This is a genomic window from Tatumella morbirosei, from assembly GCF_000757425.2.
Taxonomy (GTDB): Bacteria; Pseudomonadota; Gammaproteobacteria; order Enterobacterales; family Enterobacteriaceae; genus Tatumella; species Tatumella morbirosei.
Genome location: NZ_JPKR02000003.1, coordinates 1,556,275 through 1,671,617, shown reverse-complemented (window position 1 = coordinate 1,671,617; position 115,343 = coordinate 1,556,275). Strand labels below are relative to the sequence as shown.

Below are 115,343 nucleotides of genomic sequence, written 5' to 3'. Positions count from 1 at the left end.
ACCCCGTTGAGAACAGCTTATTCTAGTCAATTAGTGCCTGCGGTGAAAGCGTCAAAGTTCCGGAGGAACAAACCAGGCTGATTTAAAGTCAAACCAGCCCAGAGAGTTCATCCGAATCCCACGCATGCTTCTCTGTCCCTGTAATGTCAGCCAGTGATGGAACAGGGGCAGCAGACGATGGTGGTTATGTAGTTTCCGGTACCACTGTTCAGTATTTAGCTTTTTCTGGTGCCAGAGTGGCAGTGACAGGGTGAGTTCATTCCCCAGGCAGTGATGGAATAATGGTATTTCGCAGATTTGAGCAAATACCGACCAATCCAGCGGTGCGGTAAAGTTGCAACTTCCCAGCCACAAATCGGCAGTGGCATCGCCGCTAAACCATTGTTGATAGGTGACTTCTTTGCAGATTAACCGGATGCCATGGCGGGCGAGCAGGGGACTGACAATTTTCATAATGGCCAGATGTTCAATATGTGAACCGTACCAGCAGATCGTCAGTTGGGTAAGACTTGCTGGTTTTTCTGTCAGAGATTCATATTGGGTATGTTGCCACTCCGGTAGCATACCCCGTGCGGGAGACCAGAAACGTTGGTGTACTGAAGGGGCCTGCTGCAATAAAATTTCCGGATTTAACAGATTACTCAGCCAGCGTCGTACAGCAGACTGCTGAGCAACGGCTGAGCGTTCATCGAACAGTATAAAATAGCAACCGTCTTCCAGCTTTCTCTCTCCGGCGGTCTGCTGATTCCCGTTTCCCTGCAATGTCAGCCCCCGATAAACAAGGTCTTCACTGATTTCAGGTAACACCCAGATAGTGACATTATCGATGAGCGGGCGATAGCCAAAGTAATCGTCGAAAGCTTCTATTCGTAGCTGGCTTCTCTGATTTTCCACTACAAAGTAGGGACCCGTACCACTGGGTTTAGAGGAAAAATCAGGCATGGTTCGCCATTCAGCGGGGAGTATCAGGGCGGCAACGCTACCCAGCAGCCAGGGCAGCCGCTCATCGGCAGAAATCAGATGGATATCAACTATCCAGGCTGCCGGTGAGTTGATACTTTTCAGATGGCAAAATAATGGATGACAGGTTAAACGTTGCAGACTGGTAATAATGTCGGTGACATGCAGTTCCCGGCCGTGATGAAAATGAACCGCCGGGCGGATATAAAAACGCCAGTGTAATGGTGATAACTGTTGCCAGTGATGGGCAATATCGGGGACAGCTTCGCCGGAACGCTCATCCACACGAAGCAGACCGTTAAATATTTGTCGGGCGATGTGAGTTTCACTGCGCCTTAATGGTGACCCCGGAAGTAAACTGAGGAGTGGCCGGTAATAAGGGACCCGCAGAATATGTCGTCCCTGACGGAAGCTGCGGCCCAGTCTGGCCAGTATTATCTGCTTTACCCGTGACTTAACTCCCGTCAGTTGTAATAACTGCTCCGTCTGCTCTTGTTCCAGCAATGCCTCAGCCTGTTGCTGACGGAGCTCAGCGGCGGTTATCTGAAAGTACAGCGCTGAACGTTTGCCTCTGCCGGAATGACTCTCCCAGCGCAGCCACTGCTGCTGTTGCATTCGATTTAGCAGGTTACGGATATGCCTGGTTGAACAATGTAGTTGTTCAGCCAACTGAGCCAGATTGGTTTGCTGATCCTGCCCCTGGTTCAGTTCCCATAATCGGATAAATTGCTCTTTCAGTCGCTTAGTTGTCATAAAAGAGGAACTCTTTTTTAAACTGCTCAATATTAATTTCTTTATATTAAGAGCAGACTTCAGGTGAACGGAAGACTGCGATGCTGTTTCTGTGCTCCCCGTCTTTGTTCATCTTTCTCAAAAAATTTGCGACATTTCGGGTGTTAATTGCTCTGCCGGCAGACAATCTCTGCCGGCTTTTCCCTGTTTGTTATATGATCTTACTATCGTCACCCTTGGATGCGGATGTATTTTTATGCAAAGCCCTGAGCTTCAGCCAGCAAAAGGCAACAGCGTATTTGTGTTTTTTATGCTGGTCACCTTTATCGTGAGTATTGCCGGCGCATTGCAGGCACCGACACTGAGCCTGTTCCTCAGTAAAGAATTGCATGCAGAACCTTTTAAGGTCGGATTGTTCTTTACCGTGAATGCCATTACCGGAATCCTGGTCAGTTTCCTGCTGGCTAAACGTTCGGATAAGAAAGGGGACCGCCGAAATTTACTGATGCTTTGCTGTCTGATGGCCATTGGTAACGCGATAGTGTTTGCGTTTACCCGCAGTTACTGGCTGCTGATCAGCCTGGGATTATTGCTGTCCGCGTTTTCGACCGTAGTAATGCCTCAGATTTTTGCGTTGGCCAGGGAATACGCCGACTATACCTCGCGGGAAGTCGTGATGTTCAGCTCACTGATGCGGGCTCAGATGTCGCTGGCCTGGGTTATCGGTCCTCCTCTTTCGTTTGCGCTGGCGCTGAACTGGGGGTTTATGACCCTCTATCTGGTCGCTGCGTCGTTGTTTCTGATTGCATTATGTTTTATCCGGCTTAGCCTGCCTTCGGTACCAAAGATTTTTCCGGAGGCTGATATTGCCCGCAGTACCGTTTCAGGCTGGAAAATCCCGGGAGTTCGCCGGTTATTTATTGCTTCGGTGCTGATGTGGACCTGCAACATTATGTACATCATTGATATGCCGCTCTATATCAGCAATACACTGGGCATGCAGGAAAAGGTCGCCGGGATCTTTATGGGGACTGCGGCAGGACTGGAAATTCCGGTGATGCTATTGGCGGGTTTATTGGCGAAACGCATCGGTAAGCGTCCTCTGGTGCTGGTAGCGGTATTTGCAGGGGTGCTGTTTTATCCGGGCATGCTGTTGTTTCATTCATTCCACAGTATGCTGATGTTGCAGCTACTGAATGCCATATTTATTGGTATTGTCGCCGGGCTGGTGATGTTATGGTTCCAGGATCTGATGCCGGGCCGGGCCGGAGTCGCGACCACGATGTTTACCAACTCGGTATCGACCGGGATGATTTTTGCCGGGTTATTGCAGGGAAGTGTCAGTGACTGGTGGGGGCATGAGGCCATCTACTGGCTGGCTTCGGGGCTGATACTGGTATCGTTGTTGTTAACCTGGCGGGTGAAGGAATCGGCGTAACCGCTCGGAAACGAAAACCCCCTCACAGGAGGGGGTATCGGCTAAAAATGGTGACTGACCTGCGTTTAACGCAGAAACACCGGCTGGCTGGTTTCGTAGGCCGAAATCGCCGCTTCGTGCTGTAACGTCAGGCCAATACTGTCCAGCCCGTTAAGCATGCAGTGCCGGCGAAAACTGTCCAGAGTAAACGGATAATGTTTACCACCAGCAACCACTTCCAGTTTTTCCAGGTCGACCAGGAATTCGATTCCAGGCTGTTCTGCAACCAGACGGAACAGTTCATCGACCTCTTCTTCTTTCAGTTTTACCGGCAACAGCTGGTTGTTGAAGCTGTTTCCATAAAAAATGTCAGCGAAACTTGGGGCGATAACGGTACGAAATCCAAAATCAGTCAGTGCCCACGGTGCATGCTCACGTGAAGAACCACAGCCGAAGTTCTCGCGTGCCAGCAGGATACTGGCGCCTTTGAATACCGGTTTGTTCAGGACAAACTCAGGATTAGGCACTTTCCCGGCATCGTCCAGGAACCGCCAGTCATTAAATAAATGCTGACCGAATCCGGTACGGGTCACCTTCTGCAAGAATTGTTTTGGAATAATTGCATCAGTATCGACATTGGCTGCATCCAGCGGCGCAACAATCCCGGTATGTTGGGTAAATTTAGTGGCCATCAGAAGCTCCTTAATTCAGTTCACGGATGTCGGCAAAACGGCCCATCACGGCAGCAGCAGCGGCCATCGCCGGGCTGACCAGATGAGTACGTCCACCACGGCCCTGACGGCCTTCGAAGTTACGGTTGCTGGTAGAGGCACAACGCTCACCGGCATTCAGCCGATCGTTGTTCATTGCCAGACACATTGAGCAACCTGGCAGGCGCCATTCGAAACCGGCATCGGTAAAGATTTTGTCTAAACCTTCCTCTTCTGCCTGGGCTTTCACAGGACCAGAGCCTGGAACCACCATGGCCACGATACCCGGGGCAACTTTACGACCCTTGGCAATGGCCGCCGCAGCACGTAAATCTTCAATGCGTGAATTGGTACATGAACCGATAAACACTTTATCAATGGCTACATCGGTCAGTTTAACCCCGGCATCCAGGCCCATATAAGCCAGGGCTTTTTCTGCGGAGGCACGTTCAACCGGATCGCTGAAAGACTCAGGGGCTGGAATGGCCTGATTGATCGCAATAACCTGACCCGGGTTGGTTCCCCAGGTCACCTGAGGTGCAATATCGGCAGCATCCAGGCTCACAATGCTATCAAAAACTGCGTCACTGTCAGACTTCAGGGTTTTCCAGTAGGCTACTGCCTGGTCCCATTGCTCGCCGGTTGGGGAAAACTGACGGCCTTTCAGATAATTAAAGGTCGTTTCGTCCGGAGCAACCAGTCCGGCTTTAGCACCCATTTCAATCGCCATATTGCACAGGGTCATACGGCCTTCCATGCTCAGGGCCTCGATGGCAGGGCCACAGAACTCCACCACATGGCCGGTACCACCAGCACTGCCAGTTTTGCCGATCACGGCCAGTACGATATCTTTTGCGGTGATGCCCACGGCAGCTTCGCCGGTGACTTCAATCTTCATGGTTTTCGCCCGACCCTGTTTCAGGGTTTGAGTTGCCATGACATGTTCAACTTCTGAAGTACCAATACCAAATGCCAGAGAGCCAAAGGCCCCATGAGTGGCGGTATGTGAATCTCCGCAGACAATGGTCATACCTGGCAGAGTCATCCCCTGCTCAGGGCCGATAACATGTACGATGCCCTGATAAGGGTGGTTCAGGTCATACAGCTGTACGCCGAATTCTTCGCAGTTTTTGATCAATTCCTGCATCTGAATACGGGCCATCTCGCCGGACGCATTGATATCACGGGTCTGGGTAGACACGTTATGGTCCATGGTGGCGAAGGTTTTGGAGGGCTGCCGTAAACGACGGCCATGAGCACGTAAGCCATCAAATGCCTGGGGAGAGGTCACTTCATGAACTAAGTGACGATCGATATACAGTAACGGGGTTTCGTTTTCTGCTTCATAGACGACATGTGCATCAAATAACTTCTGGTATAAAGTTTTGCTCATTTTTTATTTTTCTCCGGTGATAAAGCGGGCAATGATATCGCCCATTTCATCAGTACTGACAGAAGGCCCCTGACCTGCTAAATCACGGGTACGATGACCTTCTTCTAACGCACGGTTCACTGCGCGTTCAATACTGTCTGCGGCATCACCGGCGTTCAGGCTATAGCGTAACAGCAAGGCCAGTGACAAAATCTGTGCGATCGGGTTAGCAATATTTTTACCTGCGATATCCGGTGCTGAACCCCCTGCAGGTTCATACAGGCCGAAACCTTGTTCGTTCAGGCTGGCAGAAGGCAGCATCCCCATAGAACCGGTGATCATTGCGCATTCATCGGAAAGGATATCGCCGAACAGGTTAGAACACAGCAGTACATCAAACTGAGAAGGATCTTTGATTAACTGCATAGTCGCGTTATCAATATAGATGTGCTCCAGTTCGATTGCCGGGTACTCTTTGGCAATTTCTGTCACAGTTTCACGCCATAAAATGGATGACTGCAACACGTTAGATTTATCCACAGAAGTGACCTTACCGCGACGTTTCGCTGCTGACTCAAAGGCCAGACGGGCGATACGTTCGATTTCATAGCGGTAATAGACTTCTGTATCAAATGCCCTCGTCTGATCGCCACTTCCCTCACGGCCTTTAGGCTGACCAAAATAGATACCGCCGGTTAATTCGCGAACGCACAGGATATCAAAGCCTTTCGCGGCAATATCACTACGCAGCGGACAGAACGCTTCCAGGCCATGATAAAGAGCGGCCGGACGAAGGTTACTGAATAATTTAAAGTGTTTACGCAGAGGCAGCAGGGCACCACGTTCAGGCTGACCATCGGGTGGCAGGTGCTGCCATTTAGGACCGCCAACGGAACCAAACAGGACTGCATCGGCCTTTTCACATCCCGCCAGGGTCTCTGGTGGCAATGGCTGACCGTGGTTATCAATTGCAATACCACCCACATCGTACTGTGCAGTGGTGATGTTAATTGAGAAACGCTGGCGGATAGCTTCCAGCACTTTGAGCGCCTGGGTCATAACTTCCGGACCAATACCATCACCCGGTAATACTGCAATATGATAAGATGTAGACATAATTACACTGTTTCCTTAGCTTCAGTCTTAAATTTACGCTGTAATTCTTTCTCAACCTGTTTGGCCTGCCAGATGTTATTCAGGGCATTGACCATTGCCGTGGCTGAAGATTCAACAATATCCGTCGCCAGCCCGACACCATGGAATTTTCTGGCGTTATAGCGGATTACAATATCTACCTGGCCCAGTGCATTTTCGCCCTGACCTTTGGCGGACAACTGATATTTAACCAGCTCCGCCTGGTAACCCGTGATGCGATTGATAGCCTGGTACACGGCATCTACCGGGCCGTTCCCAGTCGCCGCTTCTTCCTTCACTTCATCGCCGCAAGCCAGTTTCACTGATGCAGTGGCAGTAATACTGGAGCCTGACTGAACATTAAATTCCTGCAGACGGAAGTGATCGTGTTCTTCATTCTGTTTATTAATAAACGCCAAGGCTTCCAGATCGTAATCGAAGATTTGGCCTTTTTTATCTGCCAGTTTCAGGAAGGCGTCATACAATGCTTCCGCGTTATAATCAGTTTCTTTATAACCCATCTCTTCCATGCGATGTTTCACGGCGGCGCGACCGGAACGCGAGGTCAGGTTCAGTTGCACCTGATTCAGACCGATAGATTCCGGGGTCATAATTTCATAGTTTTCACGGTTTTTCAGCACTCCATCCTGGTGAATACCGGAGGAGTGGGCAAAGGCATTGCTGCCGACCACTGCTTTATTGGCCGGAATGGGCATATTACAAATCTGGCTGACTATCTGGCTGGTACGATAAATTTCCTGATGGTTAATTCCGGTGGTCACGTTCATCATCTGCTGGCGGGTTTTGATTGCCATGATAACTTCTTCCAGGGCACAGTTTCCTGCACGTTCACCCAGACCATTCAGAGTCCCTTCAACCTGGCGCGCACCTGCCTGTACCGCAGCAATCGCATTGCCCACCGCCATCCCTAAGTCATCATGGGTGTGTACGGACAAAATGGCTTTATCGATATTAGGAACACGCTGAGTTAAGGCTGAGATGATGTTGGCATATTCATGGGGCAGGGTATAACCGACGGTATCCGGGATGTTAATGGTGCGGGCACCAGCATTAATCGCTGCTTCGACCACCCGACACAAATCATCAATCGGTGTCCGGCCGCCGTCTTCACAGGAGAATTCTACATCGTCTGTATACCGGCGGGCGTGTTTAATCATGTATACGGCCCGTTCGATAACCTCCGGTAAGGTACTGCGTAATTTGGTGGCAATATGCATTGGGGAGGTAGCGATAAAGGTATGAATACGGAAAGCTTCCGCGACCTTTAAAGCCTCATAAGCGGCATCAATATCTTTTTCAACACAGCGTGCCAGACCACAAACGCGACTGTTTTTGATGGTCCGGGCAATAGTCTGCACTGACTCAAAGTCACCAGGAGAAGAGACCGGAAAGCCAACTTCCATAACATCGACTTTCATTCTCTCCAGTGCCAGAGCAATTTGTAATTTCTCTTTGACACTCAGGCTGGCCTGCAGCGCCTGCTCACCGTCACGTAAGGTTGTATCAAAAATAATGACTTGCTCGCTCATTGTAAATTCCTTGTGTGTTTTATGGCTCCGGCTCGCGGGCATAAAAAAACCCGCGCTGCGGCGCGGGTTTTTCTGTTTTCAGGCCCGAATCATTTTTTGATTCCGCCCACAAAACTACCGCGCACATTAAATGCGAGAAGGAGTAGTCCTGATAGGCGGATAAAACGAATCATTAGTTCAGACCCTGTAAAATATGTATGCTTATATTGGTACTGGAATCTGTAGCCGATGTCAACTTAAAGTCAGTGGCTATTCCGTGGGTGTCATCAGAGGATTATTCTGCCATCCTAAGCTCAGCAAGATATCTGGCGTGAGAGGCGTTTACCCGCTTGCTTAATGATCAGTCAATCCGGAGTGTCTGAAGGGTTTTTTTATATAATTAATTGAAATTTATTGTTTTTATTTCTGGTTTTTCAAGGTGGAAGTTATCGCGAAGGATGATGGTGGTAGTGAAATATATTGCAGAGATATTCATTACCAGAGAATAAAATTGCCACCTGAAAAATATGCGGGACAGGGCACTGAATTTATCACCTGAATAAAATAGTTAAATTTCATTATTAACTGCAGTGGCTCATAAAGTCAGAATATTAAACTACTAAAAAACACTGTGGTAGTTTTATTCCGGGCTGGTTGTTCGTGATCGCAGTAACTTTTATTAAATATTTATCTGCCTGAATCAGACCGGGGTTTGCCTGGTAACATTTCTGCGGTTATGTTAGCCGGATGAAATGCAGATAATAAATGCTGTCTTCCTTCTGTATACAAGCAATGAAGAGATGATCCCATCACCTTGCAGATGGTATAAGTTTTTGATCTTCATTGGGGAATATTATTAACGGAAGGCTATCGTTTGTCAGTCATGCGTGTCCGTGAATTCAGTTATCGCCTGGAGGCAAAAATGGAGATGTTGTCAGGAGCCGAGATGGTCGTTCGATCGTTGATTGACCAGGGCATAAAACAGGTTTTTGGTTATCCCGGAGGGGCCGTGCTGGATATTTATGATGCACTGCAAACCGTCGGTGGGATTGACCATATCCTTGTTCGTCATGAACAGGCTGCTGTGCACATGGCTGATGGCCTGGCCCGTGCCACCGGGGAAACGGGAGTGGTGCTGGTGACATCCGGTCCGGGAGCAACCAACGCCATTACCGGTATTGCGACGGCCTATATGGATTCTATTCCAATGGTCGTACTTTCCGGACAAGTGGCTTCCTCACTCATAGGTAGTGATGCCTTTCAGGAATGTGACATGGTGGGGATCTCCCGCCCTGTAGTGAAGCACAGTTTTCTGGTAAAACGCACAGAAGATATCCCTGCCATTATTAAGAAAGCTTTCTGGCTGGCATCGTCCGGTCGCCCCGGGCCTGTAGTGATCGATCTGCCTAAGGATGTTCTGAACCCGGCAGAAAAACTGCCCTATTACTGGCCGGAGCAGGTATCTCTACGCTCTTATAACCCCACAACGCAGGGGCACCGTGGCCAGATTAAACGAGCATTACAGGTGTTACTGGCGGCCAAACAGCCCGTGATTTATGCCGGTGGCGGGGTGATTACTTCCGGCTGTGAGCAGGCGCTGATTTCTCTGGCCGAAACGCTGAACATTCCGGTGACCACGACTCTGATGGGGCTGGGCGCGTTCCCCGGAACGCATCAGCAAAGCGTTGGCATGCTGGGTATGCACGGCACCTATGAAGCCAATATGACGATGCATAATGCTGATGTTATCTTCGCTATTGGAGTGCGCTTTGATGATCGTACCACCAATAACCTGGCAAAATATTGTCCGGATGCCACGGTCATCCATATCGATATTGATCCGACATCCATCTCTAAAACCATCGCGGCGGATATTCCTGTGGTAGGAGATGCCGGGCAGGTGTTACAACAGATGCTGGAACTGTTGAATGCCGGAGACAAAACCTCTGAAGACCACAGTGACTGGTGGAAACAGATTGAAGGATGGCGGGAGCGTCACTGCCTCGCTTTTGAGACCGGGGGTGAAACGATTAAACCTCAGGCCGCGATTGATGCTATCTGGCGTCTGACAAAAGGTGATGCTTATGTGACCTCTGATGTCGGTCAGCACCAGATGTTTGCAGCGTTGCACTATCGCTTTAATCAGCCGCGTCGCTGGATTAACTCGGGAGGCCTGGGCACGATGGGCTTTGGCCTGCCAGCCGCGCTGGGTGTGAAAATGGCGGTGCCGGAGGCTACGGTAGTTTGTGTGACCGGCGATGGCAGTATCCAGATGAATATTCAGGAATTATCTACGGCGTTGCAGTATGAACTGCCGGTGTTAATTCTTAATCTGAATAACGGTTATCTGGGGATGGTGAAGCAATGGCAGGATATGATCTATTCCGGCCGTCACTCACAATCCTACATGCAGTCGTTACCAGATTTTGTACGGCTCGCCGAAGCTTATGGTCACGTAGGAATGACCATCAGTAATCCTGCTGAGCTGGATGAGAAACTGACTGAAGCCCTGAATATCGTTGCCAGCGGCCGTCTGGTGTTTGTGGATGTGCATGTCGATGGCAGTGAACACGTTTATCCGATGCTGATTCGTGGCGGCGGAATGAATGAGATGTGGTTAAGCAAAACCGAGAGGACTGAATAATGCGCCGTATTTTATCTGTATTACTAGAGAATGAATCCGGGGCATTGTCACGCGTAATCGGATTGTTTTCACAACGGGGTTATAATATTGAAAGTCTGGCAGTTGCTCCTACCGATGACCCTACCTTGTCGCGGATGACTATCCAGACCGTGGGCGATGCCAAGGTTCTGGAGCAAATTGAAAAGCAGCTGCATAAACTGGTGGACGTTTTACGGGTCAGTGAACTGGGCCAGGCTGCCTGTGTTGAGCGGGAAATTATGCTGGTTAAAATTCAGGCGGAAGGCAGCCAGCGTGATGAAGTTAAACGCTGTTCTGATATTTTCCGCGGACAGATCGTCGATGTCAGTGCCTCTCTGTATACCGTGCAGTTGGCCGGCACCAGTGACAAACTGGATGCATTTCTGAATACATTGCGTGGTGTGACGGATATTGTCGAAGTGGTTCGCTCCGGAGTCATCGGTTTGTCCCGTGGCGAGCGCACCATTGGCTAAAGGCTAAATTACGTCTCTGCCATACTTTCTGGCCCGTTCTACGGGCCTTTTTTATCGGTATCAACAAAATGGTTGCTCCGTTGCAGCATCTGCGTTTAGATCGGCAGTAGAGTGTCGATCAGGCATCAGAAGAATTTTTTGGACGCTGGGGTAAAAGTGAAACTGGATGAAATTGCACGTCTGGCAGGTGTTTCCCGGACGACGGCGAGTTATGTCATTAATGGCAAAGCCAGACAATACCGTGTGAGTGAAAAAACGGTAGAAAAAGTCATGGCTGTGGTCAGGGAACATAATTATCAGCCTAATGCAGTGGCGGCAGGATTACGTGCAGGGCGGACTCGTTCTATTGGACTGGTCATCCCTGACCTGGAAAACACCAGCTATACACGGATTGCAAAATACCTTGAACGCCAGGCCAGACAACGCGGTTATCAGCTACTGATAGCCTGTTCAGAAGACCAGCCAGATAATGAAATCCGGTGCATCGAACATCTGCTGCAACGTCAGGTTGATGCCTTAATTGTATCGACGTCTCTGCCCCCTGAGCACCCTTTTTATCAGCGTTGGGTGGGCGATTCATTACCGATAATTGCACTGGATCGTGCCCTGGACAGGGAGCATTTCACCAGCGTGGTAGGCGCTGATCAGGAAGATGCGTTTGCCCTTTCCAGCGAATTACGCAAACAGCCGGTAGACAATGTATTGTTTCTGGGAGCATTACCTGAATTGTCGGTGAGTTTTTTACGTGAGCAAGGATTTCGTGATGCCTGGCGCGGTGACAGTCGTCAGGTAGATTTTATCTACAGCAACAGTTTTGAGCGAAGTGCTGCGGCAGATACTTTTGTTCGCTATCTGGAAAACCATCCGATGCCTGCGGCGTTGTTTACCACCTCATTTGGTCTGTTACAGGGAATGATGGATGCCTGCCTTCGGGTTCATGGTCATCTGCCAGGCCATGTTTCAATTGCCACGTTTGGTGATAATGAATTACTCGATTTTCTGGAGTGTCCGGTACTTTCTGCCGGCCAGCGGCATCGGGATATTGCTGAACGGGTGCTGGAATTAGTGCTGGCCAGTCTTGATGAGCCTAAACGTCCTAAACCGGGACTGACCCGTATACGTCGAAACCTTTATCAGCGTGGTAAACTGGGGCGCCGGCCTCAATAATTCAGTTCCCGGAGCGTGCTTTTTTGCCTGCTGAGGTCTGTTTTCAGGGCCGACCGCCAGTCTAACTGGCCACAAGGTGATTAGCTTTACTAATATCATGGCAACTCTGCTGTGATTTCGGTAAGAAATTCCTTAAAATGCCCGCCGTGAATACACCGCCCGAAGTTAACAATTCCGTCGTTTTTCGCCGATATTTATTAACCCTTCCCCGCAGTGTTCTCAAATTATTGCAGTTATTCATTGAGTTAATTCTTTTGGCCCGTTTTTTTGTCAAAGATGTCTCTGGAATTCTCTGAATTTGCCGCAGGAAATAATGTTATTAAGCGACCGTTGTTGCTTGACAAGGATTTCATCCGCTCCGTACACTCAATTAGTGGTAAATTGTGGGATAAAGTGGTGAAACAGGTTAACTGAGGGGATCAACACTCATGTTTCGCGGGGCAACGCTGGTTAATCTTGACGGTAAAGGCCGGATAGCAGTACCTACTCGCTATCGGGAAATACTGATCGGGGAATCACAGGGGCAAATGGTATGCACCATTGACCTCCACCAGCCCTGCCTGCTGCTTTACACCTTGCCGGAATGGGAAGTCATTGAGCGAAAGCTGTCCCGCCTGTCGACGATGAACCCGGCTGAGCGTCGTGTGCAACGCCTGTTACTTGGGCATGCCAGCGAGTGTCAGATGGATAGTGCAGGGCGGTTGTTACTGGCAGGAACACTCAGACAACATGCCGGATTACAGAAAGAAATCATGCTGGTCGGGCAGTTCAACAAATTTGAACTGTGGGATGAACAGACCTGGTATCAACAGATCAAGGAAGATATTGAAGCAGAGACGGCTCAGGATGTTTTATCTGAGCGGTTGCAGGATTTATCGCTATAGCTTATGTCGGAAAATTTTAAACATACCACAGTGCTGTTAGATGAGGCAGTCAACGGACTCAACCTTCAGGAAGACGGCATCTATATTGATGGCACTTTTGGCAGGGGAGGGCACTCACGTCTTATCCTTTCCCGACTGGGAGAACATGGCAGGCTTATCGCCATTGACAGAGATCCTCAGGCGATTGCTGCGGCGGCGGAAATCAATGATCCGCGTTTTTCCATTATCCATGGTCCTTTTTCCGGCCTGGCAGAATACACAGATTCACTGGGACTGCGTGGCAAAGTAAACGGCATTTTACTGGATCTCGGGGTTTCTTCTCCGCAGCTCGACGATGCCGAACGTGGTTTTTCATTTATGCGTGACGGTCCACTGGATATGCGAATGGACCCGACACGCGGACAATCAGCCGCTGAGTGGTTGTTGCAGGCCGAAGAACAGGATATTGCGTTTGTGCTTAAGGCCTATGGTGAAGAGCGTTTTGCTAAACGTATCGCCAGAGCCATCGTAGAACGTAACCGCGAACAACCGATGAGCCGAACCAAGGAACTGGCAGAAGTGATTTATAACGCGACGCCAGTGAAAGATAAATTTAAGCACCCGGCAACCCGTAGTTTTCAGGCTATCCGGATTTGGGTGAACAGTGAACTTGAAGAGATTTCACAGGCATTAAATGGAGCTCTGACGGCTCTTGCACCGGAAGGTCGTCTGTCCGTCATCAGTTTCCATTCACTGGAAGACCGGCTGGTTAAGCGTTTTATGCGTGATCAGAGCCGTGGTGCACAGGTCCCTTCAGGGCTGCCGCTGACGGAAGCTCAACTCAAAGCACTGGGCGGGCGTGAGCTGAAAACACTGGGCAAGCTGGTGCCGGGAGAGCGTGAAGTTGCTGATAATCCGCGGGCCCGAAGTTCGGTATTACGTATTGCACAGAGGACCGCTGAATGATCGGTAACGAACGTCACAGCCTGCCCGGCATTATCGGTGGAGATTTACTACGCCACGGAAAATTACCTTTGCTGCTCATTATTGCGGTACTGATTTCGGCAGTGATGGTGGTGATCACTACTCATAAAACCAGGTTACTGACCGCTCAACGTGAACAGATGGTACTGGAGCGGGATTCGCTGGATATCGAATGGCGAAACCTGATCCTTGAAGAGAATGCGCTGGGTGATCATAGTCGGGTAGAGCGATTGGCGATTGAAAAACTCCATATGCAACATGTTGATCCTTCACAAGAAAACATTGTGGTTCAACCATAGGAAAACAATAACGGCATGAGCAGCGCGAAAAAAACGCTGAAGTCCAGAAAACCGGAAAACAAGGCCAGCTTTATCAGCTGGCGTTTTGCGTTGCTGTGTCTCGGAATTCTGGCCGCACTGGTGGGGCTGGTGACACGTGTCGGCTACCTACAGGTCGTCAACCCGGATCGTTTAGTCAAAGAGGGTGATCTCCGTTCATTACGTGTTCAACCAGTGCCGACCTCCCGTGGCATGATAAGCGATCGCGCCGGGCGTCCTTTAGCGGTAAGTGTGCCGGTGAATGCTGTTTGGGTCGATCCGAAAGAGCTGAATGATAAAGGCGGTATCACAGTCGATAACCGCTGGAAGGCGCTGGCCGATGCATTGTCGATGACCCAGGACCAGCTCTACGCCCGTGTAAACACTAATCCGAAAGGCCGGTTTATCTACCTTGCCCGGCAGATCAATCCGTCGGTGGGTGAGTACATTAAAAAACTGAAACTGCCGGGGGTCCATCTGCGTGAGGAATCCCGCCGCTACTATCCGGCAGGTCAGGTGACCGCTCACCTGATCGGTTTCACCAATATTGATGGTGTCGGGATTGAAGGGATCGAAAAGAGTTTTGATAAATGGTTGACCGGTCAGCCGGGCGTCAGAACGGTACGTAAAGATCGTCAGGGGAGAGTGATTGAGGATATCTCCTCTGTTGACAGCCAGGCTGCGCATAACCTGACATTGAGTATCGATGAGCGTTTACAGGCACTGGTGTATCGTGAACTGAGTAATGCGGTGGCATTCAATAAAGCGGAATCCGGGTCAGCGGTCCTGGTCGACGTGAACACCGGAGAAGTGCTGGCCATGGCAAACAGCCCGGCGTATAACCCGAATAACCTGGGGACCACCACCAAAGATGCGATGCGTAACCGGGCTATTACCGATATTTTTGAACCCGGGTCTACAGTGAAACCTATGGTAGTGATGACGGCATTACAGCGTGGAGTTATCCGCGAAAATAGCGTCATCAATACTGTGCCGTACAGGATTAATGGCCATGAGATCAAGGATGTAGCACGTTATAACGAACTGACACTGACAGGTGTCTTGCAAAAATCGAGTAATGTCGGTGTATCAAGACTGGCATTAGCGATGCCCTCCTCTGCGCTGGTAGAAACCTACTCGCGCTTTGGATTGGGTAAACCGACTAATTTGGGGCTGGTCGGGGAAAGCAGTGGCATATACCCTAAAAAACAACGGTGGTCTGACATAGAGAGGGCCACCTTCTCATTTGGCTACGGGCTAATGGTAACGCCGTTACAGTTAGCGCGTGTCTACGCCACCATTGGCAGCTACGGCATCGCCAGACCATTATCGATTACTAAAGTTGATCCACCGGTAGCAGGAGAGCGGGCCTTCCCCGAGTCTACTGTGAAAACTGTACTGCACATGATGGAAAGTGTCGCACTGCCGGGGGGGGGTGGTGTTAAAGCTGCTATTAAGGGCTACCGGATAGCGATCAAGACCGGGACCGCAAAAAAAGTCGGTCCGGATGGTCAGTACGTTAACAAGTATATTGCTTACACCGCAGGCGTTGCGCCTGCCAGCCATCCACGTTTTGCGCTGGTTGTGGTGATTAACGATCCACAGGCAGGCAAGTATTACGGTGGTGCGGTATCTGCACCGGTTTTCGGCGCCATCATGGGTGGCGTATTGCGAACGATGAATATCGAACCGGATGCATTACCTGCCAATGACAAAAACGATTTCGTGGATAACAGAAATGAGGACGAAAGTGACAGATCGTAACTTGCGCGACCTGCTGGCCCCGTGGGTGCCGGGTGCGCCAGAACGTCAGCTGAAGGAAATGACACTGGACAGCCGCACGGCGGCTGCCGGCGATCTGTTTGTGGCTGTGGCCGGACATAGCGTCGACGGACGTCACTATATTCCTCAGGCCATTGCTCAGGGCGTGGCCGCAGTGATTGCTGAAGCTGAAGGCGAAGCTGCGGATGGTGATATCAAAGAACTGCATGGCGTGCCGGTCATCTATCTGAAGCAGTTATCGCAACGCCTGTCTGCCCTGGCGGGTCGTTTCTATGAAAATCCTGCAGAGAAACAGACATTAATTGGAATCACCGGTACTAATGGTAAAACTACGACCAGCCAGCTTCTGGCTCAGTGGGCAAATCTGTTGGGCGAAACCGGTGCGGTAATGGGGACTGTAGGTAATGGTCTGTACGGACACCTGACGCCGAGCGAAAATACCACCGGTTCTGCGGTTGATATCCAGCAGGTTTTAGCTGGATTAGCGGAGCAAGGGGCCACACTGACCGCCATGGAAGTTTCGTCTCACGGGCTGGTCCAGCATCGTGTTGCTGCTTTGCCGTTTGCTGCGGCCGTATTTACCAATCTGAGCCGTGATCACCTGGATTATCATGGGGATATGCAGAGTTACGAAGCTGCAAAATGGTCGCTGTTTGCCGATCATCAGGTCGGACAATCAGTTATTAATGCTGATGATGAGACAGGACGCCGCTGGCTGGGAAAATTGACCGATGCCGTCGCTGTCAGCATGCAAGGGCAAGTTCCTGCCGGCCATCATGGTCGCCGGTTAGAGGCTTGTCACGTAGAGTATTTGGATAAAGGGGCAAAGGTCACTTTCCGTTCTGACTGGGGTGACGGAGAATTTACCAGTCAGCTGATGGGAGCATTTAATGTTAGCAATATGCTGATGGCGATGGCGACTCTGCTGGCATTAGGTTATCCGCTGGAACGGTTGCGTGACACTGCTGCCCGGTTGCAACCTGTTTGTGGGCGGATGGAAGTTTTCCATGCCGATGGCCGGCCGACGGTGGTGGTCGATTATGCCCATACCCCGGATGCACTGGAAAAAGCACTGGCAGCGACCCGGTTACATTGCAGTGGCAAACTGTGGTGTGTTTTTGGATGTGGCGGTGATCGTGACAAAGGCAAGCGCCCGTTAATGGGGGCGATTGCCGAACAGTTGGCCGATCAAGTGATTGTGACCGATGACAACCCACGCAGCGAAGATGCACAGGCGATTGTTAACGACATTCTCAGCGGGTTGCTGGACCCTGGCAGAGCACTGGTGGTTCCTGGCCGCGCCCGTGCCGTCACCCACGCTCTGATGCAGGCTGGTCCTCAGGATATCGTTCTGGTGGCAGGCAAGGGACATGAAGATTATCAGATAATCGGCCAGCGCCGTCTGGATTATTCAGACAGAGCGACCGTAGCTTCATTACTGGGGGTATTGGCATGATTGAGATGACCCTACAGCAACTGGCCACCCTGACCGGTGGTCAGCTATCCGGAGATTCGGCGTTGAGCTTTTCTTCGGTCACCACCGATACCCGTAAAGTCACGCCAGGATGCCTGTTTATTGCTTTAATCGGTGAACGCTTCGATGCTCATGATTTTATCAACGATGCCCTGAAAGCGGGAGCAGCCGCGTTGATGGTTAGCAAACCATTACCGACAGATATCCCTCAGGTGGTGGTCAGAGATACCCGTATTGCCTTTGGTGAGCTGGCTGCGTTTGTTCGCCAGCAGGTGCCGGCGCGGGTGGTTGCTCTGACAGGTTCCTCCGGGAAAACCTCGGTTAAAGAGATGACCGCATCGATTCTGAAGCAATGCGGTAATACCCTGTACACCGCGGGTAACCTGAATAATGACATCGGCGTACCTATGACTCTGCTGCGTCTGACGCCGGAACATGAATATGCGGTGATTGAACTGGGCGCGAATCATCAGGGTGAAATAGCCTATACCACTGCGATGGTTCGTCCTGAAGCTGCGCTGGTGAATAATCTGGCCGCAGCACACCTTGAAGGTTTTGGATCACTGGCTGGTGTTGCCAAGGCTAAAGGTGAGATTTTTGGTGGCCTGTCGCAAAAAGGGATTGCCATCCTCAATGATGACAGCAATGACTGGCCACACTGGCAGACTCAGTTATCGGATAAGACCGTGTGGCGTTTTTCCCCTGCGGCGGAATCGTCGGCAGATTTCCATGCCCGCGATGTTATCGTCAGTGGAACGGGTACTGCATTTACTCTGTACACCCCGCAGGGTAGCGTCGCGGTTCGTCTGCCACTCCCTGGCCGGCATAACATCGCTAATGCCCTGGCTGCGGCGGCTCTCTCTCTGGCAGTGGGGGCGCCTTTGCCTGCGATTGCAACCGGGCTCAGTGATCTGCAACCGGTACCCGGACGACTCTTCCCTGTCCGATTGTCTGAACAACAGCAATTGTTGGACGACAGTTACAATGCGAATGTCGGTTCAATGACGGCAGCAGCACAGGTGCTGGGCGAGATGCCGGGTTACCGGATTATGGTGGTTGGCGACATGGCAGAGTTAGGTGATGAAGCTGAACAGTGCCACCGTGCGGTTGGCGTTGCTGCACGGGAAGCAGGTATTGATAAAGTATTGAGCGTTGGAACACTGAGCCGTTTTATCTCTCAGGAAAGCCAGCAGGGTGAACATTTTACTGGCAAACCGGCGCTGATTGCGCGGTTGCGGAAATTATTATCTGAACATCAGGAAGTTACCATTTTGATCAAAGGTTCGAGAAGTGCTGCTATGGAAGAAGTGGTTCAGCAATTACAGGAGAAAGGCACATGTTAGTCTGGTTGGCTGAACACCTGGTTTCCCTCTACTCAGGATTTAATATCTTTTCGTACCTGACGTTTCGCGCCATTGTCAGTCTGCTGACCTCGTTGTTTATCAGTCTGTGGATGGGGCCACGTTTGATCGCATGGCTACAAAAACTGCAAATTGGTCAGGTGGTTCGTAACGACGGCCCGGAGTCACATTTCAGCAAGCGTGGTACGCCGACAATGGGCGGACTGATGATTCTGACGTCAATCACCATTTCGGTCCTGATGTGGGCGTATCCGTCTAACCCTTATGTCTGGTGTGTACTGGTCGTGCTGATAGGTTACGGCATCATCGGGTTTATAGATGATTACCGCAAAGTGGTACGTAAAGACACCAAAGGTCTGATTGCCCGCTGGAAATATTTCTGGCAGTCGGTGATTGCATTAGGCGTGGCCTTTACGCTGTATGCAATCGGGAAAGGTACTCCGGCGACCCAACTGGTCGTGCCATTTTTTAAAGATGTTATGCCGCAACTGGGCCTGAGTTACCTGTTACTGACTTACTTCGTCATTGTTGGCACCAGTAATGCAGTAAACCTGACAGACGGTCTGGATGGTCTGGCAATTATGCCAACAGTGTTTGTTGCGGCCGGTTTCGGTCTGGTTGCCTGGGCCACCGGTAACGTGAACTTCGCCGAATACCTGCATATTCCGTATCTGCGTCATGCGGGGGAGCTGGTGATTGTCTGTACGGCAATTGTCGGTGCTGGTTTAGGCTTTTTATGGTTTAACACCTACCCGGCGCAGGTATTTATGGGCGATGTCGGCTCGCTGGCTCTGGGCGGTGCGCTTGGAACCATTGCCGTGTTATTACGTCAGGAATTCTTACTGGTGATTATGGGCGGGGTATTTGTAGTGGAGACTCTGTCGGTCATTCTGCAGGTAGGATCGTTCAAACTGCGCGGACAACGTATCTTCCGCATGGCTCCTATCCATCACCACTATGAACTGAAAGGCTGGCCGGAACCTCGCGTTATCGTGCGCTTCTGGATTATTTCGTTAATGCTGGTCCTGATCGGACTGGCGACCCTTAAGGTACGCTAATGATGTCTGACTATCGGGGTAAAAAAGTTGTCATTATCGGGCTGGGGCTGACCGGCCTGTCCTGTGTTGATTTCTTTTTAGCCCGCGGAGTAATGCCGCGGGTGGTTGATACCCGAATGTCCCCTCCCGGACTGGATAAATTACCGGAACATCTGGAGCGTTACCTCGGGGGGATTAACGAGGCCTGGTTACTGGATGCCGATTTAATTATCGCAAGTCCGGGCATTGCCCTGGCGCATCCGGCGCTGGCAGAAGCTGCCGAAGCCGGGGTGGAAATTATCGGTGATGTTGAACTGTTTTGCCGTGAAGCCCGCGCCCCGATCGTAGCGATTACCGGATCTAACGGTAAAAGCACCGTGACCACACTGGTGGGAGAAATGGCTAAAGCTGCCGGCTGGCAGGTCGGGGTAGGCGGTAATATCGGTTTACCTGCGCTGTCGTTGCTGGAACAACCGGCACAGTTGTACGTACTGGAATTATCCAGTTTTCAGCTGGAGACCACATATAGTCTTGCGGCAGCAGCGGCAACCATACTGAACGTTACCGAAGATCATATGGATCGTTATCCGCTCGGGATGCAGCAGTACCGCGCAGCCAAGTTACGGGTTTACGAAAATGCCAGAGTCTGTGTGGTTAATGCCGATGATAGTCTGACCTTGCCGGTGAGGGGAGTGGATAACCGTTGCATCAGTTTCGGTGTGAATTCCGGTGACTATCATCTGGACAGTCAGCAAAGCGCTACCTGGTTATGGGTGAAGGGCGAGAAAGTGCTGGATACCCGGGAAATGAAACTCACCGGTCAGCATAATTTTACCAATGCGCTGGCGGCACTGGCACTGGCTGACGCTGTCGGTTTGCCTCGAGCGTCCAGCCTGGAAGCACTCACTCGCTTTAGCGGGCTGAGTCACCGATTTAATCTGGCCTACCGCAATAAAGGGGTGGACTGGATCAATGACTCGAAAGCGACCAATGTCGGCAGTACTGAAGCCGCGCTGAAAGGACTTAATGTTTCAGGAACATTGTGGTTATTGCTGGGGGGCGACGGAAAATCCGCAGATTTCTCTCCTCTGCAACCTTACCTGCTAAAGGATAATCTGAAGATTTACTGCTTTGGCCGGGATGCGGCTGAACTGGCGGCATTACGTCCTGAAATCTCTGAGTGCAGAGAAACATTACAGCAAGTGATGACAGAGATTGCCCCGCAGACCCGACAGGGAGACATGGTATTGCTGTCTCCGGCATGTGCCAGTCTGGATCAGTTTAAAAATTTTGAGCAACGGGGCGATCTTTTTACCCGGTTAGCTAAGGAGTTAGGCTAATGCGTATTCCAGGCCTGGCGCTTGCCGGCACTGCAGTTATGGCGATCACTGGTCGTTTAAGAGACTGGGTCATGGGAGCCAGAAAAAGTGATGACACTGCCATCATTCTCTATGACCGCACCTTGTTATGGCTGACCTTTGGTCTGGCAATTATTGGTTTTGTGATGGTGACCTCTGCGTCAGTTCCTGTGGGCCAGCGGATGAGTGATGACCCGTTCTACTTTGCGAAGCGTGACGCTTTCTATCTGGGACTTGGTTTCGCAATATCACTGGTGACACTGCGGTTACCTATGTCCTTCTGGCAGCGTTACAGCAATGTCATGCTGCTGGCCTCGGTCGTTATGTTGCTGGTGGTTTTGGTGGTGGGAAGCTCAGTTAACGGGGCCTCACGCTGGATTGCGTTAGGACCGTTACGTATTCAGCCCGCTGAATTTTCTAAGCTGTCACTATTTTGTTATCTCGCCAGTTATCTGGTGCGAAAGGTGGATGAAGTCCGGAGTAACTTCTGGGGGTTCTGTAAACCGATGGGGGTCATGGTCGTTCTGGCGGTATTACTGCTGGCTCAGCCAGACCTCGGTACGGTCATTGTGTTGTTTGTTACCACCCTGGCGATGCTGTTTCTGGCCGGAGCAAAATTGTGGCAGTTCCTGGCGATTATCGGGTCCGGAATATTTGCGGTTGTGTTGCTGATTATTGCTGAGCCCTATCGTATGCGGCGTGTAACTTCTTTCTGGAACCCCTGGGCCGATCCTTTCGGCAGTGGTTATCAGTTAACCCAGTCACTCATGGCCTTTGGTCGTGGTGAATTCTGGGGGCAGGGACTGGGGAATTCGGTACAGAAACTTGAATACTTACCGGAAGCACATACTGACTTTATCTTCTCGATTATTGGTGAAGAACTGGGCTTTTTCGGTGTGGTATTGGCACTTTTAATGGTATTCTTCGTCGCTTTTCGGGCGATGTCCATTGGGCGCAGAGCGCTGGAGTTAGATCAGCGTTTCTCCGGGTTTCTGGCCTGTGCTATCGGTGTCTGGTTTAGTTTTCAGGCGCTGGTTAACGTCGGGGCCGCTGCCGGAATGCTGCCAACCAAAGGTCTGACGTTACCCCTGATCAGTTACGGGGGATCGAGCCTGATTATTATGTCTACAGCGATAGTGCTGTTATTACGAATAGATTATGAAACACGTCTGACAAAAGCACAGGCGTTTACCCGGGGTAGTCGATGAGTGGCAAACGACTGATGGTGATGGCCGGAGGAACCGGCGGACATGTGTTTCCGGGGCTGGCTGTTGCGCACCATCTGATGGATCAAGGCTGGCAGGTTCGCTGGCTGGGTACTGCAGACCGGATGGAAGCTGACCTGGTGCCAAAGCATGGCATTGATATCGATTTTATTCAAATCAGTGGATTGCGTGGCAAAGGGTTAAAAGCGCAGCTTATGGCGCCGCTACGGATTTTTACTGCATGGCGACAGGCCCGGGCCATCATGAAGGCCTGGCAACCAGATGTGGTACTGGGCATGGGCGGCTATGTTTCTGGTCCTGGTGGCCTGGCGGCCTGGAGTTGTGGCATCCCGGTGGTGTTACATGAGCAAAACGGGATAGCCGGTTTGACGAATAAAGGGTTATCGAAGATAGCGCGCAAAGTCATGCAGGCTTTCCCGGGGGCTTTTCCCGATGCAGAAGTGGTTGGAAACCCGGTGCGGACCGATGTACTGGCGCTGCCGGCTCCGGAACAACGCTTTGCCGGCAGAGAAGGCCCGCTGAGGGTGCTGGTGATAGGGGGTAGTCAGGGAGCGAGAATCCTCAATCAGACTATGCCTCTGGTCGCTCAAAAAGCAGGGGAGAGTATTACTCTCTGGCACCAGACCGGTAAAGGCGCACTGGCGCAGGTGAATGAATTGTATGCCAGCGTCGGACAAACCGGACACCGGGTCGCGGAGTTTATCGATGATATGGCGGAAGCTTATGCCTGGGCTGATGTGGTGGTGTGTCGTTCGGGCGCATTGACAGTCAGTGAAATTGCGGCTGCAGGGCTACCGGCGATATTTGTTCCGTTTCAGCATAAAGATCGCCAGCAATACTGGAATGCTTTACCGCTGGAAAAAGCAGGAGCAGCAAGAATTTTCGAACAGCCAGATTTTAACGCTCAGGGGGTCGCCGACACCCTGGCGGGCTGGGATCGCCAACAGTTACTGGCCATGGCCTTAAAAGCTCGAGCCATTGCGATCCCGGATGCCACTGAACGTGTGGCAACTGAAGTGGCAAAAGCCGCCAAATGAATAGTGCTCCAGAAGAGCAGCTCCCCGGTAAAACGGGCAAAGTGATAACAGGTAGTGTGAATAAATGAATACTCAGCAATTAGCAAAACTTCGCTCTGTTGTGCCTGAAATGCGTCGGGTCAGGCATATCCATTTTGTTGGCATCGGTGGTGCTGGCATGGGCGGTATTGCTGAAGTGCTGGCAAATGAGGGGTATCAGATCAGCGGTTCGGATCTGGCGCCAAATCCGGTGACTCAGCATCTGAGTTCACTGGGTGTGACTATTTACTTTAACCACCGGCCAGAGAATGTGACAGATGTCAGCGTGGTCGTGGTATCCAGTGCTATTTCTCAGGATAACCCTGAGCTGGTGGCGGCCCGTGAGGCCAGGATTCCGGTGATCCGCCGGGCTGAAATGTTGGCCGAGCTGATGCGTTTCCGGCATGGGATCGCGATTGCCGGCACACACGGTAAAACCACCACCACGGCGATGGTTTCCAGTATCTATGCCGAAGGTGGGCTGGATCCGACGTTTGTTAATGGCGGACTGGTGAAAGCAGCCGGAACTCACGCCCGGTTGGGTAGCAGCCGCTACCTGATAGCAGAAGCCGATGAAAGTGATGCATCGTTCCTGCATCTGCAACCCATGGTTGCGATCGTCACCAATATCGAAGCAGATCATATGGACACCTATCAGGGGGATTTTGAAAACCTGAAACAGACGTTCGTGAACTTCCTGCATAACCTGCCATTTTATGGTCGCGCGGTGTTGTGTGTGGATGATCCTGTGATTCGTGAACTCATCCCACGAGTCGGACGTCAGATAACCACTTATGGTTTCAGTGATGATGCTGACGTAAGAATTGAAAATTATCAGCAACAGGGTGCCCGTGGCCACTTCCGGCTGGTGCGTCAGGACAAGCCGGTGATGGACGTGACTCTGAACGCGCCCGGTCGTCACAATGCATTGAATGCTGCTGCGGCTGTCAGCGTTGCCACAGAAGAAGGCATCGATGATGCAGAGATACTGGCAGCACTGGAGAACTTCCAGGGAACCGGTCGGCGTTTCGACTTGCTGGGGGAATATCCGACGGCCCCGGTAAATGGAACCCGTGGAACGGCGATGTTGGTGGATGACTATGGTCATCACCCGACAGAAGTTGATGCCACCATCAAAGCAGCAAGAGCGGGCTGGCCGGATAAGAAACTGGTGATGATATTCCAGCCACATCGTTATACACGGACCCGTGATCTGTTTGATGATTTTGCCAATGTGCTATGTCAGGTGGATGTGTTGCTCATGCTGGACGTCTATTCAGCCGGGGAGGCGCCGATTGCCGGAGCTGACAGCAGGGCATTATGCCGGTCAATCCGTAGTCGTGGAAAAGTTGATCCGATTTTGGTGGCAGACAATGAGTTGCTGGCGGAAATGCTGGCTCCGGTATTGAGTGGTAATGATTTGATTCTGGCTCAGGGAGCAGGGACAGTGGGTCGTATTGCCCGGACTCTGGCTGAGCATAAATTACAGCCGGTTGCCCGCACGGAGGAGCAGCATGGTTGAAAAAATTGCTGTTTTGATGGGCGGGTCCTCGGCAGAACGAGAAGTTTCTCTTGAGTCAGGTCGTGCGGTCGTCGCCGGGTTAACTGCGGCGGGATGGAACGCTTATGGGATAGATACCCGTGAACAATCGGTACTTAGCCTGAAAGAACAAGGTTTTACCCGTGCATTTATTGCTCTGCATGGCCGTGGCGGGGAAGATGGGACACTGCAGGCGGTACTGGATTTTATCGGTTTGCCGTATACCGGCAGTGGTGTGATGGCTTCGGCAATCACCATGGATAAAGCCCGTACTAAATGGTTGTGGCAGGGGTGTGGATTACCAACCAGCCGGTTTGTTTGTCTGACACGCCAGCAGATGAGCGCAGGGTTAGATCAGTCGACTCTGGAGTCAGTTAAGGCGCTGGGGCTGCCATTATTTGTAAAGCCTGGTAACGAAGGTTCCAGTGTTGGGATTAGCCGGGTTAACCATGCAGACGATCTGTTTGCTGCTTTAGAACTTGCTTTTCAATATGATAGCGAAGTTCTGGTCGAAGCTTTTCTCAGCGGTGAAGAATATACGGTTGCAATTATTGGCAATAAAGTTCTGCCTTCAATACGAATTAAAGCTAAAACAGAATTTTACGACTACAATGCAAAATATCTCGCTGATGACACAGAATATTTTTGTCCGTCAGGATTAGATGAACAACAACAGATTGCGCTGAATGAATTAGTGTTGGCGGCATGGCATTCTTTAGGTTGCAGCGGATGGGGTCGTGTTGATGTCATGATGGACGGAGAGGGTAATTTCCAGCTATTAGAGGTCAATACCTCGCCAGGCATGACCAGCCATAGTCTGGTGCCGATGGCAGCAAAACAGGCAGGTATAGAGTTTTCGCAATTAGTGACCATGATTCTGGAGTTAACAGACTGATATGTCTCAGGCGGCTTTAAATACACGCAACCGGGAACCACAGGATCGTATGGGGTCCGGACGTAGTAATGGTTCGCGCCTGTTCGGGATGATCTTTCTGTTAATGGTCATCGGTGTCATGGTGCTGGGTGGTGTGATGGTAGTGAAATGGATGGATGACGCATCCCGTTTACCACTTTCGAAACTGGTGGTGACCGGAGACACGCATTACACCACTAACGATGATATCCGTCAGGCGATTTTATCACTGGGTCCACCAGGCACATTTATGTCACAGAATGTGGATGTGATACAGCAGCAGATTGAGCGGCTGCCATGGATTAAACAGGTCAGTGTACGTAAGCAGTGGCCTGACGAATTAAAGATTCATCTGGTTGAATATGTTCCTGTAGCCCGCTGGAATGATCAGAATGTGGTTGATGCGGATGGAGTGTCTTTTAGCTTACCTTTAAGCCAGTTGGGTAAGCAAGCGATGCCCATGCTCTACGGGCCAGAAGGCAGTGAGAAAGAGGTCATGGCTGGCTTCTATCAGATGAGCGATATGTTAAAGCCTTCGAAAGTTATTCTGAAGGCGGCTTCGATGACCGCACGACGTTCATGGCAACTGGTCACCAGTGATGATATGAAAATCGAACTGGGACGTGATGAAACAATGAAACGTTTACAACGTTTTATTGACCTTTACCCGGTACTGCTCAGGCAGGGGCAGGCGGAGAATAAACGGATAGGTTATGTGGACTTACGGTATGACTCCGGTGCGGCAGTTGGTTGGGTAGCCGCTCCTGTTGAACCTCAGACCACTAACCAGCAACAAAAGCAGGCACAGGCTAAACAATAATGATCAAGGCAACGGACAGAAAACTTGTAGTAGGACTTGAAATCGGCACCGCTAAGGTTGCTGCCCTTGTAGGGGAGATTCTGCCCGATGGTATGGTCAACATTATCGGAGTAGGCAGCTGTCCGTCCCGTGGGATGGATAAAGGCGGCGTAAACGATCTCGAGTCAGTGGTGAAATGCGTTCAGCGGGCGATAGACCAGGCTGAATTAATGGCTGACTGTCAGATATCGTCAGTTTACCTGGCGCTGTCCGGTAAGCATATCAGTTGTCAGAACGAAATCGGGATGGTTCCGATTTCGGAAGAAGAAGTAACCCAGGATGATGTAGAGAATGTGGTACATACGGCGAAATCAGTTCGTGTCCGTGATGAACACCGGATTTTGCACGTAATTCCTCAGGAATATGCCATCGACTATCAGGAAGGGATCAAAAATCCTGTAGGATTATCGGGGGTCAGGATGCAGGCGAAAGTGCATCTGATTACCTGTCATAACGATATGGCGAAAAACATCGTTAAAGCGGTTGAACGTTGTGGGCTGAAAGTGGATCAACTCATTTTCGCCGGACTGGCATCAAGTTATGCGGTTCTGACTGAAGATGAACGTGAACTGGGTGTCTGTGTGGTTGATATTGGTGGTGGTACAATGGATATGGCGGTCTATACCGGCGGAGCATTGCGACACACTAAAGTAATCCCTTATGCAGGGAATGTGGTGACCAGTGATATCGCCTATGCGTTTGGCACCCCGCCCACCGATGCGGAAGCAATTAAAGTCCGTCATGGTTGTGCCTTAGGTTCGATTGTGGGTAAAGACGAAAATGTCGAAGTCCCGAGTGTTGGCGGAAGACCACCACGCAGTTTGCAACGTCAGACGCTGGCTGAAGTTATCGAACCTCGTTATACCGAATTGTTAAACCTGGTGAATGACGAAATCCTGGAGCTTCAGGAACAGTTACGTCAGCAGGGAGTGAAGCATCATCTGGCTGCCGGCATCGTGTTAACCGGTGGAGCAGGGCAGATTGAAGGTCTGGCGGCTTGCGCGCAACGGGTATTCCATACCCAGGTCCGTATTGGTCAGCCTTTAAATATCACCGGCCTGACCGATTATGCGCAGGAACCCTACTATTCAACGGCTGTTGGCCTGTTGCATTATGGCAAGGAGTCGCATCTGGGTGGGGATGGTGATAGCGAGAAAAGAGCATCAGTCGGCGGTTGGTTTAAACGAATCAATAGTTGGCTTAAAAAAGAGTTTTAATTTTTACTAAAGGAGATCATGCTAACAGCATTTATGGTCTCCAGGCGACAGGCACATAACGGAGAGAAATCATGTTTGAACCTATGGAATTAACCAACGATGCGGTGATAAAAGTCATCGGCGTTGGCGGCGGCGGCGGTAACGCCGTAGAGCATATGGTACGCGAGCGTATCGAAGGTGTTGAATTCTTTGCAGTCAATACCGATGCTCAGGCATTACGTAAGACGGCTGTCGGTCAGACCATCCAGATTGGTAATAACATTACTAAAGGGCTGGGGGCGGGTGCGAACCCTGAAGTTGGCCGTAACTCAGCAGAAGAAGACCGTGAAGCACTACGCGCTGCGCTGGATGGTGCTGATATGGTGTTTATCGCTGCGGGTATGGGCGGTGGTACCGGTACGGGTGCTGCACCAGTGGTCGCTGAAGTTGCTAAAGATCTGGGTATCCTGACAGTGGCTGTTGTGACCAAGCCATTTAACTTTGAAGGCAAAAAGCGTATGGCTTTTGCTGAGCAGGGTATTGCTGAACTTTCCAAGCATGTTGACTCATTAATCACCATTCCAAATGACAAACTGCTGAAAGTGCTTGGTCGTGGTATTTCGTTGCTGGATGCTTTTGGCGCTGCGAACGATGTATTAAAAGGTGCTGTTCAGGGTATCGCTGAACTGATCACCCGTCCGGGCCTGATGAACGTCGACTTTGCTGACGTACGTACAGTGATGTCTGAAATGGGTTATGCCATGATGGGTTCCGGCGTTGCCTGTGGTGAAGATCGTGCTGAAGAAGCGGCTGAAATGGCTATTTCCAGCCCGTTACTGGAAGATATCGATCTTTCAGGTGCGCGTGGTGTGTTGGTTAACATCACTGCTGGCTTCGACCTGCGTCTGGATGAGTTCGAAACCGTCGGTAACACCATCCGTGCATTTGCATCAGATAATGCGACCGTGGTTATCGGTACTTCACTGGATCCGGAAATGAACGACGAACTGCGTGTCACTGTTGTTGCGACAGGTATCGGCATGGACAAACGTCCTGAGATAACCCTGGTGACCAACAAAAATGCCAGCCAGCCAGTGATGGACCACCGTTACCAGCAGCATGGTCTGACACCATTACCACAGGAACAAAAACCTGCGGCTAAAGTCGTCAATGACCCAGCTGGCCAGGCGAATAAAGAGCCTGATTATCTTGATATTCCAGCGTTTTTGCGTAAACAGGCTGACTAAGAATATACCGATATTTGGCCTTGCTCGCTCTTTGTGCTAAAATGGCGGCAACTAAGTAGTGTATAGTCATGAATGAAGAGTAATTTTGCGAGATTAATACGATGATCAAACAAAGGACATTAAAACGTATTGTTCAGGCGACAGGTATCGGTTTACATACCGGTAAGAAAGTCACCCTGACTCTGCGCCCTGCGTCGGCCAATACCGGGGTCATCTATCGTCGCACAGACTTGAATCCACCGGTGGATTTTCCGGCTGATGCAAAATACGTGCGCGATACCATGCTGAGTACCTGCCTGGTAAACGACGAAGGTGTGCGTATTTCGACCGTCGAGCATTTAAATTCGGCGCTGGCCGGGCTGGGTATCGACAATATTATTGTTGAAGTTGATGCGCCAGAAATCCCGATTATGGATGGTAGTGCTGCACCGTTCGTTTACCTGCTGCTGGATGCAGGGGTTGAAGAACTTAACAGCGCTAAAAAATTCGTTCGTATTAAACAGGCTGTACGCGTTGAAGACGGTGATAAATGGGCAGAGCTGAAACCTTACAATGGTTTTTCTCTGGATTTTACTATCGACTTTAAACACCCGGCGATAGATGCAAGTTCACAGCGTTATCAGCTGAACTTCTCGGCCGATGCATTTGTTCGCCAGATTAGTCGTGCCCGTACCTTCGGCTTCATGCATGAAATCGAATATCTGCAGTCTCGTGGCCTGTGCCTGGGCGGTAGTCTTGACTGTGCGATTGGCCTGGATGAATTCCGTGTACTGAATGAAGATGGCCTGCGTTTTGAAGACGAGTTTGTTCGCCACAAAATGCTGGATGCTATCGGTGACTTATTTATGTGTGGTCATAACGTGATTGGTGCATTTACTGCATTCAAATCCGGACATGCACTGAACAACAAGTTGCTTCAGGCGGTGCTGGCAAAACAAGAAGCCTGGGAATGGGCAACCTTTGAAGATGAAGCCGAATTGCCTCAGGCGTTTAAAGCACCGAATCTGGTTCTGGCCTGATAAAATCTAAGAACAGCAGGAATTACTGATACTCTCTCCGGTCAGTAAGCCTGCTGTTTTTTTGTTCCCACCTGATGTTCTGCCGAAAAAATCAGCAAAAATCCTGAATTTATTCGCCTGCTCCTTATTCTCTGATGTTGAAAACTGTCATTAGTGTTACTATCTCTGATATATCAAAGGACATGTCCGGCTGGTTTTTGCAGGGATAGCTGAATTTCCCCGGATGTGCGTATACCCGTATTCAATGGACAGATTGTGATCGGACTTTTTTCACGTTGGCGACAACTTGGCATGCGTTATTTCTGGCCGCATCTCCTGCTGGGGATGGTCGCGGCGAGCCTTGGCTTGCCGGTAGCGAATGCACAGGCGCTTGAATCCGGCAATGGTGCGGATGTTCCTGCCAATACCCTGTTCATCGGTAATACTGTCCCGTTTGAGAACCTGTTGCGGAGTCGTTCAACGGTACGTCGCCCCGGGGTGAGTGTAGATTACTGGCATCAGCATGCTATTCGGGTAGTAATTCGTCATCTTTCCTTTTCCCTGCCGCAGATTCAGCCAGAAACACAGCAACAATTATTACCACTGGCTGTGCAAAAAATTGCAGTACTGCAGTCACTGCATGCTCTGCTAACCACCAGGCCTTCTGCCGGTGTGGTGATTTCTCGCCCGCAGCCAGAGGGTAACCGGACTCCTTCTGTTTTTAATAGTGGCCTGTGGCTGGCCGGGATTCAGGGCATCCGTGCCGGCCCCGTGGCCGCCTGAGATCAAGCAAACAATTACCCCCCAATTTTTTGCAGCAAATTTTTGCTGAATTGAGATTATAAAAAAATGGTCATTAAATTATTAACTAAAATTTTTGGTAGCAGTAATGATCGTACTTTACGCCGTATGCGTAAAACGGTTGATATTATTAATAAAATGGAACCACAGTTCACAGCACTGACTGATGAACAACTGAAAGGAAAAACAGCAGAGTTCCGCGCCCGTCTGGAAAAAGGTGAAGTGCTGGAAAGCCTGATTCCTGAAGCCTTCGCCACGGTTCGTGAAGCCAGTCGCCGTATCTTTAATATACGCCATTTCGATGTGCAGTTAATGGGTGGTATGGTGCTGAATGAGCGTTGCATTGCAGAGATGCGTACCGGTGAAGGTAAAACCCTGACAGCAACTCTGCCTGCTTATCTGAATGCATTGTCAGGTAAAGGTGTGCACGTAGTGACGGTCAACGATTATCTGGCCCAGCGTGATGCGGAAAATAACCGTCCGTTATTTGAATTCCTCGGCCTGACCGTCGGTATTAACCTGCCAGGAATGCCGGCTCCTGCTAAGCGTGAAGCCTATGGCGCGGATATCACCTACGGCACTAATAACGAATATGGTTTTGACTACCTGCGCGACAACATGGCTTTCAGCCCGGAAGAGCGCGTGCAGCGTAAACTAAACTACGCCCTGGTGGATGAAGTTGACTCCATCCTGATTGATGAAGCTCGTACCCCCCTGATTATTTCCGGCCCGGCAGAAGACAGTTCTGAGTTGTATATCAAGGTCAATAAAATTATTCCTCATCTGGTGCGTCAGGATAAAGAAGACTCTGACACTTTCCAGGGAGAGGGTGATTTCTCTGTTGATGAGAAATCCCGCCAGGTGCATTTGACCGAACGTGGGTTGGTGAAGATTGAACAGCTGCTGGTCAGCCAGGGAATCATGGAAGAAGGTGAATCGCTGTATTCTCCTACCAATATCATGTTGATGCATCACGTTACAGCTGCACTGCGTGCACATGCGTTATTTACCCGTGATGTTGACTACATCGTGAAAGACGGTGAAGTGGTTATCGTTGATGAACATACAGGACGTACCATGCAGGGCCGTCGTTGGTCAGATGGTTTGCATCAGGCGGTTGAAGCTAAAGAAGGGGTGGAAATCCAGAACGAAAACCAGACTCTGGCTTCTATCACCTTCCAAAACTATTTCCGTCTGTATGACAAACTGGCCGGAATGACCGGGACTGCCGATACCGAAGCCTTTGAATTCAGTTCAATCTACAAACTGGATACGATTGTACTGCCGACTAACCGTCCGATGGTCCGTAAAGATCTTCCGGATCTGGTCTATATGACAGAGAAAGAGAAAATTGATGCCATCATCGAGGATATCCGCGAGCGCACCGCTAACGGTCAGCCAGTACTGGTCGGTACTATTTCGATTGAGAAATCAGAGGTCGTCTCGCATGAGCTGACTAAAGCCGGAATTAAGCATAATGTTCTGAACGCTAAATTTCATGCCAGCGAAGCTGATATCATCGCCCAGGCGGGTCAGCCGTCAGCGGTGACGATTGCGACCAACATGGCGGGTCGTGGTACTGACATTATGCTGGGCGGTAGTTGGCATGCTGAAGTTGAGGCTCGTGAGAACCCATCTGAAGAAGAAATCAGTGCCATTAAAGCTGAATGGCAAAAACGTCATGATGCAGTGTTAAACTCAGGTGGTTTGCATATCATCGGTACTGAACGTCATGAATCTCGTCGTATCGATAACCAGCTGCGTGGTCGTGCCGGTCGTCAGGGGGATAAAGGTTCTTCCCGTTTCTACCTGTCAATGGAAGATGCACTGATGCGTATTTTCGCCTCAGACCGTGTGTCAGGCATGATGCGTAAACTGGGGATGAAGCCAGGCGAAGCTATTGAGCATCCATGGGTGACCAAAGCTATCGCTAATGCACAGCGTAAAGTTGAAAGCCGTAACTTTGATATCCGTAAACAGTTGCTTGAATACGATGATGTCGCGAGTGATCAGCGTCGTGCAATCTATACACAGCGTAATGAATTGCTGGATGTGTCTGATGTGAGTGAGACCATTAATGGTATTCGCGAAGATGTCATGACGGCGACTATCGATAGTTATATTCCGCCACAGTCTCTGGAAGAGATGTGGGATATTCCGGGGCTGGAAGAGAGGTTACGCAATGACTTCGATCTGAATCTGCCGATTGCTGAGTGGCTGGATAAAGAGCCGGAGCTCCATGAAGAAACATTACGCGAACGTATCATGCAACGCACTCTGGAGAATTACAGAGAGAAAGAAGTTGTCGTCGGCGCGGATATGATGCGTAACTTTGAAAAAGGTGTAATGCTTCAGACACTGGATTCATTGTGGAAAGAGCATCTGGCGGCCATGGATTATTTACGTCAGGGTATCCATTTGCGTGGTTATGCACAAAAAGATCCGAAACAGGAATATAAACGTGAATCTTTCGCTATGTTCTCTAACATGCTGGAATCACTGAAATATGAAGTGATCAGTACCCTGAGCAAAGTTCAGGTTCGCATGCCAGAAGAAATTGAAGCGCTTGAGCAACAACGTCGTGAAGAAGCAGAACGTTTAGCCAGCCAGCAGCAGCTTAGCCATGTGGATTCTGATACTGCCGCTGCCGAAGAGTTAGCCTCTCAAAGCGGTGAGCGTAAAGTTGGGCGTAATGATCCCTGTCCTTGTGGTTCAGGTAAAAAATTCAAGCAATGTCATGGACGAATTGCCTGAGTGACCTGTAACCGGCCGTAAGGCCGGCTTGTTGCGGCTCATAAGAAGAAGGTTCATGGTGACATGGACCTTTTTATTGGCCGTTATTCACGGGTATCTCTTCAGCATTGTCATGATATCGGGATTTTATTTCCGACAAACAACGAATATTAAGGTAATCAATGAAACATCTTCAGGTAGCGGTAGGTATTATTCGGGATCCTGCGCGGGGAATTTTTCTTGCCCAACGTTCATCGACTTCACATATGGCAAACAAATGGGAGTTTCCCGGCGGGAAAATTGAGCAAGGCGAAACTGCTGAGCAGGCGCTGAAGCGTGAACTTATGGAAGAAACTGGCATTGAAGTACTTTCTGCACAACCGGCTGGGAACGCTGACCACACCTATGATAATGTCCGGGTCACCCTGCACTTTTTTATTGTTGAACAGTGGAATGGCGAGCCCTGGGGCAAAGAAGGGCAGCCACAGCGCTGGGTCGCACAGCAGGATCTTCAGGCAGACGAATTCCCGCCGGCTAATCATCAACTGGTTGGCAAACTGGTTGCCGGCGAGCTGTAATCCGGAGAGGGGCAATGCGATGGCGTCTTGCCCCTGTCTGTTGGCCGCGTTATTCCCCGCTCCACTCTTCGTCTTCAGAAAGTTTATCATCCACCGGGATACGTTTTTCCTCGGCGGCCCACTCACCCAAATCGATCATCTGGCAACGTTTTGAACAAAACGGCCGCCATGGGCTGAGCTCATCCCAGATGACATCTTTTTGGCAAGTAGGGCATTGAACTGTGACAATCTCTTCCTGCATACATTCCTCTTAACAACATGCGAGTTCAAACTGTAACCGGGACGGTATTTCTCCGCCGCCAGTATCCATCGGTAAAAAACGGATGGCGTAACGATTTTTGTGACCAGAAATCTGCGGGTAAAGTGCAGTGCTGTTATCCACCTTCAGCCTGAGTAAATCGGCATCTTCGGCAGTATCCTGGAAAAAACCATTCAGGCTTGTTTGTGGCTGAAAATTACCTGACTGGCGGATAAGTTCCAGGACTGAAGCCAGGCTTTCACGCAGTGGTTCCAGGGTAGTATACCATTCTGTGACCTGGGCCTGGCGTTCCTCTTCCGGCAGGTTTAGCCATACATGCAGAGCTGGCAGGTCAAAGCTGCAACATCCACCAGGGATGCTCAGACGCTGCCGGACCTGACTGATAAACCGGTCTTCGCGCAGTTGTTGTCCCATACGAGGTGCTGTCATCAGTCGCGCTGACTGGCCTTTCAACTGCTGCAGTAGTTCTGTCACCCTAAGAGTGTCGACCCCGCTGACACTCAGCCAGCTTTGCAGTTTCTGTTGTTGACGATCCAGCTCTTTTACGAGGTCTGCCCGCATATCACCGCGATCAAAAATATCCAGTAAATCGCCGATACCACGGAAAAAACTCAAAGCGGAGACTGGATCACTGACCGGCATACTCCCGGTTAATTGCTGCATGAGATACTCAATTCTCAACCAGGTACGCATCTTTTCATTTAACGGATATTCAAACAGGACAACAGAGCTCATGGTACCGATCCTTTTTTTGCTGACGCCTGTAACTGATAGCGCTGGTATAGCATAGCCACGACCTGCTGCTGTTCTTCCGGTGAACCGGAATTATCAATCACATCATCGGCAATCTGTAAGCGCGATTGCCGGCTGGCCTGAGCCGTCAGAATGTCAGCGGCCTGCTGACGCGTAATATTATCTCTGGCCATGGTGCGGCGAATCTGTGTTTCTTCATCGATATCGACTACCAACACCCGATCTGCCTGGTCTTGCAAGCCGTTTTCTGTGAGAAGTGGCACGACCCAAAGACACCAGTCGTCAGTAATTTCGTTGATCAATTGTTGTGTCTGTTGCTGAATCAACGGATGCAACAGATCATTCAGCCATTGCTTACTGACAGGATCAGCAAAAATGCGCTGCCGTAGCCAGCCCCGGTTTAAGTTTCCTCCAGGCAATATGGCCTGTGGACCAAAGTGATTGCGGATTTCGCTAAGAGCCGGTGAGCCGGGTTCGACGACCTGACGGGCAATAATGTCTGCATCGACAATTTTCACCCCTAACCGGGCGAACATTTCTGCGATAGTGGTTTTGCCGCTACCAATACCTCCGGTGAGCGCAACAACATAAGGCATATGGTATGTATCCTGACAGTAAGCGGGCGAATCAAAATGCAGAGTAACTCACGGGCGCCGAAAATTATCTCAGTCTGAATAAGCGAATTGTAGCTCAATAAAAACCAAAAACGCAGCCTTGTTGTTGCTTTATTGCAGCGTATGATAACACTGGAAGGAACATACGATGTCTCACTGTAACAGGAACGGACTAAATTATGCGTATTGAAGAAGATATCAAACTGGGATTCAAGGATGTCCTGATCCGGCCGAAGCGTTCTACACTCCAAAGCCGCTCGCAGGTTGAACTTAGCAGGGATTTTACCTTTAAACACTCCGCACTGAACTGGTCCGGGGTGCCGGTGATTGCTGCCAACATGGATACTGTAGGAACTTTTCAGATGGCAACGGCGCTGGCTGATTTTGGGATGCTTACCGCGGTCCATAAACACTACAGTGTCGAACAGTGGCAGCAATTTTTGCAGGATACCTCAGAAAAGGTGCTCAGTCATGTGATGGTATCTACCGGAACATCTGCTGCTGATTTCGGGAAGTTGAAACAGATACTGGCTCTTTCCTCCGGTCTGAATTTTATCTGTATCGATGTGGCGAATGGTTACTCAGAACACTTTGTTAATTTTCTACAGCGCGCCAGGGAAGCCTTCCCGGATAAGACGATTTGTGCCGGTAATGTGGTCACTGGCGAAATGGTGGAAGAGCTGATCCTCTCGGGAGCCGATATTGTCAAAGTCGGGATTGGGCCGGGGTCAGTGTGTACCACCCGGGTGAAAACCGGCGTGGGTTATCCCCAGTTATCTGCCGTGATTGAATGCGCAGACGCCGCTCACGGGCTGGGTGGACAGATAGTCAGTGATGGCGGCTGCAGTGTGCCAGGAGATATTGCTAAAGCGTTCGGTGGTGGTGGTGATTTTGTTATGCTCGGGGGAATGCTAGCCGGCCATGATGAATGTGAAGGCACCATTGTGGAAGAGAATGGTCACTCTTATATGTTGTTTTATGGCATGAGTTCGGAATCTGCAATGAAACGCCATTCAGGCAGTGTCGCAGAGTATCGTGCCGCAGAAGGCAAAACTGTTCGCTTGCCGTTGCGGGGGCCTGTTGAGCCGACAGTCAGGGATATCCTGGGAGGCTTACGTTCCGCCTGTACTTATGTGGGAGCGGAACGGTTAAAGGAACTGACTAAACGCACTACCTTTATCAGGGTGGCGGAGCAGGAAAACCGGACCTATAACGGTCAGGAGTAATGACCGGACAGCCTGCGTGTTTAACCAGCCAGCAGGCTGTCTGTTAAATCTGGCAGAGACTGAATGGGTCTGTGATCCCAGCAGGGGGAGAGTTCAGGCCACCAGGAGATACTGTTGCTGGTTTTCACTTCCCTGTGGGCTGACTGAATACGACAGGGGCAGCCTTATTGGATGTGTTTGAATGGCTGTGAACCCGTTTTTTCGTCAGTCTCTTTACCAGAAAGAACTCTGACTGCAACAACAAAGCCTCACCAGCGCTAAGTTACCGGGCCCTTCGCTATAACAGGGCCTCACCCAGACTGAACATGGGTAAATACATTGCCACCACAATGCTGCCGGTAATGATACCGGTGATGAGTAACATGACAGGTTCGACTGATGCTGCAAGGTCTGCTGTTGTCCTGCTGGCCTGGGTTTCATACCAGTCGGCCAGGCGGCCAAATAAGTGGTCCAGAGTACCTGTCTGTTCACCTAACCGGGTCAGCATATAGCAGAGTGGCGGGAAACCCACTTGTTGAATTAAGCCTGATGACAAGGATTGCCCTTGTTCAATGTGCATGCGGAGATTATCCAGCCCCTGCTGCCAGAGTATACCATGTTGAAGCTTTCCGGTGATTTTAAGTCCCTCCCTCAATGGTAACCCTGACTGTTGCGTCAGTGCCAGTACGCTGAATATCTGTGCCAGGATGGTGGACTGCCACAGCACTCCAGCCAGAGGCAGTCGCAACAGAAAGCGTTGTTCAGTCAGTTGCCATGCATGATTACTTCGTCGCTTGATTTGCCATCCAAAAATTAAGGCGATTAAGAGCGCTGCAATTCCTGGCAAAATGGCTATCAGGTTATCTGATAACGAAATTAACAGCCGTGTGAATTCTGGTAACGGGGTATTTGATGAACGGTAAATCGCGGCAAATTCCGGCAAAACCCATAATAACATCCCGCTACTGATTAGCACCGTCAGTAACAACATGAACAGTGGATAGCGCATAGCCTTAAGAAGTTGCTGTTTCAACTGTAACTGTCGTTGCTGCTGCTGAGCCAGTTTAATGCAGCAATACTCCAGTTGTCCGGTCTGCTCTCCGGCACTGATCAGTGAAATACAGACGGGCGGGAAAATTTCTGGCCACTGCCGAAGTGCTACTGAAAATGATTGTCCGGAAAGTATTTGCTGTTGCAACTGCAGCATTACTGACCGCCAGTGTCTTGCCGGATGGCTGCCAGCCAGCAGGCTCAAACCATCAGCCAGCGGTAAGCCAGCCTGTAACAGTGTCCCCGTCTGGCTGAAGAACAATATCCTATCTGGCCAGCGCCAGTGACGGGCTGAGTAGGTTTTCCTTTGGATAATCTCTGTTGGCACCAGACCTTCAGTCTGCATGAAATCGACCAGTTGCTGCCGTGTTCTCACCAGTGTTGAACCGGCAAAATATTCTCCCTGACGATTCACTGCCTGCCAGTCAAACAATATTGAATGATCCACCAGGTCCTCCGGTTATTCTGACCACTTCAGCCCATGACGTTTGTCCCTCTCTGACGGCATTCAGTCCGGCAATGAATAATGTTTGCATCCCCTGGCGAATAGTGATGGTCTTCAGCTCCTCTGCAGAGGCATCCCGGGCAATAGCCTGATGGAGCTCTCCCTGTACAGTCAGTATTTCAAATAATGCGATACGGCCATAATACCCCGAAAAACAGTGGTCACACCCGACAGGCAGCCAGTGTGTTAGACAGGGCTCTCCAAACGACGCAGGAAGTGTTATCTCTGTTGCTGACACTTTGCGGCAGTGATAACAGAGTTTACGAACCAGTCGCTGTGCAATAACCAGTTTGAGGGAGGCTGCGAGCAGATAGCCGGCAATGCCCATTTGTCGTAGGCGGATAAGTGTTTCATGGGTTGAGTTGGTATGCAGTGTGGAAAGAACCAGGTGCCCGGTTTGTGCGGCTTTAACGGCTATTTCGGCGGTTTCATTATCCCGTATTTCGCCAATCATAATGACATCAGGATCCTGACGGAGTAATGCCCGTAAAATACGGGCGAAATCCAGACCTGCTTTGCTGTTAATCTGCGACTGATTTATACCATTGAGTGGCATTTCAACAGGGTCTTCAACACTACTGAGATTTTTATCACTAGAGTTAAGTTTGTTCAGCAGACTATAGAGGGTAAAGGTTTTTCCGCTTCCGGTTGGCCCGGTCACCAGGATCATTCCCTGAGGCTGGTTAAGCACATTAAGAACTTGTCGTAAATGATGCTCACTCAGTCCTAACTGTTGTGGGTCCAGAGTCGCAGGGAGTAACTGCAGCCGCCTGAGCACCAGTTTTTCTCCGAGCCTTGTTGGTAAGGTCGATAAACGAAAGCTGTGATTCTCTCCGTTAATTTCAAGTGATAACTGGCCATCCTGAGGTAAGCGAGATTCGGCAATATCCAGTCCTGCCAGAATCTTAAACCTGGCGATCAGCGCCTGAGCTGTACAGGAGCCGGGAAGACTGGCGGGCTGCAGTAAGCCATCAATGCGTAGCCGGATGACGACTCCCTGCAGAGTTTGCTCAAGATGAATATCTGATGCCCGCTGCCTGACGGCAAGATGCAACAGTTGGCTGGCAATCTGTGGAACTCCTGGCGCTTCATATTCGGGAGCTTCCTGAGTCAGATGGGAAGGCTGATTCCTGAGATGACTTTCAATTCTGGCCTCTGGCCAGATCTCAAATTCTACCTGGCACTGGCTGGCAAAACATAATGTTTCGATAATTTCTGCAGAGGGCTGCGAAGTTACCGCCAGTATCATACGTTGGTGATCGCGGAAAATAATACAGGCAGGGAGCTGGCGGCAGAGGAGATCCAGAGGTAAAGATGTCATAAAACCTCCGACTGATCGCTGAATCTGAACTGGCTCTGACAGTTATTCAGTAATAAGCGATTTTCACTCTGGCATTTCTTGTACCACTGCAAATCACCCTTTTTAGGATCCCAGCGCGGGAAAAGTTGGACACGCAGGCCTTTCAGTGTATCGAGCCCATTCAGGGTGATCTGCCCGTTACTGATGGTTATTTTTTCAGTGTAACGGGAACCCTTTTCGCCGGGAATACCATAGGTTTCTGCATTACAGTTTTGTACGCTCCCGGTCTCCATGGCACAGAGTTCAATCGCCGTTTTATAAGGCATCATCAGTTGCAACATATCGGTGATAGCGGCCTTCTGCAGGTAGTTCTGATAAGCCGGTAATCCAATGGCACTGAGGATGGCGATGATAGCAATAACGATCATCAGTTCTGTGAGCGTAAATCCTTGCTGGTTATGCATGCTGTCCTCCTTAAGCAATGAGTCAGGAGAATAACGTGGTCACACCAGCAACTCATGCGCTCGACAATCACGCTGAGAAAGGACTCTGCGAGATTGTCGTAATATTACGTCGTTGCAATGAATCGTGCGGGATGGCTTAAAATCTTTTTGGGGTGTTAACCTGTAATTAGCGATCGGAGGTCTTAAATTGCAGCGATATACTCAGAGGTCTCTGGTGGCGAATCAGGGCATCTGCAGCGACATAACCGATACCCGTCTGCAGCAGTGCGGCAAGATCACCCCCGTCAATATTCCCCCCGACTTCCAGATGTGTTTGTGCTGAGTTTTTGCTGGTAAAGGTGACGGCGGTAGTGATCTCTGCCGGAGTAAAGCCGTTAAGCAAAATAAAGTTAGCCTCGGCACTGATTGCTTCTGACAACTGTTGTTGAGACGTCACTTCAATTTCAACTGGCCGATCCGGGTCTATCCAGCGGGCATTTTCTACCGCCTCTAATACTGAACCACAGGCAATAATATGATTTTCCCGCAGCGGAATCATGTCGCTAAAGTCCATGCATCCAAACTGTTTCGTCCCTGTTAGCAGGGCAAATTTCAGACTGTTAGTGCCGGGAGTATTCCCCAGACTGTCGATTAACCGGGTTCCCGACCCGACAAACTGTTGAGCGTATGCATTAATTTGTGTGGCAACGCCGGAAAGATTTTGTAAAAAATGGACAACCACACTCTCTGCCACCAGTAATGCTGACGCAGGGCCGCTGACGGTTGCCAGTGTTTGCCCGGCCTGAATGGTATCCGCATCATTGACCTGCCATTGCACATTGATGCTGGTATCCAACTGGCTGAATACCTCATCCGCCCAGGCTTTCCCGCAGAAAATACCGGTTTCTTTGCAGACAATAACGGCGTGTCCGGCTTTAACTCCCGACAGGGTAGGAGCGGGGTGGGCATTTTTCAGTGCTAACTGAACAGACTCAGGAATTTCTGTCTGAATTCGTTCCAGTAAAAGTTGGCGGCAGTGTTCTGCGGCGTAATGGCTAATCGGCATAAGGTGGTTTGCTCCTTTTATGGCAGGAATAAATACTGTAGCCTGAAGCGCAACACACCACCAGTTGAATAGAGTAACCAGTTGAGTATCAGGTTAAGCATCGGAATAACCACAATAAACACAGAATACTGGTCTGTATTATCAGGAAACAATATCATGCCAGTATTTATGATATTCTCAAATCCAGGCGGGGAAACGGCACAGGTATGAAAATAGAATCAGGCTGGCTGACAGAGGCAAGAAAGGTACCTTCAGAACATTTTAATGAGCGTCCTGAAGATACCAGCCCCTGGTTACTGGTGGTGCATAATATCAGCCTTCCGCCAGGAAAGTTCGGCGGGCCCTGGATTGATCAGCTTTTTACCGGCTGCCTTGACCCACAAGCCGACCCCTATTTCAAAGATATTGCTGAGCTCAAAGTCGCCGCGCATTGTCTTATTCGCCGTGACGGAGAAATTGTCCAGTATGTGGCTTTTGATAAACGGGCCTGGCATGCCGGACAGTCATGTTATCAGGGGCTAAGTAATTGTAATGATTTCTCTGTTGGTATCGAACTGGAAGGAACCGATACTCTTCCCTATACCGAACAGCAGTATCAGGCTCTCTGTCAGCTAACCCGTACCCTGATGAATTGTTATCCGATTAAAAGTGAACATGTTACCGGGCACAGTGATATCGCTCCCGGCAGGAAGACGGACCCGGGAGAGGCATTCGACTGGCACTATTACCGGCAGAAATTGCTCGCCATGACAAATAAGTAAACCGGAATAAATGATAGAGAAAGGCTGGAAAGTATGACGTTATTTAGTTTGTTACTGGTTCTCGGCTGGGAACGTTTATTTAAGCTCGGGGAGCACTGGCAGCTTGAGCACCGCCTGAGACCGGTGTTTCGCGGACAAACGCATTTCTCGATGGTGCGAACTGCCGGAATGGTTATTCTGGCCATGTTAATCACTCTGGTACTGGTGCTCAGCTTAAAAGGGATATTATTTGGCATTGCCTCTTTATTATTGTGGGTCGTGGTCGGCGTTCTGTGCATCGGTGCAGGCGTGACTCGTCGGCATTATCATGCTTATCTAAAGTCTGCCAGCCATGATGATAACGTCGCTCATCAGGCAATGGCTGAAGAGTTAAGTATGATCCACGGTTTGCCGGATACTGCCAACGAACGCGTATATCTGCGGGAACTGCAAAATGCACTGTTGTGGATTAATTATCGCTTTTACCTCGCACCGTTGTTTTGGTTCGTGGTCGGTGGTCCCTGGGGGCCTGTAACGCTGATGGGATATGGTTTTTTACGCGCGTGGCAGGGCTGGCTGGCCGCCAACCACACCGCAGCAGAGCGTGAACAATCCGGTGTTGACCGGCTGTTGTTTGTTATCGACTGGATTCCGGTGCGTCTGGCTGGGTTAGCCTATGCGCTCCTTGGTCATGGTGAAAAAGCATTACCGGCATGGTTTAAGTTTATGACAGATGTTCGCCACAAGCCTTATCAGGTTCTGACGCAACTGGCTCAGTTTTCACTGGAGCGTGACCCCTGCACTGATAAAGTTGAAAAACCGCGTATTGCAGTGGCACTGGCGAAAAGAATTACCCTGGTGCTGGTGGTTGTCGTGGCATTACTCACGATTACCGGGACGTTGTTGTAACCGGGGAAGGGATTTATCACCATAAAAAAACGGGCGCAGTTCGAACTGCGCCCGTTTTTGTTTATCTTTTCCGACCTGTATCAGACCGTCTGATTTTTGCGGGTGAACCGGTAACCGATAGCCAGAATAACCAGCCAGACCGGAATCAGCCACACAGAGATAGCCATGCCCGGGGTCATCATCATGATGACCAGAATGGCCAGCATAAACAGCAGGCAAATCCAGTTCCCCAGCGGATAGAACAGTGACGGGAAACGGGTGGTTACCCCTTGTTTATCTTTGGTTTTGCGGAATTTCAGGTGAGCCAGGCTTATCATCGCCCAGTTGATTACCAGCGCAGATACCACCAGAGACATCAGCAGGCCAAAGGCTTCTGCTGGCATCAGGTAATTAATTAATACACCAATGGCGGTGGCGAGTGCAGACAGACCCAATGCCACATAAGGGACACCACGACGGTCCACTTTTAGCAAGGAACGCGGCCCGTTACCTTGTTTCGCAAGACCGTACAGCATCCGACTGTTACTGTATACGCAACTGTTATATACCGATAATGCCGCAGTCAGGATAACAACATTCAGGGCATTAGCCACCAGACTGTCGCCCAGTTCATGGAAAATCATGACAAACGGGCTGCCACCTTCAACGACCTTAGTCCACGGATAAAGAGACAGCAGGACAGTCAGGGAGCCGATATAAAAAATCAGGATACGGTAGATCACCTGATTGGTGGCTTTCGGAATGCTGATTTCAGGATTGTCGGCTTCTGCCGCAGTAATCCCTACCAGCTCCAGCCCACCGAAGGAAAACATAATGACCGCCAGGGACATCACCAGCCCGGTAATTCCATGCGGGAAAAATCCGCCTGCCTGCCAGATATTCGTCACAGATGCGCCCGGTGCACCATTACCGCTGAACAGCATCCAGCCGCCGAAAATGATCATACCCACCACGGCGACGACTTTAATGATAGAAAACCAGAATTCCATCTCACCGTAGATTTTGACATTGGTCAGATTAATGGCATTGATCAGCACGAAGAAGATCGCGGCAGATACCCAGGTCGGGACTTCAGGCCACCAGTACTGGATATATACGCCTACCGCGGTGAGTTCTGCCATGGCGACCAGCACATAAAGAACCCAGTAGTTCCAGCCAGAAGCAAATCCGGCAAAACTCCCCCAATATTTATAGGCAAAGTGGCTGAAAGAACCGGCTACCGGTTCTTCAACCACCATCTCTCCCAGTTGGCGCATAATCATAAATGCAATAAATCCGCCGATGGCATATCCCAGAAGTACCGAGGGCCCGGCCATTTTAATCGTTTGAGCAATCCCAAGAAACAGGCCAGTCCCAATGGCACCCCCCAGAGCGATCAACTGAATATGACGGTTTTTCAACCCTCTCTTCAGTGTGTCCTCTTGCTGTTTTTCCATACAAACCTCGTGATGATGAACAGAGCGACTATCCACAGTGCCGAATGCCGCCATTTATATGACTATGATTATTATTTTTACCCTGTGACTCGCGGTGAGAGCACTAAATCAGTCCGCGCATCAGAATAGAGATAAGTTGTCTTTATTGCACCAGACTTTTGTTGTTTAGTGCGGAAAATATGATATACCTCTGCCGGCCATCGACAGATCGGCCGACAATAGAATTGCAGCGAGCTGATTGTTTTCTAACAAAAATATCCACAGGACTGTTGCGGGTTATCTGAACAGTTGCCATACACTTATCTGAATGGCGGGACAAAAACAGTGAATAATTGCATTCGCTCCGTCTGAAAACGCGATCGGGGATTATAGACACCTGGTAAATAGTTTGTTACTTTACCGCCGTATTTTGCGAATTGGTCATACCAATTATCCGTTCATGGACAAGGAACTCACGAATACTTCGCGATGGCATATAGCAAAATCCGACAACCCAAGCTCTCTGATGCCATAGAGCAACAGTTGGCAACACTTATCATGGAAGGTTCACTGTGCCCCGGGGAGCAGCTTCCTCCGGAACGTGAACTTGCCCGCCAGTTTGATGTATCACGCCCTTCAGTGCGCGAAGCTATTCAACGCCTGGAAGCCAGAGGTTTGTTGTCACGGCGTCAGGGGGGAGGAACCTTTGTGCAAAATGAATTGTGGCACAGCGTCAGCGATCCCCTGGTTGGACTGCTGGCTAACTCATCGGAGTCCCGGTTTGATTTTCTGGAGACACGGCATGCACTGGAAGGTATTGCCGCGTATTATGCTGCCCTACGGGGAACCGAGGAAGACTTGCAGCGAATTCAGGAATATTATCTGCGGATTCGGCTGGCCCAGGACAGTGGTAACCTTGCTCTCGAGGCGAATGCCGTCATTAAATATCAAATAACCGTCACCGAAGCCGCTCATAATGCGGTGTTACTGCATTTGGTTCGTGCAATGGGGCCGTTACTTGAGCAGAATGTCCGGGAAAATTTTGAAATACTGTACTTAAGCCGCGATATGTTAGCGAAAGTGAGCGGACACCGCGCCAGAATTTTTGAGGCGATTATTGCACGTGAGCCGGAAAAAGCCCGTGAAGAATCAAACTCACACCTGGCGTTTATTGAGGAGATATTGCTGGACAGAAGCCGGGAACAAAGCCGGCGGGAACGTTCTTTAAGACGTCTTCAGCAACGTAAGGATTAAGCACATTCGGTGTGCAATAAAAGATAGGTTTATCGGCGGCGCTGTACCCTGAAATATTGCCGGTCAGATATTCTTATGAAAACTCAACGAAATAGACACAGATAAGGAATAGCCCCATGTCAGAACGTTTACCTAATGACGTGGATCCGATTGAAACCCGCGACTGGCTACAGGCGCTCGAATCGGTCATCCGTGAAGAAGGTGTTGAACGTGCTCAGTACTTAATTGATCAGGTACTGGACGCTGCACGCAAAGGTGGTGTGAATGTTGCGGCCGGAGCTACGGCGCACAACTATATCAATACTATTGCCGTTGAAGATGAACCGGAATACCCGGGGAATCAGTCACTGGAGCGACGCATTCGTTCAGCCATTCGCTGGAATGCTATTATGGCAGTACTGCATGCCTCCAAAAAAGATTTAGAACTGGGTGGACACATGTCGTCCTTCCAGTCGTCAGCGACCATTTACGAAGTGTGTTTTAACCACTTCTTCCGTGCCCGTACTGAGCAGGATGGTGGCGATCTGGTTTACTTCCAGGGGCATATCTCTCCGGGAATTTACTCCCGTGCTTTCCTCGAAGGACGTCTGACCGAAGACCAGATGAATAACTTCCGTCAGGAAGTTCATGGTAAAGGGTTGTCGTCTTACCCGCATCCAAAACTGATGCCGGATTTCTGGCAGTTCCCGACCGTTTCTATGGGACTGGGGCCGCTGGCCGCGATTTATCAGGCGAAGTTCCTGAAATACCTGGAACACCGTGAACTGAAGAAAACGTCAGCACAAACCGTTTACGCCTTCCTGGGGGATGGCGAGATGGATGAGCCGGAATCCAAAGGTGCGATTACCATTGCTACCCGTGAAAAACTGGATAACCTGGTATTTATCATTAACTGTAACCTGCAACGTCTTGATGGTCCGGTGACAGGTAACGGTAAAATAATCAACGAGCTGGAAGGTATCTTCGCGGGTGCCGGCTGGGAAGTGATTAAGGTGATTTGGGGAGGGCGCTGGGACGAACTGCTGCGTAAAGATACCAGCGGTAAACTGATCCAACTGATGAATGAAACCGTTGACGGTGATTATCAGACCTTTAAATCCAAAAATGGTGCTTATGTTCGTGAGCACTTCTTTGGTAAATATCCGGAAACCGCTGCATTGGTCAAAGACATGACTGATGATGAAATCTGGTCCCTGAACCGTGGTGGTCACGATCCGAAGAAAGTCTATGCTGCACTGAAAAAAGCGCAGGAGACTAAAGATAAACCAGTTGTCATCCTTGCCCACACCATTAAAGGTTACGGGATGGGGGAAACGGCAGAAGGTAAAAACATCGCTCACCAGGTGAAAAAAATGAACATGGATGGCGTGCGCTATATTCGTGATCGTTTCAATGTACCGGTCAGCGATGATCAGATCGAAAAACTGCCTTATGTGACCTTTGAGAAAGGCTCAGAAGAGTATAACTACCTGCATGCTCAGCGTGAAAAACTGGGTGGCTATCTGCCGAGTCGTCAAGAAAAATTCAGTGAAAAACTGGATATTCCGGCACTGGATGAGTTCAAATCTTTGCTGGAAGAACAGAATAAAGAGATCTCAACCACCATTGCTTTCGTCCGTGCGCTGAACGTCATGCTGAAAAATGCGTCAATCAAAGATCGCCTGGTCCCTATCCTTGCAGATGAAGCCCGTACTTTTGGTATGGAAGGTTTGTTCCGGCAGATCGGTATTTACAGTCCTAATGGTCAGCAATATACCCCTCAGGACCGTGAACAGGTGGCTTACTATAAAGAAGACGAAAAAGGTCAGATTCTGCAGGAAGGGATTAATGAACTGGGTGCCGGGGCTTCCTGGCTGGCAGCGGCCACTTCTTACAGTACTAACAATCTGCCGATGATCCCGTTCTATATTTACTACTCTATGTTTGGATTCCAGCGTATCGGGGATTTGTGCTGGGCGGCAGGCGATCAACAGGCGCGTGGCTTCCTGGTAGGCGGTACCTCCGGGCGCACCACACTGAATGGTGAAGGGTTGCAGCACGAAGATGGTCACAGTCATATCCAGTCTCTGACTATTCCAAACTGCATCTCTTACGATCCTGCTTATGCCTATGAAGTGGCAGTGATCATGCATGATGGCCTGGAGCGTATGTATGGTGAGTCTCAGGAAAATGTCTATTACTACATCACGACTCTGAACGAAAACTACCATATGCCGGCGATGCCAGAAGGTGTTGAAGAGGGTATTCGTAAAGGTATCTACAAACTGGATAGCGTTGCAGGCAGCAAAGGCAAGGTACAGTTGCTGGGTTCAGGGTCAATTCTACGCCATGTACGTGAAGCCGCAGAGATCCTGGCGAAAGATTACGGTGTTGGTTCTGATGTGTACAGTGTGACTTCGTTTACCGAACTGGCCCGTGACGGTCAGGACTGTGAGCGCTGGAATATGCTGCATCCTACCGAAGAGCCTCGCGTACCTTATATTGCTCAGGTGATGAATGAAGCACCGGCAGTCGCGTCTACTGACTACATGAAACTGTTTGCCGAGCAGGTACGTAACTACATTCCTGCCAGTGATTATCGCGTGCTGGGGACCGATGGTTTTGGTCGTTCTGACAGTCGTGAGAATCTGCGTCATCATTTCGAAGTTGATGCTTCTTATGTGGTGGTGGCTGCACTGGGAGAACTGGCGAAACGCGGTGAGATTGATAAAAATGTGGTGGCTGAAGCTATCCGCAAATTTGATATCCATGCGGATAAAGTCAACCCGCGTCTGGCCTAAGAGGTAATGATTGATGTCTATTGAAATCAAAGTTCCGGATATCGGTTCCGATGAAGTTGAAGTGACCGAAATTCTGGTCAAAGTGGGTGATAAGGTTGAAACCGAACAGTCACTGATCACTGTAGAAGGTGATAAGGCCTCTATGGAAGTGCCTTCACCTCAGGCGGGTGTGATCCAGGAAATCAAAGTTGCGGTTGGTGACAAAGTTGAAACTGGTTCACTGATTATGGTGTTTGAATCTGCCGACGCGGCCACAGAGAGCAAAGCGGAAGCTCCTCAGTCAGCGGATGCACCTGCGGCGGCTCCTTCAGTCAGCAGTGTGGTGCGTGAAGTGAACGTTCCGGACATTGGTGGGGATGAAGTCGAAATCACTGAGATTCTGGTGAAAGCGGGGGATACCGTTGAAGCCGAGCAGTCTCTTATTACCGTTGAGGGCGATAAAGCTTCGATGGAAGTGCCTGCACCATTCGCCGGTAAAGTGAAAGAGATCAAAGTGGCGACCGGGGATAAAGTCAGCACCGGTTCACTGATTATGATTTTCGAGACCACTGAAGCGGGAACTCAGACCGCGCCAGCCGCGCCGGCTGCTCAGCCTGCTGCAGCGGCACCTGCTGCAGCTCAGGATAAAGAAGTTCAGGTACCGGATATCGGTGGTGATGAAGTTGAAGTCACCGAAGTCATGGTCAAAGTGGGCGACAAAGTAGCCGCTGAGCAGTCGCTGATCACGGTTGAAGGTGACAAGGCCTCTATGGAAGTTCCGGCACCGTTTGCCGGAACGGTCAAAGAGATCAAAATCGCGACCGGAGATAAGGTCAGCACCGGCTCACTGATCATGGTGTTTGAAGTGGCGGGTGCAGCCGCTCCGGCTCAGCCAGCGGCTCCTGCTGCTGAGCCGGCACCGGCCTCTGAAAAACCGGCGGCACCGGCGGCAGCGAAACCTGCCACTCCGGCTCCGGCGGCGAAAAATGATTTTGCCGAAAATGACGCCTATGTCCATGCCACTCCGGTTATTCGCCGCCTGGCCCGTGAATTTGGTGTAAATCTGGCGAAAGTCAAAGGCACCGGTCGTAAGAACCGTATTCTGCGTGAAGACGTACAGGCCTATGTCAAAGATGCAGTGAAACGAGCCGAAGCTCCGGCGGCTGCGGCGGGTATCAGCGGAATGTTGCCATGGCCAAAAGTTGATTTCAGCAAGTTTGGCGAAATCGAAGAAGTTGAGCTGGGCCGTATTCAGAAACTGTCAGGGGCTAACCTGAGCCGTAACTGGATGATGATTCCGCATGTCACCCATTTCGATGAAGCAGATATCACCGAGCTGGAAGCGTTCCGTAAGCAACAAAACGTGGATGCTGAGAAGCAGAAACTGGATGTGAAAATCACTCCGGTGGTATTTATCATGAAAGCTGTGGCTAAAGCGCTGGAAGCCTACCCGCGTTTTAACAGTTCAATTTCTGAAGATGCGCAACGTTTAACGCTGAAAAAATACATTAATATCGGTGTGGCAGTTGATACGCCAAACGGTCTGGTGGTTCCGGTATTCCGTGATGTTAACAAAAAAGGCATTATCGAGTTATCACGTGAATTGATGGAAGTCTCTAAAAAAGCCCGCGGCGGTAAGCTTACCTCCGGTGATATGCAGGGAGGGTGTTTTACTATCTCCAGCCTTGGTGGACTGGGAACCACGTCCTTTACTCCGATTGTCAACGCACCAGAGGTTGCCATTCTTGGTGTCTCTAAATCCGCGATGAAGCCGGTATGGAATGGTAAAGAGTTTACCCCACGCCTGATGCTGCCATTATCACTGTCCTTCGACCACCGGGTCATTGATGGTGCCGATGGTGCACGGTTTATCACTTACATTAATCAGGTGCTGTCAGATATTCGTCGCCTGGTGATGTAAAGCAGGATGAATAAGGCCGGTGAAGACCGGCCTTATTGCTATTAACGCAGAATGACAGGTTGTTTTTGGGCTCAGCCGGCCCTGCCGGACAGGGATGTGCTGATACCTGAAAAGTCGTTTTTCTGTTCAGATAAAGCCGTTTGCAGTTTATTAACAATTCTGTAAACTCTTGCGCTAAACGCGTCCCGGTGGCTAGCTGAAGGTTATCACTGATAACCACTGGCGTCGGACCGCCGGATAGTCAACTAAGAGGTCATGATGAGTACAGAGATTAAAACCCAGGTCGTGGTACTTGGAGCGGGCCCTGCAGGTTACTCTGCGGCTTTCCGTTGTGCCGATTTAGGATTAGAGACAGTACTGGTTGAACGCTACAGCACTCTGGGTGGTGTTTGTCTCAATGTGGGTTGTATCCCTTCCAAAGCGCTGTTGCATGTGGCGAAAGTGATTGAAGAAGCCAAAGCGCTGGAAGCTCACGGAATTGTCTTCGGTCAGCCACAAACTGATATCGATAAAGTCCGCACCTGGAAAGAGAAAGTCATTAACCAACTGACCGGCGGCCTGGCCGGTATGGCGAAAGGTCGTAAAGTTACCGTGGTCAACGGGCTGGGTAAATTTACCGGCGCCAATAGCCTGGTGGTTGAAGGTGAAGGCGGCGCGACGACGATTAACTTTGATAACGCGATTATTGCTGCCGGCTCACGTCCGGTAAAATTACCTTTTATCCCTCATGATGACCCGCGTGTCTGGGACTCTACCGACGCACTGGAACTAAAAACAGTCCCTGAACGTCTGCTGGTCATGGGCGGGGGAATTATCGGTCTGGAAATGGGTACGGTTTACCATGCGCTGGGCTCACAGATTGATGTTGTAGAGATGTTTGATCAGGTGATTCCTGCGGCGGACAAAGATGTAGTGAAAGCATTCACTAAACGTATCAGCAAGCAGTTCAAACTGATGCTGGAAACGAAAGTCACTAAAGTCGAAGCCAAAGAAGATGGTATTTATGTCTCGATGGAAGGCAAAAATGCGCCGGCAGAACCACAGCGCTATGATGCTGTGTTGGTAGCTATCGGACGGGTACCTAACGGTAAAAACCTGGATGCCGGTAAAGCGGGAGTCGAAGTGGATGATCGCGGATTCATTCAGGTTGATAAGCAAATGCGTACCAATGTACCGCATATTTATGCGATTGGTGATATTGTCGGTCAGCCAATGCTGGCACACAAAGGTGTACATGAAGGCCATGTTGCAGCGGAAGTCATCTCTGGTAAGAAACACTATTTCGATCCTAAAGTGATTCCTTCTATTGCTTATACCGAGCCGGAAGTTGCCTGGGTGGGTCTGACCGAAAAAGAAGCCAAAGAGAAGGGTATCAGTTATGAAACCTCAGTCTTCCCATGGGCAGCTTCAGGGCGTGCAATTGCCTCTGATTGTGCAGACGGTATGACCAAACTGATTTTCGACAAAGAGTCACACCGTATTATCGGTGGGGCCATCGTCGGGACGAATGGCGGTGAACTGTTGGGTGAAATCGGTCTGGCTATCGAAATGGGTTGTGATGCAGAAGATATCGCACTGACTATTCATGCTCACCCAACGCTGCATGAATCCGTTGGCCTGGCGGCAGAAATTTACGAAGGTAGTATTACCGACCTGCCTAATCCGAAAGCAAAGAAAAAGTAATTTTCAGATTACGGCGAAAAACGGCTCCCTGCGGAGCCGTTTTTGTTATTCCCGGGAAATTAAAACCACTGACCGAACCGGCGGCTATAGAGTTGCTTCATTGTCTGACTTAGCAGGCAGTATCCTGCCAGAATAAGCAACAGCCACGGGAAATAGCTGAGGGGTAAAGCCTGTAAGTGAAAATTAACGGCCAGTGGAGAGTAGGGCAATGCAATGCCGATCACTACGACGACCAAAGTACTCAGTAATACCGGCCAGCGGGCACAACTCTGCAAAAAGGGTACTTTGCGTGTTCTCAGCATATGGACTACCAGTGTCTGTGACAATAACCCTTCTACAAACCACCCTGACTGAAAAAGAGACTGACTTTCACTGCTGTGAGCCACAAAAACGTGCCACATCAGGGCAAAAGTTGCCACATCGAATACTGAGGAGACCGGCCCAAAAAACAGCATAAACCGGCCGATATTGCCCGCATCCCATTGCCGGGGTTTAGCGACAAACTCTTCATCCATTGCATCCCAGGGTAATACCATCTGTGATACGTCATAAATTAGGTTCTGCAGCAGTAACTGAATCGCCAGCATCGGCATAAAAGGGATAAATGCGCTGGCAATCAATACCGAAAACACATTGCCAAAATTTGAGCTGGCGGTAATGTTCAGATATTTAATAATATTGCCGAAAGTCTGACGACCGATTCGCACTCCTTTTTCCAGCACCTGCAAATCTTTCTCCAGCAGGATTATATCAGCTGCGTTTTGCGCAATCTGAGTAGCATTATCTACAGAGATCCCGACATCAGCAGCATGCAATGCCGCAGCATCATTAATACCGTCCCCCAGGAAGCCAACAGTTTCTCCGCCAGCCTGGAGCAGAGTCACAATCCGGGTCTTATCAGAGGGGGTCAGCCGGGCAAAAATGGTATGACTTGCCAGCTTTTGTTGGAGAGTGTCATCATCCATCGCAGCAATCTCTGGTCCCTGTAGCGGGTGCCCGCCTTCCAGTCCCAGTTCTCCGCAGATTTTTTCGGTGACTTCTGCATTATCACCGGTCAGCACTTTGACCTGCACGCCGTACTCTTTCAGGGCGCGTAATGCGGTATCGGCACCATGTTTTACCGGGTCAAGAAACAGCAGGATACCGCACAGAGTCAGGTTCTGCTCGTCGTTAAAATTCAGGCGGCGCATTGACTCTGTCATCTCTAAAGTTTTACGACCCAGTAGTAGTACACGGTATCCTTCACGGTTATAACCAGCAATTTTATCACGCAGTTGGCGATTTAATTCAGGGGTGATCTCAGTTTCATGGTCTCCGGAGAGCAGGTGCTGACAGCGGGCCAGCATCTCTTCGCTGGCCCCTTTGCAGATCAGTTGTTGGCGGCCATGGTCATCATAAACAGAAACTGACAGACAGCGACGAGTGAAGTCGAAAGGTAATTCGTCAGCTTTACGGATATGCATCAGACGTCTGGCCATACCATGAGCATTCGCAAAGCGATTAATTGCCCGATCCATCGGGTTATCAATTCCCTGCTGGAAATGGCTGTTCAGCCAGGCCATTTCTGCCACCCGGGGATCTTCCTCCCCCTGCAGGTTGAGAGCCTGCTCAAGGACAATATTATCGTCAGTCAGAGTCCCTGTTTTATCAGTACAAAGAACGGTCATCGCTCCGAGATTCTGAATCGCATTAATCCTTTTCACCACCACCTGATGAGCAGCCAGAGCCATCGCCCCTTTAGCCAGATTGGTGCTGACAATCATTGGCAACATCTCAGGGGTGAGACCGACGGCAACCGCCAGAGAAAAGAACAGTGCTTCTGTCCACTCACCTTTGGTAAACCCGTTGATCAGAAAAACAACAGGCACCATCAGCAGCATAAAGCGAATCAACAACCAACTGACACTGTTGACACCTTTATCGAAAGACGTTTTTGGCGCCTCGCCAGCAATGTTTCCCGCCAGTGAACCAAACCAACTTTGTGCCCCCGTGGCAACCACCACGGCAGTGGCAGAGCCACTGAGTACACTGGTACTCATCAGCACAATGGCAGGTTGGTGCAGCAAAGCATTTTCGCTGATCGTTGACAGAGTTTCTTCCTCCGTCAGCCTGGCATATTTTTCCACCGGCAGAGTCTCTCCGGTCAGTGCTGACTGATTCAGCTGTAATGAAGAGCTTTCCAGCAACCGCATATCGGCAGAAATAATGTCTCCGGCACTCAACAGGACAATATCTCCCGGTACTAATTGATGGCGGGGTATCCTGGTTTCCAGCGGCTGGTTCTGTGCATTGCGGCGACGGACAGTGGTAGTCACTTCAACCAGCGAATTTAGCGCATCAGCTGCCTTATTGGTTCTGAACTCCTGAACAAAACGTAACAGGGTGCTGAACAGAATCATGCAACTCATGATGATGACACTGGTGAGGTCAGGCGTATCTCCTGAACGGAGTGGAATCCAGTAATCTGTAATAAAACTGACTGCTGCTAATGCCATCAGCACGTAAATAAACGGATTATTAAACGCAAGAATCCACTGCAGTAATGCAGAAGGGGCTTTTTTGGTGGCAATTTCATTGGGGCCAAAGGTTGCCTGACGTTCAGTCACCTGCTGCGGGGTGAGACCGTCATTGGAGGCATTAAGTAGTTCCAGGGTGGTTTGTGTGCTGGTCGCAATATGTCGGGTAATCAGCCAGTCATTTTGCTGTTGTGGTTGTTTCTTTCCCTGCAACGGCAGAGAGAAGTTGATAATCTGAGTCATCTCTTTGGGTCCAGTTTTTTTCCGCCAGGCGCGCTTTACAGCGATACAGGCAGTCAGTTATAGAGATGCGTTGCAGATTTTTGGGGTTCAGGCAGGAATACCCCTGCAACGCGAGTAACGTTGCCTGGTCGGGTCATCATCCATTTTGGGCTCCTTCATTAACCGCACGGATGTGCAAAACTGAAATAAAAAACAGGGACTATCGGGATGTGTGCCTGAATGGCTCACCCGGAGGGAAAAGAGTATGGGTAATCATTGTGAGTGACCTCGCGTCTGTTGCAAAAAAATAAGACAAGCGGGGCATCATTTGTGGCTCGCTGTCTGCCGGTTGAGGCAGACAATAATTTTATCTGCCCTTGCTGGTTCGGTAACTGTTCAAGGGAGGTTCCTGTGATGAAAGACGGACAGAATATAAGGTTTTTATTCTTACCGGTAAACGGGTAACTTAAACCATAAATCAACCATCGGAATTTTTATCTGGTGGAAGGGCGCACAAGCTCACAGTCGCGAGGTGAGTTACCGGTTATAGTTTGTCGTTATATTTCCGGAAGCTGAGTTCGTATTATAATAATTTCATTATTATCAATTCATTAGAAAGGTTTTAGCTCAGCAAAGGTCTCCGCATGGATATGTTGATTTTTTGTAAACGGATTAACAATCAGGCGGGTTCCTGATATGCTGTCAAGGCGGAACCGGACACCGTAACCCTGAATAGAACAATATCAAGTGGTGAGTCGGGGGCCCGGAAGCCAATACAATGTGAGTGAGGAGAACGTCGTGCTAGAAGAATACCGTAAGCACGTTGCCGAACGTGCTGCCCAGGGAATTGTACCAAAACCCTTAGATGCAACTCAGATGGCAGCACTGGTTGAACTGCTGAAAAACCCACCAACGGGTGAAGAAGAATTTCTGACAGACTTACTGATAAACCGTGTTCCCCCTGGTGTTGATGAAGCCGCCTATGTCAAGGCCGGCTTTCTGGCCGCCATTGCCAAAGGTGAAGCGACTTCCCCACTGGTCACCCCCGAAAAAGCGATCGAACTGCTGGGTACCATGCAGGGTGGCTACAATATTCAGCCACTGATTGAGGCTCTTGATAACGAGAAACTGGCACCAGGTGCGGTAAAAGCGTTATCTCATACTCTGCTGATGTTTGATAACTTCTACGATGTGGAAGAGAAAGCGAAGGCCGGAAACCGCTATGCTCAGCAAGTATTACAATCCTGGGCTGATGCCGAATGGTATCTGTCTCGTCCTGAACTGGCTGAAAAAATCACTCTGACGGTATTCAAGGTAACCGGTGAAACTAACACCGATGATCTGTCACCTGCACCCGATGCCTGGTCGCGTCCGGATATCCCACTTCATGCTCTGGCGATGCTGAAAATTGCCCGCGAAGGTATTGAGCCGGATGATGCCGGCAATATCGGCCCGATAAAACAAATCGAAGCACTGCAAAGCAAAGGTTTCCCGCTGGTTTATACCGGGGATGTGGTCGGTACGGGTTCTTCCCGTAAGTCAGCGACCAACTCGGTGTTGTGGTTTATGGGTGAAGATATCCCTTATGTCCCCAATAAAAAGGGTGGAGGTCTGGTTCTGGGCGGTAAAATTGCTCCTATCTTCTTCAACACCATGGAAGATGCTGGTGCGCTGCCCATTGAACTCGATGTCAGCCAACTGAATATGGGTGACGTCATCGACGTTTATCCCTACAAAGGCGAACTGCGTCGTCACGACAGTGGTGAACTGCTGGATAAGTTTGAACTGAAAACCGATGTTCTGCTGGATGAAGTGCGTGCGGGAGGAAGGATCCCGCTGATTATTGGCCGGGGTCTGACTGCACGTGCCCGTGAATCACTGGGTCTGCCACATAGCGATGTCTTCCGTAAAGCGAAGGATGTTGAGAAAAGCAGTCGTGGTTTCTCTCTGGCGCAGAAAATGGTCGGACGTGCGTGCGGTGTTGCAGGTATTCGGCCGGGTGAATACTGTGAACCTAAAATGACTTCTGTCGGTTCGCAGGATACTACCGGCCCGATGACCCGTGATGAACTGAAAGACCTGGCCTGTCTGGGCTTTTCTGCTGATTTGGTGATGCAGTCTTTCTGTCATACTGCAGCCTATCCTAAGCCGGTAGACGTTGCGATGCAGCACTCTCTGCCTGACTTTATCATGAACCGTGGCGGGGTTTCACTGCGTCCGGGCGACGGTATTATCCATAGCTGGTTAAACCGTATGTTGTTACCGGATACCGTGGGTACTGGCGGAGATTCTCATACCCGTTTCCCGATCGGTATTTCATTCCCGGCGGGTTCAGGTCTGGTAGCCTTTGCTGCGGCCACCGGTGTGATGCCACTGGATATGCCGGAATCGGTACTGGTGCGGTTTAGCGGCAAAATGCAGCCAGGTATCACCTTACGTGATCTGGTCCACGCTATTCCACTGTATGCTATTAAGCAGGGTCTGTTGACGGTTGAGAAGAAAGGTAAGAAGAACATCTTCTCCGGCCGTATTTTGGAAATTGAAGGTTTACCGGATCTCAAAGCCGAACAGGCTTTTGAACTTTCCGATGCTTCAGCAGAACGTTCAGCCGCAGGCTGTACCATTAAACTGGATAAAGCACCGATTATCGAATATCTGAACTCGAATATTGTGCTACTGAAATGGATGATTTCTGAAGGCTACGGTGACCGTCGTACCATCGAACGTCGTATTCAGGGAATGGAAAAATGGCTTGCCGATCCGCAACTGCTTGAAGGCGATGCTGATGCCGAATACGCAGCGGTGATCGACATTAATCTGGATGAAATCACTCAGCCTATCCTGTGTGCACCCAACGATCCGGATGATGCCAGACTGCTTTCTGATGTTCAGGGAACCAAAATTGACGAAGTGTTTATTGGTTCCTGTATGACTAACATCGGGCATTTCCGTGCGGCTGGGAAATTACTGGACAGCCAGAAAGGTCAGTTACCAACACGTCTGTGGGTGGCTCCACCGACGAAAATGGATGCTGCTCAGTTGACTGAAGAGGGCTACTACAGCGTCTTTGGTAAGAGTGGGGCCAGAATAGAAATTCCGGGCTGTTCATTGTGTATGGGTAACCAGGCACGCGTAGCGGATGGTGCAACAGTAGTCTCTACCTCTACCCGTAACTTCCCTAACCGTTTAGGGAACGGAGCCAATGTTTATCTGGCGTCCGCTGAACTGGCGGCGGTATCCTCTCTGTTGGGCAAATTGCCAACCCCGGAAGAATATCAACACTATATGGCTCAGGTGGATAAAACAGCCAGCGATACTTATCGTTACCTGAACTTTGACCGCCTTTCTCAGTACACAGAAAAAGCCGATGGTGTCATTTTTCAGAGCGCTGTCTGATTTTTAAACGTTATCTCTGAATAATCTGAAGCACAGCATCCGCTGTGCTTTTTTTTTCCTCTTCAGCCTGATTTGTTCCGTCGGGAGGGGGCAGGACACTTTCATACCGGTAGTGTCCGGAATTCGGTTATTTGGTTACACTATGCTGATTCTCTGTCAGCAGAAAGAGTCTGAAGACAGGCCGTTGCAGTAAGGAGTCCAATGTGGAGTACCAGTTTGTCAATGATGTCACAGGCAATGTCATCGTCAGAATGTCGATGGATCATGAGGCTGTAGGTCACTGGTTTAATGAAGAAGTTCAGGGTGATATGGCTTTACTGGATGAAGTTGTTGAGGCGTCACTGGCGCTGAAAGGCACCGAAAATCAGTGGCAGAAAACCGGTAAGGAATACACGTTGTTGCTGGATGCGGAAGAGGTGATGATTGGCGCTAATCTTCTTTCTTTTGACACCGACGAATTAGAAGAAGGGATGGCTTACTACGATCAGGAATCGCTGTCGTTCTGCGGTCTGGAGGATTTTCTGCAGCTGATAGCGGCTTACCGGGAATTTGCTCGTGGTCGCTAGAGTAAAATATGGTCTGAACTCATTCTGGTAGTTCGTGGACCGGCATAAGTGCCGGTCCGTCTGAATTATTTATTACTGACCGCAGGGATATTCCGGCCATAATAAATTTCCCGCATCTCCTTCCACAGCAGATCAGTGATGCGCTGATGTTCCTGAGGCGTCAGGTCTTCCGGGCGGGTATTAAACAGGTAATGCTTCAGGTCAAATTCTTTTAGCAGCATTTTGCTGTGAAAAATATTCTCCTGATAAACATTCACATCCATCATGTCATACATTGATTTGATATCTTTAGACATGAAATTCTGTATAGAGTTAATTTCATGATCAATGAAATGCTTTAATCCATTGATATCACGAGTAAAACCTCGTACACGATAGTCAATGGTCACAATGTCTGATTCCAACTGATGGATCAGATAGTTCAGCGCTTTCAGCGGTGATATAACACCACAGGTAGACACTTCGATATCGGCACGGAAAGTACATAGTCCACCTTCGGGATGACTTTCAGGGTAGGTATGTACGCAAATGTGGCTTTTATCCAGGTGCGCGACAATAGCATCCGGCAACGGACCAGGATGTTCCGAGGTATCGATATCTTCGGGATTGACCGGTTCTTCACTGACAAGGATAGTGACACTGGCTCCCTGGGGTTCATAGTCCTGGCGGGCAATATTGAGGATATTCGCGCCGATAATTGAACAGGTTTCGCTAAGTATCTCGGTTAGTCGATTAGCATTATATTGCTCATCAATATAGGCAATATAACCGTCACGTTCTTCTTGTGAATTCGCATAGCAAATATCGTAGATACAAAAACTCAGGCTCTTGGTCAGATTGTTGAAGCCATGTAGTTTAAGCTTTTGCAATTTAGTTCACCTCCTCAGGTATTTCAGGGATTATTCTGCGCTCAGAGCGTCCAGCAGATATTGTGGCAGGGCGAAACTTGCCTGGTGAATGTCCGGGGTATAATAACGACAGCGGATGTCAGTTTCCTGACAGCGTGCTTTCAGTGTTTCTGCGGGTAGCTGACGCAGCAGTGCATTATTACTGGCCCAGGCAAAAGTCATGATGCCACCGTAATAGGTCGGCACTGCGGCCTGATAGAAGGTTACATCGGTAAAATAAGGGCTTAACCGGCGATGGCTGTTGACCGCTTCATCCTGTTGCAGGAAGCAGACGCCGTTCTGTGCAACAAAGATTCCGTCTTCGTTCAGGCAGCGCTGACAGCCGGCATAAAAATCAGAAGTAAACAGGCTCTCCCCGGGACCGATAGGATCGGTACAGTCAGAGATGATCACATCAAACTTATGTTCGGTCTGACTGACAAAATTTACGCCATCATCGATCACCAGCGTAAAGCGCGGATCATCATAGGCCCCGTTGCTGTGTGACGGCAGATACTGACGGCAGAAGTTAACGACCCCTGCGTCGATTTCTACCATGGTTATTTTCTCAACGCCCGGATGACGCGCAACTTCCCGTAGCATGCCACCGTCCACCCCCCCCGATAATCAGTACGCTTCTGGCATCACCGTGGGCAAACAACGGTACATGAGTGAGCATCTCATGATAGATAAATTCGTCCCGCTCGGTAGTCTGAACCACGCCATCAAGGGCCATTACCCGGCCAAAAGCGCTATTTTCAAAAATGACCAGATCCTGGTGTTCAGTTTTGTCCCGGTATAACTGTTTATCGACGGTAAAATATTGCCCGAACCCGTCATGAAGTGTTTCATGCCATTTCTCATTCTGAGACATGTTATGACCCCCCCTCAGCTGCATTGCGATGAAAATAAGCAGGCTATGATAGCGAAGTTAGTGGGGGGATGCACGGCTGACAAGGAAAGAGGGAGTTACTTATTCACATAGGCCAGTAAGCTCAGAGATTTTTCGGCCAGAGAATGGCATTTTTTTGCTTCAGGAACGGCAATGCCGCTTAGATCCTGATAACTTGATTCACCACGCTGCTGCATGTTCATCAAATCATAATTGCTCAGATCCCAGTGGTTCTGGCGGGCGAAGAACACCAGTGCATTACGGATTTGTGCATCAGGAATATCCTGATAGCCACAGTCATTTTTAAGATAGATAAAAACCGCGGTTAAATCGGCCATATCTTCTGCCTGTGATTCGTCGAGTGCGAAACTTGTGCCGGATGCTCCCAGTAACACGGATAGCAGCAGGAACCTGAACATTTTGGTCATGGGCGTTCTCTGATCACTGTAATGTGATGAACGTTATCATAGATATTGTCAGGATGACGATAGTTTTGACCTCTTGACCAGGAACAGTTGCTTGACCTTCCTGTGAGGGAAGGGTTTAAGCTTAACAAATCACATTTTTGTCTAAGGGCCTATGGATATGCAGCGTCGAGATTTTCTTAAACTTACTACCGCATTAACGGCTGCCGGAGTATTGCCTGTCTGGAGTCGTACACTGATGGCGGCTCAGCGGCCCTTACTCCCCATTCCGACGCAACTGACGCCGGATATCCGCCAGCAAATCAGGCTGACAGCAATGACGGGAACCACTCAGTGGCAAGGGAAAAATGTGGCAACATGGGGGTATAACGGTAGCCTGCTCGGACCGACTATCCGCCTGCAACGTCATCAGCCAGTCACGATAAATATCAATAATACCTTACCGACCGCCACCACGCTTCACTGGCATGGGCTGAAAGTAGGAGGGGAGGTGGATGGCGGGCCGCTGGAAATAATTGCCGCCGGCAGTCGCCGTCAGGTGACATTTACTCCGGACCAGAACGCCGCCACCTGCTGGTACCACCCCCATTTACACGGTCATACCGGATTCCAGGTCGCAAAAGGGCTGGCGGGTCTGATTATCATTGATGATGATGAAATTGGTAAAATGCGTTTACCGACGGAGTGGGGAGTTGATGATATTCCACTGATTTTTCAGGATAAGCAACTGACTAACGATGGAACGGCTATTGATTATCAGCTGGATATTATGCGGGCCGCGGTGGGGTGGTTTGGCGATATGATGCTGACCAACGGTGTCAGTTATCCTCAGCATGCAGTGCCGCACGGATGGGTGCGTTTTCGTATGCTTAATGGCTGTAATGCCCGCAGTCTTAACGTGAGTACCAGTGACAAGCGGCCCTTGTATGTTATTGCCAGTGACGGAGGGTTGTTGCCTGAGCCAGTAAAAGTTGAATCCTTGTCGCTTATTCCTGGTGAACGCTTCGAAGTGATGGCAGATACCTCGGATGGTCAGCCTTTTGATTTTGTTACTCTGCCGGTTGAACAGGCAGGCATGACTCTGTCACCGTTCGATCAGCCACTACCATTGATTAATATTCTACCGCTGCGTGTCGCCGGCAGCAGTATTCTGCCGGACCAGTTAACGACCATGCCAGCTCTCCCGGCAACAGACTCACTAAAACAGCTAAATCACAGAACTCTGACGCTATCAATGGATAAGCAGTTGGATCAGCAGGGAATGGCGGCGCTAATGAAACGTTATGGTCACAAGGCGATGGCAGGCATGCATCAGCCCGATTCGAAGGATCCGGCGCATAGCATGCAGGGTATGCAGATGCCGTCCGGCGATAACATGCCGGGTATGTCCGGGTCTTCAGACCATCCGATGCATTCGATGAGTATGTCAACCAATAATCAGGCCGGAAGTTATGATTTCCATCAGGGAAATAAGATTAATGGTAAAGCATTTGATATGCATCAGCCTTCTTTTGATGTGCCGGTACAAACGTCGGAGGTCTGGCGGATCAGCGGCGAGGGCGACATGATGCTGCACCCGTTCCATATTCACGGTACACAGTTCCGTATTCTGTCTGAGAATGGCCAGCCGGTTGCGGCTCATCGTAGTGGCTGGAAAGATATGGTCAGAGTAGAAGGTGGTGTCAGCGAAGTACTGGTCAACTTCCCTCATACCGCTTCAAAAGAGACCGCATATATGGCGCATTGCCATCTGCTGGAACATGAAGATACCGGGATGATGCTAGGCTTTACGGTAAGCGGCAGCTAACCGGGACCGTCAGAATTGCCGGGTTAATCGGTGGCTGGTCTATCGTGCAGGCCCTTTTCTGTGCGATAATTCGCGCCATGATCTACGGATCATCAATGTGTTTATCCCGGCAAAGATGAGGTTTAGCTGAGTAAAATCAGTGAGATATATTATGAAACACCGTGTAGAAGTGATGATTTCCGAACAGGAAATTAAACAACGTATTGCAGAGCTTGGACAGCAAATTTCCGCCGATTACCGTGACCGCGGTAATGATATCGTGCTGGTCGGACTGTTGCGTGGATCATTTATGTTTATGGCGGATTTGTGCAGAGCCATAGAGGTATCTCACGAAGTCGATTTTATGACTGCCTCAAGCTATGGCAGCGGTATGTCGAGCACCCGTGATGTGAAGATCATGAAAGATCTGGATGAAGATATCCGTGGCAAAGACGTGTTGATCGTTGAGGATATTATTGATTCAGGGAATACCCTGAGTAAGGTTCGCGAAATTTTGAGTTTACGTGAGCCAAGATCACTGGCGATTTGTACTCTGCTGGATAAGCCGGAACGTCGGGAAGTTCATGTTGATGTTGAATATGTAGGTTTTACTATCCCGGATGAATTCGTTGTAGGGTATGGTATTGATTACGCCCAACGTTACCGGCACCTGCCATACGTCGGTAAAGTAGTGATTCTGGAACCCTGAACGGGTCGGTAAAATAGCACAATCTTTCAGGCCGGGTCTGCCGGTCTGAATTATACTGAGCGCGATTTTTCACCGGCTACCCGGTTGATTGCGGTCTGGCAGGTCATAATAACCACCTCCGGGACATTAAACGGAGATTCGCTGCTGAGGCTGACGAACCCTGTCACACTGCTGCCACCCTGGTGTTAAATCCCCATAACATTAATTTCAGCCTCGTTTCGACTGAGTGCTCATCCTCAGCAGTATGCCCTGTTTTGTGTTGCGTCTGAGCGCGTGATTCACGGTGAGCGGGGCGCAGCTATACACAGTATTTTAATGCACTGATGGCCGGAACACGTCGGCGCAATCACGACATCATTATTCATGTTAAACACGTCATCACGACGGGTATGGAGCAGGTATGACTTACGCACTGGAAATTTCCGGGCTGACCAAAACCTACGGGGACAGCGTCAGAGCTCTGAAAGGGCTCGACTTGAAGGTACAGGCAGGAGATTTTTATGCATTGCTGGGACCTAACGGTGCCGGTAAATCGACGACCATCGGGATCATTAGTTCACTGGTCAATAAATCTTCCGGACAGGTAAAGGTGTTTGGTCATGATCTTGATACTGACAAGGTTAATGCCAAACGCCAGCTAGGGCTGGTCCCGCAAGAGTTTAATTTCAACCCGTTTGAAACTGTACTACAGATTGTCGTCAGCCAGGCCGGTTACTACGGCGTTGAACGTAAGGAAGCGCTAATTCGGGCTGAAAAGTACCTGCGTCAGCTTGATTTATGGGAAAAACGAGATGAAAGAGCCAGAATGCTTTCTGGTGGAATGAAACGCCGTTTAATGATTGCGCGCGCGCTGATGCACGAACCGAAGCTGTTAATTCTTGATGAGCCTACCGCCGGCGTGGACATCGAATTGCGGCGTTCTATGTGGGTCTTTCTCAAAGAACTGAATATTCAGGGTACTACGATTATTCTGACGACCCATTACCTTGAAGAGGCCGAAATGCTTTGCCGAAATATTGGGATTATTCAGCGGGGAGAGCTTGTCGAAAATACCTCAATGAAAAACCTGCTGGGTAAACTTAAATCGGAAACTTTTATCCTGGATTTGGCACCACATAGCCCGTTGCCAAAGCTGGATGGGTTTAATTTTAAACTAGTGGATACCTCGACCCTGGAAGTTGAAGTGCTGCGTGAGCAGGGGCTGAACAGTGTGTTTAGTCAACTTTCAGCACAGGGCATTTCTGTGCTGAGTATGCGTAATAAAGCGAACCGCCTGGAAGAACTGTTCGTCAGCCTGGTCAACGGCACTGCGGAGGAAAAATAATGGCGCATTTGTATTGGGTAGCGCTGAAAAGCATCTGGGCAAAAGAAACCCACCGTTTTATGCGGATCTGGATTCAGACGCTGGTGCCGCCAGTCATTACCATGACCCTGTATTTTATTATCTTTGGTAATCTGATCGGTTCACGGATCGGTGATATGCATGGTTTCACCTATATGCAATTTATTGTACCCGGTCTGATTATGATGTCGGTTATCACCAACTCCTACGCGAACGTGGCTTCGTCATTTTTCAGTGCCAAATTCCAGCGGAACATAGAAGAGTTGTTGGTTGCACCGGTACCCACCCATATCATTATTGCAGGTTACGTTGGGGGGGGGTTAGCACGGGGAATCTGTGTGGGCGTGCTGGTCACGGCAATATCACTGTTCTTTGTACCTTTCCATGTCTATTTTTGGCCAATGGTGGCACTGACGATTGTGCTGACCTCGGTATTATTTTCACTGGCAGGACTACTGAATGCGGTGTTTGCTCGCAGTTTCGATGATATTAGTCTGATTCCGACCTTTGTGCTCACACCACTGACTTACCTGGGCGGGGTATTCTACTCACTGTCATTATTACCGCCGGTCTGGCAGATTGTGTCTAAACTGAATCCGATCGTGTATATGATCAGTGGCTTCCGGTACGGATTTTTAGGGATTAATGATGTTCCGGTCGGACTTACCATTTTGATTTTGCTGGTGTTTATTGCAGTGTTTTACGCGGTGGTCTGGACATTAATTCAGCGCGGCAGAGGTTTACGCAGCTGATTCAGCAGAACTAATCCGGCCCCCTGTGGGGCCGGATTGCCATTCAGGCCATCTGCACCGGAACGGCTTTCGCCACCCGCTGCATCTCGTTGCCTTCGCCAAAATAAGCGACTTTAGGCTGCCACTTCCGGGCTTGTTCATCTGTGACCTGTACATAGCTGCAAATAATCAGCAAATCACCGACACAGGCACAGCGGGCTGCTGCTCCGTTTACCGAGATAATGCGTGAACCAGGTTCCGCAGCGATGGCGTAGGTTGAAAAGCGTTGGCCGTTATTCACGTTATAAATATCAATGGCTTCATATTCGACAATACCGGCGGCTTTCATAAAGTCCTGATCTATCGCACAGGACCCCTCATAGTTAAGATCGGCCAGAGTCACACTGACCCGGTGTAATTTGCCCTGTAACATGGTACGTAACATAACATTATCTCCCGCAAATTTATCTGGCCGGGACTTCCGAAAAACTGACCTGTTGATTATCGATAAGTCTGGCCTTACCCAGCCAGGCAGCCACCAGAATCACTGCGCTGTCGCTGTCGGCAGTCAGAGGATGCAGTGTCCGACTGTCACAGATGGCAATCCCGTCAGGCGTAAATCCGTTATCGCGTAACTGCTGCTCAGCATCAAGGATAATGGCCGCCGTATCAGCCCGGGCACTGGTGAGCCGACGTGCCATCGCATTCATAATCTGGCTAAGTCGTGGGGCATTTTCGCGCTGCTCTGCCGTCAGGTAGCCATTACGTGAACTAAGTGCCAGATGATCCGGTGCCCTCACGGTAGGTACGCCGATAATCCGGATGTTATACCCAAGATCGGCTACCATTTTACGAATCAGTTGTAGTTGCTGAAAATCTTTTTCACCAAAGCAGGCAATATCCGGCTGCACCATATTAAACAGCTTGCTGACAATGGTGGATACGCCACGGAAATGTCCAGGCCGGCTGGCACCCTCCAGCAGATAAGAGAGCTCAGGGACTTCGACAAATGTCTGGGCGCAGGTACCTCCGGGGAAGATCACTTCTGCAGACGGTGCGAATAAAATATCGACCTGGTGTTGCTGTAATTTTTCACAGTCTTCGGCAAAGGTCCGTGGATAACGGGCCAGGTCATCAGCACGGTCAAATTGCATCGGATTCACAAAAATTGATGCCACAACAATATCCGCAGCGGCTTTCGCCGTATCCATCAATGTCATATGACCTTGATGCAGATTTCCCATCGTAGGGACCAGCGCAATGCGATTACCCTGCTGTCGCAGGCGGCGAATTTCTTGATGCAACTCTGCCGGCGTTTCAATCACTTTCACGGTTCTTTCTCCTGACCTACTGATAACTGTGTTCTGCTGACGGGTAACTGCCTTCCGCAACCTGGCGGATATAGAGACTTATTGCGTCACGGATATTGCCCGTTTCTGCCAAAAAGTTTTTACTAAATTTTGGCAGATGCCCGTCGGTTATCCCCAGAGCATCATGCATGACCAAAATCTGACCGTCCGTCTGATTACCGGCACCTATTCCGATCACAGGGATGGATAATGCGGTAGTAATTCGCGCGGCCAGCGAGTGAGGCACACATTCCAGAACCATGAGTTGTGCTCCTGCTCGTTCCAGTGTCAGGGCATCATTCAGTAATACTTCAGCGGCGTCGCTGTCACGTCCCTGGACTTTGTAACCCCCAAACACATTCACTGACTGAGGTGTCAGACCCAGATGACCACATACTGGCACCGCTCGTTCAGTCAGTCCGCGAACGGTTTCAGCCAACCAGGCGCCACCTTCCAGTTTGATCATATTTGCACCGGCGCGCATCAGTTGTGCAGCGTTCTCATACGCCTGTACAGGCGACGAATAGCTCATGAATGGCAGGTCTGCCAGCAACAGGGCAGCCCCGGCGCCCTTGCGTACAGCGGCGGTATGGTAAGCTACCTGTTCAACCGTGACCGGCAACGTTGAGTCATGACCCTGAATGGTCATGCCCAGCGAGTCGCCCACTAACAGCACCGGTATGCCTTCGTCAGAGAACAGGTGAGCAAAGCTGTAATCGTAAGCCGTAAGTGCGGCAAATTTCTCGCCTGACAATTTCCATTTGCGAAGATCATTAATTGTGACTGATTTCATTATGACCTCTTGTCATTATTTTTTCTTATGGGGAGTTTACAGGAATAATCAACCGGGGTGAATGACCTGTCAGGGCAGCTTTCGGGCGGTTAATGGGCCTGCCACAGGCTAATGTCGGAGCTATCCAGTACGGAAAGCAGTGAAGCAATACTGCGCCCGTCGGGGTACTGACAGTCAGGGGCTATCTCGTTAAGCGGCAGCAGCATAAAAGCACGATTATGCATATCGTAGTGCGGAACGGTCAGATGCGGTGTCATTATTTCCAGATCACCAAATAACATAATATCCAGGTCCAGCGTACGGGGACCCCATCGTTCATCTTTACGTTCACGACCCTGCTCCAGTTCAATACGCTGGGTATGTTCAAGTAACTGTAGTGGAGTCAGTGAGGTTTCCAGCGCAATGACGGCATTAAGGTAGTCAGGCTGGTCCGGTGGGCCATAGGGGGGGGTGCGGTAAAACGAGGAAGTAGCGACCCGCCGGCTATGCGGGATCGCATCCAGCGCCTGCAAAGCTGCATGCACTTGTTGCAGAGGATCTGCCAGATTACTGCCCAGGGCAATATAAGCCAGAGTCATCCTCAGTTATTCCGTGGTGCCGGCTGACGGCGACGCGACCGGTTAGGACGACGACGCTGATGCGGATCGCTCCCCAGACTATTGATCATTGCCGACTGACGTACCGGAGGTGCTGACTGAAACTCTCCCCACCATTGTCCCAGACGCTCAAGTTCGCTATTTTTTTCTACTTCAGCGCGCAGTAACAGCAGGTCATAGGCAGCACGGAATTTCGGGTGTTCCATCAGCTTCCACGCCCGTTTACCATGGCGGCGCGGCAGGCGTAGCTGTAGTGACCATATGTCCCGGATCAGGCTGGTAATGCGTTTCGGGATAGCGATGGCACGGCAGGCTTCATCCAGTGTGTCATTCATTGCCAGAGCAAAAGCTTCGTACCATGGCAGCCCGCTTTCCTGGGCGATCTGTTGCGCGCGTTCAGACTGCGGATACCACAGCATGGCGGCAAACAGAAATGCCGGGTTAACACGCATATCATTGTTAATCCGTCGATCAGTATTCTTCAGTACCTGAACAATCATCCGTTCCATGGCACTGTCACCCTGTGGGGTAAGATACTGTGTAATGGTGGGGAACAACGGCTGAAATAGCTGGTACTGCAACAATAACTGGTAGGTTTGCTCGCCGTGGCCCGCCTGAAGTAATTTCAGTGACTCTTCAAATAAGCGTGCAGACGGAATATCGGTCAGCAGGCTTGCCAGCCGGGTGATGGGTTCAGCAGTTTCCGGGTCAATGCTCATATTGAGCTTGGCGGCAAAACGGACTACCCGCAGCATCCGCACCGGATCTTCACGATAGCGGGTTTCCGGCGAACCGATGAGGCGAATAACCCCCTGTTGCAGATCCTGTAATCCTCCGACATAGTCACGAACAGTAAAATCAGCCACACTGTAGTAGAGGCTGTTAATGGTCAGGTCACGGCGCTGCGCATCATCTTCAATGGAGCCAAAGATATTATCGCGTAGTAGCATCCCGTTCTGACCAAGCTGAGACTGGTTCCGGTCGTGTTCATTATTTTTTTCGGCTTCGCTGGCATGATGGCCGCGGAAAGTTGCCACTTCGATGACTTCCGGACCAAACATCACGTGTGCCAGACGGAAGCGTCTTCCCACCAAACGACAGTTACGGAACAGTTTACGCATCTGCTCCGGGGTTGCATTAGTAGTAATGTCGAAATCTTTCGGTTTTTTACCCAGCAGAAGATCACGGACACCGCCGCCCACCAGATAAGCTTCAAAGCCTGCTTTATTTAGCCGATACAAGACTTTGAGCGCATTTTCGCTAATGTCTTTTCGGGAAATATTATGCTTATCACGCGGAATGATAGTCATCAGATTTTGGTCTTTTGTCTCAGCGGGGACTTCTTCTTCACGAAGAAGAACTTTCCGACAAAAATTCGCTACTCGGGTAAAAATAGTACACCTCGACAGTGACATAAAATAAGTAATGCTCAAATCAGCGGCTAATCATAGCCTGTTGTGAGCAGTTTGAGAATGCTGTAAGTGGCTCTGCCGGGATTAAAGCGTCATTTAATGGGATATCGGCGACTTTCCAGCGGGAGACAGCCTGTAACAATAATGCATCACGGGAAAGATCCTGCCATTCATCGTCTACCGTCTGACCCAGAAAACGGAGTGCTTTTACCAGCCCGGGGCGTGGATCACCTTCCGGTAAGGGGGGCGCATGATTCTGTTTCGATAATTTATTGCCGTCAGGATTGATGGCCAGCGGTAAATGCATATAGGCTGGTACAGCCCAGCCCAGTTGCTGATACAGGGAAATTTGTCGCACGGTAGGGGCAATTAAGTCAGCACCGCGGACAATTTCAGTGACTCCCTGAAAATGGTCGTCCACGACCACCGCCAGATTGTAGGCGAACAGGCCGTCACGTCGATGGATAATAAAATCTTCGGCTGCCATTGCATGGTCGGCTGTTAACCTGCCACGTAATTGATCTTCGAAAGAGAGTACAGGATAAGACTGACAAATCCGCAATGCGGCATCCTCTGAACTAAGATTTAACCCGCGACAATGCCCATCGTAAGTCCCCCCCGTCTCACGGATTCGGCTACGGGTACAACGACAGAAATAGCTCTGATGACTGGTAATCAGTTGCCCGATAACCTCCCGGTAGGCCTCGCTGCGTTGTGATTGCCAAAGAACATCCCCATCCCAGTGTAAGCCATAATGTTCCAGCTGACGCAGGATAGTGTCTGCAGCGCCGGGAATTTCGCGGGGAGGGTCAATATCTTCGATGCGTACCCACCAGCGACCCTGTTGAGCCCTGGCATTCAGGTAGCTGCCGAGAGCAGCAATTAAAGATCCGAAGTGTAATGCTCCGGAAGGAGAGGGGGCAAAGCGCCCTGTACAACCATTATCAGGCGTCATAAGCAATCATACAGGCTACAACAGAGCCGGTACGGCTCTGTTGTACGTTAGCTTATTGGCAGGCTGAAATCAGCCAGCCATTTGCTTTTCACGGATCTCTGCCAGCGTCTTACAGTCGATACATAAATCGGCAGTAGGACGGGCTTCCAGACGACGGATACCGATTTCAACACCGCAGGATTCGCAGTAGCCAAAATCATCATCCTCGACTTTCTTCAGAGTTTTTTCGATCTTTTTAATCAGCTTACGTTCACGATCACGGTTACGCAGTTCCAGACTGAACTCTTCCTCCTGAGCAGCCCGGTCAACCGGATCAGGGAAGTTTGCCGCTTCGTCCTGCATATGTGAGACAGTACGGTCGACTTCATCCCTGAGTTGATTACGCCAGGCTTCAAGAATTTTTCTGAAGTGTGTCAGCTGGGCTTCGTTCATATACTCTTCGCCCGGTTTCCCTTGATACGGCTCCACCCCAGCGATGGCGAGGATACTCAGGGACGATGTTTTACGGTTTTGCCCTTCTTGCATGCTGTTTCTCCTGGATAACACGCACTATCGATTCCCGGTGAGGGAAAAAAACAGGCCGCTATAAATAGCAGAAGCTATCTCTGTTGGCAATTACTGATATTGTATGTTGTTGCCCACTTGTCAATAAAATTGACGCTTAAATGCCGAATTATCTTTTCAATACACGCCGTTGCAGCCATTTATTGGTCGAAACCAACAGAAAATTCTATTTTAGCATCGGCAGGTGTGAGCGAAGCTTTATAGACCAGAATTTCCACTCCGGCCAGTATTGCTTGATCAAGAAGTGCTGCGTAGCGTGGATCGATATGGCGGGCGACACTCACGTTATCAATTCCGCTATGTAGTACCGCGAAAAAAAGAACCGCACGATGCCCCGCTGCGACAATAGACATCAACTCCCGAAGGTGTTTCTGTCCCCGCAGAGTCACCGCATCCGGAAAATAGCCATGACCATTTTCGAGTAAGGTGACCGATTTGACTTCAACATAACAGTCCTTCAGTCCTGGTTGTTGCAGTAAAAAATCAACCCGGCTGTTTTCCGAACCATAACGAACTTCACTTTGGCATTGCCGGTATCCGGCAAGTTCAGGGATGTGCTGACAATCAAATGCTTCACGAAACAGAGAATTGGCCCGCAGGGTATTCACGCAAATCATGTCACCGGCTACCGTTTCGGTCAGTTCCCAACTGTGAGCATATTTGCGTTTTGGGTTATCTGACGTGGAGTACCAGACAGTATCTCCCGGCGTTGCACATCCCGTCATCGCGCCGGTATTGGCACAATGCAGTGTGAAAAGCTCTCCCTGTGGTGTGACCACATCGGCCAGAAACCGTTTGTAGCGTTTGAGTAAGGTGGCGGACTGCAAAGGCGGATTAAACTGCATATGAAAATCTCTTCACGGTTGTAGGGGGGGTTGCAACGGGAATGTTGCTTCGCAACGGAGGGTGTTTCTTCTGCCGGATAAATCGCTACTCATTAATGAAAACCGGGTGACCGGAAACTGCCAGTGGAAGCCTGCAGGAGGAATCGCTATCCGGCTAAATGCATGATGCAGAATTCTGACGTGCGGGTGATAATTTCCATCCGGCTGCGGACAGCCTTGGCGTGCAGCCTGGGAACGTAACAGCGCGCCCAGTTTTAACACTCCGGAGGGGGCTGGCCGGCACCCCAGCCATACGGAACCGGACTTCGGCCAGTGGCCGGCATCATTTAGTGTTAGCAGAAACTCTGGTTGCTGAATTCTGGATGCCTGTTGTAGTAAGCGCTGACAGGTACTGTCGCTGATTTCTCCAAGCCAGGCTAGAGTCATCATCATTGCCGCGGCGGGTACAGGCCGTCCGGAATCGGCCGGAAAATTTTCGGATCTCCAGTGCACCAAGGATTTTTGCAGCTCTTTGGGAAGCTGAATGGCAAAAAAGTAGTGTTGCCCTGGCATTTCAGTCTCCTGATTGTCATCTTCTCCTGTCACTCCCGGCGCGGGGGTATGACATATACAGCGCTCAGGAGTGAGGAACCCGCAGTAGGGTGTTATTATGGCCATTATATTAACACAGCTTGCAGGGAGTTTTATTTGCTGCCATTACCTGTCAGTGACGTGCTGGATGAACTGTCCACTGCACTGAAAAATGCCGCCCGGGTATTATTGATAGCCCCACCCGGGGCGGGAAAGTCGACCTGGTTGCCCTTGCAACTGCTTGCTCAGATGCCGTCCCATGGGCGGATTTTGCTGCTGGAACCGCGGCGTCTGGCGGCACGCAATGTCGCCAGACGGCTGGCAGAAACATTGAATGAGCCGGTGGGTAAGACCGTGGGATACCGGATGCGTGGCGAAAGCCGTAGCGGGCCGGAAACCCGACTGGAAGTGGTTACCGAAGGCATCCTCACCCGCATGCTGCAACACGACCCGGAGCTGACCGGCGTTAGTCTGGTGATTCTGGATGAATTTCATGAACGCAGTTTGCAGGCAGATTTTGCCCTGGCGTTGTTACTGGATGTTCAGCAGAGCCTGCGTGATGACCTGAAAGTATTGCTCATGTCCGCGACCCTGGATCACCAGCGATTATCGGCATTACTGCCAGAGGCTCCGGTCATTATCTCAGAAGGCCGCAGTTACCCGGTCGAACGTCGCTATATTTCCCTGTCTGCCCGATTGCCATTTCCGGATGCTGTCGCGCGGGAAGCGGCACAACTTTTAAAGGAACACCCGGGGTCTATGCTGATATTTTTACCCGGAGAGCGGGAAATTCTGGCGGTTAAACAACAACTGACCGCACGACTCAGTAGTGATACTGATGTTTTTCCTTTATATGGTGCAATGAGCCTGACTGACCAGCAACAGGCTATCAGTCCGTCTTTACCAGGCAGACGTAAAGTCGTCCTGGCGACCAATATTGCTGAAACCAGCCTGACGATTGACGGGATACGTCTGGTGGTCGACAGTGGTCTGGAGCGGGCAGTGCGGTATGACAATAAGAGCGGGTTGAGTTTATTACAAACCCAGCGTATCAGTCAGGCATCTATGGTTCAGCGGGCAGGACGTGCCGGACGTCTGGAGCCGGGAATCTGCTGGCATCTACTGAGTCAGGAACAGGCAGACCGCGCAGCCGCAGTAAGTGAAGCAGAGATCCTAAATAGCGATTTAAGTGCGCTGATGCTTGATGTGCTGTATTGGGGGTGTCGTGAACTGTCGCAACTGCAATGGCTGGACCTGCCGCCAGCCAGCCGACAGGCTGCGGCATTGCGTCAGCTACAACAACTTGGTGCTGTGGACCAGCGCAACCAACTGACCTCTCTCGGAAGAAAAATGGCAACCGCCGGTACCGAGCCGAGGCTTGCCGCTATTCTCTGTGCCGCCTATCAGTCTGCTTCAGCCATGGCGACCGCGTGTTTGCTGGTGGCAATTCTCGAAGACCCGCCACGCAATAGCAGCAGTGATCTGTTATCACTGTTTTTACACCCGCAGACTCAGTGGGTAATACGCGCGCGGTCCTTACAACAACGCTCAGGTATTGAGGGTGGGCGGGTTGATGATGCGCTGCTGCCGGAGTTGCTGATGGCCGGGTTTAGTGACCAGTTGGCACGTCAACGTGATCAGAGCGGACGTTATCTGATGGCAAAAGGCACCGGGGCATCGGTAGCCGCCCTGGATCCTCTGGCCCGTTATGAATGGTTACTGGTTCTGAGACTTTCGTTTGGCCCGCAGCAGACCGAAGCCCGGATTCGGCTGGCAATGCCGGTGGATATAGCTGAGCTTACCCGGCAGTGCCCTGATCTGATTGAAGAGCGGGATGATGTTGAATGGGATGAAGAGAAAGGTATCCTGCGGGTACGGCGGCAGCAGGCTATTGGTGCGCTGATCCTGACATCACGGCCGGGGAGTCGCCCGGAAGCACCGGTGCTGCATCAGGCGATGTTACGCTGGATCAGAAGCAAGGGCCTGTCCGTGTTGCCCTGGACTCCACCGGCTTTACAGCTCAGGGCCAGGCTAAGCTGCGCCGGTCAATGGCTGGCGGAGGAGAGCTGGCCGTCTGTGACCGATCAGGCATTGCTGGAAACTCTTGAACAATGGTTACTGCCGGAAATGGTGGCGGTAACTGATGCCCGAACTTTTAACTCTATTAATATTTCGGCAGCTTTATTACATTTAATCACATGGTCACAACGCCAGCGACTGGATAGTGAGCTGCCAACTCATTACACTGTGCCAACGGGCAGTCGTATACTGATCCGTTATGACACCGAACAGCCACCGGTTCTTGCAGTACGTATGCAGGAGATGTTTGGTGAAGCTCATACGCCAGTGATCGCCGGGGGAAGAATCCCTCTGCTGCTGGAATTATTATCACCGGCAATGCGTCCGTTACAAGTCACCCGGGATTTAGCCGGGTTCTGGCAGGGGGCTTATCGCGAAGTGCAAAAGGAAATGAAAGGCCGTTATCCAAAGCACCCATGGCCGGATTCACCCGCCACTGCACTTCCTACCCGCCGGAGTAAAAAGTTTTCCCCGGGACAATTGTGAAGTGCCCTCGCTTTCAGAGGGTTCTGGCATGTAATTACGCCGGAACGGGATTAAAGTAACGCGCATGCTGAGGCTATGCCTGGAGAATAAAATTCATGTCTGGGAACGATCGCGAACCGATCGGGCGGAAAGGGAAAACGCCTCGTCAAACGGAAAAAGCCCGCAAACCTGCGAAGCGTAATAAAAATAGTCATTACGATGATCAGGATATCAACGAGTACGCTGAGGAGCAGTCATTGCCACGTAAAGGAAAAAAGAAACCCCCGGTAAAGAAACGCCGCTGGCTTGGGCTGTTTATCAAATTGTTTCTGGTAGCTGCTGTAGTGGTGGCTGCCTGGGGCGTCTATCTCGACTCTGAAATCCGTCACCGGGTGGATGGTAAAGTCTGGCAACTTCCGGCAGCAGTTTATGGCCGGGTAGTGAGCCTGGAGCCAGGAATGCCTTTCGACCGTAAAGGGATGGTGGATCTGCTGGAGGGAACGCAGTATCGCCTGGTGACCAAAATCACCCGGCCAGGTGAGTTTACGGTTAAAGGTAATACCATCGATTTATTACGCCGGCCGTTTGATTTCCCGGACGGAAAAGAAGGTCAGATTCATGCTCAGATGACATTCAGTCATGGAGAGTTATCCGAGATTAAAAATCAGGATACCGGACGTGATTTTGGCTATTTCCGGCTCGATCCCCGGTTGATCACCATGTTGCAGTCACCGAATGGTGAACAGCGGTTATTTGTCCCGCGTTCCGGTTTCCCGAACTCGCTGGTCGATACTCTGGTAGCGACCGAAGACCGCCATTTTTATGAGCATGACGGGATCAGCTTATATTCCATCGGCCGTGCGTTTGTCGCCAACATTACTGCCGGCAGAGCGGTACAGGGGGGCAGTACCCTGACACAACAGCTGGTGAAAAACCTGTTCCTGACCAACAAACGAACCTTGTGGCGCAAGATCCGTGAAGCTTACATGGCAATCATCATGGATGCGCATTACAGCAAAGACCGCATTCTGGAACTGTATTTGAATGAGGTGTATTTAGGACAGGCTGGCAATGATCAGATTCGTGGATTCCCGCTGGCCAGTTTGTATTACTTTGGCCGGCCGGTGGATGAACTGAGTGTTGACCAGCAGGCGTTACTGGTAGGGATGGTGAAGGGTGCCTCACTGTATAACCCATGGCGTAACCCGAAATTAGCCCTTGAACGGCGTAATGTGGTCCTGCGCTTGCTGCAACAGCAAAAATATATCGATGAAGATATGTACAATATGCTGTCTGCCCGACCATTAGGTGTGCAGCCAAAAGGCGGGGTGATCACTCCTCAGCCAGCCTTTATGCAGATGGTCCGTAATGAGTTGCAGGAAAAACTGGGGGATAAAGTCCAGGACCTGTCAGGTGTGAAAATATTCACGACACTGGACCCCATATCTCAGGATGCCGCCGAAAAAGCAGTGACTGAGGGAATTCCGCAGCTGAAAAAACAACACGGTTTAAAAGATCTCGAAACAGCGATGGTGGTGGTGGACCGCTTCAGCGGGGAAGTCCGTGCGATGGTCGGTGGTGCTGAACCTCAGTTTGCCGGGTACAACCGCGCAATGCAGGCGCGCCGCTCCATCGGTTCTCTGGCTAAGCCGGCAACCTATCTGACGGCACTGGCTCAGCCCCAGACTTACCGGCTGAATAGCTGGATTGCCGACCAGCCACTATCGCTGAAACAGCCGAATGGTCAGATTTGGAGCCCGGAAAATGATGATCATAAATTCAGCGGCAAGGTATTGCTGGTGGATGCATTGACTCATTCGATGAACGTTCCGACAGTCAATCTCGGGATGTCACTGGGGCTGCAGAATGTGGTGGATACATGGACTAAATTAGGTGTCGGTAAAGATCAGCTGACCGCCGTACCTGCGATGCTGCTCGGGGCGCTGAACCTGACACCGGTTCAGGTCGCTCAGGCATTCCAGACCATTGCCAGTGGTGGTAATCGCGCGACGCTGTCGGCAGTCCGCTCCGTTATTTCTGAAGATGGTAAAGTACTGTACCAGAGCTACCCTCAGGCACAGCAGGTTGAACCCCCGGAAGCGGCTTATCTGACACTGTATGCAATGCAACAGGTTGTTAACCGGGGAACTGCGCATGCATTAGGTGCTCAGTACCCGACCATGCACCTGGCTGGTAAAACCGGAACCACTAACAATCTGGTGGACAGCTGGTTCACAGGGATTGACGGTAAGGAAGTTACCGTGACCTGGGTTGGGCGTGATAATAACCAAACGACAAAACTGTGGGGTTCGAGCGGGGCATTACAACTGTACCGTCGTTATCTGGCTAACCAGCCACCGACGCCGTTGGATCTGACGCCTCCGGAAGATGTGACTACCATGAACATCGATTCGGCCGGTAACTTTGTCTGTGGGTCTGGTAGTACGACCTGGCGTTCTCTGCCCGTCTGGGCGGCAGACCCGACAACACTCTGCCAACAGCAACAGCAGCAGCAACAACAGCAACTGCAGCAACAACAGCAACAGCAGCAGGTGCAGCAGGACAGTGATGGTAAGGGCGTTGCCGGATGGATTAAGGATATGTTCGGTCAGTAAGTGAAGTCCCTGGATAAGCAACCATAAAAAAGGCGCCGTGGCGCCTTTTTTTATGCAGAAATCCAGTGAAATTACAGGCGGGCAAAGCTGCGACGGGCAGCATCGACGGTTTTCTGAATATCTTCCGGACTGTGGGCCAGTGACATAAAACCCGCCTCAAATGCTGAAGGCGCGAAGTAAATCCCTTCTTCGAGCATCAGATGGAAGAATTTTTTGAAACGTTCCACATCACACTGGCAGACATCCTGATAGCAGGTCACGGTTTCGGCATCGGTAAAGAAAATACCAAACATACCGCCGACATGATTGACCACCAGCGGGATATTTTCTTGCTGTGCCGCATTCAATAAGCCTTCCGCCAGGCTGTTGGTCAGTTCTGTCAGCGTGGCGTGAGTGCCAGGTTGTGCGACCTGGCTCAGACAGGCAAAGCCGGCAGCCATCGCCAGCGGGTTACCGGACAGTGTCCCAGCCTGGTAGACCGGGCCGGTGGGGGCTAACGCTTCCATAATTTCACGGCGACCGCCGAAGGCACCTACCGGCATACCGCCACCGATAATTTTTCCAAGACAGGTCAGGTCTGGCTGCACATCATAGTATTCCTGGGCTCCACCGAGAGCGACACGGAACCCGGTCATGACTTCGTCGATAATCAGCAGTGCGCCATTTTCGTCACAAATCTGGCGCAAGCCCTGCAGGAAGCCTTCAGCCGGAGGAATGCAGTTCATGTTGCCGGCGACCGGCTCAACAATAATACAGGCAATCTCTTGTGGGTGTTGACGGAAAGCTTCACGAACGGATTGCAGATCATTGTAGGTACAGGTCAGCGTATGACGGGCAAAATCGGCCGGAACCCCCGGAGAGTTTGGTTGGCCCAGGGTTAACGCACCGGAACCCGCCTTTACCAGCAGACAGTCGGCGTGTCCGTGGTAGCAGCCTTCGAATTTAATAATTTTATCGCGACCGGTGAATCCGCGGGCCAGTCGGATAGCACTCATGGTGGCTTCGGTGCCTGAATTTACCATACGCACCATGTCCATGGACGGAACCAGTTCACACACCAGTTCCGCCATTTTGACTTCCATCTCAGTTGGAGCGCCAAAACTCAGGCCACGGGCGGCAGCTTCAGTAACGGCATTGCGGATTTGCGGATTATTATGCCCCAGAACCATCGGTCCCCATGAACCGACATAATCGACATAGGCTTTTCCGTCAGCATCGTATAAGTAAGCCCCTTCAGCACGTTCGATAAACAGGGGAGCACCGCCCACGCCGGTAAATGCGCGTACCGGAGAGTTAACGCCCCCGGGGATTAGACGTTGCGCCGCACTGTAGAGATTTTCAGACTTGCTCATGGCTTCGGTTCCTGTTGATAACTGAATATGGCACTAGTGTACGAGAAGTTCGGGACAGTACGAAAGCCCCGGTTATTGGTTTGCTACATTTAAGCGCTAAAAATTAGCCGCTTCACAGGTATACTGTGTTGATGGTCCTTTATCTTCTGTCTTGTTATGCAAAATATTCCTGCTTCAACCGATGAATTACCGGTCGTTCCGCTGCGGCGCAGTGATTATTTACGTTTCTTAATTCGCAAAGATAAAACTCCGCTGGCAGTTCTGCTGTTGGCTGGGTTAGTTGGCATTCTTGTCGGGTTGGTCGGAGTTGCTTTTGATAAAGCCGTCAATGCGGTCTTGCACTACCGCCTGCACCATTTTGCCGGAAGTTTTAGTCTGGTTTCACTGGTCTGTGGAATCGTAGTCTCTGCGCTGCTGGCAGTGGCAGGTTACTGGCTGGTCAGACAATTCGCCCCCGAAGCGGCAGGTTCAGGCATTCCGGAAATTGAAGGTGCACTGGAAGAATTGCGCCCGGTGCGGTGGTGGCGGGTGATCCCTGTAAAATTTTTCGGGGGTATTGGTACACTTGGAGCCGGTTTAGTCCTGGGGCGTGAGGGGCCGACAGTCCAGCTCGGTGGGAATATTGGGCGGATGGTGTTGGATATCTTCCGTATGAAAGGGACAGAAGTCCGACATACGTTGCTGGCGACCGGGGCAGCATCAGGCTTATCAGCGGCCTTTAATGCACCGCTGGCCGGGATACTGTTTATCATTGAAGAGATGCGGTTGCAGTTCCATTACAGTCTGATCTCAGTCAAAGCGGTATTTATTGGCGTTATCATGTCCTGCATCGTTTTTCGTATTTTTAACGGAGAAAGTGCAGTGCTGGATGTCGGTAAGCTGACCAATGCGCCTTTGAACACTCTGTGGTTATACCTGGTGGCTGGCATGGTGTTTGGGATTGTCGGGGTGATTTTCAACAAGCTTATTTTCAAAGTTCAGGATCGTTTTCAGCAACTGCATGGCGGGCGGATGAAAACTATTCTGTTAATCGGTGCCATCATTGGCGGGACTTGCGGAGCGCTGACACTATTATTCCCGCAACTCACCGGCGGGGGATCGTTGCTGATCCCATTAGCTGCCAAAGGTGAATATGGGTTTGCCATGTTACTGGCGCTGTTCCTTTTACGCATGGTGATGACATTATTGTGTTTTTGTTCCGGTGCTCCCGGCGGTATTTTCGCACCGATGTTGTCGTTAGGCACTTTACTGGGTACCGCTCTGGGAGTGGTCGCCGCATCAATGTTTCCGGAGTATCACCTGCAGGCGGGAACCTTTGCCATTGCAGGCATGGGGGCACTGTTTGCTGCGTCAGTCCGGGCACCACTGACCGGGATCGTACTGGTTCTGGAGATGACGGATAATTATCAGCTGATTTTACCGATGATTATTACCTGCCTGGGGGCGACATTACTGGCGCAGTTTTTGGGCGGCACTCCGCTTTATTCAACCTTGCTGGCAAGAACTCTGGCAAAGCAAGCGTCATCAGTGCCCGGGGAAGCGGCACAGAGTGTGCAGCAGAGCGCTTGATCGCAGCCCATGGCTGACGGATAATGTAGCCATTGAGGTCCTTCAGGACCCTGGAGTTTACCGGAGTAATTTATGAGCGATGATATTGCAGCACTGCCGTTACAGTTCACTGAAGCTGCGGCCAACAAAGTAAAATTCCTGATCGCTGACGAAGATAACCCTGAGCTGAAATTGCGGGTTTATATCACCGGTGGTGGATGCAGCGGTTTCCAGTATGGTTTTACTTTTGACGATAAGGTCAATGAGGGTGATATGACCATCGAAAAACAGGGTGTATCACTGGTGGTTGACCCGATGAGCCTGCAATATCTGGTCGGAGGTTCGGTGGATTATACCGAAGGGCTGGAAGGATCACGTTTTATTGTGACTAACCCTAACGCTAAAACCACTTGTGGTTGTGGCTCTTCCTTCAGCATCTGATTTTTCTCTGCCCCTCCTCCCGGAGGGGGCAGATTCTTCCTCACTCTCTTCTGATTTTTTCCCATGATCCGCTATTTGTTAAAACCGGTGGTCAGTCGTCTCAGATGACTGATGGTATATTGTGCTGACAATCTGAAGATCTGACCGTTGCGTTGTCAGACTGACTCAGGTATTCGTTTTTTTTTGTAAAGTTAGCGGATTGCTCTGCGTCATGACTCTGAACCGCGGTTTTTCTGAAACATTTCCGGGCAAGGGGCAGACTCTTTCATGCAGTAAAAAAACAGTCTCCGGGCGGAGACTGTTGGAAAAACTGATGTAAATCAGTGGGTAGTAGCAAGCCTCGCCACCAGGTCTTCGACCATCAGTGAAGATTGTTTCGCTGCAACGTCAAGGAACTCTTCAAAGCTTAAGTGAGATTCCTGATCGGCAACGTCGGAGATAGCGCGAACTACGACGAAAGGCACACTAAAACGGTGGCAGACGTGGCCTATCGCAGTAGCTTCCATTTCAACCGCAATGGCGGCAGGGAAGGTTTCACGAATGCGTGCCAGTGGAGCCGCACCATTGATAAATGCATCACCACTTACTATCAGACCCCGTACCGCATGCAAATTTAAAGCCTGAATGCTTTGTTCGGCCGCACTAATCAGTTTCTCATCAGAGACAAAACTTTCCGGGCAACCGGCCATCTGGCCTGGTGCGTAACCAAATGCGGTCACGTCGGCATCATGGTAGCGTACTTCTTCAGAAACCACGATATCACCCACTTTCAGTGATGAGGCCAGTCCACCGGCAGAACCGGTATTGATCACAATATCCGGCTGGCAGATATGCAGTAATAACGTGGTGCCCAGCGCGGCAGAGGTTTTACCGATCCCGGATTTCAGCAACGCTACTTCTGTACCGTTCAGGGTTCCGGTATAAATTTCGCAACCGGCGATAGACAGGGTTCTAAGTCCTTCAATTTTGTCACGCAACAGAGTGATTTCTTGCTCCATTGCACCAATTATTCCTGCTTTCATAGCGTATCTCACCAATATTGTAGAATTAATCCTCAGGCATGGCATAGTCTACCATGAGAGGGCAGGTATTTATTATTGAATCGTAGCGGAGCTGAAATGGAGATTAACTTTAAGCGCAGAATCAGTGTCAGCCGTCCTTACCCGTCAGGCAAGCCGCCTCAGGGTGAAGAGCAGATCACCCGCTATTTCGAAAGTGACCGCGGCAGAATTATCCACTCTGCGGCCATTCGCCGTCTTCAGCAAAAGACTCAGGTGTTCCCGCTGGAACGAAATGCCGCGGTACGTTCGCGTCTGACTCATTCTATGGAAGTACAACAAACGGGACGCTATATCACCAGGGAAATACTGCAACGCCTTAAAAAGCAGCCTGGTGGCTTACAAGCCTTCGGACTGGAGGAGTTTGAACGTGGCTTTGAGAGCCTGGTCGAAATGTCTTGCCTGCTGCATGATGTTGGTAATCCTCCATTTGGTCATTTTGGTGAAGCCGCCATTAATGACTGGTTCCGAGAGCATCTGCCGGAAATTCTGCCACTTACTCCGCCTGGTGTGTCAGAGGTTTCCGATAATCTTATTGAATTACAAGATATTATATGTCAGGACCTGTCACATTTTGAGGGTAATGCACAGGCTATCCGGCTGGTACATACAATTTTGCAACTGAATCTGAGCTACTCTCAGGTAGCGTGTATCCTTAAATACACGGCTCCGGCCTGGTGGCGAGGAGCAAAACCACAGGATTTTTCGGTACTGATGAAAAAGCCCGGTTTCTATTTATCAGAAGAGAATTATGTCGCTGATTTACGAGCCGCCACCGGAATGCAGGAATTTCATCGGTTTCCTCTGACTTATATCATGGAAGCTGCCGATGATATTTCTTATTGTATCGCCGATTTAGATGATGCTGTCGAGAAAGCGATTTTTGATGTCGATAAACTGTATCACTATTTATGCGATGCCTGGGGTGATATGCAGCCCAATGATATTTTCCAGCGCACTGTCACTGATGCCTGGCAGGAAGCCAGCTCAGGAAAACGTCGCAGCCAGAGTGACCAGTTCTTTATGTCGCTACGGGTGAATGTCCAGCGGGCTCTGGTGTCGTTTGCCGCCCGTCGTTTCCTGGATAATTTGCCGGCAATTTTTCGTGGCGATTTCAACCACGCGTTGCTGGAAGATGGTGGAGACGAGGAACGATTACTGGCTGTTTTTAAACAGGTTGCCCGAAAACATGTCTTTAACCACACGGAGGTGGAACAACTGGAACTGCAGGGATACCGGGTTATTCGGGGGCTGTTAGATGCTTATAAATCCATGATGTTACTGAGTGCTGACGATTTTACCCGTCTAATGGAAACCGACGAATTAGCCGGACATCCAATCGAAACCCGCCTGTTTCACCGGTTATCTGATAAACATCGTAAAGCTTACCAGAATCATGTCAGGCAGTTGAATCCTGCCAGCGATGCGGAGTGGCCGCTTCGCGAACGCTACTACCGGTTGCGACTGGTGCAGGATTATATCAGCGGGATGACAGATTTATATGCATGGGATGAATATCGCCGTCTGATGGCGGTTGATTTTGTCTGACTTTTGTAAAGTACGGGAATAATTTTTTACTTTTAACAAAAGCTTTGATGTGAACTAACGGGTAAATAATAACTCTCATCAATTGACCACAGCAATGGGTCCAAATAGCAAATACTACAGAGAGCCAGAAAATGAAAAAAACCACTTTAGCATTAAGTGCACTCGCATTAAGCCTGGGAATGGCATTTGCGCCTTTGACTGCTTCTGCGGCGGAAACTGCATCTTCATCAAGTCAGCAATTACCGAGTCTGGCTCCTATGTTGCAAAAAGTCATGCCTTCAGTTGTCAGTATCAGTGTTGAAGGAACAGCACCGGTGAAAGCAGCTCAGGGTGGCCAGCAATTCCAGCAGTTCTTTGGTGATATGTCACCTTTCTGTCAGGACGGCTCGCCGTTCCAGTCATCCCCTATTTGCCAGGCTCCGGGCGGTGGTAATGGCGGAGTTCCTCAGCAGGAAAAATTTCGTGCTTTAGGTTCAGGAGTCGTGATTAATGCCGAAAAAGGCTATGTGGTGACTAACAACCATGTGGTCGAAAATGCTTCAACCATCCAGGTACAGCTCAGTGACGGTCGTCGTTTTGATGCGAAAGTCATTGGTAAAGATCCTCAGTCGGATATCGCTTTGATTCAGTTAAAAGATGCAAAAAATCTGACCGCGATTAAGATGGCTGACTCTGATAATTTGCAGGTTGGTGATTACACTGTGGCCATTGGTAACCCGTACGGATTAGGCGAAACGGTGACCTCGGGAATTGTTTCAGCCCTGGGACGCAGCGGACTGAACGTTGAAAACTATGAAAACTTCATTCAGACGGACGCGGCGATTAACCGTGGTAACTCAGGTGGGGCGCTGGTTAACCTGAATGGTGAACTGATTGGGATCAATACCGCGATTCTGGCACCGGACGGTGGCAATATTGGTATCGGATTTGCCATTCCAAGTAATATGGTGAAAAACCTGACTGCCCAGATGATTGAATACGGTCAGGTGAAACGTGGTGAACTGGGTATTATGGGAACGGAGCTTAACTCGGAGCTCGCTCAGGCCATGAAAGTGGATGCTCAGCGTGGTGCATTTGTCAGCCAGGTGTTACCAAACAGTTCAGCAGCAAAAGCCGGTATTAAAGCCGGCGATGTGATTGTTTCAATGAATAACAAACAGCTGAACAGCTTCGCTCAGTTGCGTGCTGATGTCGGGTCTCTGCCGGTGGGCACTAAACTTGAGCTGGGCTTACTGCGTGATGGTAAACCACTCACGGTAAATGTAGAGCTGCAACAGAGTACTCAGACAAAAGTACAGTCGGCAACTATTTATACCGGAATTGAGGGGGCGGAACTCAGTAACTTTGATGCCGATGGTCAGAAAGGGGTGAAAGTTAACAGCGTTAAACCGGGTAGCCGCGCAGCAGCCATTGGCCTGAAAAAAGATGACGTTATCCTGGGAGTTAACCAGCAGGCAGTCACTAACCTTGGGGAGTTGCGTAAAGTTCTGGACAGCAAACCTTCAGTACTGGCATTGAACATCAAACGTGGTAACAGTAATCTGTATCTGCTGGCTGAATAATCTCAGACACCAGCCGTAAAAAAAGCCGGTCAGTACTGACCGGCTTTTTCATTGTTGTAACGGGCCGCATAGTGCCAGAAGATCATCGGGTAAGCTTTTCAAGATCAGCTTCAATTTCAGAGATCTTATTCGATACCACCAGCTCCAGATGGCGAAGATCATCAAGGATCTTAATTTTCAGATCGACTTCAGCTTGTTCCTGCTGGCAAAGCTGATCCAGTTCATCTATCACATAACGAAGATTTGGGCTGATTTCCTGAACTTCTTTAAAGCCTTGTCCGGTTTGATCAGACACGACAGTCTTACGCTGGCGTGGATATTTAAACTTCACGCTTTTAGCAAAAAACTCGCCTTTATCCTTACGGAAATAAATTTTCAGAATATCGTTATTGGCTTCCTGGCGCAGGCTGTAACGGTCAACTTCTTCAGGATGGGTTATACCTAAGCTTTTTAAGTTATCGTACATGGAAAGTTACCTTTTCAGAGAACAACATTCAGAATGAATCGTGATGGCAGTCCAGGGACAGCACTCACGGAGCGTAAAGTCATTACACCAGGTTGCAGGCTTGAAGGACTGGTAAAGAAACCTTACTGCCTGCGGTCAGGATTTCGTGCCCGCAGGCAGTAGCCTCAGAGATGCCTCCAGCTTATAGCAGAAGGCACACTGAATTAATCGATAGAACGCAGCAGTTCGTTGATTCCAACTTTACCACGGGTTTTAGCGTCCACTTTTTTCACGATCACTGCACAGTACAGGCTGTAACTGCCATCTTTGGACGGCAGGTTGCCGGAAACTACCACGGAGCCGGCAGGCACTCGACCGTAGTGGACTTCACCGGTTTCTCTGTCATAAATTTTGGTGCTCTGGCCAATGTATACACCCATTGAAATGACAGAACCTTCTTCAACAATGACGCCTTCAACGATTTCTGAACGGGCACCAATAAAGCAGTTATCTTCAATAATGGTGGGGTTTGCCTGTAACGGCTCAAGTACACCACCGATACCTACACCCCCGGACAGGTGGACGTTTTTACCAATCTGTGCACATGAACCAACGGTAGCCCAGGTATCTACCATAGTACCTTCATCCACATAAGCACCGATATTGACATATGAAGGCATCAGAACGGTGTTGCGGGCAATAAATGCACCCTGACGAACGGCAGCGGGTGGTACCACGCGGAAACCTTCTTTTTTGAAGCGGGCTTCGTCGTAACCGGCAAATTTCATCGGTACTTTATCGTAGAAACGAGTTTCTGAACCTTCCATTACCTGGTTGTCATGGATGCGGAAGGATAACAATACAGCTTTTTTTAGCCATTGATGAGTGACCCATTCACCGTCAATCTTTTCCGCAACACGCACCTCACCGCTATCAATTAATTGTACCACCTGAGTAATGGCATCGCGGGTTTGTGCATCTACATTGTCCGGGGTGATATCGGCACGGCGTTCGAATGCGGCTTCAATAATTGTTTGTAACTCTTGCATTGTCTGTTTCCTGCATCAATGGTTTGGTAAAAAATCTGACAGCCAGGGAGTTGAATCCCCCTAAAGTAAAAATGTATTCCGGAGCGAATGTCGCTGGTCAGAGGGTAATTATCCTTTATCGTTTGGATTCAGTGCCTCTGTCAACCGTTGTCGTAAACTATCACGCATTTTATCGTCTAATGCTCGTCTTTCACTGTCTGCCAGAATGAATAAGTCTTCTACGCGCTCGCCGATGGTACTGATCCTGGCACCATGCAATGAAATTCCTGCTTCAGCAAACACCGCACCTACCTGGGCTAACAACCCCGGGTTATCCAGTGCCACTAATTCCAGATATGTCCGGTGATTAGTATGAGCGGGCAGATAACGAATTTCGGTATCCACATTAAAATGACGCAGACGAGCTGACAAACGGCGCGGTCTTGGCGGAACCCATTCCGGCTGGGATAACGCCTGGGTCAGCCCGTGAATAATCGCTTCATGACGGTCAGCCGCCAGTGGCCTGCCGTCGGGTTCCAGTACAATAAAGGTATCCATCGCCATACCGTCACGATTGGTAAAAATCTGTGCGTCGTGGACACTCAGATTGCGACGGTCCAGTTCTCCGGCAACTGTCGCGAATAAGTAAGGACGGTCCGGACTCCAGATGAAAATCTCTGTTCCTCCCCGTGAAGCCTGTGGACTTATCAGTACCAGTGGTTTCGAAAGCGGATGCGTCAGCAGATTACGGGCATGCCAGGCCAGCTGACTGGCACTGTGGCGCAGAAAGTAATCCGCTCTGCAACGATTCCAGATTTTGTGCAACCGGGTTTCATCGATATTATCCATCCGCAGTAACGCGAGGGCCTGCAGTCGGTTGTGGCGAACCCGCTCACGAAGGTCAGGGTTGCTGTCCATACCACGTCGCAGCTGTTTTTCGGTGGCAAAATAGAGCTCACGTAACAAACTCTGTTTCCAGCTGTTCCATAAGCTTTCATTAGTGGCGCAGATATCTGCCACGGTTAAACAGATCAGCAGGCGCAACTGCTTCTCGTTTCGCATCACTTCAGCAAATTGCTGGATAACGCTCTGGTCCTGAATATCCCGGCGTTGAGCCGTCACCGACATCAGCAAATGGTGTCTCACCAGCCAGGCTATTAGCTGGGCATCACGGGAGGGAAGGGAATGCAACCGGGCAAATTCCATAACATCTTCAGCCCCCAGAGTGGAGTGGTCACCCCCACGCCCTTTTGCGATATCGTGGAACAGGGCTGCAATCAACAGAATTTCCGGGTGGATCAGTCGTTGCCAGATTTCGACACATAACGGATGCTTTTCCCGTGATTTCTCGTGACCAAAGCTTTCCAGCTTCTGTAATACCCGAATAGTATGTTCGTCGACAGTGTAGGCGTGAAACAGATCGAACTGCATTTGCCCGACAATTTTGTTCCATTGAGGCAGGTAAGCAGGCAAAACGCTGTGATGATGCATTGGCACCAAAGCCCGGCTAACCGCGCCCGGATGGCGCAAAATATCCATAAATAGTCTCCGGGCCTCGGGGATTTCACATAGCGGATAGTCCAGGGTTCTTAGGGCATAGCGCAGTTGTCGTAGTGTTGACGAATAAATACCGGTAATGTTCTTGTTCCGCACAATCACATTGAACATACGGATAATGGATTCCGGCTGACGGATAAACAGCATGTTATCCCGCAGGTCAATCAGCGATCCACGCAACTGAAATTCTTCATCCAGAGGCTGTGGCTTATCCGTGGCCGGTAATGCCAGTATGGCTTCATCAAATAACTGCAGCAGCATTTCGTTCAGTTCTCTGATGTCCCGGGTAACGCGATAAAAATCTTTCATCATCCGTTCGACTGGTTCATTGCCTTCACCCTGATAATCCAGGCGTTGTGCTACTGCCAGTTGTCTGTCGAATGATAACCGGTTGTCGTATCGGGTCAGGGTCAGGTGCAGAGCAAAGCGAATTCGCCACAGGAAGTCCTGGCACTGATTCAGTTCGTCCCGTTCGTCCCGGGTCAGGAAACCAAAATCAACCATTTCATCCAGTGAGGTGGCACCAAAATGACGGCGGGCGACCCACAGCAGCATGTGAATGTCCCGCAATCCCCCCGGACTACTCTTAATATCTGGCTCCAGGTTATAACTGGTTCCGTGGTATCGATGATGGCGTTCTTTCTGTTCCTCGATTTTTGCGGCATAAAATTCAGAAGAGGGCCAGAAGCCTTCACTGAAAATATTTTTTTGCAATTCCAGAAACAGCGAAACGTCACCGGTAAGCATCCGTGATTCGATAAGATTTGTGGCAACGGTGAGGTCTGATAGCCCTTCCAGCAGGCACTCTTCTAAGGTCCGGACACTGTGACCTACCTCCAGCTTGAGGTCCCAAAGCAGAGTCAGCAATTCGCTGGCCCTGTGGGCACTCTGCTCATCCAGCCGTTGACGGCTGAGAATCAATACATCGATATCAGAAAGCGGGTGCAGTTCTTTTCGGCCGTATCCCCCAACAGCGACCAGAGCGAGCTCTTTAATTCCATCGAATTTGAAAAAGCGCCAGAGCCGGCATAGCAGATGGTCAATAAACTGGGTTCTGGCATCGATAAGCAGATGAACGGACTGACCTGCATCGAAAGCGTCTCCCAGCCGGGTTTGAAAATCATCCAGCAGAGATCTCAGCATTTCGCGGTTCAGGGTTTCGTCGGGCCAGTGAAGCGGAGCGTTAATGCTTTTTTTATCAATTGTTTCCGGCAGGCGGCTACTCATCGTCGCTACTCATTGGATAAAAAAACCGGCAAAAGCCGGCTTCAGGAATTATTTGTCAGATTTAACCTTCGTTAACCAGAATGGCCGGAAGTGTTTCTTCCTTACGCAGGGTTAAAATCTCACAGCCATTGTCTGTCACCACAATAGTATGTTCGTATTGTGCCGACAAGCTTCGATCTTTGGTTTTCACTGTCCAGCCGTCTTTCATACTGCGAATCCGGTAATCTCCTGCGTTGACCATCGGCTCAATGGTAAATGTCATGCCCGGTTGCAGTACCACGCCTCCATCATCTGCATCGTAATGCAGAACCTGAGGCTCTTCATGGAATCCCCGGCCGATACCATGCCCGCAGTACTCACGGACGACAGAAAAGTCCTGAGCTTCGACAAATTTTTGAATCTCACGGCCCAGCGTCCGTAAACGGATACCCGGTTTCACCATTTTCAGCGCGAGATAGAGACTTTCCTGTGTCACGCGACACAGACGTTCTCCCAGAATGGTAGGCGTGCCGGCGATAAACATTTTTGAGGTATCACCATGGAAGCCATCTTTAATTACGGTAACATCAATGTTCACAATATCGCCATCTTTGAGCAGGCGATCGTCGCTGGGGATGCCATGGCATACCACTTCGTTGATCGAAATACAGACTGATTTCGGGTAACCATGATAGCCGAGGCAGGCTGAAACCGCATGCTGATGTTGAGTGATGTAGTTATCACAGATACGGTCCAGTTCGCCGGTAGAGATACCAGGTTTCACATGTTCTGCAATCATTTCCAGCACTTCAGCCGCCAGGCGGCCGGCAACACGCATTTTTTCGATATCTTCGGGAGTCTTTATTGAAATAGCCATGAAATCAGTCCGGGTGCGACCAGCCAGAGGCTGGCAAAAATAAAATAATGATACCGGATATGTTAACAGCCAGCTAAACGGCTGCCAATGTTAATCAGTCCATCAGGTGTGAACAGAGACGCAGGAATTTTAACCTCCACCGGGCAACAAATATTGCCGTGAGTGGGGGATTTGTGGTATAAAACGCGCCGACGAATCTGTGGGTCAGCTTTCGCTGTTCCGGGTTCGTTTAATTCTCGTTATGTGAAAAGGCAGGGCGTTCCTTTGTTTTATACGACAGGAAATGCAGACTGACCAATACACACATGTATCGACACATACTCCGGGGTGCCTTCACAGGTCGGTGGTATGGGATACATGGAGGCTCAACCCCAACATATATTTTTAGAGGTAATCATGGCTACTGTTTCCATGCGCGATATGCTTAAGGCCGGTGTTCACTTTGGTCACCAGACCCGTTACTGGAACCCGAAAATGAAACCTTTCATCTTCGGTGCTCGTAACAAAGTTCACATCATTAACCTTGAGCAGACTGTACCAATGTTCAACGATGCATTGGCTGAGCTGAGCAAAATTTCTTCCCGTAAAGGTAAAATTCTGTTTGTTGGTACTAAGCGTGCAGCAAGCGAAGCGGTTAAAGAAGCTGCTCTGAGCTGCGATCAGTACTTCGTTAATCACCGTTGGTTAGGTGGGATGCTGACTAACTGGAAAACCGTTCGTCAGTCAATCAAGCGTCTGAAAGATCTGGAAGCACAGTCTCAGGACGGTACTTTCGAAAAACTGACCAAGAAAGAAGCTCTGATGCGTGGTCGTGAACTGGCTAAGCTGGAAAACAGCCTTGGCGGTATCAAAGACATGGGCGGTCTGCCGGATGCCCTGTTCGTAATCGATGCTGATCACGAACACATCGCTATCAAAGAAGCAAATAACCTGGGTATCCCGGTATTTGCGATTGTTGATACTAACTCTGATCCGGATGGCGTCGATTACGTTATCCCTGGTAACGACGATGCGATCCGTGCTGTCACTCTGTATCTGACTGCTGTGGCAACTACCGTTCGTGAAGGTCGTTCTCAGGACCTGGCTGAACAGGCTGAAGAAGCATCTTTAGAAAACGTCTAATAAGGTTTGCTCTGTAAAGAGCCCTTAACGTCAGATGTTATCTGCAAGGGGCCGAAACCGGCCCCTTTCATTATTTAAAATTCGTTTAGCGTGAATACGTTCCGCTGGGCGAAGTAAATCTCCTGCGAAATGATGCTGTTTGTTGTTATCTCCGGGTAAAGCAAACAGACCACAGTTAACCGAGGACATTAAGAATGGCTGACATTACCGCTGCTCTGGTAAAAGAACTGCGCGAGCGCACTGGCGCTGGCATGATGGAATGTAAAAAAGCGCTGGTTGAAGCTAACGGCGATATCGAACTGGCTATCGACAACATGCGTAAGTCTGGCCAGGCAAAAGCTGCGAAGAAATCAGGTCGCGTTGCTGCTGAAGGTGTGATCCTGACTAACGTTGAAGGTAACACTGGTGTAATTATCGAACTGAACTGCGAAACTGACTTCGTTGCTAAAGATGCAGGCTTCCTGGCATTTGGTAAAGAAGTTCTGGCCGCGGCAGTGGCTGAGAAAATCACTGATATTGAAGCTCTGAAAGCTAAATTTGAAGAACAGCGTACTGCGCTGGTCTCTAAAATTGGTGAAAACATCAATATCCGTCGTGTTGCTCAGCTGGAAGGCGACGTGGTAGGTTCTTACCTGCACGGTGCACGTATCGGTGTTCTGGTGGCTGCAACAGGTGCTGACGAAGAGCTGGTTAAACACGTTGCAATGCACATTGCAGCCAGCAAACCTGAATACGTTAAACCAGATGACGTTCCCGCAGATGTGGTTGCCCGTGAGCACCAGATCCAGCTGGATATTGCTATGCAGTCTGGTAAGCCACGTGAAATCGCAGAAAAAATGGTTTCAGGCCGTATGAACAAATTTACCGGTGAAGTTTCTCTGACCGGTCAGCCGTTCGTAATGGATCCTTCTAAAACTGTTGGTCAGTTGCTGAAAGAGAAAGGTGCTGACGTAGTTAACTTTATCCGCTTCGAAGTGGGTGAAGGTATCGAGAAAGTTGAGTCTGATTTTGCTGCTGAAGTTGCAGCAATGTCCAAACAGTCTTAATGCTCTGAAAGAACCGCCAGAAGGGCGGTTCTTTTTTGTCTGTTGATAGTGAGTTCACAGACAACTTCCGTTTCATCCCGTGAGTCTTTTGAGAAAAAGTCAGGCTGGATGAAAGAACAGATTTACCTCTTCTTTATTCACTCATGTTCCAGGAATTAATGATCATGGCGACCAACGCAAAACCGGTATATCAACGTATCCTTCTTAAACTGAGCGGCGAAGCCCTGCAGGGTGCTGAAGGTTTCGGTATTGATGCCAGCATCCTTGACCGTATGGCTCAGGAAATTAAAGAGCTGGTTGAATTGGGCATCCAGGTTGGGGTCGTGATTGGCGGCGGTAACCTGTTCCGCGGCGCCGGTCTTGCTAAAGCCGGAATGAACCGTGTGGTCGGTGACCATATGGGAATGCTGGCCACCGTAATGAATGGTCTGGCAATGCGTGATGCACTACATCGCGCTTATGTTAATGCCCGTCTGATGTCCGCAATTCCTTTGAACGGTGTGTGTGATAACTACAGCTGGGCAGAAGCGATTAGCCAGCTGAGAAATAACCGGGTGGTTATTTTTGCTGCCGGAACCGGTAACCCGTTTTTTACTACGGATTCAGCGGCCTGTCTGCGTGGTATCGAAATTGAAGCCGATGTCGTTTTAAAAGCGACCAAGGTTGATGGCGTTTATTCTGCCGACCCAATGACGACGCCGGATGCTGAATTGTATGAAAAATTGAGCTATCAGGATGTGCTGGAACGCGAACTGAAGGTCATGGACCTGGCTGCCTTTACTCTGGCCCGCGATCATAACCTACCAATTCGGGTGTTCAATATGAATAAACCAGGGGCATTGCGTCGGGTTGTGATGGGTGAAAAAGAAGGTACCCTGATCGCGCAGTAATCCTGTCAGCATAAATTAAAATAAGGTATATTCTGAACAACACTGGTTATCAGTCATTGGTGCTGTTCAGATTCACTGATGATGACGGACCCCATTTTGCCTGTCGCTCAGGCAAAAACATCAGACCAAACGAATCCAAGGGTTTTAATGTGATTAACGATATTAAAAAAGATGCTGAAGTACGCATGGAAAAATGCGTAGAAGCGTTTAAAAATACGATTTCTAAAGTGCGCACCGGGCGTGCATCTCCTTCTCTGCTGGATGGCATTGTAGTTGAGTATTATGGTGCCCCAACGCCCCTGCGTCAGCTGGCTAGCGTGACTGTAGAAGACTCCCGCACACTGAAGATCAATGTGTTTGATCGTTCATTAAGCCCTGCCATTGAGAAAGCAATTATGGCTTCTGATCTCGGCCTGAATCCAAGTTCAGCCGGATCTGACATCCGTGTTCCACTGCCAGCGCTGACCGAAGAGCGTCGTAAAGATTTGATCAAAGTAGTGCGTGGTGAAGCAGAGCAGGGGCGTGTTTCCGTACGAAACGTGCGTCGCGACAGTAACGATAAAATCAAAGCCCTGCTGAAAGATAAAGAAATCAGCGAAGATGATGAACGTCGTGCTCAGGATGAAATCCAGAAAATGACCGATGTCAGCATCAAAAAAGTGGATGCTGCTCTGGCAGAAAAAGAAGCGGAGTTAATGGAGTTTTAATCTCGCTTTGCCAGACTGACTAACGCCGCGAAAGAAAGCCATAGTGATGTCTTTCTACGCGGCGTTTTACATTGTTGGCTACCCCGACAGCGTGTCTGGTTGTTTACTCTTTGATTATAAATGGAAATATTCATGAAACATTTGACTCTGCTGGGTTCCACCGGGTCTATAGGGACCAGTACTTTGTCGGTTGTACGGGAAAACCCTGACAAATACCAGGTGACAGCACTGGTGGCGGGTAAAAATGCCGGGCTTATGGCAGAACAGTGCAGCGAATTCCTGCCGCGTTATGCTGCAATGGCAGATGAGCTGGCGGCTAAGGAATTGCGTGAACGACTGAAAGCATTGAAGATTGATACTGAAGTGCTCTCCGGCGTTCAGGCGATCAGTGAATTAGCGGCCTTACCTGAAGTTTCCCTCGTCATGGCGGCGATTGTCGGGGCATCGGGTTTACTGCCAACACTGGCAGCCATACGCGCGGGCAAACGGGTTCTGCTGGCTAATAAAGAGTCACTCGTCACCTGCGGGCGGCTGTTTATGGATGCCGTCCGTCAGTCGGGAGCCTGCCTGATGCCGGTCGACAGCGAACATAATGCTATTTTTCAGAGTTTGCCTGCGGATATACAGCAACAGTTGGGGTATGCTCAGCTACGTGATAGTGGTGTTGATTCCGTTATTCTGACAGGGTCCGGAGGACCTTTCCGGGAAATCCCGCTGGATGAATTACCCCGGATGACACCGGAACAGGCTTGTGCCCATCCGAACTGGACGATGGGTAAAAAGATTTCAGTAGATTCCGCCACTATGATGAATAAAGGTCTTGAATACATAGAAGCTCGCTGGCTGTTTAATGCTGCTGATGCGCAAATGGAAGTGGTGATTCATCCCCAGTCGGTAATTCACTCCATGGTCCGCTATTGTGACGGTAGTGTCATTGCTCAGTTAGGTTCACCTGATATGCGCACTCCGATTGCTCATTCAATGGCATGGCCGGACAGGATTCAGGCGGGCGTTAAGCCACTGGATTTCACTCGTCTGAGCGGATTAACCTTTACGGCGCCTGACTATCATCGTTACCCTTGTCTGAAGCTGGCAATTGATGCCTGTGCTTCAGGACAGGCCGCGACAACGGTGCTGAATGCGGCGAATGAAGTGGTAGTCGAAGCATTTCTCAACCAGCAAATTCGTTTCACTGACATTGCAGCTGTCAATCAACAGATACTGGATACCGCAGTATTAGAGGAACCTGAGACCGTGGAAGCGGTGATGGAGATTGACAGGCAGACGCGGATTCGAACAAAGAACTGGCTAGCGAAGCTGTCATAACAGCTTTGTGTCGCCGCCATTTGTTCGATTCGGGCGAAAATGGTATAGTCCCAGGCTCATATTTCAGATGTGCGTGGGGGGCTTTTGCCTTGCCTCAACGGTGAAAAGTTTTTGCGGCCAGAAAGTATTCAGAGGTATTTGACTCTCTGATGAAAGGAATTTAATACGCATTATGTCGTCCCTATACCAAGAACATATCCCTGAAAATCACAGGGCTCTACCGCGGCATGTTGCTATCATTATGGATGGTAACGGACGCTGGGCGAAAAACCAGGGAAAGTTACGTATATCAGGGCACCGGGCTGGAGCAAAAGCCGTCAGACGTGCGGTCAGATTCGCTGTCACAAAAGAGATGGAAGCACTGACGTTATATGCATTTAGCAGTGAAAACTGGAACCGTCCTGAACAGGAAGTTTCAGCACTGATGGAGCTGTTTCTCTGGGCGCTCGACAGCGAAGTAAAAAGTTTGCACAAACACAATGTCCGTCTGAAAGTTATTGGCGACGTTAATCGTTTCAGTGCCCGGATTCAGGAGCGTATTCGCCTGGCAGAATCTCTGACAGCCGAAAACAGTGGTCTGACTCTGAATATTGCCGCGAATTATGGCGGTCGTTGGGATATTGTTGATGGTGTACGGAAGCTGGCACATTTGGTGCAACAGGGTGATTTAGCCCCTGAGGATATCTCCGAACAACTGCTGGGTGATGAGCTTTGTCTTTGCAAACTCTCGCCAGTAGATTTAGTAATAAGGACAGGTGGAGAGCATCGGATTAGTAATTTTCTGTTGTGGCAGGTAGCTTATGCAGAATTTTATTTTAGTGATGTTCTCTGGCCCGATTTTGATGAACATGTTTTTCAGGGTGCACTGGATGCCTTCTCTATACGGGAACGCCGGTTTGGCGGTGCAGCACCGGATGGCGCATAAATGGAGCGGGGGTAACCTTTGTTAAAGTCACGTTTGATTACCGCGATGATTCTTATTCCGTTGGTAATCATTGCATTATTCTGGTTACCACCCATCGGCTTCAATATTATTGTTCTGATCATATGCATGCTGGCAGCATGGGAATGGGGGCAGTTTGCCGGAATGGTCAACACTCAACAGCGTATCTGGCTGGCTGTCTTATTTGGCTTGCTGCTGGCTTTAATGATGTTTCCCTTACCTCCTTACCAGCATGATATCCATCAACCTCCGGTATCACTCTCTTTGTATGTCTCGCTCAGCTGGTGGTGTGTCGCACTTTTTCTGGTGTTATTTTACCCAAAATCTGCGGTGCTCTGGCGTCAGTCTCGTTTCCTGCGTCTGGTCTTTGGTGCTCTCACGCTGATACCGTTTTTCTGGGGGATGATTGCACTACGCCAGTATCACTACGAAGTTGATCATTTTGCCGGAGCCTGGTGGTTGCTGTTTGTCATGTTACTGGTATGGGGCGCAGATTCCGGAGCTTACATGTTTGGTAAGCTATTCGGCAGGCATAAACTGGCTCCCAGAGTTTCACCGGGTAAAACCCTGGAAGGATTTTTGGGGGGACTGGTGACCTCCGCAGTGATTGCCTGGGTGTTTTCATTGTTGGCTCCTTTGTCGGTCAACACTGAGACTCTGATTATTTGCGCTATTTTTGCTACCCTGGCTTCTGTACTGGGCGACCTGACCGAGAGTATGTTCAAGCGGGAAGCTGGCATTAAAGACAGCGGTAATCTGATTCCGGGGCATGGCGGTATTCTTGACCGTATCGACAGCCTGACAGCTGCGGTGCCGGTTTTTGCCTGTCTGCTATTGCTGGTGTTCCATATCGTTTAAGGAAGTCATGTGATGGGAAGCATACTTTGGAGTATTGGCGCATTCATTGTCGGGTTAGGGATCCTGATTACCGTCCATGAATTTGGTCACTTTTGGGTTGCTCGTCGCTGTGGTGTCTGGGTAGAGCGCTTCTCTATCGGCTTCGGTCCTGCTTTATGGCGGAAGAAAGACAAACTGGGCACCGAGTATGTTATTGCCGTCATTCCGCTGGGCGGTTACGTCAAAATGCTGGATGAGCGTGCCGGTGAGGTTCCTGCAGATCGCCTTCATCAGGCATACACCCGTAAAACAGTTGGTCAACGTGCAGCTATAATTGCTGCCGGTCCTGTCGCAAATTTCATTTTTGCTGTGTTTGCTTACTGGCTGGTTTTTATGCATGGTGTACCGGGCATAAAGCCGGTCACCGGTGAAATAGCCAACAATTCTGTTGCCCAACAGGCCCAAATTGAGCCCGGAATGGAACTTAAAGCCATTGACGGTATCGAAACGCCTGACTGGGATGCTGTGAGAATGGCATTGATTGGTAAAATTGGAGACAGCGAAGCGACTGTGACGTTATCTCCATTCGGCCAGTCAAATGAGGTGGTAAGACACCTGGACTTGCGAAAATGGGCGTTTGATCCTGAGAAACAGGATCCTGTGACCTCGCTGGGGATTATTCCAAAGGGTCCGGTCATCGAAACCGTCCTCGCGCAGGTGCAGAAAAATTCACCTGCAGCAATGGCAGGTTTGCAAGCCGGAGACAGGATCGTTAAAGTCGATGGTAAAGTTATAGAAAACTGGCAATCTTTTGTGGTTGATGTCAGGGATAATCCGGGTAAACCGCTGCAGGTTCTGGTTGAACGTGGTGGTGAAGTTCGGGAATTAACCATGACTCCAGCGGTCAAATCGGCTGGACACGGCAAAGAAGGATTTGCGGGAGTGATTCCCCGGGTTCAGCCTCTGCCGGATCAATACAAAGTATTGCGACAGTACGGGCCTGTCGTCGCAATAGGTGAAGCCTCGGTAAAAACCTGGCAACTTGTGAAGCTGACAGCGTCAATGCTGGAAAAATTAGTGACTGGTGATATAAAGCTGAATAACCTGAGCGGGCCGATTTCCATCGCCCAGGGAGCGGGGGCTTCAGCTGAGTACGGAATGATATACTATTTGATGTTTTTGGCGTTGATTAGTGTCAATCTGGGGATTTTTAATCTTGTCCCGTTACCGGTGTTAGATGGTGGGCATCTGCTCTTCCTGCTGGTCGAAAAGATCAAAGGTGGGCCGGTGTCTGAGCGAGTTCAGGACTTTAGTTATCGCATTGGCTCTGTTGCGCTGGTGTTGTTAATGGGGCTTGCACTTTTCAATGATTTCTCACGTTTGTAGAGAGTGGAATTCTGCAAACGGGGATGTGTTAGGAACACGCATAATAACGATGGCGATGAAAAAGTTGCTCATAGCGTCGCTGCTGTTCAGCAGCGCCACCGTGTACGGTGCAGACGATTTCGTAGTGAAAGATATTCATTTCGAAGGGTTGCAGCGAGTCGCCGTCGGGGCGGCATTGCTCAGCATGCCCGTTCGTGTTGGTGATTCAGTAAATGATGATGACATCAGAAACACGATTCGTTCACTTTTCGCAACCGGTAATTTCGAAGATGTTCAGGTACTGCGTGACGGTAATGACCTGATTGTCCAGGTCAAAGAACGTCCGACAATTGCCAGTATCACTTTCTCCGGTAACAAAGCGGTTAAAGATGATCAGCTGAAGCAAAATCTTGAAGCCTCCGGGGTTCGGGTTGGAGATGCACTTGACCGCACGACAATCTCTTCGATTGAGAAGGGTCTGGAAGATTTCTATTACAGTGTGGGTAAATATACCGCCAACGTAAAAGCGATCGTGACACCTCTGCCACGTAACCGTGTTGATCTGAAATTTGTGTTTGTCGAGGGTGTTTCTGCTCAGATTCAGCAGATTAACATCGTCGGTAACAAAGCGTTCAGTTCTGACGAGCTGATATCGCGCTTCCAGTTACGGGACGAGGTACCATGGTGGAACGTGGTGGCTGACCGTAAATATCAGAAACAGAAGCTGGCGGGTGACTTAGAAACCCTGCGTAGCTTCTATCTGGAGCGTGGTTATGCACGTTTTAATATTGATTCGACTCAGGTCAGTCTGACTCCGGACAAGAAAGGGATCTATATCACTGTAAACATCTCCGAAGGCGATCAATATAAGATCTCCGGAGTCGAGGTCAATGGTGATATGGCTGGCCATTCTGCCGAAATCGAACAGCTGGCAAAAATTAAGCCAGGTGAGTTGTATAATGGGACAAAGGTTACCCATATCGAAGACAGCATTAAGAAACTGCTGGGTAACTACGGATACGCTTATCCGCAGGTGATGACCCAGCCGGAAATTAATGACAAAGACAAAACCGTTAAGCTGCATATCAGTGTAAATGCCGGAAATCGTTACTACGTTCGTAAAGTGATTTTTGAGGGTAACACCACTTCTAAAGACTCCGTACTGCGTCGCGAAATGCGCCAGATGGAAGGTGCGTGGCTCGGCAGCAACCTGGTAGAGCAGGGTAAAGAGCGTCTGAATCGTACCGGTTACTTTGAAAGTGTTGACGTGGATACCCAGCGGGTCCCAGGTTCACCGGATGAAGTTGATGTTATTTACAAGGTGAAAGAGCGTAACACCGGGACCTTTAACATCGGTGTGGGTTACGGTACCGAGAGTGGTGTCAGCTTCCAGGTGGGTGTCACCCAGGAAAACTGGATGGGTACAGGTAATACCGTGGGTATCAGTGGTACCAAAAACGATTACCAGACCTATGCAGAGTTGTCGATGACAGATCCGTACTTCACCGTTGATGGTGTGAGTCTGGGGGGACGTGTATTCTACAATGACTTTAAAGCCGATGATGCTGATTTGTCTGACTATACTAACCGTAGCTATGGTCTTGACGGTACGCTCGGCTTCCCGGTCAATGAGAATAACACCCTGCGTGTCGGTCTGGGCTATGTCCACAATGATCTGTCTGATATGCAACCGCAAATTGCGATGTGGCGGTACTTCAGGTCGATTGGTAAAACATTTGCTACCGATAACGATGACAGTACCTATTCTTCTGACGATTTCACCTTTAACTATGGTTGGACCTATAACACGCTGGACCGTGGCTTCTTCCCGACAGCAGGTAACCGTACTAACCTGAATGGTAAGGTGACTATCCCGGGTTCTGATAACAGTTATTACAAGGTGACACTGGATACTCAGCAATATGTTCCGCTGAACGAAAACCGTACCTGGGTATTACTGGGTCGTGGACGTGTCGGGTATGGAGACGGTCTGGGTAATAAAGAGCTGCCGTTCTATGAAAACTTCTATGCTGGCGGTTCGAGTACCGTTCGTGGTTTCCAGTCGAACACTGTGGGTCCGAAAGCGGTTTACTATAAATATGGTACGGACTCAAACTGCGGTACCAGCAGTAACAGTATTTGTAAATCGGATGATGCAGTGGGCGGCAATGCCATGGCTGTTGCCAGCCTTGAGTTAATAACCCCAACACCATTTGTGAGTCAACAATACAGTAATTCATTACGGACTTCTGTGTTTGTTGATGCCGGTACGGTATGGGATACTAACTGGCAGAATACGACGGAAACGGAAGCCTTAGGGATTCCTGATTACAGCAAGCCAGGTAATATCCGTGTATCAAGTGGTGTTTCACTGCAATGGATGTCACCGTTAGGTCCGCTGGTGTTCTCGTATGCCCAGCCAGTCAAGAAGTATAGTGGTGATAAAGCAGAACAGTTCCAGTTTAATATCGGAAATACCTGGTAAAATACTGACTGTAACTTGCTAAAGTGTATTGCAACAAAACAGCATAACCTGCTGTTTTGTTTTGCAAAAACAGTGTCTACGACACAAACGGTGATGGTAAGGAGTTTATAGTGAAAAAGTTGTTATGTGCCGCAGGTCTTGGTCTCGCTCTGGCTGCTTCTTCTGTAGCAGCACAGGCCGCTGACAAAATTGCAGTAGTCAACGTATCTAATATCTTCCAGCAGCTACCACAGCGTGCTGCGATTGCCCGTCAGCTTGAGAACGAGTTCAAAGGTCGTGCAACTGATCTGCAGGCTCAGGAACGTGCTCTTCAGGCCCAGATGCAGAATTTCCAACGCAACGCCTCTACAATGAAAGCCAGTGTTCGCGCGAGTACTGAGAAAGACATCATGGCTAAACGCCAGGCTTTCTCTGAAAAAGCGCAGGCTTTTGAAGATGACAACCGTCGTCGCCAGACTGAAGAGCGTAACAAGCTGCTGACTCAGATTCAGGCTGCAGTGAAGAAAGTCGCTTCCAGCGAAGGCTATGATATTGTTATTGATTCGAACGCCGTTGCCTATGCAACTGATGCAAAAGATATCACTGCTGACGTGCTGAAACAGGTTAAATAATTAATGTCATCTATTCGACTGGCTGACTTAGCTCAGCAGTTAGATGCAGAATTGCACGGAGATGGCGATATCGCCATCTCCGGCATTGCTTCTATGCAATCTGCAGTCCCCGGAAACATCACATTTCTGGCAAACAGTCGCTACCGCGAGCAACTTGCGCACTGCAAAGCAGATGCTGTGGTGCTGACGGAAGCTGATCTGGAATGGTGTCATAGTGCAGCGTTGGTGGTGAAAGATCCCTATCTGACCTATGCCCGCATGGCCCAGATTCTCGACACGACCCCTTCTCCTGCAGAAAATATTGCACCAGGTGCGGTGATTTCACCTGCGGCTAAACTAGGCGCTAATGTCTCCATCGGTGCAAATGCGGTGATTGAATCTGGTGTTGAACTGGGTGATAACGTCGTTATCGGTGCTGGCTGCTTTATCGGTAAGAACACCCGCATCGGTGCAGGAACAAAACTCTGGGCGAACGTGTCGGTCTACCATGAAGTCCTGATTGGTGAGCAATGCCTGATTCAGTCCGGAACTGTGATTGGAGCCGATGGTTTTGGCTATGCTAATGATCGGGGGAACTGGGTGAAAATCCCTCAACTCGGTTCAGTCGTTATTGGTGACCGTGTAGAAATTGGTGCCTGTACCACAATTGACCGTGGTGCGCTGGATAACACTCAGATTGGGAATGGTGTTATCATAGATAACCAATGCCAGATTGCACATAATGTCATAATTGGTGACAATACAGCAGTCGCTGGTGGCGTTATAATGGCCGGTAGCCTGAAAATTGGTCGTTACTGTATGATTGGCGGTGCCAGCGTGATTAATGGTCATATGGAAATTTGTGATAAAGTCACGGTCACTGGCATGGGAATGGTGATGAGACCTATCACTGAGCCCGGAGTTTACTCTTCCGGAATACCACTTCAGGCGAACAAAGTCTGGCGTAAAACAGCTGCGCTGGTAATGAATATCGATGATATGAGCAAACGACTGAAGGCCATTGAGCGTAAAGTCGGAAAAGAGAACTAACCATAATACGGCCTGTTCTGCAGGATGTCGTGGCTGATTTCAGTTCGCATCCGGGAATAATTGAGCTGACTCGATATTTTTCTATTTGCGACCTGCGATGCACTCTATGAGCATGCGGGTCGTGTTATTATTGCTAACAGATTTTTAGGACAGGAAGAGTATTTTGACTACTGAAATACATACTCTGAAAATTGAAGAGATTCTGGAACTTCTGCCACACCGCTATCCGTTTTTACTGGTTGACCGTGTAGAGGATTTTGAGCCACATAAGTATCTGCGTGCAGTAAAAAATGTGACTGTCAATGAGCCTTTCTTCCAGGGACATTTCCCGGGCAAACCCATTTTGCCTGGTGTGTTAATTCTTGAGGCCATGGCGCAGGCCACCGGCATTCTGGCATTTAAAAGTGTCGGAAAGCTGGAGCCTGGTGAACTGTACTATTTTGCTGGTATTGATAACGCCCGTTTTAAAAGACCTGTCGTTCCGGGAGACCAGATGGTGATGGAAGTCACTTTCGAGAAAACCCGTCGTGGTTTGACGCGTTTCAGTGGCGTTGCTACTGTTGACGGTAAGATTGTCTGTGAAGCAACAATGATGTGTGCACGTAGCCGGGAGGCATAAACGTGATTGATAAAACCGCCAGCATTCACCCTAGCTCTATCATTGAAGACGGTGCCATCATTGGACCTGGCGTTCAGATTGGCCCGTTCTGTGTTATCGGACCTCATGTTGAGATTGGTGAAGGGACTGTAGTTAAGTCACATGTCGTGATCAACGGTCATACACGGATTGGTAAAGAGAATGAGATTTACCAGTTTGCTTCCATTGGTGAAGTAAACCAGGATCTCAAATACGCGAAAGAAGAAACCCGTGTTGAAATAGGGGATCGCAACCGTATTCGTGAAAGTGTCTCGATTCATCGTGGGACAACGCAGGGCGGTGGAGTCACTGTGGTTGGCAGTGATAACCTGTTGATGATTAACACCCATATTGCACATGATTGCCAGATCGGTAACCGCTGTATTTTTGCCAATAATGCCACTCTTGCCGGCCATGTCACGGTAGATGATTTCGCTATTATTGGTGGCATGACCGCGGTGCACCAGTGGTGTACGATTGGTGCACATGTCATGGTGGGGGGATGTTCAGGCGTTGCTCAGGACGTCCCTCCTTATGTTATTGCTCAGGGTAACCATGCCACACCTTTCGGTATTAATATTGAAGGTCTGAAACGTCGTGGGTTCAGTAAGGAAGCGCTGCATGCTATCCGTAACGCTTATAAATTGCTGTACCGCAGTGGTAAGACACTGGATGAAGTGAAGCCAGAGATTGAAGCTCTGGCGAAAAAGCACAGTGAAGTTCAGCCGTTTTATGACTTTTTTGACCGTTCAACCCGTGGAATCATTCGGTAACGAATGGTGATGCATTCTCTGACAGTAGCACTGATCGCCGGGGAAACCTCCGGCGATATTCTTGGTGCCGGCCTGATCCGGGCATTAAAAGCAAAACATCCTGATATTCGTTTCGTTGGTGTCGCCGGCCCGCTAATGCAAGCTGAAGGCTGTGAAGCATGGTACGAAATGGAAGAGCTTGCCGTGATGGGGATCGTCGAAGTACTCGGTCGACTGCCGCGTCTGCTGCATATCCGTCGTGATCTGACACGACGACTGACTGCTCTCAGGCCCGATGTTTTTGTGGGTATAGATGCTCCTGATTTCAATATCCCTCTGGAAGGTCGGCTTAAACAGGCAGGCATCCGGACGATCCATTACGTCAGTCCATCGGTATGGGCCTGGCGGCAAAAGCGGGTGTTTAAGATTGGCCGTAATACCGATCTGGTGCTGGCCTTTTTGCCGTTTGAAAAAGCTTTCTACGATAAATATGATGTTCCCTGCAGATTTATCGGACATACCATGGCAGACAGTCTGCCATTGGTTCCTGATAAGGCGGCAGCTCGGGAAAAACTCGGGATTTCCGCAGCTGCGCTTTGCCTGGCATTACTACCTGGTAGCCGGAGTGCCGAAGTCGAGATGCTCAGTGCGGATTTTCTCAAAGCTGCACAACTCCTGCGAGCCCGTTACCCGCGGCTTGAAATCGTGGTTCCTATGGTCAATGCCCGTCGCCGTGAGCAGTTTGAACAAATTAAATCCGTGGTAGCCCCTGAACTGGTTCTGCACCTGGTCGATGGCCAGGCACGAGAGGTGATGATAGCCAGTGATGCCGCCATTCTGGCCTCCGGTACGGCAGCCCTGGAGTGCATGCTGGCAAAATGCCCGATGGTGGTCGGCTATCGTATGAAGCCCTTTACCTTCTGGCTGGCCAAACGGTTGGTTAAAACGGAGTGGGTATCTCTGCCAAATTTACTGGCAGGCAGGGAAGTGGTAAAAGAATTGCTTCAGGATGAGTGCCAGCCTGAATTGCTGGCAGCTGCACTCGAGCCTTTGTTACATCAGGGACCAGAGCGTGCTTCGCTCCTTGCAACCTTTACCGAATTACATCAGCAAATTCGCTGGAATGCGGATGAACAGGCAGCACAGGCAGTGCTGGAGTTAGTATCATGACAGAATTTGTTTACCCACAGGCAACGCTAATCGCCGGTGTGGATGAAGTTGGCAGGGGGCCGTTGGTCGGTGCGGTGGTCACCGCTGCGGTTATCCTTGATCCTGCCAATCCGATTCAGGGACTGGCAGACTCCAAAAAACTCAGCGAAAAACGTCGTCTGGCATTGTTTGATGAAATTAAAGCAAAAGCACTCAGCTGGAACCTCGGGCGCGCTGAGCCGGAAGAGATAGACCAACTGAACATTTTGCATGCCACAATGCTGGCCATGCAGAGAGCCGTTGCCGGGCTTTCTGTTACACCTGACTGGGTACTTGTTGACGGTAACCGTTGCCCTTCGTTACCCATGAAATCGCAGGCAGTCGTCAAAGGCGACAGTCTGGTGGCAGAAATCAGTGCTGCATCTATTATTGCTAAAGTTACCCGCGATAACGAAATGGCGAAACTGGATGCCATCTATCCTGAGTATGGTTTTGCCAAACATAAGGGGTATCCGACAGCTTACCACCTGGAAAAGCTGAGTTTGCTGGGAGCGACACCTCATCATCGCCGTAGTTTTGCGCCGGTCAGAAATGTTCTGATCGCTGGCGGAACCTGATTTCACTAATACTTTAAAATGCATGACCGGATAACCCATGGCTGAACCCCGTTTTATACATCTGCATGTACACAGCGACTATTCCATGATTGATGGATTAGCGAAAACGGGTGCTATGGTGAAAGCTGCGGCAGCCCTCGAGATGCCAGCGATTGCTATTACCGATTTCACTAACCTCTGTGGTTTGGTGAAATTTTATGGTTCTGCTCATGGGGCTGGAATTAAACCTATTATCGGCGCTGATTTCCTGGTCGCCAGTGAACTTACCGGGGATGAATTCAGTTCCCTGACGATTCTGGCAGCCAACAATACCGGTTATCAGAATCTTACTTTACTGATTTCAAAAGCCTACCAGCGTGGTTACGGACCTCAGGGACCTGTTATTGACAGAGACTGGTTGATGGAATTAGGCGAAGGTCTGATTCTGCTATCCGGTGGGCGAAAAGGTGATATAGGTAAAAGCTTACTGCGTGGCAATGAGAGCCTGACACGACAATGTCTTGAGTTTTATCAGCAATATTTCCCCGACCGTTTCTATCTTGAATTGCATCGTACCGGCCGACAGGATGAGGAAGATTATCTGCATCTGGCCATAGAACTGGCTGTTGAACATGATATCCCGGTAGTTGCGACCAATGATGTTTGTTTTCTGAGAAGCGAAGATTTTGATGCGCATGAAATTCGCGTAGCAATTCATGATGGTTACACCCTGGATGACCCGAAACGCCCGCGACTCTATAGCTCACAGCAATATCTGCGCAGTGAGGCAGAAATGTGTGAGTTGTTTGCTGATATTCCGGCAGCACTGGCGAACAGTGTCGAAATTGCCAGACGCTGTAATGTGACTGTCCGGCTGGGTGAATACTTTCTGCCTCAGTTCCCCACCGGGGAAATGAGTACTGAAGACTTCCTGGTAGACAGCTCGCGTAAAGGATTGGAAGAGCGCCTCGAATTCCTGTTTCCGGACCCGGCGGTTCGTGCTGAAAAAAGACCTGCCTATGATGAGCGTCTGGAAATTGAGCTGGGTGTCATAAACCAGATGGGATTCCCTGGTTACTTCCTGATCGTAATGGAATTTATTCAGTGGTCCAAAGATAACGGAGTCCCGGTCGGGCCTGGAAGAGGATCCGGTGCAGGGTCGCTGGTGGCTTACGCACTGAAGATCACCGATCTGGATCCACTGGAATTTGATCTGCTTTTTGAACGTTTTCTGAACCCTGAGCGTGTATCGATGCCCGATTTCGACGTCGATTTCTGCATGGAAAAACGTGATCTGGTCATCGATCATGTTGCGGAAATGTATGGTCGGGACGCGGTTTCGCAGATCATTACCTTTGGGACCATGGCCGCAAAAGCGGTTATCCGGGATGTCGGCCGGGTGCTGGGCCACCCGTATGGATTTGTCGACAGGATCTCCAAACTGGTGCCTCCGGATCCGGGGATGACGCTGGAGAAAGCTTTTGCGGCAGAGCCCCAGCTACCTGAGATTTATGAAGCCGACGAAGAAGTCAAAGCGCTTATCGATATGGCTCGTAAGCTGGAAGGGGTCACCCGTAACGCCGGTAAACATGCCGGTGGGGTGGTGATTGCACCGACCAAAATTACCGATTTCGCACCTTTATATTGTGATGAGCTTGGGCAGCATCCGGTTACTCAGTTTGATAAGAACGATGTCGAATATGCCGGGCTGGTGAAGTTCGACTTCCTGGGTTTACGTACCCTGACCATCATTAACTGGGCACTGGAGATGATCAATGCCCGGCGCGCTAAGCACGGAGAGTCGCCGATCGATATCGCGTCTATCCCGCTGGATGACAAGAAAAGTTTTGATATGTTGCAACGGGCGGAAACGACAGCGGTGTTCCAGCTTGAATCCCGCGGTATGAAAGATCTGATAAAACGTCTGAAGCCTGACTGTTTCGAAGATATGATTGCACTGGTGGCATTGTTCCGCCCGGGCCCTCTGCAGTCCGGAATGGTAGATAACTTTATTGACCGTAAACATGGTCGTGAAGAACTCTCCTATCCGGACATACAGTGGCAGCATGAGTCCCTGCAACCGGTGCTGGAACCCACCTATGGCATTATTCTGTATCAGGAACAGGTAATGCAGATTGCTCAGGTACTGGCGGGCTATACCCTTGGCGGGGCAGATATGTTGCGCCGTGCGATGGGGAAAAAGAAACCGGAAGAAATGGCCAAGCAGCGCTCGGTATTCCGGGATGGCGCAGAGTCGATGGGAATCGACGGTGAATTATCGATGAAAATCTTTGACCTGGTAGAGAAATTTGCCGGTTACGGATTTAACAAATCTCACTCAGCTGCCTATGCTTTAGTGTCATACCAGACCTTGTGGCTAAAAGCCCATTACCCGGCAGAGTTTATGGCGGCGGTCATGACTGCGGATATGGATAACACCGAAAAAGTGGTGGGTCTGGTGGATGAATGCTGGCGTATGGGACTGAAAGTTCTGCCACCAGATATTAACTCTGGCTTGTACCCGTTTCATGTCAACGATGACGGAGAAATCGTTTACGGTATTGGTGCAATAAAAGGTGTCGGAGAAGGGCCAATAGAGGCAATTCTTGAAGCGCGAAACAATGGAGGATATTTTAAAGAGCTATTTGACCTGTGCGCCAGAACAGATATTAAAAAAATAAATCGCCGGGTGATGGAAAAACTGATAATGTCCGGAGCCTTTGACAGGTTAGGGCCTCATCGTGCTGCATTGATGAGTTCCCTGAACGCAGCATTAAAGGCTGCCGATCAGCATGCGAAAGCTGAGGCGATTGGTCAGGCGGACATGTTTGGTGTGTTGGCAGAGAAACCTGAACAGGTAGAACAGTCTTATGCCAGTGTTATGCCCTGGCCGGAACAGGTTCAGTTGGATGGTGAACGGGAAACGTTGGGGCTGTACCTGACAGGTCACCCGATCACCCAGTACCTGAAAGAAATTGAGCGCTATGTCGGGGGGACACGTCTTAAAGATATGCACCCGACAGAGCGTGGTAAGATAACCGTGGCTGCCGGATTAGTTCTGGCTGCGCGAGTTATGGTGACCAAACGAGGTAATCGTATTGGCATCTGTACTCTGGATGATCGTTCTGGTCGTCTGGAGATCATGCTTTTCACTGATGCGCTTGATAAATACCAGCATTTGCTGGAAAAAGATCGTATTCTGATCGTTAGCGGACAAGTCAGCTTTGATGACTTCAGTGGCGGGTTGAAAATGACTGCCAGGGAAGTGATGGATATTGACGAAGCCCGGGAAAAATATGCCCGTGGTCTTGCTATCTCGCTGACGGACAGGCAAATTGATGACCAGCTTTTAAACCGTCTCCGTCAGTCCCTGGAGCCACATCGTTCGGGGACCATTCCGGTACATCTCTACTATCAGAGAGAGGATGCTCGGGCCAGGTTACGCTTTGGTGCATCGTGGCGAATCTCGCCCAGTGATCGTCTGCTAAACGATTTGCGTTCGTTGATAGGATCGGAGCAGGTGGAACTGGAGTTTGACTAAAACAGGAACATTATGAGTCTTAATTACCTGGATTTTGAACAACCAATTGCAGAACTGGAAGCGAAAATCGATTCGCTGACCTCAATTGGTCGTCAGGATGAAAAACACGATATTAATCTGGATGAGGAAGTGCAGCGTCTGCGCGAAAAAAGCGTAGAGTTGACCCGGAAAATTTTCTCAGATCTGGGTGCATGGCAGGTAGCGCAGCTTGCGCGCCATCCGATGCGTCCTTATACCCTGGATTATATCCGCCATGCGTTCGATGATTTTGATGAACTGGCGGGAGACCGTGCTTATGCGGATGATAAAGCGATTGTCGGCGGGATTGCCCGGTTAGACGGCCGTCCGGTGATGATTATCGGACATCAGAAAGGCCGTGAAACTAAAGAAAAAATTCGTCGTAACTTCGGAATGCCAGCCCCGGAAGGGTACCGTAAAGCACTGCGTCTGATGGAAATGGCAGAACGGTTTAACATGCCGGTCATTACTTTTATCGATACTCCGGGGGCTTATCCGGGGGTCGGAGCTGAAGAACGTGGTCAGTCTGAAGCTATCGCACGCAATTTACGTGAAATGTCGGGTCTGAAAGTCCCGGTCATTTGTACCGTTATCGGTGAAGGTGGTTCGGGTGGGGCACTGGCGATCGGTGTCGGTGACAAAGTGAATATGCTGCAGTACAGCACCTATTCAGTGATTTCGCCGGAAGGCTGTGCGTCTATTCTGTGGAAAAGTGCAGATAAAGCACCGCTGGCAGCCGATGCCATGGGGATCACCGCTAATCGACTGAAGGAACTGGATCTGATTGATACGGTCGTTCCTGAGCCTTTGGGTGGTGCACACCGTCATCCGGAAATAATTGCTGAGTCACTTAAACAACAACTGCTAAGTGATCTGGCTGAACTGGATGCGTTAAGCCAGGAACAGTTACTGGACCGCCGTTATCAGCGTTTAATGAATTACGGCTACGCGTAATCATCATTCCAGCCAAAAAGGTCGCTTAATGCGGCCTTTTTTGTTTCCGGATTCTGGCGGATTGCCCTCTGTACGTAGGTGGTTTAACGTATCCGGGTTAACTCCCGTCTTTTTAACAGGAAGCCCCCTATGCCAGGTTTGAAAAGTATTAATCACATTGCCATTATTGCCTCAGATTACCCGAAAAGCCGGGCGTTCTATTGCGATGTCTTGGGGTTTACGCTATTACAGGAGACGTATCGGGAAACCAGAGATTCCTGGAAAGGCGATTTAGCGTTGAATGGCGAGTATCTGATTGAGTTGTTTTCGTTTCCTTCCGCACCTCCGCGTCCCAGCTTTCCGGAAGCTATTGGCTTACGCCATCTGGCATTTAATGTTGATAACATTGAAGCTTCGGTAGCGGAATTAAAACAACGTGGAGTGGAATGTGAACCTGTCCGCATTGACCCTATTACTGGCAAACCTTTCACTTTTTTTTCCGATCCTGATGGTTTACCTCTGGAAATTTGCCAGCTTTGAGATGCCCTCAGAGGGAGTGTATTAAGTACCGTTCAGAAAATTGATGACAGCGACAGTCAGAACGATGGCTTGAATGAAGCCTGTTTTCCCGGTAACGTGCCGGATATCAATACTTATAAATAGTTACCACATGGGCCAGAGTCGCGAGTTTTCCGGAAATATTTCTTTGTTTGGGTTCAGTCAGGTGCTGGTGGCATTCAGCGGTGGTCTGGACTCCACAGTACTGTTGCACGCAGTTGCTGGTTTACGCAGACAGCAGAGTATTGATGTGCGTGCTGTCCATATCCATCATGGTATCAGCCGTTATGCCGATCAATGGGCAGAGCACTGCCAGTCAGTCTGTCAGACGCTGGATATTCCGCTAGTCGTCAGGAAGGTGACGCTTAACCCGCAAGGGCAGGGGACAGAAGCCTCCGCACGTCAGGCAAGATATGCGGTATTCGCCGAAATATTACAGCGTGAGGAGGCATTATTGACAGCTCATCACCAGGATGATCAATGCGAAACATTACTGCTGGCACTGAAAAGAGGGAGTGGTCCGGCGGGGCTGGCGTCTATGCCTGCGGTGTTGCCATTTTCCGGCGGAGCAATTGTCCGGCCGTTACTGACCTTTTCCCGGCAACAACTGACCACTTACGCAGAATATCATCAGTTGCAGTGGGTCGATGACGACAGTAATAGTGACCCTGCCTACGACCGTAATTTTTTGCGGTTAAATATTTTGCCACTACTGGAGCAACGCTGGCCTCATTTCCCCGCAGCAGCAGCCCGCAGTGCTGAGCTGTGTGGTGAGCAGGAAACTTTACTGGATGAATTATTACAGGATGAACTCCGCCAGCTAATTACCTTGCAGAAGAGCTTACCGATCTCTCCGCTCATCGAAATGACAGCTCTGAAACGAGCAGCAATATTGCGTCGCTGGCTGGCACACTGCGGGGCCTCGATGCCATCACGTAATCAGTTAGCACAACTTTGGCAGAATGTCGCCTGTAGTCGTGAGGATGCTAACCCTTGTCTGGTGGCGGGGAATGGGGAAATTCGACGGTATAACAATCAGTTATGGTGGGTCAGGCCCGTCCCCGATTTGCGTAATACACAACTGGAATGGGCTAACCGTAATCAGCCGCTGACTCTGCCGGATAATCTGGGTCAACTGGTGTCTGCTTCTTCGGGGGTTCGCATACGCAAGCCTGCGGTCAATGAGCATTTGTCGGTGCGATTCACCGCTACGGGCCGTTTACACATTATGGGCCGTGAACGCGGTCGTGAACTAAAAAAAATCTGGCAGGAGTGTCAGATTCCGCCCTGGCAACGGGGGAATATCCCGATACTGTTCTATAACGATGAACCGGTATGTGCTCCCGGCATATTTGTCTGCAAACAGGCACAACCGGCAGAGTTACGGGAACAGAAATGTTGGTATTTACAATGGCGACAGGGGGAATTAAATGTGGGTGTCAGGAACGAAGAGGGCAGCTGACGGCTGCCCAAAGGATGCTTAGCTTTCGCTGATTACCACTGTTCCAATTTCCGGGTGGCTGAAGCTGTTGATACTGTCCAGACGAAGTTCGCGCGCTTGCCCGCTCTGTTCGACAATCAGATACTCAACTTTTTTACGCAGCAACAAATCGCTGGCTTTAGCCTCAAGCTTTTCGCCATTTTTAAGTTCAATCATCAGTTCCAGATGATGCTGGCAGGCGAGTTCAAGGTAGTCATAATCATCACAATTGATCGGTTGATAGGTATCATTCATTGACATAGTCGCTCACCGTGAATTCTTAGCGGTAACTCCCGCATAATCCCTGAAAAATGCGCAATATCCGCGCCCTGTGATCTCTGAATACCCTGCAGGCAGGGAGGTATTCATCAGGAGGTGCCTGATGATTTCATCATAGCGTGTGCGTGCTGATTCACAATGTTTATCCACAAAACCTCCTTTTTTTTGGGTCTGGTGATAAAATTCTGTCACTAACAGCCTATGCTGTTGATGAGATGATCGCAAGATCCTAGGGATCTCAGTCCACGTCTTACGAAATAAATATTCGGGTTATCGGTCCTGTCCTGCTTTCCGTTACAATAGCCGGAATCTGTTATCGGAGGGGCCATGGCCTTAAAAGCAACCATCTATAAAGCGGCAGTCAATATTGCCGATCTCGACCGGCAATATTTTTCTGATGTGCAACTGACACTGGCCCGGCATCCTTCTGAGACTCAGGAACGCATGATGTTGCGTTTGCTGGCATGGATACTCAATGCGGATGAGAATTTACAGTTCACTAAAGGTTTGTCCGCTGAAGAAGAACCTGAAATCTGGCTGCATTATGATTATGGTTCGGTAAAGTTGTGGATTGAACTGGGATTGCCTGAGGAGCGGCGTCTGAAAAAAGCGTCTGCGGTCGCAGGGCAGGTTGTGCTGTACGCCTACAGTGACCGCGCGGCTCAGGTCTGGTGGCAGCAAAACCAGAGCAAGTTAACTATCCTCTCTAATCTCAGTATCTGGTATATCGATGATCAGCAACTGGGGAAACTGAGTGAGTTTGCCAGCCGGAACATGAATCTGCAGGTTACTCTTCAGGAGGGTGTCATCTGGTTATCGGATGGAGAACGCCATACAGAACTGCAATTACACCACTGGCAGGCGGCTAAATGATTGAGGTTACCCGCAGGATTAGCCTGGATCCGGAAGATATCCATTTCAGCGCGATTCGTGCGCAGGGCGCAGGAGGGCAACATGTCAATAAAGCGTCTACTGCGGTACATTTGCGGTTTGATATCCGGGCGTCAAAACTTTCCGAAGAGATTCAGCAGAAGCTACTCAGTGTTAACCATCATCTAATCACTGCGGAAGGTGTGGTGGTGATAAAGTCGCAGTCCTTCCGGAGTCAGGATAAAAACAAATCTGAGGCGGTACAGCGGCTGGTCGATCTTATCCGTGAGCTCACTTTCGAAGAGGCACCTCGTAAAGCGACCCGTCCGACCCGTGCATCTAAAGTCAGGCGACTGCAGTCGAAATCCCGTCAGTCAGCCACTAAAAGTTTACGTGGTAAAGTCCGCGATTTGGGATAACCTTCAGCAGAATTGAAACAAAAAACACATCCACGAGGATGTGTTTTTTCATCAGCCCGGAAAACCGGGCCAGCTTAGCAGGATTAACCGATTTGAGCGGTCAGATATGCAACGATTTCGCTGGTCTTAATCATCTGCTTTTCAGATTCACGACGATTCTTATACTCAATCTCTTCGTTATCCAGGTTCCGATCCCCGATAACAATAGTATGAGGAACCCCAATCAGTTCCATATCAGCAAACATAACGCCCGGACGCTCTTTACGATCATCAAGAATTACGTCAATGCCTTTAGCGCTTAACTGCTGATATAACTCTTCAGCCAGTTGCTGGACACGGAATGATTTGTGCATATTCATGGGCAGAATAGCGACCTGGAAAGGTGCCAGAGCGTCAGGCCAGATAATCCCTCGATCATCATGATTCTGCTCAATGGCTGCAGCTACGATACGGGTAATGCCGATACCATAACAACCCATCGTCAGTACCTGGTTACGTCCGTCCTCTCCCTGAACGGCAGCTTTCATCGCTTCAGAGTATTTAGTACCAAGTTGGAAGATATGTCCAACTTCGATACCACGTTTAATCTGCAATACACCTTTTCCATCCGGGCTGATATCGCCTTCTACCACATTACGTATATCGGCTACTTTCGCTTCCGGCAGGTCACGACCCCAGTTAATACCGAACCAGTGTTGATCATCAATGTTAGCACCGGCACTGAAGTCGCTCATTTTAGCGACAGTACGGTCAGCAATCACCGGCAGAGAGAGACCTACGGGACCCAGTGAACCGGCACCGGCACCCAGCTCACTACGTAATTCTTCTTCGGTAGCGAATGTCAGGGGTACTGCGACTTCCGGGAGTTTCTCGGCTTTGACTTCGTTAAGCTGGTGGTCGCCACGAACCAGTAATGCGACCAGTCGATGTCCGCTCTCTTCAGAAGCTTTAACCAGTAAAGTTTTCACCGTTTTTTCAACAGGGATATCAAACTGCTCAACCAGTTGTGCAATAGTTTTCGCGTTAGGGGTATCGACGCGGGTCATTGTCTGGGTTGCT

General features: G+C 49.9%; 96 protein-coding genes, 1 pseudogene and 1 riboswitch (2 of these 98 only partly in view). Of the genes and pseudogenes, 63 read left to right on the top strand and 34 right to left on the bottom strand.

Features of this window, described 5'->3' with window-relative positions; translation table 11 throughout:
* Window positions 1-16: riboswitch (TPP riboswitch) on the bottom strand; it reaches 76 nt to the left of the window's first position.
* Between the two features lie 35 nt (window positions 17-51).
* Window positions 52-1,713, bottom strand: a complete 1,662-nt coding sequence (gene sgrR, locus HA49_RS10505) for an HTH-type transcriptional regulator SgrR (RefSeq protein ID WP_038023105.1) — start codon at window positions 1,711-1,713, stop codon at window positions 52-54.
* 235 nt (window positions 1,714-1,948) lie between these two features.
* On the opposite strand from sgrR, the gene HA49_RS10500 reads away from it, so the two are divergent.
* On the top strand, window positions 1,949-3,130 hold the full coding sequence (locus HA49_RS10500) for an MFS transporter (RefSeq protein ID WP_038023104.1): 1,182 nt from the start codon (window positions 1,949-1,951) through the stop codon (window positions 3,128-3,130).
* A 65-nt stretch (window positions 3,131-3,195) separates the two neighbouring features.
* On the opposite strand, the gene leuD is transcribed toward HA49_RS10500, so the two are convergent.
* The 4 genes from leuD to leuA are packed head-to-tail and all read right to left on the bottom strand — an operon-like array spanning window position 3,196 to window position 7,875.
* Window positions 3,196-3,801, bottom strand: a complete 606-nt coding sequence (gene leuD, locus HA49_RS10495) for a 3-isopropylmalate dehydratase small subunit (RefSeq protein WP_038023101.1) — start codon at window positions 3,799-3,801, stop codon at window positions 3,196-3,198.
* A gap of 10 nt (window positions 3,802-3,811) precedes the next feature.
* Window positions 3,812-5,212: a 3-isopropylmalate dehydratase large subunit gene (gene leuC / locus HA49_RS10490; protein WP_038023098.1), complete on the bottom strand. Its 1,401-nt coding sequence runs from the start codon at window positions 5,210-5,212 to the stop codon at window positions 3,812-3,814.
* Between the two features lie 3 nt (window positions 5,213-5,215).
* On the bottom strand, window positions 5,216-6,307 hold the full coding sequence (gene leuB, locus HA49_RS10485; protein WP_038023095.1) for a 3-isopropylmalate dehydrogenase: 1,092 nt from the start codon (window positions 6,305-6,307) through the stop codon (window positions 5,216-5,218).
* A 2-nt stretch (window positions 6,308-6,309) separates the two neighbouring features.
* Entirely contained in the window at window positions 6,310-7,875 is a 1,566-nt protein-coding gene (leuA, locus tag HA49_RS10480) for a 2-isopropylmalate synthase (RefSeq protein ID WP_038023091.1), read from the bottom strand.
* A gap of 901 nt (window positions 7,876-8,776) precedes the next feature.
* Here leuA and ilvI point away from each other — a divergent pair.
* The 22 genes from ilvI to mutT all read left to right on the top strand — a co-directional run bounded on the left by ilvI (window position 8,777) and on the right by mutT (window position 34,478).
* Window positions 8,777-10,498 carry an acetolactate synthase 3 large subunit gene (gene ilvI, locus HA49_RS10475; RefSeq protein WP_038023441.1) on the top strand — a complete coding sequence of 574 codons (1,722 nt, stop codon included), beginning with the start codon at window positions 8,777-8,779 and terminating at the stop codon, window positions 10,496-10,498.
* Entirely contained in the window at window positions 10,498-10,989 is a 492-nt protein-coding gene (gene ilvN, locus HA49_RS10470) for an acetolactate synthase small subunit (RefSeq protein WP_038023089.1), read from the top strand. The genes ilvI and ilvN overlap by 1 nt, the downstream gene beginning before the upstream one ends.
* A 156-nt stretch (window positions 10,990-11,145) precedes the next feature.
* Window positions 11,146-12,156, top strand: a complete 1,011-nt coding sequence (cra, locus tag HA49_RS10465; protein WP_038023439.1) for a catabolite repressor/activator — start codon at window positions 11,146-11,148, stop codon at window positions 12,154-12,156.
* A 428-nt stretch (window positions 12,157-12,584) separates the two neighbouring features.
* Window positions 12,585-13,040: a division/cell wall cluster transcriptional repressor MraZ gene (gene mraZ / locus HA49_RS10460; protein WP_038023087.1), complete on the top strand. Its 456-nt coding sequence runs from the start codon at window positions 12,585-12,587 to the stop codon at window positions 13,038-13,040.
* Window positions 13,041-13,043: 3 nt separating this feature from the next.
* Window positions 13,044-13,985 carry a 16S rRNA (cytosine(1402)-N(4))-methyltransferase RsmH gene (rsmH, locus tag HA49_RS10455; protein WP_038023084.1) on the top strand — a complete coding sequence of 314 codons (942 nt, stop codon included), beginning with the start codon at window positions 13,044-13,046 and terminating at the stop codon, window positions 13,983-13,985.
* Window positions 13,982-14,302, top strand: coding sequence for a cell division protein FtsL (gene ftsL, locus HA49_RS10450; protein ID WP_038023081.1), 321 nt, complete (start codon window positions 13,982-13,984; stop codon window positions 14,300-14,302). The genes rsmH and ftsL overlap by 4 nt, the downstream gene beginning before the upstream one ends.
* Window positions 14,303-14,317: 15 nt before the next feature.
* Window positions 14,318-16,084 carry a peptidoglycan glycosyltransferase FtsI gene (locus tag HA49_RS10445; RefSeq protein WP_038023078.1) on the top strand — a complete coding sequence of 589 codons (1,767 nt, stop codon included), beginning with the start codon at window positions 14,318-14,320 and terminating at the stop codon, window positions 16,082-16,084.
* Entirely contained in the window at window positions 16,071-17,558 is a 1,488-nt protein-coding gene (gene murE / locus HA49_RS10440) for a UDP-N-acetylmuramoyl-L-alanyl-D-glutamate--2,6-diaminopimelate ligase (RefSeq protein WP_038023076.1), read from the top strand. Before HA49_RS10445 ends, murE begins: the two co-directional genes overlap by 14 nt.
* Window positions 17,555-18,919, top strand: coding sequence for a UDP-N-acetylmuramoyl-tripeptide--D-alanyl-D-alanine ligase (gene murF, locus HA49_RS10435; RefSeq protein WP_038023073.1), 1,365 nt, complete (start codon window positions 17,555-17,557; stop codon window positions 18,917-18,919). Before murE ends, murF begins: the two co-directional genes overlap by 4 nt.
* The gene (gene mraY, locus HA49_RS10430; RefSeq protein ID WP_038023071.1) at window positions 18,913-19,995 is read left to right on the top strand and encodes a phospho-N-acetylmuramoyl-pentapeptide-transferase; all 1,083 of its coding nucleotides are present in this window, start codon (window positions 18,913-18,915) and stop codon (window positions 19,993-19,995) included. The genes murF and mraY overlap by 7 nt, the downstream gene beginning before the upstream one ends.
* Window positions 19,996-19,997: 2 nt before the next feature.
* Window positions 19,998-21,314 carry a UDP-N-acetylmuramoyl-L-alanine--D-glutamate ligase gene (murD, locus tag HA49_RS10425; protein ID WP_038023437.1) on the top strand — a complete coding sequence of 439 codons (1,317 nt, stop codon included), beginning with the start codon at window positions 19,998-20,000 and terminating at the stop codon, window positions 21,312-21,314.
* Complete coding sequence (ftsW, locus tag HA49_RS10420) at window positions 21,314-22,540, top strand: cell division protein FtsW (RefSeq protein WP_038023068.1); 1,227 nt, start codon at window positions 21,314-21,316, stop codon at window positions 22,538-22,540. Before murD ends, ftsW begins: the two co-directional genes overlap by 1 nt.
* Window positions 22,537-23,595, top strand: coding sequence for an undecaprenyldiphospho-muramoylpentapeptide beta-N-acetylglucosaminyltransferase (gene murG, locus HA49_RS10415; RefSeq protein WP_038023064.1), 1,059 nt, complete (start codon window positions 22,537-22,539; stop codon window positions 23,593-23,595). Before ftsW ends, murG begins: the two co-directional genes overlap by 4 nt.
* Before the next feature lie 64 nt (window positions 23,596-23,659).
* A complete protein-coding gene (gene murC / locus HA49_RS10410; RefSeq protein WP_038023061.1) occupies window positions 23,660-25,135 on the top strand; it encodes a UDP-N-acetylmuramate--L-alanine ligase in 1,476 nt (491 codons plus the stop codon).
* Window positions 25,128-26,048, top strand: coding sequence for a D-alanine--D-alanine ligase (locus HA49_RS10405; RefSeq protein WP_038023059.1), 921 nt, complete (start codon window positions 25,128-25,130; stop codon window positions 26,046-26,048). The genes murC and HA49_RS10405 overlap by 8 nt, the downstream gene beginning before the upstream one ends.
* 1 nt (window position 26,049) lies before the next feature.
* Window positions 26,050-26,886, top strand: coding sequence for a cell division protein FtsQ (gene ftsQ, locus HA49_RS10400; RefSeq protein WP_038023057.1), 837 nt, complete (start codon window positions 26,050-26,052; stop codon window positions 26,884-26,886).
* Entirely contained in the window at window positions 26,886-28,142 is a 1,257-nt protein-coding gene (gene ftsA / locus HA49_RS10395) for a cell division protein FtsA (protein ID WP_038023056.1), read from the top strand. The genes ftsQ and ftsA overlap by 1 nt, the downstream gene beginning before the upstream one ends.
* Before the next feature lie 71 nt (window positions 28,143-28,213).
* The gene (gene ftsZ / locus HA49_RS10390; RefSeq protein ID WP_038023055.1) at window positions 28,214-29,368 is read left to right on the top strand and encodes a cell division protein FtsZ; all 1,155 of its coding nucleotides are present in this window, start codon (window positions 28,214-28,216) and stop codon (window positions 29,366-29,368) included.
* A 101-nt stretch (window positions 29,369-29,469) separates the two neighbouring features.
* Window positions 29,470-30,387, top strand: coding sequence for a UDP-3-O-acyl-N-acetylglucosamine deacetylase (lpxC, locus tag HA49_RS10385; protein WP_038023053.1), 918 nt, complete (start codon window positions 29,470-29,472; stop codon window positions 30,385-30,387).
* Window positions 30,388-30,642: 255 nt separating this feature from the next.
* Window positions 30,643-31,149, top strand: coding sequence for a secA translation cis-regulator SecM (gene secM / locus HA49_RS10380; RefSeq protein ID WP_038023434.1), 507 nt, complete (start codon window positions 30,643-30,645; stop codon window positions 31,147-31,149).
* Between the two features lie 66 nt (window positions 31,150-31,215).
* On the top strand, window positions 31,216-33,921 hold the full coding sequence (gene secA / locus HA49_RS10375; RefSeq protein ID WP_038023051.1) for a preprotein translocase subunit SecA: 2,706 nt from the start codon (window positions 31,216-31,218) through the stop codon (window positions 33,919-33,921).
* A 161-nt stretch (window positions 33,922-34,082) separates the two neighbouring features.
* Entirely contained in the window at window positions 34,083-34,478 is a 396-nt protein-coding gene (gene mutT / locus HA49_RS10370) for an 8-oxo-dGTP diphosphatase MutT (protein ID WP_038023049.1), read from the top strand.
* Between the two features lie 49 nt (window positions 34,479-34,527).
* Here mutT and yacG read toward each other — a convergent pair whose 3' ends face one another.
* The 3 genes from yacG to coaE are packed head-to-tail and all read right to left on the bottom strand — an operon-like array spanning window position 34,528 to window position 36,086.
* On the bottom strand, window positions 34,528-34,719 hold the full coding sequence (yacG, locus tag HA49_RS10365; RefSeq protein ID WP_038023047.1) for a DNA gyrase inhibitor YacG: 192 nt from the start codon (window positions 34,717-34,719) through the stop codon (window positions 34,528-34,530).
* Between the two features lie 9 nt (window positions 34,720-34,728).
* The gene (gene zapD, locus HA49_RS10360) at window positions 34,729-35,472 is read right to left on the bottom strand and encodes a cell division protein ZapD (RefSeq protein WP_038023045.1); all 744 of its coding nucleotides are present in this window, start codon (window positions 35,470-35,472) and stop codon (window positions 34,729-34,731) included.
* Window positions 35,469-36,086 carry a dephospho-CoA kinase gene (coaE, locus tag HA49_RS10355; RefSeq protein ID WP_038023043.1) on the bottom strand — a complete coding sequence of 206 codons (618 nt, stop codon included), beginning with the start codon at window positions 36,084-36,086 and terminating at the stop codon, window positions 35,469-35,471. The genes zapD and coaE overlap by 4 nt, the downstream gene beginning before the upstream one ends.
* A gap of 197 nt (window positions 36,087-36,283) precedes the next feature.
* Here coaE and HA49_RS10350 point away from each other — a divergent pair, with 197 nt between their 5' ends.
* The gene (locus HA49_RS10350; RefSeq protein WP_038023041.1) at window positions 36,284-37,330 is read left to right on the top strand and encodes a GMP reductase; all 1,047 of its coding nucleotides are present in this window, start codon (window positions 36,284-36,286) and stop codon (window positions 37,328-37,330) included.
* A 277-nt stretch (window positions 37,331-37,607) separates the two neighbouring features.
* Here HA49_RS10350 and hofC read toward each other — a convergent pair whose 3' ends face one another.
* The 4 genes from hofC to HA49_RS10330 all read right to left on the bottom strand — a co-directional run bounded on the left by hofC (window position 37,608) and on the right by HA49_RS10330 (window position 41,673).
* Complete coding sequence (gene hofC, locus HA49_RS10345; protein WP_038023038.1) at window positions 37,608-38,807, bottom strand: protein transport protein HofC; 1,200 nt, start codon at window positions 38,805-38,807, stop codon at window positions 37,608-37,610.
* Window positions 38,785-40,185, bottom strand: a complete 1,401-nt coding sequence (gene gspE, locus HA49_RS10340) for a type II secretion system protein GspE (RefSeq protein WP_038023037.1) — start codon at window positions 40,183-40,185, stop codon at window positions 38,785-38,787. The genes hofC and gspE overlap by 23 nt, the downstream gene beginning before the upstream one ends.
* On the bottom strand, window positions 40,182-40,628 hold the full coding sequence (ppdD, locus tag HA49_RS10335; RefSeq protein ID WP_038023035.1) for a prepilin peptidase-dependent pilin: 447 nt from the start codon (window positions 40,626-40,628) through the stop codon (window positions 40,182-40,184). The genes gspE and ppdD overlap by 4 nt, the downstream gene beginning before the upstream one ends.
* Before the next feature lie 166 nt (window positions 40,629-40,794).
* Window positions 40,795-41,673, bottom strand: a complete 879-nt coding sequence (locus HA49_RS10330) for a nicotinate-nucleotide diphosphorylase (protein WP_038023033.1) — start codon at window positions 41,671-41,673, stop codon at window positions 40,795-40,797.
* Between the two features lie 206 nt (window positions 41,674-41,879).
* Between HA49_RS10330 and ampD the strand changes: the two genes are divergently transcribed.
* Together ampD and ampE are read left to right on the top strand one after the other, a co-directional pair.
* Complete coding sequence (ampD, locus tag HA49_RS10325) at window positions 41,880-42,434, top strand: 1,6-anhydro-N-acetylmuramyl-L-alanine amidase AmpD (protein WP_038023032.1); 555 nt, start codon at window positions 41,880-41,882, stop codon at window positions 42,432-42,434.
* A 33-nt stretch (window positions 42,435-42,467) separates the two neighbouring features.
* Entirely contained in the window at window positions 42,468-43,322 is an 855-nt protein-coding gene (ampE, locus tag HA49_RS10320; RefSeq protein WP_038023029.1) for a beta-lactamase regulator AmpE, read from the top strand.
* An 80-nt stretch (window positions 43,323-43,402) separates the two neighbouring features.
* On the opposite strand, the gene aroP is transcribed toward ampE, so the two are convergent.
* The gene (gene aroP / locus HA49_RS10315; RefSeq protein ID WP_038023431.1) at window positions 43,403-44,758 is read right to left on the bottom strand and encodes an aromatic amino acid transporter AroP; all 1,356 of its coding nucleotides are present in this window, start codon (window positions 44,756-44,758) and stop codon (window positions 43,403-43,405) included.
* Window positions 44,759-45,226: 468 nt separating this feature from the next.
* On the opposite strand from aroP, the gene pdhR reads away from it, so the two are divergent.
* From pdhR to lpdA, 4 genes are all read left to right on the top strand, one after another.
* Window positions 45,227-45,991: a pyruvate dehydrogenase complex transcriptional repressor PdhR gene (gene pdhR, locus HA49_RS10310; protein WP_038023026.1), complete on the top strand. Its 765-nt coding sequence runs from the start codon at window positions 45,227-45,229 to the stop codon at window positions 45,989-45,991.
* Window positions 45,992-46,107: 116 nt separating this feature from the next.
* Window positions 46,108-48,771, top strand: a complete 2,664-nt coding sequence (gene aceE, locus HA49_RS10305) for a pyruvate dehydrogenase (acetyl-transferring), homodimeric type (RefSeq protein WP_038023024.1) — start codon at window positions 46,108-46,110, stop codon at window positions 48,769-48,771.
* Between the two features lie 13 nt (window positions 48,772-48,784).
* Window positions 48,785-50,671, top strand: coding sequence for a pyruvate dehydrogenase complex dihydrolipoyllysine-residue acetyltransferase (gene aceF / locus HA49_RS10300; RefSeq protein WP_038023022.1), 1,887 nt, complete (start codon window positions 48,785-48,787; stop codon window positions 50,669-50,671).
* A gap of 258 nt (window positions 50,672-50,929) precedes the next feature.
* Complete coding sequence (lpdA, locus tag HA49_RS10295; protein WP_038023428.1) at window positions 50,930-52,354, top strand: dihydrolipoyl dehydrogenase; 1,425 nt, start codon at window positions 50,930-50,932, stop codon at window positions 52,352-52,354.
* A 59-nt stretch (window positions 52,355-52,413) separates the two neighbouring features.
* On the opposite strand, the gene mgtA is transcribed toward lpdA, so the two are convergent.
* Complete coding sequence (gene mgtA / locus HA49_RS10290) at window positions 52,414-55,113, bottom strand: magnesium-translocating P-type ATPase (RefSeq protein WP_038023426.1); 2,700 nt, start codon at window positions 55,111-55,113, stop codon at window positions 52,414-52,416.
* Between the two features lie 777 nt (window positions 55,114-55,890).
* Here mgtA and acnB point away from each other — a divergent pair.
* Window positions 55,891-58,488: a bifunctional aconitate hydratase 2/2-methylisocitrate dehydratase gene (gene acnB / locus HA49_RS10285; protein ID WP_156994589.1), complete on the top strand. Its 2,598-nt coding sequence runs from the start codon at window positions 55,891-55,893 to the stop codon at window positions 58,486-58,488.
* A gap of 203 nt (window positions 58,489-58,691) precedes the next feature.
* Entirely contained in the window at window positions 58,692-59,054 is a 363-nt protein-coding gene (locus HA49_RS10280) for a YacL family protein (protein ID WP_038023018.1), read from the top strand.
* Between the two features lie 65 nt (window positions 59,055-59,119).
* On the opposite strand, the gene speD is transcribed toward HA49_RS10280, so the two are convergent.
* The 3 genes and pseudogenes from speD to HA49_RS10265 all read right to left on the bottom strand — a co-directional run bounded on the left by speD (window position 59,120) and on the right by HA49_RS10265 (window position 61,261).
* Entirely contained in the window at window positions 59,120-59,923 is an 804-nt protein-coding gene (speD, locus tag HA49_RS10275; RefSeq protein ID WP_038023016.1) for an adenosylmethionine decarboxylase, read from the bottom strand.
* Window positions 59,924-59,953: 30 nt separating this feature from the next.
* Window positions 59,954-60,815, bottom strand: a pseudogene (gene speE, locus HA49_RS10270) (polyamine aminopropyltransferase).
* A 95-nt stretch (window positions 60,816-60,910) separates the two neighbouring features.
* Entirely contained in the window at window positions 60,911-61,261 is a 351-nt protein-coding gene (locus HA49_RS10265) for a YacC family pilotin-like protein (RefSeq protein WP_038023012.1), read from the bottom strand.
* A 157-nt stretch (window positions 61,262-61,418) separates the two neighbouring features.
* Here HA49_RS10265 and cueO point away from each other — a divergent pair, with 157 nt between their 5' ends.
* From cueO to HA49_RS10245, 4 genes are all read left to right on the top strand, one after another.
* A complete protein-coding gene (cueO, locus tag HA49_RS10260) occupies window positions 61,419-63,065 on the top strand; it encodes a multicopper oxidase CueO (RefSeq protein ID WP_038023010.1) in 1,647 nt (548 codons plus the stop codon).
* Between the two features lie 151 nt (window positions 63,066-63,216).
* Window positions 63,217-63,753, top strand: coding sequence for a hypoxanthine phosphoribosyltransferase (gene hpt / locus HA49_RS10255; protein ID WP_038023009.1), 537 nt, complete (start codon window positions 63,217-63,219; stop codon window positions 63,751-63,753).
* 400 nt (window positions 63,754-64,153) lie between these two features.
* Window positions 64,154-65,077, top strand: a complete 924-nt coding sequence (locus HA49_RS10250; RefSeq protein ID WP_038023006.1) for an ABC transporter ATP-binding protein — start codon at window positions 64,154-64,156, stop codon at window positions 65,075-65,077.
* A complete protein-coding gene (locus HA49_RS10245) occupies window positions 65,077-65,847 on the top strand; it encodes an ABC transporter permease (RefSeq protein ID WP_046791741.1) in 771 nt (256 codons plus the stop codon). The genes HA49_RS10250 and HA49_RS10245 overlap by 1 nt, the downstream gene beginning before the upstream one ends.
* A gap of 43 nt (window positions 65,848-65,890) precedes the next feature.
* On the opposite strand, the gene panD is transcribed toward HA49_RS10245, so the two are convergent.
* From panD to thpR, 9 genes are all read right to left on the bottom strand, one after another.
* Complete coding sequence (panD, locus tag HA49_RS10240; RefSeq protein ID WP_038023004.1) at window positions 65,891-66,271, bottom strand: aspartate 1-decarboxylase; 381 nt, start codon at window positions 66,269-66,271, stop codon at window positions 65,891-65,893.
* Window positions 66,272-66,290: 19 nt separating this feature from the next.
* Entirely contained in the window at window positions 66,291-67,157 is an 867-nt protein-coding gene (gene panC / locus HA49_RS10235) for a pantoate--beta-alanine ligase (RefSeq protein ID WP_038023002.1), read from the bottom strand.
* Window positions 67,158-67,173: 16 nt separating this feature from the next.
* Window positions 67,174-67,968 (bottom strand): 3-methyl-2-oxobutanoate hydroxymethyltransferase, encoded by a 795-nt coding sequence (gene panB, locus HA49_RS10230; protein WP_038023000.1) that lies wholly within the window; start codon window positions 67,966-67,968, stop codon window positions 67,174-67,176.
* 89 nt (window positions 67,969-68,057) lie between these two features.
* Window positions 68,058-68,546, bottom strand: a complete 489-nt coding sequence (folK, locus tag HA49_RS10225; RefSeq protein WP_038022998.1) for a 2-amino-4-hydroxy-6-hydroxymethyldihydropteridine diphosphokinase — start codon at window positions 68,544-68,546, stop codon at window positions 68,058-68,060.
* Window positions 68,547-68,548: 2 nt separating this feature from the next.
* Entirely contained in the window at window positions 68,549-69,958 is a 1,410-nt protein-coding gene (pcnB, locus tag HA49_RS10220) for a polynucleotide adenylyltransferase PcnB (RefSeq protein ID WP_211259065.1), read from the bottom strand.
* Between the two features lie 40 nt (window positions 69,959-69,998).
* Complete coding sequence (gene gluQRS, locus HA49_RS10215; protein ID WP_038022993.1) at window positions 69,999-70,931, bottom strand: tRNA glutamyl-Q(34) synthetase GluQRS; 933 nt, start codon at window positions 70,929-70,931, stop codon at window positions 69,999-70,001.
* A gap of 69 nt (window positions 70,932-71,000) precedes the next feature.
* A complete protein-coding gene (dksA, locus tag HA49_RS10210; RefSeq protein WP_038022990.1) occupies window positions 71,001-71,456 on the bottom strand; it encodes an RNA polymerase-binding protein DksA in 456 nt (151 codons plus the stop codon).
* Window positions 71,457-71,635: 179 nt separating this feature from the next.
* Entirely contained in the window at window positions 71,636-72,340 is a 705-nt protein-coding gene (gene sfsA / locus HA49_RS10205) for a DNA/RNA nuclease SfsA (protein ID WP_038022988.1), read from the bottom strand.
* 12 nt (window positions 72,341-72,352) lie between these two features.
* Entirely contained in the window at window positions 72,353-72,892 is a 540-nt protein-coding gene (gene thpR, locus HA49_RS10200; RefSeq protein WP_038022985.1) for an RNA 2',3'-cyclic phosphodiesterase, read from the bottom strand.
* 135 nt (window positions 72,893-73,027) lie between these two features.
* On the opposite strand from thpR, the gene hrpB reads away from it, so the two are divergent.
* Together hrpB and mrcB are read left to right on the top strand one after the other, a co-directional pair.
* Window positions 73,028-75,475, top strand: a complete 2,448-nt coding sequence (gene hrpB, locus HA49_RS10195) for an ATP-dependent helicase HrpB (protein ID WP_245610177.1) — start codon at window positions 73,028-73,030, stop codon at window positions 75,473-75,475.
* Between the two features lie 95 nt (window positions 75,476-75,570).
* Complete coding sequence (gene mrcB, locus HA49_RS10190; RefSeq protein WP_038022983.1) at window positions 75,571-78,069, top strand: bifunctional glycosyl transferase/transpeptidase; 2,499 nt, start codon at window positions 75,571-75,573, stop codon at window positions 78,067-78,069.
* A gap of 71 nt (window positions 78,070-78,140) precedes the next feature.
* On the opposite strand, the gene hemL is transcribed toward mrcB, so the two are convergent.
* Window positions 78,141-79,421 carry a glutamate-1-semialdehyde 2,1-aminomutase gene (hemL, locus tag HA49_RS10185; RefSeq protein ID WP_046791740.1) on the bottom strand — a complete coding sequence of 427 codons (1,281 nt, stop codon included), beginning with the start codon at window positions 79,419-79,421 and terminating at the stop codon, window positions 78,141-78,143.
* A 156-nt stretch (window positions 79,422-79,577) separates the two neighbouring features.
* On the opposite strand from hemL, the gene clcA reads away from it, so the two are divergent.
* Entirely contained in the window at window positions 79,578-80,990 is a 1,413-nt protein-coding gene (gene clcA, locus HA49_RS10180) for a H(+)/Cl(-) exchange transporter ClcA (protein WP_038022978.1), read from the top strand.
* Between the two features lie 72 nt (window positions 80,991-81,062).
* Window positions 81,063-81,410 carry an iron-sulfur cluster insertion protein ErpA gene (gene erpA, locus HA49_RS10175; RefSeq protein ID WP_038022976.1) on the top strand — a complete coding sequence of 116 codons (348 nt, stop codon included), beginning with the start codon at window positions 81,063-81,065 and terminating at the stop codon, window positions 81,408-81,410.
* Between the two features lie 320 nt (window positions 81,411-81,730).
* Here the strand turns inward: erpA and mtnN are convergent, their stop codons facing one another.
* Window positions 81,731-82,432, bottom strand: coding sequence for a 5'-methylthioadenosine/S-adenosylhomocysteine nucleosidase (gene mtnN, locus HA49_RS10170; protein WP_038022973.1), 702 nt, complete (start codon window positions 82,430-82,432; stop codon window positions 81,731-81,733).
* Between the two features lie 96 nt (window positions 82,433-82,528).
* On the opposite strand from mtnN, the gene dgt reads away from it, so the two are divergent.
* Both dgt and degP read left to right on the top strand, forming a co-directional pair.
* Window positions 82,529-84,016, top strand: coding sequence for a dGTPase (gene dgt / locus HA49_RS10165; protein WP_038022970.1), 1,488 nt, complete (start codon window positions 82,529-82,531; stop codon window positions 84,014-84,016).
* 131 nt (window positions 84,017-84,147) lie between these two features.
* On the top strand, window positions 84,148-85,578 hold the full coding sequence (gene degP / locus HA49_RS10160; RefSeq protein ID WP_038022967.1) for a serine endoprotease DegP: 1,431 nt from the start codon (window positions 84,148-84,150) through the stop codon (window positions 85,576-85,578).
* 82 nt (window positions 85,579-85,660) lie between these two features.
* Here degP and HA49_RS10155 read toward each other — a convergent pair whose 3' ends face one another.
* The 4 genes from HA49_RS10155 to map form a co-directional block, all read right to left on the bottom strand.
* Window positions 85,661-86,044: a DUF3461 family protein gene (locus HA49_RS10155; RefSeq protein WP_038022966.1), complete on the bottom strand. Its 384-nt coding sequence runs from the start codon at window positions 86,042-86,044 to the stop codon at window positions 85,661-85,663.
* 203 nt (window positions 86,045-86,247) lie between these two features.
* Window positions 86,248-87,072 carry a 2,3,4,5-tetrahydropyridine-2,6-dicarboxylate N-succinyltransferase gene (gene dapD / locus HA49_RS10150; RefSeq protein ID WP_038022964.1) on the bottom strand — a complete coding sequence of 275 codons (825 nt, stop codon included), beginning with the start codon at window positions 87,070-87,072 and terminating at the stop codon, window positions 86,248-86,250.
* A gap of 108 nt (window positions 87,073-87,180) precedes the next feature.
* On the bottom strand, window positions 87,181-89,835 hold the full coding sequence (glnD, locus tag HA49_RS10145; protein ID WP_038022961.1) for a bifunctional uridylyltransferase/uridylyl-removing protein GlnD: 2,655 nt from the start codon (window positions 89,833-89,835) through the stop codon (window positions 87,181-87,183).
* Window positions 89,836-89,896: 61 nt separating this feature from the next.
* A complete protein-coding gene (gene map, locus HA49_RS10140; protein ID WP_038022959.1) occupies window positions 89,897-90,691 on the bottom strand; it encodes a type I methionyl aminopeptidase in 795 nt (264 codons plus the stop codon).
* Window positions 90,692-91,087: 396 nt separating this feature from the next.
* Between map and rpsB the strand changes: the two genes are divergently transcribed.
* The 19 genes from rpsB (at window position 91,088) to tilS (ending at window position 112,698) form a co-directional block, all read left to right on the top strand.
* Complete coding sequence (gene rpsB / locus HA49_RS10135) at window positions 91,088-91,813, top strand: 30S ribosomal protein S2 (protein ID WP_038023420.1); 726 nt, start codon at window positions 91,088-91,090, stop codon at window positions 91,811-91,813.
* Between the two features lie 194 nt (window positions 91,814-92,007).
* Window positions 92,008-92,859, top strand: a complete 852-nt coding sequence (tsf, locus tag HA49_RS10130) for a translation elongation factor Ts (protein ID WP_038022958.1) — start codon at window positions 92,008-92,010, stop codon at window positions 92,857-92,859.
* Between the two features lie 164 nt (window positions 92,860-93,023).
* Window positions 93,024-93,749 (top strand): UMP kinase, encoded by a 726-nt coding sequence (gene pyrH / locus HA49_RS10125; protein WP_038022955.1) that lies wholly within the window; start codon window positions 93,024-93,026, stop codon window positions 93,747-93,749.
* Window positions 93,750-93,898: 149 nt separating this feature from the next.
* Window positions 93,899-94,456, top strand: coding sequence for a ribosome recycling factor (frr, locus tag HA49_RS10120; protein WP_046791789.1), 558 nt, complete (start codon window positions 93,899-93,901; stop codon window positions 94,454-94,456).
* 132 nt (window positions 94,457-94,588) lie between these two features.
* The gene (gene ispC / locus HA49_RS10115) at window positions 94,589-95,782 is read left to right on the top strand and encodes a 1-deoxy-D-xylulose-5-phosphate reductoisomerase (RefSeq protein ID WP_038022952.1); all 1,194 of its coding nucleotides are present in this window, start codon (window positions 94,589-94,591) and stop codon (window positions 95,780-95,782) included.
* 172 nt (window positions 95,783-95,954) lie between these two features.
* Window positions 95,955-96,707, top strand: a complete 753-nt coding sequence (gene ispU, locus HA49_RS10110) for a (2E,6E)-farnesyl-diphosphate-specific ditrans,polycis-undecaprenyl-diphosphate synthase (RefSeq protein WP_038022949.1) — start codon at window positions 95,955-95,957, stop codon at window positions 96,705-96,707.
* 18 nt (window positions 96,708-96,725) lie between these two features.
* Window positions 96,726-97,583, top strand: coding sequence for a phosphatidate cytidylyltransferase (gene cdsA, locus HA49_RS10105; RefSeq protein ID WP_038022946.1), 858 nt, complete (start codon window positions 96,726-96,728; stop codon window positions 97,581-97,583).
* 12 nt (window positions 97,584-97,595) lie between these two features.
* Window positions 97,596-98,948 (top strand): sigma E protease regulator RseP, encoded by a 1,353-nt coding sequence (gene rseP / locus HA49_RS10100; RefSeq protein ID WP_038022944.1) that lies wholly within the window; start codon window positions 97,596-97,598, stop codon window positions 98,946-98,948.
* A gap of 49 nt (window positions 98,949-98,997) precedes the next feature.
* Window positions 98,998-101,412 carry an outer membrane protein assembly factor BamA gene (gene bamA, locus HA49_RS10095; protein ID WP_038022943.1) on the top strand — a complete coding sequence of 805 codons (2,415 nt, stop codon included), beginning with the start codon at window positions 98,998-99,000 and terminating at the stop codon, window positions 101,410-101,412.
* A 110-nt stretch (window positions 101,413-101,522) separates the two neighbouring features.
* On the top strand, window positions 101,523-102,023 hold the full coding sequence (gene skp / locus HA49_RS10090; RefSeq protein WP_038022940.1) for a molecular chaperone Skp: 501 nt from the start codon (window positions 101,523-101,525) through the stop codon (window positions 102,021-102,023).
* Between the two features lie 3 nt (window positions 102,024-102,026).
* Window positions 102,027-103,052: a UDP-3-O-(3-hydroxymyristoyl)glucosamine N-acyltransferase gene (gene lpxD, locus HA49_RS10085; protein ID WP_038022939.1), complete on the top strand. Its 1,026-nt coding sequence runs from the start codon at window positions 102,027-102,029 to the stop codon at window positions 103,050-103,052.
* A gap of 163 nt (window positions 103,053-103,215) precedes the next feature.
* Window positions 103,216-103,671 (top strand): 3-hydroxyacyl-ACP dehydratase FabZ, encoded by a 456-nt coding sequence (gene fabZ, locus HA49_RS10080; RefSeq protein ID WP_038022936.1) that lies wholly within the window; start codon window positions 103,216-103,218, stop codon window positions 103,669-103,671.
* 2 nt (window positions 103,672-103,673) lie between these two features.
* Window positions 103,674-104,462 (top strand): acyl-ACP--UDP-N-acetylglucosamine O-acyltransferase, encoded by a 789-nt coding sequence (lpxA, locus tag HA49_RS10075; protein WP_038022934.1) that lies wholly within the window; start codon window positions 103,674-103,676, stop codon window positions 104,460-104,462.
* Between the two features lie 3 nt (window positions 104,463-104,465).
* Entirely contained in the window at window positions 104,466-105,611 is a 1,146-nt protein-coding gene (gene lpxB, locus HA49_RS10070; RefSeq protein WP_038022932.1) for a lipid-A-disaccharide synthase, read from the top strand.
* Window positions 105,608-106,207 carry a ribonuclease HII gene (rnhB, locus tag HA49_RS10065; RefSeq protein ID WP_038022929.1) on the top strand — a complete coding sequence of 200 codons (600 nt, stop codon included), beginning with the start codon at window positions 105,608-105,610 and terminating at the stop codon, window positions 106,205-106,207. Before lpxB ends, rnhB begins: the two co-directional genes overlap by 4 nt.
* A gap of 37 nt (window positions 106,208-106,244) precedes the next feature.
* Complete coding sequence (dnaE, locus tag HA49_RS10060) at window positions 106,245-109,727, top strand: DNA polymerase III subunit alpha (protein ID WP_038022928.1); 3,483 nt, start codon at window positions 106,245-106,247, stop codon at window positions 109,725-109,727.
* 12 nt (window positions 109,728-109,739) lie between these two features.
* Window positions 109,740-110,699: an acetyl-CoA carboxylase carboxyl transferase subunit alpha gene (accA, locus tag HA49_RS10055; protein ID WP_038022925.1), complete on the top strand. Its 960-nt coding sequence runs from the start codon at window positions 109,740-109,742 to the stop codon at window positions 110,697-110,699.
* A 129-nt stretch (window positions 110,700-110,828) separates the two neighbouring features.
* On the top strand, window positions 110,829-111,218 hold the full coding sequence (locus HA49_RS10050; RefSeq protein ID WP_038022923.1) for a VOC family protein: 390 nt from the start codon (window positions 110,829-110,831) through the stop codon (window positions 111,216-111,218).
* Between the two features lie 130 nt (window positions 111,219-111,348).
* Window positions 111,349-112,698, top strand: a complete 1,350-nt coding sequence (gene tilS / locus HA49_RS10045; protein WP_038022921.1) for a tRNA lysidine(34) synthetase TilS — start codon at window positions 111,349-111,351, stop codon at window positions 112,696-112,698.
* 18 nt (window positions 112,699-112,716) lie between these two features.
* Here the strand turns inward: tilS and rof are convergent, their stop codons facing one another.
* Window positions 112,717-112,977, bottom strand: a complete 261-nt coding sequence (gene rof / locus HA49_RS10040; RefSeq protein WP_038022919.1) for a Rho-binding antiterminator — start codon at window positions 112,975-112,977, stop codon at window positions 112,717-112,719.
* Between the two features lie 345 nt (window positions 112,978-113,322).
* Between rof and HA49_RS10035 the strand changes: the two genes are divergently transcribed.
* Window positions 113,323-113,868 (top strand): YaeQ family protein, encoded by a 546-nt coding sequence (locus tag HA49_RS10035; RefSeq protein WP_038022917.1) that lies wholly within the window; start codon window positions 113,323-113,325, stop codon window positions 113,866-113,868.
* Window positions 113,865-114,284, top strand: coding sequence for an alternative ribosome rescue aminoacyl-tRNA hydrolase ArfB (gene arfB / locus HA49_RS10030; RefSeq protein ID WP_038022914.1), 420 nt, complete (start codon window positions 113,865-113,867; stop codon window positions 114,282-114,284). Before HA49_RS10035 ends, arfB begins: the two co-directional genes overlap by 4 nt.
* Before the next feature lie 83 nt (window positions 114,285-114,367).
* Here the strand turns inward: arfB and proS are convergent, their stop codons facing one another.
* On the bottom strand, window positions 114,368-115,343 hold the 3' portion of the coding sequence (gene proS, locus HA49_RS10025; RefSeq protein ID WP_038022912.1) for a proline--tRNA ligase. 740 nt of this gene lie beyond the right edge of the window; only the last 976 of its 1,716 coding nucleotides appear in the window; its start codon lies off the right edge, out of view; it ends in the stop codon at window positions 114,368-114,370.

Bases quoted from the DNA above. Each gene is read 5' to 3' on its own strand.
- aroP (WP_038023431.1), bottom strand. From the start codon at position 44,758: ATGGAAAAACAGCAAGAGGACACACTGAAGAGAGGGTTGAAAAACCGT.
- mraY (WP_038023071.1), top strand. From the start codon at position 18,913: ATGTTAGTCTGGTTGGCTGAACACCTGGTTTCCCTCTACTCAGGATTT.
- rseP (WP_038022944.1), top strand. From the start codon at position 97,596: ATGGGAAGCATACTTTGGAGTATTGGCGCATTCATTGTCGGGTTAGGG.
- ftsQ (WP_038023057.1), top strand. From the start codon at position 26,050: ATGTCTCAGGCGGCTTTAAATACACGCAACCGGGAACCACAGGATCGT.
- bamA (WP_038022943.1), top strand. From the start codon at position 98,998: ATGGCGATGAAAAAGTTGCTCATAGCGTCGCTGCTGTTCAGCAGCGCC.
- hpt (WP_038023009.1), top strand. From the start codon at position 63,217: ATGAAACACCGTGTAGAAGTGATGATTTCCGAACAGGAAATTAAACAA.
- ftsW (WP_038023068.1), top strand. From the start codon at position 21,314: ATGCGTATTCCAGGCCTGGCGCTTGCCGGCACTGCAGTTATGGCGATC.
- HA49_RS10265 (WP_038023012.1), bottom strand. From the start codon at position 61,261: ATGACCAAAATGTTCAGGTTCCTGCTGCTATCCGTGTTACTGGGAGCA.
- ilvN (WP_038023089.1), top strand. From the start codon at position 10,498: ATGCGCCGTATTTTATCTGTATTACTAGAGAATGAATCCGGGGCATTG.
- leuB (WP_038023095.1), bottom strand. From the start codon at position 6,307: ATGTCTACATCTTATCATATTGCAGTATTACCGGGTGATGGTATTGGT.
- degP (WP_038022967.1), top strand. From the start codon at position 84,148: ATGAAAAAAACCACTTTAGCATTAAGTGCACTCGCATTAAGCCTGGGA.
- zapD (WP_038023045.1), bottom strand. From the start codon at position 35,472: ATGAGCTCTGTTGTCCTGTTTGAATATCCGTTAAATGAAAAGATGCGT.
- murF (WP_038023073.1), top strand. From the start codon at position 17,555: ATGATTGAGATGACCCTACAGCAACTGGCCACCCTGACCGGTGGTCAG.
- HA49_RS10155 (WP_038022966.1), bottom strand. From the start codon at position 86,044: ATGTACGATAACTTAAAAAGCTTAGGTATAACCCATCCTGAAGAAGTT.
- murD (WP_038023437.1), top strand. From the start codon at position 19,998: ATGTCTGACTATCGGGGTAAAAAAGTTGTCATTATCGGGCTGGGGCTG.
- secA (WP_038023051.1), top strand. From the start codon at position 31,216: ATGGTCATTAAATTATTAACTAAAATTTTTGGTAGCAGTAATGATCGT.
- aceF (WP_038023022.1), top strand. From the start codon at position 48,785: ATGTCTATTGAAATCAAAGTTCCGGATATCGGTTCCGATGAAGTTGAA.
- dgt (WP_038022970.1), top strand. From the start codon at position 82,529: ATGGAGATTAACTTTAAGCGCAGAATCAGTGTCAGCCGTCCTTACCCG.
- ilvI (WP_038023441.1), top strand. From the start codon at position 8,777: ATGGAGATGTTGTCAGGAGCCGAGATGGTCGTTCGATCGTTGATTGAC.
- arfB (WP_038022914.1), top strand. From the start codon at position 113,865: ATGATTGAGGTTACCCGCAGGATTAGCCTGGATCCGGAAGATATCCAT.
- rpsB (WP_038023420.1), top strand. From the start codon at position 91,088: ATGGCTACTGTTTCCATGCGCGATATGCTTAAGGCCGGTGTTCACTTT.
- ftsL (WP_038023081.1), top strand. From the start codon at position 13,982: ATGATCGGTAACGAACGTCACAGCCTGCCCGGCATTATCGGTGGAGAT.
- ppdD (WP_038023035.1), bottom strand. From the start codon at position 40,628: ATGCATAACCAGCAAGGATTTACGCTCACAGAACTGATGATCGTTATT.
- dnaE (WP_038022928.1), top strand. From the start codon at position 106,245: ATGGCTGAACCCCGTTTTATACATCTGCATGTACACAGCGACTATTCC.
- leuA (WP_038023091.1), bottom strand. From the start codon at position 7,875: ATGAGCGAGCAAGTCATTATTTTTGATACAACCTTACGTGACGGTGAG.
- HA49_RS10500 (WP_038023104.1), top strand. From the start codon at position 1,949: ATGCAAAGCCCTGAGCTTCAGCCAGCAAAAGGCAACAGCGTATTTGTG.
- murG (WP_038023064.1), top strand. From the start codon at position 22,537: ATGAGTGGCAAACGACTGATGGTGATGGCCGGAGGAACCGGCGGACAT.
- panD (WP_038023004.1), bottom strand. From the start codon at position 66,271: ATGTTACGTACCATGTTACAGGGCAAATTACACCGGGTCAGTGTGACT.
- leuC (WP_038023098.1), bottom strand. From the start codon at position 5,212: ATGAGCAAAACTTTATACCAGAAGTTATTTGATGCACATGTCGTCTAT.
- coaE (WP_038023043.1), bottom strand. From the start codon at position 36,086: ATGCCTTATGTTGTTGCGCTCACCGGAGGTATTGGTAGCGGCAAAACC.
- dksA (WP_038022990.1), bottom strand. From the start codon at position 71,456: ATGCAAGAAGGGCAAAACCGTAAAACATCGTCCCTGAGTATCCTCGCC.
- HA49_RS10330 (WP_038023033.1), bottom strand. From the start codon at position 41,673: ATGCCGATTAGCCATTACGCCGCAGAACACTGCCGCCAACTTTTACTG.
- ispU (WP_038022949.1), top strand. From the start codon at position 95,955: ATGTCGTCCCTATACCAAGAACATATCCCTGAAAATCACAGGGCTCTA.
- tilS (WP_038022921.1), top strand. From the start codon at position 111,349: ATGGGCCAGAGTCGCGAGTTTTCCGGAAATATTTCTTTGTTTGGGTTC.
- rnhB (WP_038022929.1), top strand. From the start codon at position 105,608: ATGACAGAATTTGTTTACCCACAGGCAACGCTAATCGCCGGTGTGGAT.
- mrcB (WP_038022983.1), top strand. From the start codon at position 75,571: ATGTCTGGGAACGATCGCGAACCGATCGGGCGGAAAGGGAAAACGCCT.
- thpR (WP_038022985.1), bottom strand. From the start codon at position 72,892: ATGCCAGGGCAACACTACTTTTTTGCCATTCAGCTTCCCAAAGAGCTG.
- lpdA (WP_038023428.1), top strand. From the start codon at position 50,930: ATGAGTACAGAGATTAAAACCCAGGTCGTGGTACTTGGAGCGGGCCCT.
- erpA (WP_038022976.1), top strand. From the start codon at position 81,063: ATGAGCGATGATATTGCAGCACTGCCGTTACAGTTCACTGAAGCTGCG.
- lpxC (WP_038023053.1), top strand. From the start codon at position 29,470: ATGATCAAACAAAGGACATTAAAACGTATTGTTCAGGCGACAGGTATC.
- lpxD (WP_038022939.1), top strand. From the start codon at position 102,027: ATGTCATCTATTCGACTGGCTGACTTAGCTCAGCAGTTAGATGCAGAA.
- HA49_RS10405 (WP_038023059.1), top strand. From the start codon at position 25,128: ATGGTTGAAAAAATTGCTGTTTTGATGGGCGGGTCCTCGGCAGAACGA.
- hemL (WP_046791740.1), bottom strand. From the start codon at position 79,421: ATGAGCAAGTCTGAAAATCTCTACAGTGCGGCGCAACGTCTAATCCCC.
- cueO (WP_038023010.1), top strand. From the start codon at position 61,419: ATGCAGCGTCGAGATTTTCTTAAACTTACTACCGCATTAACGGCTGCC.
- HA49_RS10035 (WP_038022917.1), top strand. From the start codon at position 113,323: ATGGCCTTAAAAGCAACCATCTATAAAGCGGCAGTCAATATTGCCGAT.
- murC (WP_038023061.1), top strand. From the start codon at position 23,660: ATGAATACTCAGCAATTAGCAAAACTTCGCTCTGTTGTGCCTGAAATG.
- HA49_RS10250 (WP_038023006.1), top strand. From the start codon at position 64,154: ATGACTTACGCACTGGAAATTTCCGGGCTGACCAAAACCTACGGGGAC.
- HA49_RS10245 (WP_046791741.1), top strand. From the start codon at position 65,077: ATGGCGCATTTGTATTGGGTAGCGCTGAAAAGCATCTGGGCAAAAGAA.
- ampD (WP_038023032.1), top strand. From the start codon at position 41,880: ATGAAAATAGAATCAGGCTGGCTGACAGAGGCAAGAAAGGTACCTTCA.
- mutT (WP_038023049.1), top strand. From the start codon at position 34,083: ATGAAACATCTTCAGGTAGCGGTAGGTATTATTCGGGATCCTGCGCGG.
- ispC (WP_038022952.1), top strand. From the start codon at position 94,589: ATGAAACATTTGACTCTGCTGGGTTCCACCGGGTCTATAGGGACCAGT.
- glnD (WP_038022961.1), bottom strand. From the start codon at position 89,835: ATGAGTAGCCGCCTGCCGGAAACAATTGATAAAAAAAGCATTAACGCT.
- sfsA (WP_038022988.1), bottom strand. From the start codon at position 72,340: ATGCAGTTTAATCCGCCTTTGCAGTCCGCCACCTTACTCAAACGCTAC.
- map (WP_038022959.1), bottom strand. From the start codon at position 90,691: ATGGCTATTTCAATAAAGACTCCCGAAGATATCGAAAAAATGCGTGTT.
- panB (WP_038023000.1), bottom strand. From the start codon at position 67,968: ATGAAATCAGTCACAATTAATGATCTTCGCAAATGGAAATTGTCAGGC.
- rsmH (WP_038023084.1), top strand. From the start codon at position 13,044: ATGTCGGAAAATTTTAAACATACCACAGTGCTGTTAGATGAGGCAGTC.
- gspE (WP_038023037.1), bottom strand. From the start codon at position 40,185: ATGACATCTTTACCTCTGGATCTCCTCTGCCGCCAGCTCCCTGCCTGT.
- rof (WP_038022919.1), bottom strand. From the start codon at position 112,977: ATGTCAATGAATGATACCTATCAACCGATCAATTGTGATGATTATGAC.
- mgtA (WP_038023426.1), bottom strand. From the start codon at position 55,113: ATGACTCAGATTATCAACTTCTCTCTGCCGTTGCAGGGAAAGAAACAA.
- yacG (WP_038023047.1), bottom strand. From the start codon at position 34,719: ATGCAGGAAGAGATTGTCACAGTTCAATGCCCTACTTGCCAAAAAGAT.
- sgrR (WP_038023105.1), bottom strand. From the start codon at position 1,713: ATGACAACTAAGCGACTGAAAGAGCAATTTATCCGATTATGGGAACTG.
- pdhR (WP_038023026.1), top strand. From the start codon at position 45,227: ATGGCATATAGCAAAATCCGACAACCCAAGCTCTCTGATGCCATAGAG.
- HA49_RS10350 (WP_038023041.1), top strand. From the start codon at position 36,284: ATGCGTATTGAAGAAGATATCAAACTGGGATTCAAGGATGTCCTGATC.
- aceE (WP_038023024.1), top strand. From the start codon at position 46,108: ATGTCAGAACGTTTACCTAATGACGTGGATCCGATTGAAACCCGCGAC.
- mraZ (WP_038023087.1), top strand. From the start codon at position 12,585: ATGTTTCGCGGGGCAACGCTGGTTAATCTTGACGGTAAAGGCCGGATA.
- ftsZ (WP_038023055.1), top strand. From the start codon at position 28,214: ATGTTTGAACCTATGGAATTAACCAACGATGCGGTGATAAAAGTCATC.
- HA49_RS10445 (WP_038023078.1), top strand. From the start codon at position 14,318: ATGAGCAGCGCGAAAAAAACGCTGAAGTCCAGAAAACCGGAAAACAAG.
- HA49_RS10050 (WP_038022923.1), top strand. From the start codon at position 110,829: ATGCCAGGTTTGAAAAGTATTAATCACATTGCCATTATTGCCTCAGAT.
- pyrH (WP_038022955.1), top strand. From the start codon at position 93,024: ATGGCGACCAACGCAAAACCGGTATATCAACGTATCCTTCTTAAACTG.
- dapD (WP_038022964.1), bottom strand. From the start codon at position 87,072: ATGCAAGAGTTACAAACAATTATTGAAGCCGCATTCGAACGCCGTGCC.
- accA (WP_038022925.1), top strand. From the start codon at position 109,740: ATGAGTCTTAATTACCTGGATTTTGAACAACCAATTGCAGAACTGGAA.
- folK (WP_038022998.1), bottom strand. From the start codon at position 68,546: ATGACTCTGGCTTATATTGCCCTGGGCAGTAATCTGGCAGATCCTCTG.
- mtnN (WP_038022973.1), bottom strand. From the start codon at position 82,432: ATGAAAGCAGGAATAATTGGTGCAATGGAGCAAGAAATCACTCTGTTG.
- tsf (WP_038022958.1), top strand. From the start codon at position 92,008: ATGGCTGACATTACCGCTGCTCTGGTAAAAGAACTGCGCGAGCGCACT.
- gluQRS (WP_038022993.1), bottom strand. From the start codon at position 70,931: ATGACGCCTGATAATGGTTGTACAGGGCGCTTTGCCCCCTCTCCTTCC.
- clcA (WP_038022978.1), top strand. From the start codon at position 79,578: ATGCAAAATATTCCTGCTTCAACCGATGAATTACCGGTCGTTCCGCTG.
- ftsA (WP_038023056.1), top strand. From the start codon at position 26,886: ATGATCAAGGCAACGGACAGAAAACTTGTAGTAGGACTTGAAATCGGC.
- lpxB (WP_038022932.1), top strand. From the start codon at position 104,466: ATGGTGATGCATTCTCTGACAGTAGCACTGATCGCCGGGGAAACCTCC.
- ampE (WP_038023029.1), top strand. From the start codon at position 42,468: ATGACGTTATTTAGTTTGTTACTGGTTCTCGGCTGGGAACGTTTATTT.
- leuD (WP_038023101.1), bottom strand. From the start codon at position 3,801: ATGGCCACTAAATTTACCCAACATACCGGGATTGTTGCGCCGCTGGAT.